This is a genomic window from Aeromonas sp. MdU4, assembly GCF_041929505.1.
Lineage (GTDB): Bacteria > Pseudomonadota > Gammaproteobacteria > Enterobacterales > Aeromonadaceae > Aeromonas.
The window spans coordinates 3,429-118,771 of sequence record NZ_JBHFMW010000031.1; the positions used below are offsets into that span (position 1 = coordinate 3,429).

Genomic DNA, 115,343 nt, shown 5'->3' on the forward strand with positions numbered 1-115,343 from the left:
TGCTGGCTGATTTGGGCAACAACGCCCCTGGAACGTATAGCCGACAAGTTGGGTGCGGGCCGTAAGAGTCAGGTGATCTCTTGTGCTCTCAAGCAGGGATTGATACGTCTGAATATCGGTGCAGCAGAAGTAGGAAATATCAGTGAGATCAGTTAATAATGCTGAGTGGAGCAACATATTGCGCGAGTTGCAGTGAAAGGAACTAGTCCATCAACAATTTATAGTGTATGCAATTAATTTGAGCGAAATATTGCTCAGCATTGGGCAGCAGCAGCCGCGCTATTTGGTTAAGTTATTGATAAATAACAATGCAGGAGGATTGGCATGGTCGCTGCTATAGGTTGGTCGAGTGCTATCTCGTTTAACCAACCTATTTAGGAGCATACCCATGCCAACCCCATGTTATATCAGCATCGAAGGTAAAACCCAGGGCAACATCACTGCCGGTGCCTTCACTTCCGATTCCGTCGGCAACATCTTCGTACAAGGTCACGAAGACGAGATGCTGGTACAAGAGTTCAATCACCAAGTAACCGTCCCGACCGACCCGCAATCCGGTCAGCCTGCCGGTCAGCGTGTCCATAAGCCGTTCAAGTTCACTGTAGCGTTGAACAAAGCCGTACCGCTGATGTACAACGCGCTGGCTTCCGGTGAAATGCTGCCGAAAGTGACCCTGAAGTGGTACCGCACCTCTGTTGAGGGCAAGCAGGAGCACTTCTTCTCTACCGTGCTGACCGATGCCACCATCGTTGACATCGACTGCCAGATGCCGCACTGCCAGGACCCGGCGAAGTCTGACTTCACCCAGCTTATCCAGGTCTCCATGGCTTACCGCAAGATTGACTGGGAGCACACCGTTGCCGGTACTTCCGGTGCTGACGACTGGCGTGCGCCCATCGAGGCGTAACATCACCTTTTCCTTTCTTTGTTTTAGTTCTAAGAAGTGCTTGTCCACGTGATTCCGTATCCGTAGCACGTAGACGTTTCCCCAGCCTGAATTATGCCCCAGGCTGGGGCTTTTATGTTTTGCCATCCCCCTGTTCTGAGGCTCGGGGCGGAGTGATGGCAAAGCACACAAGAGGTTTGAGTTATGTGTCCCTCCATTGCACTGCTCGGTGACACCGGCACCGACCACGATGGCTTCCCACCGACCCCGGTGACAGCGGCCAGCCCTGATGTTTTCCTCGATGGTAAACCTGTGGCCCGTCAAGGTGACCCGTTAGCGCCGCACGACAAGCCGAACAACCCGGAGCACCCACGCAGCATTGCTGGAGGTGTGGGTTCGGTATTGGTGAACGGTAAGCCTATCGCTGTCACGGGTACAACGGTGGATTGTGGTGGCGTGGTGATTGGTTCGGGCAGTGGGTAAGCAGGATAAGGAGCAAGGTCATGGCGCAAAGCACAGGATTACAATTCACCGTCAAGGTTGGTGCTCTGGCTGACAGCACCTTTGTGGTTGCCAGCTTCAAGCTGGATGAGGGGCTGAACAGCCTGTTTAACCTTCACCTCGAGGTTGCCAGTCAGCAATCAGATATCGATTTTGGCGCCGTGCTGGACCAGCCGTGTGAGCTGATGGTGTGGTACAACGGCGAGCTGCAACGCCGGGTGTGCGGGGTGGTGAGCGAGTTTGCCCAAGGGGACAGCGGCTTTCGCCGTACCCGTTACAGCATTGAGGTGAAACCCGCCCTGTGGCGGTTGGGTCTGCGCCAGAACTCTCGCATATTCCAGGCGCAAAAGCCCGATGAAATCCTCAGCATCCTGCTGCAAGAACACGGCATCACCGACTACGCCTTTGCCCTGAAAAACGAGCATGCCCAGCGCGAATACTGCGTCCAGTACCGCGAAACAGACCTTGATTTCGTGAACCGCCTGGCTGCCGAAGAGGGGCTCTTCTATTTCCACGAATTCGAGCAAGGCAAACACCGCATTGTGTTTGCCGACGATGCGGCGGCCCTGACCGCCGGCCCCGAGCTCTTCTTCAACCTCGGCAACCGTTCACTGGAACAAGGCCCCTATGTGCGCCAGTTCCACTACCGCGAGGCGGTGCGCCCCTCGGATGTGGAGCTCAAGGACTACAGCTTCAAGACGCCGGCCTATGGCCTCTCCCACAAGAAGATGGGCGCCGAGCTCGAGCATCAACGAGATACCTACCAACACTTCGACTACCCGGGCCGCTACAAGCAGGACGGTAGCGGCAAGGCATTTGCCCAACACCGGCTCGATGCCCTGCGCAATGACGCGGTGGCGGGCAGTGGCAAGTCCAACAGTGCCGCCTTGTTGCCGGGTCTGCACTTCTCACTCACCGAACATCCGAATGGCAGCCTCAACACCGACTGGCAAATCGTCCATATCCGCCACACCGGTGAGCAACCGCAGGCGCTGGAAGAGGAGGGGGGCTGCGGCCCGACCGTTTACCACAACGAATTTGGCGTGGTGAAGGCGAGCACAACCTGGCGCGCCCGCATCGGCAGCCCCGAGGCGCCCTACAAGCCGATGGTGGATGGCCCGCAAATCGCCATCGTGGTGGGCCCAGAGGGCGAGGAGATTTATTGCGACGAACATGGCCGGGTGAAGCTGCAATTCCCGTGGGACAGATATGGCAACGCCAACGACCAGAGCTCCTGCTGGGTGCGGGTGAGTCAAGGCTGGGCCGGTGGCCAATATGGCATGATGGCCATCCCTCGCATTGGCCACGAGGTCATTGTCGAGTTCTTGGAAGGCGACCCCGACCAGCCTATCGTGACGGGTCGCACCTACCACGCCACCAACCGGCCACCCTACGAGCTACCCGCCAACAAGACCCGTACCGTGCTGCGCACCGAAACCCACCAGGGTGAAGGCTTCAACGAGCTGCGTTTCGAAGACCAGGCAGGTCAGGAAGAGATTTATATCCACGGTCAGAAAGACCTGAACGTACTCATCGAGAACGATGCAGCATGGCACATCAAGCATGACGAGCATCGGGATATCGACAATGAGCGGGTCACCCGCATCAAGGCCAACGACCACCTGACGGTTGAAGGGGAGAAGCGCGACCACATCAGGGGCGACTTTTCCCTCACGGTAGACACATCACTTCACCAGAAGTTGGGACAGTCGCTGCTGGTTGAAGCAGACCAAGAGGTCCACATCAAGGCCGGTAACAAGATTGTGCTGGAGGCAGGCTCCGAGCTGACCCTCAAGGTCGGCGGTAGCTTTGTGAAGGTTGACCCAAGCGGCGTGACCCTGGTCGGTTCCAGCATCAAGATGAACTCCGGGGGGGGGCCGGGAGCAGGCTCTGGGTGGGCAGGTCAGATGCCTAGCTTGCCTGGCGCAGTCCAGGTACCACCCGCACCACCTGCCACTATCCCTGCGAGCGCCATTCAAAAGAGCATGGAGTCTATGGCCCCGCTGGTGAAACCCTGTCCCTTCGCCCAAGGAGGTAAGGCATGACCTTTCAAGAGTGGCGTAGCCAACACCCCGGCCAGTTGTTTGCCATTGTCGATGCCGCGCTTGATACCACTGCGGTGGCGGACTACTGCAACCTAGGCGGTATCAACGCTATCCCCTTGTTTGCCGGCACTGCGTTTGCAGACCAAGCAGAACAAGGTCCTTGGCTATTCCCATCTCCGACTCCCGAGTTTATCGCTGCTCACCCACAGTTGGGTGGCGTATATGTCGCGAGCGATGCCGCTATCGATGTCGTCCTGCAGCACTGGCAAAGCCTGATAGAGGTGGCCTTTGAAGGCGAAGTGATGTGGCTGCGCTATGCCGATAATCGGGTCTTTCCCAAGATACTGGCCACCATGAGTCAGCAGGAGGTTGATGATGTACTGGGGCCCTGCTCAAGTCTCTGGGCCGCCGACAGTGTGTGGCAACGCACGCCTGATGCCGAATTTACCCCTCGCCAAGCCCCTTGGTTTCGCATTCAGCCTCACCACTTGACGCCACTGTATGACGAAAGCCGTCACGCCTACATCCTCTCTCGCCACTTCTGGCAACGCATGGAGGAGATGATGACGCGACATCCCAATCCGGAAGCCGCCATTACCACTGTCCTCAAGCAAGCCAATCAAGCAGGGCTGACAGGCGACGTCCTTGATGGCGTGGTAGCTGGCGCGTTCACGTTACAGGCAAGCATGGCGCTGGATGCCATCAGTGAGCCGTTGATGCTGACCGATGACGAAATGGCTCAGGTGAATAACTGGCTGAACAAACACCCTGATTTGATAGGAGCTGTGTAATGGCTATCAGCGCCCACTGCATCCCCTGTGAGAAGAACAACTGCTGGATTGAAATAGATGTCCGTGATGAGCACAACCAGTCATTCCAAGGGCTTAAGGCCACGTTGACTGATGCCACCGGCACCAGCAAAACCGTGACCCTGAAAGATGGTCCAACCCTGGTACAAGGCTTTGCCGTGGGGCCGGTGACCGTCAAGCTGGAGACCCAACTCTGGCTCAAAGCTGCTCAGTCCCGTGAAGCCCTGAAAGAGGGCGAAACCAGCCAGGTTCCCGCTTATACCGACAAACTCTTTGGGCACGAAGATGTGAAGCGCGAGCTCGTCAAGGTGACCACCGGCGACCTTTGCCTTACTGACCCCGAACAGCCGCTACCGGAAGGACACAAAGCCGGGCAAGCCCAGCCGCCGCGCTTTATCACCGAGCACTCCTACGTGATTGAGGTGAAGGGATATCAGCTTAATATCCTGCGTATCGGGGTGTTCTTTGATGGCACCTCCAACAACACCACCAAGCATGAAGAGGGTAAATCGGCGCTTGAGGCCTTTCTGGCTCAATGTAGCGATCCGCTGGAGCAAGAGCGGATGCGTCAGCAGTGCATGGCTGGGGAGGTATCGTTCAGCGATACCAGTCAGGCGAATGACGTGACTAATATAGGCAAGGCTTATGACTTGTACCAGTTGCCGCAACAAGGAAGATTAACCGTTCCTGTGTATATCGACGGGATCGGTACGGAGTCGGGACAGGGGGATTCCACGCTTATCGGGCAAGGCATGGATGGGGGGGCTACATCCAGTTACGGCAAGGTGACGCTTGCCTGTCGTGATAAAATTGTTAATGAAATCAAAAGGATATTGAAGGATGTTCTACCAGCGCTGGGTTGTATCCACAAGCTCGAATTTGACGTGTTCGGGTTTAGCCGGGGTGCATCTGCGGCGCGGCAGTTTGTGAACACCCTCGACCAGCAGGCCGATCACCCGTTGGTTGAAGCCGTTGCCAAAGAGACCAGCATTCGGCTGAAAGCGGGTTTTGACTGGGCCAGCCGGGAGGATTGCCGGATCAAGTTTGTCGGACTGTTCGATACGGTGTGCTCGTCGTTGCTGGAGGCGCGTAGCGTCACGCTAGCGCCGGATTGTGCGGAGCGCGTTGTGCACCTGACGGCCAAGGATGAGTGGCGTTACTTCTTTGCCCTGACCCGGATCACTAATGACGTGGAGGGCAAAAAGATTGCGTCCAACTTCACCGAACTGGCGCTGCCAGGTTGCCATTCGGATATTGGTGGCGGTTATTACAGCCGCTGGAGCTTACGTAACCCTAATAGCGGTCCGGCTCTGACAGAGCAAAAGGCTATCAAGCTGTTTCAGAGTATGGAACCAGCAGGAACTCGCCCAGAACAAAGCGTGGCTTACCAACGTGCCATGGATTATGCCCAAGCAAAACTGAGCCAAGGCTGGGGCAACGGGGTGACGGTGTTACCTTCTCCAGCTAGTGACCCAGTGAAAGGGAAACTCAATTTGCGAGTTCGCACGTTAAACCGTCCTGAGTTTGGCTGGAAAAGACCGTTGGAAGTGAGTGTTACGGTGCTGATCAATCGGGTCGTTGAAGGTGAGTATTCCCGTATACCCCTACACATCATGGTGGAAGCCGCACGGGCGGCTGGGGTGCCGGTTCAGGAGTGGAAAGCAGACAACAGAGACTTGATGCTGGAGAGCGGCGCCCCGATGCGGTCACGGGTTGATTTGAGCAAGCTGGATGAGCATTGGGTTAATGCAGGTAGCGAGGCTGGGGTGGCCAAAGATTTGAGTCAACAGCTCCCGGATGATGTCTATCGATACTTGCGCTTTGAGTACCTGCACCACAGTGCGGATGATGGGATTGTTAACGGGGTAAATCGTATCAAAGGGCAAGAAGCTCGCCGCATGATCAGTAACTTGGAGGGGGGTAAATGAGACGCTGGTTATTACTACCGTTACTGTTGCTCGGGCTGATGGCCTGCCAAGACAACGGCCCAACCAAGATGGATTGGAGCTACAGCGTTGGCTCTAATGCGGATGAGATCTGGCATACCCGAGCCCTGTATTCTCGGGAAGGAGTGAGAACCCATGAGTCGAGTAATGGTACCGTGTCTGCCGTGAGCGAGCGGCTTTTAAAAGACAAGAGCTATCGCTGGTTTGTAGGAAAAGGCAGGAGTTTTTACGGCCAGCCGGTGCCTGACAAGGTGGAGATCGAATGGGTGTCGTATCACGACAAAAAGCGGTACGGTATTACGCTAGAGCTCCCCAAGGATTTGGGCAAGCAGATGGCGCAGCGTTACCGCCTCAAAGGTGATCGAATTGCCCAACGTAACTACATCGCGTTAGGGCTCGCCCCCGGCGGGTATGTGGAGGTGTTCTTGGAGAGCCCTGATCCGCTGCCAGATGTGCTGATTGCTAGTGGTATGGCCCATGAAGTGACTGACGATTGGTATGATAAAAAAATGCCGCTTAATCGGCAGTATGGGATTGATGAATTCACTGAGCAATTTGGGACACTTTACCAGAAATATCCGATCCCTACCGGTGAAGCATGGGCTCCCATCATGGATGCCTACCGGGCTGCCCAGCCCAAGACGGATACAGATCCGGTCAATTGATTTGGATTGCGGTTTAAGAGGTATCAATGAAGCAGTACCAAAACTGGCTGGCCCAGTATCTGATTTGTCGTCGTGATAACGACCATGCCATGGCCGCAGAATTGGCACAGAGCATCTGTGCTTTCTGGCAGGCTAGAGGCGATAAGGTTGAGCATACCAAGTGGCAGAAGGTCTATCAGGATCACCTGCAGCAAACCACCTGACAGGCAAGGCTAATGGCCAGGGAAGGCGCCGCATCAGCTGTATGCCCATCAGGTGGCTGCGTAGCATAACGGATTAGCACGCAATGCAGCAGTACCTCATTCGTCACTTTTTCACTCAGCGAAGAATTTCTCATGACATATCGAGTCTTATGGCTGGCACTGGCAGCTAGCATGCTTGCAGCCTGTGCTTCCACGACCCCACGTACTGACACCGAGTTATCCCAAGCCGCAAAGCAGGGGGATGGCCGCGCCCAATATGAGTTGGCCAAACGTCTGGCCAGCCAACCCGATTACCCCAATGCCATGCACTGGATGCAGCAGGCCGCTGAGCAGTCTGGCCCTTTGGCCGCCGATCAGCAAATCCGCGCCAGCGCCGCGTGGCAAGTGGGTGACTGGTACCAGGCCGGGCTCGGTGAACCCAAAAATCCGGCACTCGCTACTCAGTGGTGGCAGCGTTCAGCGCGCTTTGGCAACACCCAAGCCAGCTACAGACTGGGGTTGATGTGCCAAGAGCAGCATCAAGGCGAACTGGTGAATGAATGCCTCGATTGGTTCGAGCAGGCTGCCAAGCGGGATCATGCCGACGCTCAGTTGTTCCTGGCCCGGTGGTACAGCAAACAACCGGGGGCAGATACGGACGCCATCAAGTGGCTTGAGCGGTCCGCAGAACTGGGTAACCGAGATGCCCAGTCCCTGCTGGGTGAGCGATATGCGCAAGGTAAAGGGGTAGTCAAACGACCAGATCTCGCTCTGCGCTGGAACGATAGAGCCGCCGCCCAGCAGCAACCGGACGCTTTGCTACAGCAAGCCAAACAGGCCGCCACCACCAATGCTTTCGCTGCCTATCAGCGTGCTGCCACAGCGGGCTCTGCCGAGGCTGAGCTCTGGCTTGGCATGGCGTATCTGGCCGGGGAGCAGGTATCAGCCGAGCCCGCTTTGGGACGTTACTGGCTGGAGCTGGCTGCTGGGCACGGCTCCCATGAAGCCGAGTACCAACTGAGTTTGCAGCAGGTGGACCGCGAGCAGCAGGTCTACTGGTTAGAGAAGGCAGCTAACGGTGGAGTACCCAAGGCGTTGTTCGAGCTGGCGGAGCTACAGCATAAGCAAGGTGAACTGGCGCAGGCCAGAGCCAGTTATGCCAAGGCCGCCCAACAAGGACACATTCTCGCCCAGTACACCTACGGTGAAATGCTGCGTCTGGGACAAGGTGGCAAAGAAGATTACGCGCTGGCTCTCAAGCAGTATCGCCTAGCGGCCCAGCAAGGTGACCGCCAGGCCCAATACCGGATGGGAACACTGCGAGAGGAAGGCCTGGGGGCTCCGCGCAACCGGATACATGCCTATGCCTGGCTCTCATTGGCTGCCACAGAAGGGATGCCGGAGGCGGTGAAGGCCCGTGACGAGTTGGAAGCAGAAATGACCAAACCGGAAGTCAAACAAGCGCAGAAACTCTCTGAGCACTGGTTTGGCAAGATGTCATCAACGGCTAAGAAAAGCTAAAAAAAGAACATAGGAAGGAAGCGGCCCACCAAGGCCGCTTCTTTCCTATTTAGTTGGTGAATTACCGGATACAAACTCAGCCCACGCATCCATCATGGGCCGACGTTGGTCTAGCAAGTCAGTGCGGTGGTATGCAGCTTCTACCTTGTTCTGCACTGTGTGAGCTAATGCTCGTTCAGCAAGATCCCGCGCATAGCCCTGCTCGCTGCACCAGTCGCGAAAGCTGGAACGAAAGCCATGTGCCGTTGCCAGACGGCCAGGAGTAGAGCTCGGTGCTTTTACCCGTCGCAAAAATGTCGTTAGTACCATATCTGATAGGGGGACTTGATCGCGTGGTGAAGGGAAGACTAATTCATCATGCAACCCCTGAAATCCCATCAGGATCTCGATGGCTCGAAGAGATAACGGGACGCGATGCATTTGCTTGGCCTTCATTCGCTCCGCAGGCAAGGTCCAGATCTTTGCTTCCAGATCGACCTCTGACCATTTCATTGCCCTGACTTCACCTGAACGGCAAGCCGTCAGGATCAAGAACTCCAGCATTAAGCGAGTAACATCGTATCGTTGTGTTCTCCTCAGATGCTGCTGAACAAAGGCTGGAATGTCACGCCAGGGCATGGCAGGTTGATGTTCGGTACGAACGGCTTTACTGGGTTGTAGTGGGAGTAAGTGATTTACCACATCGACCGGGTTTGCTTGGCAGTGACCGTGCGCCCAGGCCCAAGCCATGACCGCATGCAGCCGCTGTTTCACACGGCTGGCAGTTTCAGGGATCTCCAACCAGATCGGCATTAAGACCTCAGCGATCTGCGCAGGAGTGATGGCAGAGATTGAGTACTGGCCAATCATGGGGAATGCATACTGCTCGAGCGTCGAGATCCACTGTTTGCCATGTTTGGGGTTTTTCCATCCAGGCAGCAGTTTGGAGTGAACTTCTCGAGCAGCAGCCTCGAAAGTTGGGATAGAGGGTTTGCTCTCTTCAGCACGTTTGAGTTCGAGTGGGTCAAGACCATTGGCGAGTTGCTCTCGCATCTTCTGTCCTTGCTTGGTGGCATCGACGATGGATATCTCGGGGTAAGAACCAAGCCCCGCATTTCTGCGTTTGCCGGTCACTGGGCTGACATAACGAAGCACCCAGTTGCCACGACCTTTCGCCGTTGATGGATGAAGTGCAAGGCCTGTTACGCCACCATGTGCAACCGCTTTGTCACCCGGCTTGAGATTACGTGCTTTGGTATCGGTAAGAAGTGCCATAGGGAAGATTCCTTGAGAATGTGGCATGCCATGTACTATGCCATTTATTGTGCCATTTAGTACGGGATAGAGTCATTTGCAGTCGGACGGCTTTGGACAATACTGCCAGTAAGGCGTTGATTGTAATTGGATATGTAGGATGTTACTGGTTTTGACTGGACTTAATTCAGGCGGTCTCCCTCACCGCCAAATGATAAGCCCAAGCAATTCAATTGCTTGGGCTTTTTGTTTTGTGTGATGTTAAGTTTCCAGCAACAATGCCAATGCGTTGTTGTTCCAGTGTTCGGTACCACATTCGTGGTCAACTCATCGCCCATTTCATCCAGGCCGACTGTCTGGTGCCGCCGCAACTGATTTAGATTGTTGGGACGCTCAGCGGATCCCGGCGGCATTCAACTCGGTCACATAATACTTGTCGACCCGGAATATATGATCGATCAGCCAGCTTTTGAGGAACATGACGATATTGAGGTCGGCATCTGGCTCGCCGCGGGTAAAACGGGTGAGATGGTGGTCCAGATCCTGCAGTAACTTGACGTGTACCTCTTTATGGGCGGCAAGTTGGCTGTAACTGGCTTTCTCCAGCAGAGCTTCCTCGTCCAGCAGGTGTTGCTTGGCCAACTCAACCAATCGCTCCAGTCGTTGTTTCACCTGTTCACCGCTACGACCATCCTGGATCGCATGGTAAAGATGGTTCATGGCATCAAATAGCCCGATATGTTGACGATCTATTTCGGCGACTTGCACGCTGAAGGCTTCGCTCCAGTGAACAATATCCTCGCTTTTCGCGTGCTCGGTACGGTGACTGACCTCGAACTGGCTGCTTAGCAGTCTGATCTCTTCGCTGCCAAAGCCCACTTCTCTGGTATTGCGGGCACTTTGTTCGGTCTGTGTCATCGTATGGTGGGCGATGTCCGCGACGGCTACGACGCTGCGGTTGGTCTCTTCAGCTACCTGGGATTGTTGTTCGGCTGCCGCCGCAATCTGGGTATTTAGGCCGGTAATGCTCTCGACAGCAGAAACAATCGCGTGCAAGGCATGTCCCGCTTCGTCGGCTTGTGCTACGGCTTGTTCACTTTGGCGGGTGGTCTCTTGCATGGTATTTGCCGCTTCGCCGGTACGCTTTTGCAACTGCTCGATCTTGTGCTGGATCTCCACCGTCGCTTTCTGAGTGCGACTCGCCAATGTCCGCACCTCGTCAGCAACGACAGCAAAACCACGTCCCTGTTCGCCTGCGCGGGCTGCCTCAATCGCTGCGTTAAGCGCCAGCAGGTTGGTTTGCTCAGAAATGGAGCGGATAGCATTGACGATCTCGCCAATCTGGTTGCTCTCTTGCTCCAACCGATTGATCGTGGAGGCCGCCTGCTCCAACCCATTCGCCATCTTGCTGATCCGCGAGACGGCTTCTTCGACTCGTCCCTGCCCGGTGACAGCCTCGCGTTGGGCCTGCTCTGTTTCCATCCTGGCCTCTTCGGTGTTGCGGGCTATCTCTTGTACCGTACTGGTCATCTGGTTGATGGCGGTGGCCAACATATCGGTATTGGTCTGAACCTGCACCATATCTGACCGGGTAAGCTGGGTCTGTTCCTTAAGATCGCTGATCTTTCGGTTGTTATGCTCAGCCACGCCTTGTACGGTTCCAATGATATGATCCACATTGCTGATGAATCGATTAAAGGTGACTGATAGTCGGGAAAATTCGTCTTGCCCTATTACTGGCAGACGGAAAGTAAGATCCTTGCTGCCATGAGCCAGTTTTTCGAAATCGCGATCGAGGCGCTTGAGTGGGATCAGCACCTTTAGCAGCAAGATTGCCAAGATAGACAAAACCAGTAGGCCAGTTAACAGTCGTAGCTCCAGCATTTGAAACTCGAGCTTTGCTTGCAGTGTGTGCGTGAGCATCCGATCGCGAGTCAACTCTTGTCCATGATCCTGCATTGCCTTGCCGATTTGTTCGGCTATTGCTGCGGAGATGTCGTCAAAGCCTTGTCCTTCGGCCTTCATGATATGGTTGCCTGCTTCTGCCCCTTGCTGCTGATAGGCGGAGACCATCTGCTGGCCAACATCCATTTGTTGTTGCAACAATTGGTGTAAATCCAGCTGCTCTTCGGCCAAACCGGGTAACAGGGCTTGTGCGGCATCAGAGTGGTGGCGAGCTGCGGTGAGGGACTCTTCATCGCCAGTCAGGGACGCATCGGTCAAAAATTGCTGGATCTGGGTCGTGTGGTAGCGCAGATCCTGCAATAAGTTCTGGGTCTCATTGAGATGGGCGCTCTCTTCATAGGTTGCTCCAATTTCATGGCTCAACCGTTGATCCAGCATGCTGGTCACAACAAGGGTGAGCACAATCAGGGCGGCACACCAGAGGGTAAAGGCACGCAGTGTGTAGCGGGCAAGCCAATTGTGCAGCATAAAGAGACCTCATTCCGTTAGAATCATTTCAGCGTCGATTAATTCATCACTTAATATTAACGACCAAAAATATTGTTTTTGGATTCGTATGCATCAATAGCTTGAACCAGATCACATATCTGTTCGTCGTTGTACGACGCGTGAAGATGTCTATCGCTGAATGGTTTGGCCGGGGAGAATGCTTGCGGTTGTGTCTGTCAGTTAAAAACCCGACCTTCAAGTCGGGTTTTTGCGTTTGCGCACCGGGTTGCCGGTATTGGGGATAATGGTGGCAACGCCTCGCGGTTTACTGTTTGTCAGCGATGTCACAGTTATCCGGTAACCGCTTTTTGCCCGTGAGCATGGCTCTGATCAAGTCGCCATGGGTGAGGCGGTCAATCACGATAACGGCGATGACATGGATAAAGATCGCGATTTCCAGTGCCTTGGCAAAGAGTTCATGGATGCCTTCCATCACATCCTCGCCAAAAAACTCCTCATAGTTGGTCAGAATACCGGTCACTGCGGTGCCCACCAGGCAGGTCAGCAACAGAATAATCATCAGGGAGCCGACCGGATTGTGCCCCGCATAATAGGGGTGTTCACCTTTCAGAGTGGCTTGCAGATAACCGATAACCCGGCCCGGGGTCGGAAACCACTGGCTGAATTTTGCATAGTGAGAGCCTGCAAATCCCCATACGATACGAATAACCAGCAATCCTGCCAGGGTGTATCCGACATAGCGGTGATTACGCTCCCCCTCTTCGAGAATAAACAGGTTGAGCACGCATAGTAGTACCGTGCCCCAGTGAAAGAGTCTGACCACGATATCCCATACTTTGATTTCATTGTTGTTGTTCATTATTTTCTCCCTGCCATTGCGATGGGCACAAACAGTGACAGCGCTGTTTGTGCCCTCGGTTGATTATTCAGTGTCCAGTTTTTGCTGCACCGCGATTCTGTTTTTAATGGTCGCTAGCGAGACCAGCAGTGCGATGGCTGCCAGCAAACTGAACGAGGCGGCATAACGGCTCAATTCCAGCCCGCCACTTCCCAGTGGTTTATCGAGGAAATCACCGACCACGGCGCCCAGCGGTCTTGTCATGATAAATGCGGCCCAAAACAGCAGGGTGCGCGACATCGAGGTCAACAGGTAGGTGACGACGATGGCCAGCAAGATGGCACCAAACAGCAGCATGCTGCCGGTGTAGCCAAACCCGCCATCATCGGCGACCCAGTCACCCAACGCGGTCCCCAGCGTTTGGGAGAACATGATGGTGATCCAGTAGAACATCTCTGTGCGGGGGGCATTGATATTGCCCGTGGAGACGCCACCTTGAAATTTATACCAGACGAAAAAAGAGCCCATCAGCAGAATAGACAGCAGGGTTGATCCTCCTGCGTAACCCAGCCCGAGCGATCGGTCGGCAAAATCGGCCAGGGTGGTGCCGACGGTGGTGGTGGCAATGATGGTGGTCCAATAGAGGGCGGGGTGATAACTGCGGGCTGAAATTTGTGCACTGACGGCGATAACGAAGATAACGGCAAAAATAGCGGTACTCAGCAGATAGCCAAGGTCCATCGACATGGAGACGGCATCGCCACCGGTTTCACCGAGTGTGGTTGCCAGTATTTTGATAATCCAGAATGCCAGGGTGATCTCTGGCACCTTGCTGACTGAAGCGTTGACACTGTTCTGCATAGTCCACCCATCCTGTGATTTGACGACGATCCGTCGAAATCAGCATGTCGGTGATTTCTTAAGAAATGCTTAAGCCCGGTAAAATACTGACAAGAAAACGTTTTTTAACCAGATGACAACCTGCATTGCAGGCATCTCTTCTTAATTTTTTCTTAAGGTTCAAGGCGTACCCTTGCGCCGCACTCCAGATTGTTGACGTAGGTCACAATGTAACGCGCCATTACAAATGGCGGGTTTTGTCCTCATCCAGCTCTGGTACTATCCCTCGCTGGGATGGAATACCTAATCAATGTTTAAAATACCTCTCAGGGAGAATTCATGCCTTCAGTTGTTAAAATAAGAGTTGTGCCATTTATTTTATTGTTGGCGTTGGTGTTTGCCTTTCTGCTGAATTGGCCGATATTGCTCCACTTTTATGAGATCCTCTCCAATCTGGAACACTTCAAGATTGGCTTCGCCATATCCATTCCTGTCCTGCTGGTGGCGGCACTGAATTTCGTCTTTATGCCGTTTTCAGTGCGCTATCTGCTCAAGCCGTTCTTCGCCTTTCTCTTGGTAACCGGCTCTATCGTCAGTTACACCATGCTGAAGTATGGCGTCTTGTTTGATCGCGACATGATCCAGAACATTTTCGAGACCAACCAGAGCGAGGCTTACTCCTATATCAGTTTGCCCATCGTTGCCTGGGTGCTGCTGGCCGGGGTTGTGCCTGCGGTATTGCTCTTTTTTGTCCGGATTGAGTATCCGAAGAAGTGGTATCAGGGTCTGTTCCAGCGCGGCCTCTCCATGGCGGCATCCCTTGCGGTCGTGGGGATCATAGCGGCGTTGTACTATCAGGATTATGTCTCCGTCGGGCGTAATAACCAGAACCTCAATCGTGAGATAGTGCCAGCCAACTTTGTGTACGGCACCACCAAGTATCTCTATAAACGTTACCTGGCAGAGCCTATCCCCTTTACCACACTGGGCGATGATGCCAAGCGGGTGGCGCAAGAGGATAAACCGACCCTGATGTTTTTGGTGGTAGGGGAGACGGCGCGCGGCAAGAACTTCTCCATGAACGGTTATGAGAAAGAGACCAACCCCTTTACCAGCAAGGCCGGGGATGTCATCTCGTTCAAGGATGTGCGTTCATGCGGCACGGCCACAGCGGTGTCGGTGCCCTGCATGTTCTCCAACATGGGACGCAAGGAGTTTGACGATAACCGAGCTCGCAATAGCGAGGGGCTGCTGGATGTGTTGCAAAAAACCGGTGTTTCGGTGTTCTGGAAAGAGAACGATGGCGGCTGTAAAGGGGTGTGCGATCGGGTGCCCAATATCGAGATCCAGCCCAAAGATCATCCCCAGCTCTGCGATAAAAACACCTGTTTTGACGAAGTGGTGCTGCAAAACCTTGATGATGAAGTGGCGCAGATGAAAGGGGACAAGCTGGTCGGCTTCCACCTGATCGGCAGCCATGGCCCGACCTACTACAAGCGCTATCCCGATGCCCATCGCCAGTTCTTGCCGGATTGTCCGCGCAGCGACATCGAAAACTGCACGGACGAGGAGTTGGTCAATACCTATGACAACACCATTCGTTACACCGATTTCGTGATCGCAGAGCTGATCGCCAAGCTGAAAACTTATGAAGCGAAGTACAACACGGCGCTGATCTATGTCTCCGATCACGGCGAATCGCTGGGGGCGCTGGGGCTCTATCTGCACGGTACTCCCTACAAGTTTGCCCCCGATGATCAGACCCGGGTGCCGATGCAGGTCTGGATGTCCCCCGGTTTCTCCCAGGAGAAGGGGCTGGACATGAGCTGCCTGCAGCAGAAGGCCAGTGATACCCGTTACTCCCACGACAACCTCTTCTCCTCTGTGCTGGGGATCTGGGATGTCAAAACGGCGGTTTATGATCAGGGGCTTGATATCTTCAGCCAGTGTCGAACCGTGCAATAAACCCTTATTCGGGGCGCTTGAGCGCCCCTTTTTTTCGCCATTTTTGTTTAATTTGTCACGATAAAACCCTACTAGCGTTCAGCCTCCCTATACGGCAGGGGGCGTGACAATCATGATAAAGAGGAAGAGAACATGGCCAAACCCGGTGTAACAGGGCTGACTCGCATCATTCATGCGACCCACTACAGCATGAAAGGGCTCACCTCGGCTTGGCAGCATGAAGCCGCATTCCGCCAGGAGCTGCTGCTTATTGTGCTGCTGATGCCGCTGGCGTTCCTGGTGGGGGATGGGCTTAACCAGATCTTGCTGCTGATCGTTATCAGCTGGTTGGTAGTGATGGTCGAGATCCTCAACTCCGCCATCGAAGCGGTGGTCGACCGGATTGGTCCGGAGCACCACGAGCTGTCGGGTCGGGCCAAGGATATGGGCTCCGCCGCCGTCTTTATCGCGTTGGCACTCAATGTGCTGGTGTGGGGGGCTCTGGTAGGTCGCAATCTGCTTGGCTGGTGGTAAGGGGCTGTTCGGACTGTGCGTGTCACATGTCAGATAGCGCAAAGGGGCGGCCAGGTGCCGCCCCTGTTCATGGTGGCCGATCAGGGGGTGATCAGGGTCAGGTGTTTGGTAATGGCCTGATAGAGCTGCGGGTAGTCATCTTCAAAGTGGTGTCCCCCCAGCAGGGTCACAGTAGTGACATTGGGCTGGTTTAGGCGGGGACAGAGCCGGTCGTTGTCATCGTCATCGGCACCTTGCAGGCAGAGCATCGGTACCCCCCGGATAGTTTTTACCTGGGGTTCGGTCGGGTAGCTGCGGGCTTTGTGGGTGAGCATGTCGCTGACGTGGATCTCGAAGTCCGAACTGGTGGACGGAGAGAGCATGACGGCGCCCACCAGCGTCTGGCGGTAGCGTTCCGGCAACCGGTTGATGACGAAGGGGACTATCTCTGCCCCAAACGAGAACCCGACCAGTGCCCAGCGCGGGCGTTGCCAGCGGGACTGATAATCATCGAGGATCCGCTCCAGATCAGCGGTCACCTGCTCCGGGGTTTTCTTCTTCCAGTAGTAAGTGAGAGAACTCCAGCCTACCACCGGCATGTCGTGTTGTTGCAACTGGGCGCTCAACCCCTTGTCGAGGGCAGCCCAGCCCCCATCGCCGCTGAGAAAGACCACCATGGGGGCGTCGGAGGGGTGGGCAACCGGCAGTTCAATCAGGCTCAGATCATCTTTGACCGAGGCGGCCTGCACCGTAAATGACGAGATGGGCAGGACGAGACTAAGTAACAGCAAAATCAAGGCTCTCATTGGCCATGCTCCTATTTCTTGATCAGCCCCAGCGGGCCGCGGCTAATCAGGGTGATCAGGTGAGTCAGGGTTCTGGGCAGCACCAGTTTGCTGCTGCAGAGCAGGTAGCGTGGCTCCCAGTGGGGCGAAAATTTTTCTTTGTAGCGTCTGAGCCCCTGAAAGTTGTAAAAACGGCTGCCCCGCATAAACAGGGTGTTGCCAAGGCGATCCCAGTAGCTGCCGAGCGGGTGATCGTTGAAGCCGGACATGGGGGCCATCCCCAGATTGAAGCTGGTATACCCTTGTGCCTTGCCCCAGAGCAGCAGTTCGACAAACAGAAAATCCATGATGGGGGCGGTGCCGGTATCGAGGCTGTAGCGCATCAGATCGATGGAGAGACTCTCTTTGTTGTCGCTTACCCAGAGGTTGGCAAAGCCGACGATCTGCCCCTCGTGCATCACCAGTGCTGCCGGGCTGAGGGTGAGGTAGTCGGGATCGAACCGGCCCACCGAAAAGCCCTTCTCTTTGCCCATTTTGTTCTGCATCCAGGCATCGGAGACGGCGTGCAGCCGCGGTAGCAGGGGGGCAACGGCAGTGGCATCCACGACCTCGAAGGTCAGCCCTTCCCGTTTGCCCTTGGTGTGGCTCTGGCGCAGGTTGCGTAACCGGCTGCCCGCCAGATCGAAGGTGGCCAGATCCACCATCGCCTCTTCGCCGAGTTTGAACGGGATCAGCCCCAGCTCCAGATAGAGCGGAAGATAGCGGGCCGAGACCTGATAGAAAACCGGATTGGCATCGTGCTCGTCACAGCGCTCGCGAAATTGCCAGAGCAGTTCTTCGACCAGCTCCGGGCGGCCAATCGGATCACCCATTACGATCCAGCTGTTGCCCTCAATGCCATACATCAAAAATGCGTCGCCAGCGGGGTGAAACAGCAGGCATTTATCTTTCAGCTGGGCCAGATAGCCGTGACCCCCGCCGTTGCGAACCACCAGCGCATGGGCGCGTGCCAGCTCCTCTTTATCCGGCTTGTTGCCGACGACCCGCAGCGGCGCCAGCAACTGGGCAACGCCGACCACCGCCAGCACGGCCACCACGCTACCCATGGCGCGCAGACCGCGGGCAGCACCACCGTGAGGCGAGAAGTGAAACCAGAGGGCGTGGTCATACTCCACCTGACGGTAGGAGAAGAGCAGCAACCAGAGCGCGCCCAGCAATACCGCCCCGACCGAGATGAGCCAGCCCGGGGTAAATTGGGCATGGAGCAGGGAGCCCTTGCGATAGAAGAGCGGGCGGCAGGGGCTCATGATCAGCAGAAAGCCACCGAGCAGCAGGGCGGACTCCCAGTCTCCCCCCTTGAGCAGGGAGAAGGCCATGCCCAGTAACAGCAGTAACTGGGTGATGCGAAAGGCGGCATCGTGGCGGCGATAGAGGCTGCGAGCCAGCAAGATCAACAACACCCCGCTCACGCTGCCGAGCACGTGGGAGAGCTCCAGCAGATGGAGTGGCAGCACCTGCAGCAGCGTTTCGATACGGCTGCGCATGGTCGGGATCATGCCCGAGCAGAGCAGCAGGCTGCCTGCGGCAAAGGTGCCCAGGCTGATGAGGGCGGGCAGAAACTCGCGCACCGCACTCATGATCTCCTGCAGTCGCTGCCAGCGCGCCTTCTGCTGCAACATCTCCTGACTGGTAAAGAGCAGCAGGGCGCAGAGGAAGGGGAGCACGTAGTAAATGCAGCGATAGAGCAGCAGCGAGGCGAGCAATTTGTCGACCGGCAGATAGTGGGCCAACAGCAGACTCATGCTCGCTTCGAATACCCCGATCCCGCCTGGCACGTGGGCCAGTACGCCGAGAAAGCTGGCCAGAACGAAGGCACTGAGCAGCACAGGGTAGGGGACGCTCTCGGCTGGTAGCAGGACAAAGAGCACTGCGGCTGCGGCCATCCAGTCGATCAGGGCAACCAGCAGTTGCAGCAAGCGTACTTTGACGCTGGGCAGGGTCAGCGAGTGCTTCCGCCAGGAGAGGCGTGGCCAGGGCCAGCAGAGATAAGTCACCACCAGCAGCAGCGCCATGGTGCCAGCCAGATTGAGCAAGGTATCTGCCCAGTGCGGCCAGTCCGGCAGTAATTGTGAGACATCGCTGGTCAGCAGGGCACTACCGCCCCAGGCCAGCAAGCCGAGGAAGAAGGTGATGGAGCAGAACAACACCACTCGGGCCACTTCGCCGGTGGCAAGACCCAGGCTGGAGTAGATACGGTAGCGTACCGAGGTGCCGGTCAGCAGGGCAAAGCCAAGGGTATTGGAGAAGGTGTAGGCGATAAACGAGGTCACACCCACTTGCTGCCAGGGAAGTCGCTTGCCCAGCGCATGGAGGGCCAGCAGGTCGTAGCAACAGAGACAGCCATAGCTGAACAGGGTCAATAGCAGCGCGGTGGCCAGCAGGGGGAGCGGCTGCGACCAGACTGCGATACGAATGTCATGCCAGTGCCAGGAGTGAGTCAGGTGATAGAGCACGGTCAGCGCAGTGCCCAGCAGCAGCAAGCTGCAGAGGGGGCCTAGCCATTTAAGTAGATGACGCCACATGCCATGTTCCTGTGGTCATTGACCGCTTCCCGCAAGGGGGAGGCGTGTCGTGGATCCGGTTTGGACGAGTGAGGCGCTCGTCAGGAAAATATCGGGAAGATATGGAAAGGGAGGCATCAGCCTCCCTCTGTGCTATCCAGTGATCGGTTGGATCACTTGGTTTTCGGCGCGACTTTGACGGCAGGGGTTTTGGCGTGGGTGGTTTTATGGTGTTTTTTCACCACTTTGGTCTGGGTCGCTTGCGGTGCTGCCGCTTTGGTCGGAGTGGCAGCCATGGTGAAACCGGAAGTCAGGGCGAAGACGGCAGCCAGAGTCAGGGGGATAATTTTTTTCATGTTCAATTTCCTTATTCGGATTGGTGATATGGAGCGTTTCTCCATGACTTCATCCTATGACTGTTGCGGCCGTGCTTCAGTGAGTGGTTGGTGACGGTTTGTATCCAAATGTACAGGCAGGGTGATGCAGAAGCGGGCACCGTGGTCACTGGCCAGCAGCGATACATCGCCCCCATGATGGCGGACAATACTGCGCACGATGGCGAGCCCCAGACCGGTGCCACCGGTGCGGCGATCCCTGCTCTGATCAAGGCGGACAAATGGCTCGAAGATCTGAGGTGCGAGCGCGGGGTCGATGCCTGGCCCGTCGTCGCTCACCTCCAGCAGATAGTTCTCTTGCAAGCGAGAGATGGACAAGGTGACCTGCTGCCCGGCGTAGCGCAAGGCGTTGCCGATGAGATTCTCAACCGCCCGCGTCAGCAGACGTTGATCGCCACACCAGGGCATCTTGATGGCGGGTAGCACGAGGTTCAGCCGCTTCTCCGGCCGCAATGCCTGCCAGTCACCGAGGTGGTGCTGCGCCCAGCTGGCCAGCTCCAGATCATCTCGTTGCAAAGGCAGTTCTGGCCGATCCAGCCTGGCGTAGGTCAACATCTCTTCGATAAGGGAGTCCAGCGCCCCCAGATCCCGCTCCAGTGCCAGCTGCTCTGCCTGTGAGGGTTGGGGATCCAGCATGGCGAGTCGATAGCGCAACCTGACCAGCGGAGTTCGCAGTTCGTGAGCGATGGCGTCAGTGAGCTGCTTGCGGCTGGCGAGCATGGCTTGCAATTGGGCGGTCATCTGATCAAAGGTGCGGCCGACCCGGGCCAGGCTGCTGCCAGCAGGCAGGTCGGTACGGCAGGAGAGATCGCCATCGCCCACCCGGCGCGCAGTCTGCTCCAGTTGCTGCAGGCCACGCCAGTGGGGACGCAGCCAGAGCAGGATAGGGAGTCCGAGGGAGAGGCCAATGAGCAGCAGTAGTCCCACATCGACCCAATGCAGCTCGTGCAGATAGGAGAGATAGGGCACCGGACCGACGATCAGTACCTGATCGGTATCCGGGATGCGTTGCAGGAACGTGTCATCCTCTTCGACGATGACGATATTACCGGCAGCCAGAAAGGCTTGATCCTCGCTGGCCAGCGGTTGACCTGCCAGCTCGCCGACCTTGAGGGGGAGGGTGAACTGGCTGCTCTGCTCGGCCAGCCGCTCCGACCAGTGCTGCGGCGGGGTTCTTGCCAGCTCGCCGGTCAACAGGCCCAGAGAGCCCTGCATCATCCGCTCGAGGTAACGGTCACCCGCCCGTTCAGCTGTGACCTGATAGACCACGCCAACCAGCAGGATCGCCAGAGTAAAGCAGCCGATCAGCAACAGATAGAACTGGATAAAGAGACGGCGCATGGCGATGCTCCCTGAAGGTGGTTATTCCCAGGCGTGGGGGACGAAGAGATAGCCTTTCTGGCGGACCGTCTTGATCCGGGTCGGGTTGTTGGTGTCATCCCCGAGCTTGCGGCGCAGGCGGGAGATGGCCACATCCATGCTGCGATCCTGGCCGTCGTACTCGCGGCCACGCAGGCTGCGAAACAGGGCTTCCCGCCCGAGAATTTGGCCCGCGTGACAGGCGAGTTCCCACAACAGATCAAAATCGGCGGTCGAGAGAGCGATACTTTCGCCATCAAGCCGCACATCCCGACCCGGACCATCGACGTGCAAGCGGCCAAATTGCAGCTGCTGGGGCACGTTGCTGCTGGCAACAGGCTGGATTGTCGTCTGTTGGTGCTGGCGAAACTGCACCCGCAGTCTGGCCAGTAGCACGGGGGGCGGGGTGGTTTTGAGAATATAGTCGTTGGCTCCGAGCTCCAGACTCAGGATCTGGTTCATGTCGCTGTCCAGCGAGGTCAACATCACGATGGGTCCATCGAAGCGTGGGCGCAGATCCCGGCAGAGGGACATGCCATCCTGTCCCGGCAACATGATATCGAGCAGCACCAGATCGGGTTGTTCGGTTTCGACTCTGGCCAGTGCCATGTCCCCTCTGGGCTCAAGGATCACCTCCATGTCGTGGCGGCCAAGCCAGCTGCTGATGAGTTGGCCAATCTCGGGATCATCTTCAACAAAAAGAATGCGTTGCATAGAAAAGCTCCATCTGGAGGCAGGAGAAAAGCGGCACCGGCCAGCATAACAATGCCTTGGCGGAAATCCACATAAAGAACTCGGCAACGGGTGAGAGGGTTAAATGGTAAGAACTGCGGCAGTCCGGGAGGCAAGGGAGGCCAGACGATCTGGGGGGATGGGGGCTTAACGGCGAAGCGCAGACACAAAAAAACCGGCCGAGGCCGGTTTTTCGCGGTGCAGAGCAGAGTCTGACACCAACTCGATGGCAGTGAATGGTCACTGCTATCGAACAATAATGGGGTGGCTGATGGGGCTCGAACCCACGACAACCGGAATCACAATCCGGGACTCTACCAACTGAGCTACAGCCACCACTGAAATCTTCATTAATGCTCGTTACCCAACATAGGAAAAGAGAACATTAATGGCGCGCCCTGCAGGATTCGAACCTGCGACCCACGGCTTAGAAGGCCGTTGCTCTATCCGACTGAGCTAAGGGCGCTTTTCTCGACCCGCCTGAGTGGCAAATCGATAAACTTGGTCGGTGATAAAGGATTCGAACCTTTGACCCTCTGGTCCCAAACCAGATGCGCTACCGGACTGCGCTAATCACCGAAAATCCCTGACCAGCATATCGACATGCGTCGTACTGGACAACGGGCGGGCATCATAGCCAAGCGTACGGGCCAGCGTCAACGTATTTTTCCCCCAGTAAATTCAAGTGCCTACTTATTGCCCGCCGCAGGGCTGACGTGCGTCTGCCGCTAACATCCCTGCTAAAAAAATGCGACAATGCGCGGCAGTTGAACACATGGTGAGTGGAGAACGATGTCTGCCAAAATCATAGATGGAAAACAGGTTGCGCAAACGATTCGCAGCCAGGTCGCGGCGCAAGTCCAACAGCGGTTGGCGGCAGGGAAACGGGCTCCAGGGCTGGCAGTCATTCTGGTAGGGGCAGATCCTGCCTCTCAGGTCTACGTTGGCAGCAAACGCCGGGCGTGTGAAGAGGTCGGTTTCCTCTCTCGCTCTTATGATCTGAGTGCCACCGCTAGCCAGGAAGAGCTGCTGGCGTTGATCGACCAACTGAATGCTGACAGTCATGTCGATGGCATTCTGGTTCAGTTGCCGTTGCCGGATCACTTCGATACCACTCAGGTGCTGGAGCGGATCCACCCAGACAAGGATGTCGATGGCTTCCACCCGTATAACGTAGGCCGTCTGGCCCAGCGTATTCCGGCGCTGCGCCCCTGCACCCCGAAAGGGATCATGACGCTGATTGAGACCACCGGCGTCAAGACCCACGGCCTGCATGCGGTCGTCGTGGGGGCTTCCAACATAGTGGGGCGTCCCATGACCCTCGAATTGTTGCTGGCGGGCTGCACGACCACGACCTGTCACCGCTTTACCCGGGATCTGGAAGATCAGGTACGCCGTGCCGATCTGCTGGTGGTTGCGGTCGGCAAGCCCAACTTCATTCCGGGCGAGTGGATCAAGCCGGGGGCGCTGGTTATCGATGTGGGCATCAATCGTCTGGCTGATGGCTCGCTGGTCGGCGATGTGGAGTTTGAGACGGCGCGCAACCATGCCTCCTTCATTACGCCAGTACCCGGTGGGGTGGGGCCGATGACGGTGGCCAGCCTGATGGAAAACACCCTGATCGCCTGCAACGACTATCACGACTGATCTGAGCTGATGCTACTGCAGTGATCTGATCCTGCCGCGAATCGCCAGAATTTTGACAATAAAAAACCGGTTTCTCACAGAGGAACCGGTTTTTTATTTATCCAACGGGTGTTTTTTACATATTTTGTGCTTCGTTTGGCACAATGACAGAAGCGTGATTTCCTTTCGGCCCCTGTTGCAGTTCAAAATTGACGGCCTGACCCGCTTTCAGGGTCTTGTAGCCCTCCATTTGAATCGTGGAGTAGTGAGCGAAGATATCCTCACCGCCCCCTTCCGGACAGATAAACCCAAATCCTTTTGCGTTGTTAAACCACTTAACTGTGCCGGTTGCCATACTTCTACATCCTTTTATTGATTACCCTGAAGTCGTTGAGTAACCTGCGCCAGCCCATTATAACTAGGGATATGAGTCCGTAGCAGACGGACACAGATTAGCAAGTAACCAATCTAGTCTAACTTTTGAGCGAGTCAAGGAGTTGTTAACAGCTGATGTGATCTGGTTAACAAGTCTATTGACAACCTTGTGTTAGACGGTAGTAATCTAGAGGTACCAAAGCGCGATTATGAGCAAGCAGAAAGAACTCTTTGCTAATGAAGAGATTGCAGAAGCAGAGAAGACCAAGCTGCAGCCGCCACCCATGTATAAGGTTGTGTTGAACAACGATGATTATACGCCGATGGAGTTTGTGGTGGAGGTGCTGCAAAAGTTCTTTGGTATGGATTTGGACAAGGCGACTCAGGTCATGCTGAGTGTGCATTATAGTGGTAAGGGTGTCTGCGGCATGTTTACTGCAGAGATCGCCGAAACCAAGGTTGTCCAGGTCAACACCTATGCACGTAACAACGAACATCCACTGCTATGCACTATGGAAAAGGCTTGAATCTGATGACTTGATGGCGAGTGTGACACCACATTGTAGCTGTACTAGGGGAGGTGCCTATGTTGAATAAAGATCTGGAAAAGACGCTGAACGAGGCTTTTAAACTGGCTCGTGACGAGCGCCACGAATTCATGACTGTCGAGCACCTGTTGTTAGCCCTTTTGGATAACAGCTCAGCCCATGAGGCGCTGAGTTCCTGTGGTGCCGATGTCGAGCAGATGCGCAAGGAGATCCGCGCATTCATCACCCAAACTACTCCGCTTATTCCGCGCGATGATGAAGATCGGGAAACCCAACCGACCCTGGGCTTCCAGCGCGTATTACAACGTGCCGTCTTCCATGTGCAATCCTCTGGCAATACCGAAGTCAGTGGTGCCAACGTACTGGTCGCTATCTTCAGCGAGCAGGAGTCTCAAGCCGCTTACTTCCTGAAAAAGGCCGAGATCAGTCGCCTCGATGTGGTTAACTTCCTCTCTCACGGGGTGCGCAAGGATAGCAAACCGGATGTCAGCAGTAACAATCCGGAATCCGATGATGATGTTTCTGCGGCCCAGATTGAGAGCTTTGCGACCAACCTGAACCAGTTGGTGCTGGAAGGGCGCATCGATCCCCTGATTGGCCGTGATCAGGAGCTCAATCGTACCATTCAGGTGCTCTGCCGCCGCCGCAAGAATAACCCTTTGCTGGTGGGCGAGGCTGGAGTGGGCAAGACCGCGATTGCTGAAGGTCTGGCTTACCGCATCGTCAAGGGTGATGTGCCTGAAGTGATTGCCGGTAGCACCATCTACTCGCTGGATATGGGCTCTCTGCTGGCAGGAACCAAATACCGCGGTGATTTCGAGAAGCGCCTCAAGGTACTGCTCAAGCAGATTGAGCGCCAGGAAGGGGCCATCCTCTTTATCGACGAGATCCACACCATCATTGGTGCAGGTGCTGCCTCCGGTGGTCAGCTGGATGCGGCCAATCTGATCAAACCGCTGCTCTCCAATGGCTTGCTGCGCTGTGTCGGATCAACCACCTATCAGGAATATGCCCAGATCTTCGAAAAAGACCGAGCTTTGGCCCGTCGCTTCCAGAAGATCGATATCACCGAGCCGACCGTGGATGACACCACCCGTATCTTGATGGGGCTCAAAAGCCGCTACGAGGCTCACCATGGGGTGCGCTATACCGCCAAGGCTATCCGCGCTGCGGCAGAATTGTCAGCCAAGTACATCAACGATCGTCACTTACCGGACAAGGCAATCGACGTGATCGATGAGGCAGGGGCTGGTCAGCGCTTGTTACCCGCGAGCAAGCGCAAGAAAGTGATCAATGTGCAGGAAATTGAGTCCATTGTTGCCAAGATTGCCCGCATTCCGGAAAAATCAGTCTCCTCTTCGGATAAAGAGGTGCTGAAGAACCTGGAGCGCAATCTGAAGATGGTGGTCTTTGGTCAGGACAAGGCGATCGAGGTACTGACCGATGCCATTCGCCTCTCGCGCTCAGGTTTAGGTAACGAGCGCCGCCCAGTAGGTTGCTTCCTCTTTGCTGGCCCAACCGGAGTGGGCAAGACCGAGGTTACCCAACAGCTTGGCAAGGCGTTGGGCGTGGAGATGCTGCGCTTTGATATGTCCGAGTATATGGAGCGTCATACCGTCTCACGTCTGATTGGTGCGCCTCCAGGATATGTCGGTTTTGAGCAGGGCGGCTTGCTGACCGATGCGGTGATCAAGCATCCTCATTCGGTGGTGTTGCTCGACGAGATCGAGAAAGCGCACCCGGATGTGTTCAACCTGCTGCTGCAGGTGATGGACAACGGTACTTTGACGGACAACAACGGGCGCAAGGCTGATTTCCGCAATGTGATCCTGGTGATGACTACCAACGCCGGTGTGCAGGAGACCCAGCGCAAGTCGATCGGCTTCCAGCAGCAGGATCTGAGTCACGATGCCATGGCGGTGATCAACAAGACATTCAGTCCGGAGTTTCGCAATCGACTGGATCACACCATCTGGTTCAACCATCTCGATATGACGGTGATTCATCAGGTGGTCGACAAGTTCATCGTCGAGCTGCAGGTGCAGTTGGATGCGAAAGGGGTATCTCTCGAGGTGTCCGAACGTGCTCGCCACTGGCTGGCAGAGAAAGGGTATGACAGAGCAATGGGTGCCCGACCGATGGGGCGGGTTATCCAGGAGCACCTCAAGAAGCCGTTGGCTAACGAGATCCTGTTCGGCTCACTGGTTGATGGGGGGATTGTGAAGGTTGAGTTGGTAAATGACAGCCTCAGCTTTGATTTTCAGGTCAATGTTGAAGCTGTTTCCCACTAAGCATCAGTGATCAGAAAACGACAAAAAACCCCAACCGAAAGGTTGGGGTTTTTTGCTGAATTCCTGGCTTAGCGAGAGCGGAAAACAATACGTCCCTTGGAGAGATCGTAGGGAGTCAGTGCTACCGTTACTTTGTCTCCAGTCAGGATACGAATGTAGTTTTTGCGCATCTTGCCTGAAATATGAGCGATAACCACGTGACCATTCTCCAGTTCCACACGGAACATGGTATTGGGCAGGGTTTCGAGAATAGTGCCCTGCATCTCAATACTGTCTTCTTTAGCCATTGAATCCTCTTGATAAGCCACAACAAAAAACCGCTGGATCATGCCGGATTTAAGGCTATGTGTAAAGTTTACTCGGGCTTGGTGTCGATATTTTTCCATTCCCCCTGAATTAACAGCTCATGAGGGAGGTAATTGCGCTTGTAATTCATCTTGCGGCACTCCTCCACCAGATAACCGAGATAGAGCCAGCTTCGTCCGGTTCGTTTTGCCAGATCGAGTTGGCAGAGGATGGCAAAAGTACCGAGTGAACGATCGGCATAGTCCGGATCAAAGAAGGTGTACATGGCGCTCATGGAGTGGGGCAGCAGGTCGGTTGTAGCTACGCCGACCAGGCGGCCCTCCTTGCGCATCTCCAGATAGAGCGGTGGCATCCAGTCACAATGGAGAAACCCGCGATACTGGCTGCGGTTGGGGGGATACATGCTGCCATCGTGGTGGCGCTCGCGGATATAACGTTCGTAGAGCTGGTAATACTCGGGCTTGTCATCGTAGCTCAGGACGATCTCGAGATCCCTGTTGAGCTGTCGTATCCGCTTCTGGCCGCGGCTTGGACGAAATCGTTCGCTATGAATACGCAGGGATTGGCAGGCATTGCAAGCCGGGCAGTGGGGACGATAGATGTCGTTGCCACTGCGGCGGAAACCGGCGGTCAACAATCGCTCGTAGCCGCTGGCATTGAGCAGGCTGTGATCCATCAGCACCAGCAACTGTTCCTGCTCATGATCCAGATAACTGCAGGGATGCTTGGGGGTGAGCCCTACTTTGAGGATCACTTCTTCAGACATAAGCGGATCTCTCCCTCTTGCCAGCATGAGCCCTGCAGCGGTTGGTGACGCAGCTGTGCCAGTTCAGCCAGAAAACGCGCTCTTGGCCACTCCTCGATGCCCAGGGTTGCAAGAAACGGATTTTGCATCTGGCAGTCGATGAGAGCGCCACCATGCCGGGCAAAGTGCTGGCACAGCGCTACCATGGCCAATTTGGCGCCGTTATCGATATAACTAAACATGGATTCACCACAGAACAACCGGCCAATCGACAGGCCGTAGAGGCCCGCTTGCAGTTTTCCCTCCTGCCAGATCTCGACCGAATGGGCATGGCCCAGACGGTGAAGCCGCTGGTAAGCCTCGATCATGGGTTGGCTGATCCAGGTGTCATCAGCAGTGCGACGAGGTGCGGCGCAGGCATTGATTACCTCATTAAAGGCGTGATTGACGGAAATATCGAATGAGGTACGACGGATAAACTTCTGCAAGGTGCGTCCCACATGCAACCGTTCAGGGCGGATCACCCCGCGCGGATCCGGTGACCACCACAGGGTTGGCTGGTGGGGTTCATTCCAGGGGAAGATCCCCTTGTGGTAAGCTGCCAGCAATCTGGCAGGGGAGAGATCCCCGCCAATCGCCAGTAAACCGTTGGGTTCTTCCAACGCGTGGCTGGGGTCCGGGAACCAGCAAAGCTCATCATCCAGTTGAGTGAGATAGCGAGACATAAGGCAACGAGGTTTATAGATGAAGGCCATTATCCTGATAGTATCCAGCTTGCTCTGCTTTGTCACGGCACCCGCCGGGGCGGAAGTTTACCAGCGCAACACGGCGCGACCAGTCAATCAGGTGGTGTTTGGTCAGGTCGAAACGGTGCGCAATATTACTCAACGTCAGATCCTGGAGTCCGAGCACTCTGGCTGGAAGACGTTGGGCGGGGCTGTGCTGGGTGGCTTGCTTGGCAACCAGTTTGGTGGCGGCCACGGCCGTGAAATTGCCACCGCTGTCGGGGCGCTGGCTGGGGCGGCTGCAGCGCAGCAATATCAATCAGAAGGTACTGTGGTGGAAAACAAGCTGGTCGAGCTGCTGATCCGCAACGAGCAGAATGCCCTTATCAATGTGATCCAGGATTATGATCCGGCCATGGTCTTCACCAGCGGCGATAAAGTCCGGATTCTCTATTTTGATGACGGCGTGCGCGTCGACAAGACGTTTTAAGAATATTGATGCGAAGAGGTGCAGAAGAGGGAGATAACCCGCAGACTTTCGAGTGGGCAGAAAGTCTTGCGGGCGGTAATACACGGGACTGGGCTTGGAATTAGATGGCACTCTCTTGCGAGACTATCTTGTCACGGCCGGTGTTCTTGGCCTGATAAAGCAGCCGATCCGCTTCGCTTAGCGCCTCGTCCATTGATACCCGCCCGACACTTATTACGCCATAGCTGGCGCGCACAAAAAGCGGGATCTCTGATGACAAGGGCTGCAGGCGTAACTGCTGGCGCAGCCCTTCAAGACGCTTGTTCAATACCGGCACGGTGCAATGGGGCACCATCAGGGCGAACTCCTCGCCGCCAAAACGGGCGATCATGGCATCGGGGAAGAACTGAGTCAGATGGAGGGTCAGGTGGCAGAGCAACTGATCGCCGACAGTATGGCCCCAGTGATCGTTGACCTGTTTGAAGTGATCCACATCGAGGACACAGAGCGTGAGGGGAGTTTGCTGACGCTGCTGCTCCTCAAACCATTTCACTCCTTCGTTGAACCAGTAGCGCCGGTTATAAAGACCGGTCAGATAGTCGCGATTGGCTGACTCCTGAATGCTGTTGAACTGCTCTATGGCTTCCAGATTGTGGCTGACCCGGCACTGCAGCTCTTCCGGTTCAAAGGGTTGGTTGAGAAAGTCGTTTGCTCCCTGTTTGAGGTAACGGGCTGAAAGGCCACGTTTGTCCGAGACCGAGATTCCGATAATCGCCAGTTGCTGCTTGCTGTAACGCTCTCTCAGCATCCTCACCAGACTGATGCCATCGATATCCGGCATGTAGTAGTCGACCAGTGCCAGTCGAATGCCCGGGTGCAGCTCCAGCAGCGCCATTGCTTCACGGGCATGGCTTGCCTCATGGACCTGCAACAGCTGCTTGCGTAACTGAGCCATGGTGCGGTGACGGGAGGTGCGTGAGTCATCGACCACCAGTACTTCGATGGATTGGTTGAGATAGAGGCGGTGCACCAGACTGACCGCATATTGCAGCGAGTGGCGCGAATCCTTCATCACATAGTCCAGTACGCCGGTTTCCAGCCAGGCGGCACGTTTATCCTCGCTGATGTCGGCGGTGAGGATCACTACCGGTAAACCTCGAGCCAGCAGCTCGTTCACCGCCTCTCCACGGGGCGCATCCGGCAAGGTCAGATCCACCAGTGCGACCACATACTCCTCTCCCCGGCAGTGACGGGCGCCTTCAAGGGTATCAAACGCATCGATCTCTAGGCCTGTCTGTTGGGCAATAGCTTGGGTCAGCATGCGGCGAATGGTCATGCTGTCTTCGACTATCAATATCTTCTGTTTCATTAGACTCCTGCAAATAAAAAAGGCATACCGATTGGTATGCCTTATATCACATCTGCGCTTGTTTATTGCGCGTCGAGGTAGCGTTCTGCATCGAGGGCTGCCATGCAGCCGGTACCGGCAGAGGTGATGGCTTGACGGTAGTTATGATCTGCCACGTCACCTGCGGCAAACACCCCTTCAATACTGGTCTGGGTCGCGAAGCCGTCGAGGCCTCCACGCACTTTCAGATAGCCGTTTTGCATCTCCAGCTGGCCATCAAAGATCTGGGTGTTGGGCTGGTGACCGATGGCGATGAAGACCCCCATCAGCGGCAGCTCACTGGTGCTGTTGTCCTGGGTATTGCGCAGGCGCACACCGGTGACCCCCATCTGATCGCCCAGTACTTCGTCCAGGGTTTGGTGGGTGTGCAGCACGATATTGCCGCTCGCGACCTTGTCGTGCAGGCGCTTGATCAGGATCTTCTCGGCGCGGAACTCGTCGCGGCGATGAATGAGGTGCACCTTTTTGGCGATGTTGGCCAGATAGAGCGCTTCCTCTACGGCGGTATTGCCGCCGCCGATCACGGCTACTTCCTGATTGCGGTAGAAGAAACCGTCGCAGGTGGCACAAGCGGAAACGCCGCGACCCTTGAAGGCCTCTTCAGAGGGAAGACCCAGATACTTGGCGGAGGCGCCGGTGGCGATGATCAGGGCATCGCAGGTGTATTCACCGTTGTCCCCTTTGAGGCGCAGCGGGCGCTGGGTCAATTCGACGCTGTTGATGTGATCAAACAGAATGCGCGTATCGAACTTCTCCGCGTGAGCTTTCATGCGCTCCATCAGGGCCGGACCTGTCAGGCCTTCCGGATCGCCGGGCCAGTTCTCTACCTCGGTGGTGGTGGTGAGCTGGCCACCTTGTTGCATGCCAGTGATGAGCAGGGGATTGAGGTTGGCGCGGGCGGCATAGACGGCTGCAGTGTAACCGGCCGGGCCTGATCCTAAGATCAGCAATTTGCTGTGAGTGACTTGGCTCATGATGTGATTTCCGAGACGTGATGAGTTTGCGCGATTGTAGGTAATTCGTGATCCGGGGTCAAAGGTCAGTGAGCCGATTGTTTCAATCGGCTTCCCGCATCAGCGCGCAATCCTGTCGGGTGATAAAGGAGATAAAAAAACCGCCCATCGCGGGCGGATTTTTACTCATCGTTGCCTGGCTCGCGCCAGCGCGGATCAGTTCAGCAGGGTCAGGGGATCCGTGTAGGCAAGGCCATGAGCAACGGCAACTTCTTTGCAGGTGAGCTTGCCATTCATCACGTTCAGGCCGTGGCGCAGATGCACGTCTGTCAACAGGGCATCACGGTAGCCTTGTTGGGCCAGCTTGATGATAAAGGGGAGGGTTGCGTTGTTAAGCGCCACGGTCGAGGTACGTGCCACCGCCCCTGGCATGTTGGCCACGCAGTAGTGCACCACCTCATCGACGATGAAGGTGGGATCTTCATGGGTGGTTGCGTGAGACGTGGCCACACAACCGCCCTGATCGATGGCCACGTCGACGATGGCCGAGCCAGGCTTCATGCGCGCAATGTGGTCACGGCTGACAAGTTTTGGCGCAGTGGCGCCCGGTACCAACACACCACCGATGACCAGATCGGCCGCCAGCAGATGGCGTTCCAACGTCTCGCTGTTGGAGTAGACCACCTTGGCCGCGCCCTGAAACTCGTTGTCGAGACGGCGCAGGGTATCGACGTTGTTGTCGAGGATGGTCACATCCGCGCGCAGGCCGATGGCCATACGAGCGGCATTGGAGCCGACGACGCCGCCGCCGATGATCACCACCTTGGCTGGTTCGACACCGGGAACACCGCCGAGCAGCACACCACTACCGCCACGGGATTTTTCCAGTGCCTGAGCGCCAGCCTGAATAGACATGCGCCCAGCTACTTCCGACATGGGGGCCAGCAGGGGCAGACCGCCACGGCCGTCGGTGACGGTCTCATAGGCGATACAGACAGCACCGCTTTGTAGCAGGGCTTCGGTCTGGGGCAAGTCTGGCGCCAGATGCAGGTAGGTGAACAGGGTTTGGCCCGGGCGCAGCATGGCACACTCGACAGGCTGAGGTTCCTTGACCTTGACAATCATCTCGGCCTTGGCGAAAACCTCTGCTGCAGAGGCCAAAATTTCGGCGCCAACAGCGATATAATCTGCATCACTAAAGCCAATGCCGTTTCCGGCACCGCTTTGGACGAAAACAGTATGGTTTCGTGCTGTCAGTTCACGTACACTGGCCGGAACCATGCCTACGCGGTATTCATGGTTTTTTATCTCTTTAGGTACACCGATAATCATGCTATCCCTCGTCTATCGATTGGTGTTTCATGTTGCCAAAATGTTAACCAACATTTGCGCCTAGTATATTCAGGTATTGACAGGATTTGTGACCATAATTATAAAATGACTGGTGATTCTTACCAAAAAATAGCCAAAGGATGGAATAAAATGATGGAAGCTAAGAGTCGGCTAAAGGATTTGGACAGGATTGACCGCAACATTCTCAATGAACTGCAAAAGGATGGCAGGATCTCGAATGTTGAGTTGTCCAAACGAGTTGGCCTGAGTCCCACACCGTGTCTGGAACGGGTTCGTCGCCTCGAGCGACAAGGTTATATCGAAGGATATGCCGCTATTCTGAACCCTCATTATCTGGATGCATCTCTGCTGGTGTTCGTAGAGATAACCCTCAATCGCGGGGCGCCCGATGTATTTGAACAGTTCAACAAGGCTGTTCAGGTACTTGAAGAGATCCAGGAGTGTCATCTGGTCTCCGGTGACTTCGACTACCTGCTCAAGACTCGGGTAAGCGATATGTCGGCGTATCGCCGCCTGCTGGGGGAAACCCTGCTACGCTTGCCCGGTGTCAACGACACCCGCACCTATGTGGTGATGGAAGAGGTCAAGCAGAGCAGCCGTCTGGTGATCAGCACCCGATAAGGCAGTTTATGCTGTGGCATCTTTTCCATATGAGACACAGTAACAGTCAGAAACGAGCGGCCCGTCCGCTCGTTTCTTCTTGTAAAGATGATTGCAAATATGGCCCCGGCCCATCAGGCACAGGCTGACAATCGGTGGGCTTTTCAGGGATACTAGGCCCCCTTATTTCCTGCATTACATGTTTTCAGAAAGGAGCCGGAGTTTGGCCGATAAAAAGCTGTTTACTCCTTTATCAGGTACACAACGGATCTTCGAAGCCGTCTTGATCGCCATCACCCTGATGGCTGCTTATCTTTTGCTTGCCCTGTTGTCCTATCATCCCGCCGATCCCGGTTGGTCCCAGACCTCGTGGGAAGGGGAGGTGAAGAACCTTGCCGGCAGCGCCGGTGCCTGGCTTGCCGATATCACCATGTTTACCTTTGGTGCCTTCTCCTATTTGGTTCCGCCGCTGGTGGTGCTGTTGGGCTGGAGCCTGTTCTGGCGGCCGAGTCGTCTGCTTGATGTGGACTATCTCACCCTAGGGGTGCGGATCATCGGCTTTATCCTGACCGTGCTCGGCATGTCGGCCATTGCCAGCATGAACTTCAACGATCTGCAGAACTTCTCCGCTGGTGGTCTGGTGGGGGATGTGATTGCCTCTGCCGTGGTGCCACTGTTTGGCGGGGTGGGTGCCAACCTGATGCTGCTCTGCTTTGTGGCAACCGGTATCACGCTCTTCACCGGTTGGTCCTGGCTGACCATCGTCGAGCGTATCGGTGCCGCCTGTACCGGTTCAATCAGCGCCATCTACCACTTCCCGGGCACGTTGGGCCGCTGGTTGACCGGTGGTTGGCGTCAGCCTCGTAACGAAGGTCCCGATCCCCTGCTTGAAGGGGGAGTTGGTGCCATCGAGCTGGATGATGAGGACGAAGACGATCCCCACAGTAACTGGAGCCCCCGCGCCAAGGGCAAAAACCAGAAAGGTTCCAAGGAGGAGTGGTTGCCAGAACTGGACGACGACACCTTCGAGTTTGACCCGCAGTTTGATGATGAGGATGACGAGCCCTCGCCGGTGGTCAAGGCCAAGAAGGCCGCTCCTGCCAGCACTCGTCGCCAGAGTGCCCTTGCTGTCGCCGATGATGAGGATGACGAAGATCTCGACCTGCCGTGGGCCGAGGGCGAGGATGCACCGGTTGCCCCTGTCGTTGCCATGCCGACCAAGCCAAAACGCCGCGTACAGGCCAACCTGCCGCCGTTGCCGAGCCTCGAGCTGCTGGACCGTCCGCCAGCCAAGACCCAGATGATGAGCAAGGATGAGCTGGAGCGCATGGGTCGTCTGGTGGAGGCCAAGCTTGCCGATTACAACGTCCAGGCCAAGGTGGTCGGCGTCTATCCGGGTCCGGTTATTACCCGCTTTGAACTGGATCTGGCGCCCGGCATGAAGGCGAGCAAGATCACCAACCTCTCCCGCGATCTGGCCCGCTCTTTGTCGGCTAGCAGCGTGCGGGTGGTCGAGGTGATCCCCGGCAAGACTTTTGTCGGGATCGAGCTGCCCAACCGGGTGCGCCAGACCGTTTACCTGCGCGAGACTCTCGACTGCGATGCCTTCCGCGATAGCCGCAACCCGCTCACCATGGGCCTGGGCCAGGACATTGCCGGTGAACCCGTGGTGGTGAATCTGGCCAAGATGCCTCACCTGCTGGTGGCCGGTACCACCGGTTCCGGTAAGTCGGTGGGCGTGAATACCATGATCATCTCGATGCTCTACAAGTCATCCCCCGATGATCTGCGCTTCATCATGATCGACCCCAAGATGCTGGAACTTTCGGTCTACGAAGGGATCCCGCATCTCCTGACCGAGGTGGTAACCGACATGAAGGACGCCGCCAATGCCCTGCGTTGGTGTGTGGGTGAGATGGAGCGCCGCTACAAATTGATGTCGGCGGTCGGGGTGCGTAACCTCAAGGGCTACAACGACAAGGTACTGGCTGCCATTGCAGAGGGTGAGCCGCTGCTCGACCCGCTGTGGCGTCCGGGTGACTCCATGGATCAGATGCCGCCGGAGCTCGAAAAACTGCCGCACATCGTGGTGGTGGTGGACGAGTTTGCCGACATGATGATGATCGTTGGCAAGAAGGTGGAAGAGCTGATTGCCCGTATTGCCCAGAAGGCGCGGGCCGCCGGTATTCACCTTATTCTGGCGACCCAGCGTCCGTCGGTGGATGTCATTACCGGTCTTATCAAGGCCAACATCCCGACCCGCATTTCGTTCCAGGTATCTAGCAAGATCGACTCGCGTACCATTATCGATCAGGGCGGTGCCGAATCCCTGCTCGGCATGGGCGACATGCTCTACATGCCGGCCGGTACTTCCAACCCGACCCGGGTGCACGGCGCCTTTGTCGATGACCACGAGGTACACAAGGTGGTTGCGGACTGGAAACTGCGCGGCGAGCCGAACTACATCGACGAGATCCTCTCCGGCGAATCTGGCGGTGAAGGTGGCAGCGGCGAATATGGCGGTAGTGACGATGAAGAGCTCGACCCCCTGTTTGACGAAGCGGTCGCCTTTGTGGTGGAGTCACGCCGCGGCTCGACCTCCAGCGTCCAGCGCAAGTTCAAGATCGGTTACAACCGGGCCGCTCGCCTCATCGAGCAGATGGAGAATCAGGGCATCGTGAGCTCGCCGGGTGGCAATGGTCAGCGCGATGTGCTGGCTCCGCCACCGGTGCGGGACTAAGGTACACCCTTTCACTATTATCCTGGCCATGCCCCTTGCGGGCGTGGCCTTTTATCGAGATGGTCGTTATGAAAAGCATGATGAAAAAACAGCTGTTGATCGGATCCATGCTGCTGGTTGCCAGCAGCCAGGTGTGGGCCGACGCGGCCAGCGATCTCAAGCAGAAGCTGGCGAGTGTCAGCCTCTTCTCCGCCAAGTTCTCCCAGACTGTCTATGACAGCAAGGGCAAGGAGTTGCAAAAGGCCAGCGGCGATCTGCTGGTACAGCGTCCCAACCATTTCAACTGGCATACCACCTCGCCTGACGAGAGTCTGATCGTGGCCGATGGCAAGGATGTCTGGGTTTACGATCCCTTTGTCGAGCAGGTGACTGCGCTCAAGCTCAAGGATGCGGTGCTCAATACCCCCTTCGTACTCATCACCGGCAATGATGACAAGTTGTGGAAGAACTATGACGTCACTCTGCAGGGGGATGTCTACACCGTGACCAGCCATGATCCGAGCGAGCTCATCGCCTCTTTCCGTATCACCTTCGATCGTGAGAACAACATCAGTCGCTTCGATGTGAAAGAGGCGCAGGGGCAGTGGACCGAATTTACCCTCAATAACTTCAACCGCAAGCCGGCGCTCAAGGGCAACGAATTTGTCTTCAAGATCCCGAAGGGGGTCGAGCTGGATGATCAGCGCTGATGAGTAATCTGTCGCTGGATTTCTCATCGGACTTTCGTCCGCTGGCGGCCCGGATGCGGCCGCAAAATCTCGACCAGTATATCGGTCAGCAACATATCCTGGGGGCTGACAAGCCCCTGCGCAAAGCAATCCTGGCGGGGCACTGCCACTCGATGATCCTGTGGGGACCTCCTGGTACCGGCAAGACCACGCTGGCGGAGCTGATGGCTCACTACTGTCAGGCGGAAGTGGAGCGACTCTCGGCGGTGACCTCCGGCATCAAGGAGATCCGCGCTGCCATCGACAAGGCCAAAGAGAACAGCTGGCGCGGGGTGCGCACCATCCTGTTTGTGGATGAGGTGCACCGCTTCAACAAGAGCCAGCAAGATGTGTTTTTGCCCCACATCGAAGATGGCACTATCACCTTTATCGGTGCCACCACCGAAAACCCTTCGTTCGAACTGAACAACGCGCTGTTATCCCGGGCCCGGGTCTATCTGCTCAAGCGGTTGGAAGAGAGCGACATCCTCGCCATGATCGATCAGGCGATGCAGGACCCCCGTGGCCTCAATGATCCGGCCCTTGCCTTTGCCCCCGGCGTCAAAGAGGCGCTGGCCAAAGCGGTGGACGGCGACGGGCGCAAATCCCTCAACTATCTGGAGCTGTTGGCCGACATGGCCGAAACCGATAGCACAGGGGGGCGGGTGATCGACAGCGCCTTGCTTGCCGCCGTGGTGGGGGAGCATGTGGCCCGCTTCGACAAGGGGGGCGATCACTTCTACGACCTCATCTCGGCGGTGCACAAATCCATTCGCGGCTCGGCGCCAGATGCGGCGCTCTACTGGTATGCCCGTATGGTGAGTGCCGGTTGCGATCCGCTCTATATTGCCCGCCGCTTGCTGGCGATTGCCTCGGAAGATGTAGGCAATGCCGATCCGCGCGCCATGCAGGTGGCGCTATCTGCCTGGGATTGTTTCCATCGGATCGGACCGGCGGAAGGGGATCGGGCCATCGCCCAGGCGATCGTCTATCTCGCCTGTGCACCCAAGAGCAATGCCGTCTATACCGCCTGGAAGGCGGCGCTCCATGATGCCAAAAATCTGCCCGACTTCGAGGTGCCGGTGCATCTGCGTAATGCCCCGACCAAGTTGATGAGCGATCTGGGCTATGGCGCCGAGTATCGTTATGCCCATGACGAACCGGGTGCCTACGCCGCTGGCGAGCAGTATTTCCCGCCCGAGCTTGCTGGCAAGCAGTACTACCAGCCCACCGATCGCGGCCTTGAAAAGCAGATCGGCCAGAAGCTCGATTATCTCCACGAGCTGGATCGACAGAGCCCACGGCAACGGGACAAATAGTCCCGTTGTCACCCGGGATGGCTGAAAATTGGTCAGATGTTTGAATAATGGGTGACGATAGCGCGTCAAAGTCGGTAAAAACGACACAAATAGTCCCTGTTCGGGCGGGGGGGCGGTCTGCTACACTGCCCGTCTGACCCCGCTTGTCTTGGCCTGGTGCCATCTTCTTGATTTCGAAGGCCAGATTTTTAAGGCCCGATTCTGAAGACGATTGGGGTGCGCCAACCGATGTTAACTTCCGGATCTGTTTCCCAGCCCGTCATGATGACCCAGGCCCAGATCCCATTTAAAAAAAGTAGGTAAACCATGCTGGATCCCAAATATCTGCGCAGCGATATCGAAGAGGCTGCCGCTCGTCTGGCGACACGTGGCTACGTTCTGGACGTAGCGGCTGTCAATGCTCTGGAAGAGAAACGCAAGGATCTGCAGTCCCGTACCCAGGAGCTGCAGGCTGAGCGCAATGCCCGCTCCAAATCCATCGGTGAAGCTGCCCGTCGTGGTGAAGATGTTGCCCCGCTCAAGGCCGAAGTGACCAAGATCAACGACGAGCTGGAGACCAGCAAGGTCGAACTGGATGCCCTGCTGGCCCAGCTGAAAGCCATCGCCGACGCTATTCCCAACCTGCCGAGCGAGACCACCCCGGTGGGTCGTGACGAGAACGACAACGTGGAAGTGCGCCGCTGGGGTACCCCGCGTCACTTCGATTTCCCGGTACGCGATCACATCGATCTGGGTGAAGCGGCCAAAGGCGTGGACTTCAAGAACGGCGTCAAGCTCTCCGGTACCCGTTTTGTGGTGATGAAGGGTCAGATTGCCCGTCTGCACCGTGCACTGGCACAGTTCATGCTGGATCTGCACACCCTGCAGCACGGTTACACCGAGTGCTACGTCCCTTATCTGGTGAACCCGGACAGTCTCTATGGCACCGGTCAGTTGCCGAAGTTTGCCCAGGACCTGTTCAATACCGGTATCGAAGGGGAAGGTGAAGAAGAGGGCAAACTGCGCAAGTTCTCCCTGATCCCGACCTCTGAAGTGCCGCTCACCAACATGGCCCGTGACGAGATCTTTGACGCGCAAGAGCTGCCGATCAAGATGACCGCTCACAGCCCCTGCTTCCGCTCTGAAGCCGGTTCCTACGGTCGTGATACCCGTGGCCTCATCCGTATGCACCAGTTCGACAAGGTTGAAATGGTTCAGCTTGTTCACCCGGAGAAATCCTGGGAAGCGCTGGAAGAGATGGTGGGTCACGCCGAGAAGGTGCTGCAACTGCTGGAGCTGCCGTATCGCGTGATGGCGCTCTCTACCGGTGACATGGGCTTCTGCGCCTCCAAGACTTACGATCTGGAAGTGTGGCTGCCAGCCCAGAACACCTATCGCGAGATCTCTTCTGTCTCCAACTGCACCGATTTCCAGGCGCGCCGTATGCAGGCTCGCGTGCGCATCGATGGCAAGCCGCAGCTGCTGCACACCCTGAACGGCTCCGGTCTGGCTGTGGGTCGTACCCTGGTCGCGGTGATCGAGAACTACCAGCAGGAAGATGGCCGCATCGCCATCCCGGCTGCGCTGCAATCCTACATGGGTGGCCTGACCCACATCGGTTGATGTTTGACCCTCAATGTAAAAAGCCATGGTTAGCCATGGCTTTTTTGTATCCAAAATATATGTTCATGTTGCATTCAGAGAGAAAACGGTAAAAGGCTCGCAGTCAATTAATCGAGGATTGATTGCGGTCGGTGACCAGGATATGTACCACTCCCTTGTTCACATTCATTAGCAGTGCAGGCATATCGGCTGCATCGGCCGGTAGCATGTTTCAAATGAATAAGGAGTAATGCATGACGTCGAGGACGACACCGCTGGCGCCCACTCGCCCCAGCCTGTTCAACCGTTTTCTCAATGGGGTGGAGTGGCTGGGCAATTTGCTTCCCCATCCGATCACCCTCTTTGCCATCTTCTGTGTGACGCTGATCCTGGCCTCCGGCATTGCCGCCTGGTTGGGGGTTAGCGTGCTGGATCCCCGTCCGGAAGGTTCTCCCGGTCGCAGTGCCGATGGCGTGATCACCGTGATTAGTCTGTTCAGTGCCGATGGTTTGCAACGGATTGTATCCAATCTGGTCACCAACTTTACCGGTTTTGCTCCTCTGGGTACCGTGCTGGTCGCCCTGCTTGGGGTGGGGATCGCCGAACACTCCGGGTTGCTCAGTGCGGCCATGCGCGGGTTGGTGATGAGTGCCTCGCGCCGGATGGTGACCTTTACCGTGGTGTTTGCCGGTATCATGTCCAATACCGCAGCCGAGCTGGGTTATGTGGTGCTGATCCCCTTGTCTGCCATGATTTTCCATTCGCTCGGGCGTCATCCGCTGGCAGGTCTGGCTGCCGCCTTTGCCGGGGTATCCGGAGGCTATTCCGCCAATCTGCTGCTTGGTACCGTGGATCCGCTGTTGGCAGGGATCACCCAGATCTCGGCACGCATCATCGATCCGGGATATGTGGTGGGCCCGGAGGTGAACTGGTATTTCATGTTCGTCAGTACCTTCCTGATTACGCTGTTGGGTGGCTGGGTCACCGAGCGGATCGTGGAGCCCAAGCTTGGCAAATATGATCCCAGTGATGCCAGTGTGGTACTGGATCAGAAAGCTGAACCCCTCAGTTCGCAGGAGAAGCGAGGCCTCTGGGCTGCGCTGGCCGCTGTGCTGGTGGTGAGCACGCTGCTTGCCCTGACGGTGGTGCCGGCAGATGGCATCCTGCGTCACCCCGAGACTGGCGCCATTGCAGGCTCGCCTTTCTTGCACGGTATCGTTGCCTTTATCTTCATCTTCTTCGCCGTGCCAGGCTTCGTTTATGGCAAGGTGGTGGGCACCATGAAGAACGATCAGGATGTGATCAAGGCCATGTCCGGCAGCATGAGCACCATGGGCATGTACATTGTGCTGGTGTTTTTTGCCGCCCAGTTTGTCGCCTACTTCTCCTGGACGAATTTTGGCACCGTGTTTGCCGTAAAAGGCGCCGAGCTATTGCAATCATTCGGGTTGACCGGCCCCGGCCTCTTCTTCGGGTTCATCCTGATGTGTGCCTTCATCAACTTGATGATTGGTTCGGCCTCTGCCCAGTGGGCTGTGACCGCCCCGATCTTCGTGCCCATGCTGATGTTGATTGGTTATTCACCCGAGGTGATCCAGGCGGCTTACCGGATTGGTGACTCCGTTACCAACATCATTACCCCCATGATGAGCTACTTTGGGCTGATCCTAGCGGTGGCGGTGCGCTATCAGAAGTCGCTTGGCATTGGTACCCTGATTGCCACCATGCTGCCTTACACTCTGGTCTTCCTAGTAGGGTGGAGCCTGCTCTTCTATGTCTGGGTCTTCATGCTCGGATGGCCGGTGGGGCCTAGCGCCTCGACCTTCTATCAGGTCGGAGGTTAAGGTTATGAAGGGCGCCATACTGGCGCCCTTGTCATAGGGGAGGGGGATGCGGCGAAACTTTCCCAAGCATTGTGCAATCGTTTTTGTTAGACTGCGCCGCAATTTAGCAGGACATCTTTTTCTATGGTCTGGATTGATTACGCCATCATCGGCATCGTTGGTTTTTCTGCTCTCATCAGCCTGGTGCGTGGCTTCGTCAAGGAGGCCATGTCTCTCGTCACCTGGTTCGTCGCCTTCTTTATTGCCAGTCATTTTTATCCCGATCTCGCCGTCTATTTCACCTCGTTTTCCGATGCGTTGGTCCGCAACGGTCTGGCTATCGCCGCACTGTTTGTAGCGACCCTGATCCTTGGCAGCGTGGTCAACTATGTGGTGGGTCTGCTGGTGGACAAGACGGGACTCTCAGGTACCGATCGGGTTCTGGGAGTCTGCTTCGGCGCAATTCGCGGGGTGCTGATCGTCAGTGCCCTGCTTTTTTTTATGGATACCTTCACCAGCCTCTCCCAGAGCGACTGGTGGGTGGCGTCCAAGCTGGTGCCCGAGTTCAAGCCGGTTATCCAGTGGTTTTTCGGGTTCGTGTTGAACTCATCCAGTTTTCTTAAACAGGTATAGCGACTTCGAGGTAGCAAAGACATGTGTGGTATTGTCGGTATAGTTGGCACCACCCCCGTCAATCAGGCCCTCTACGACGCCTTGACGGTGTTGCAGCACAGGGGACAGGATGCCGCCGGGATTGTGACCATTGACAGTGGGAACTTCCGGCAACGCAAGGCCAATGGCCTGGTGAAGGACGTGTTTGAAGTGCGCCACATGCAGCGTCTGCAGGGAAACATCGGCATAGGTCATGTCCGATATCCCACCGCAGGCAGTTCAAGTGCCGCTGAAGCCCAACCTTTTTATGTCAACTCTCCCTACGGCATGGTGTTGGCCCATAACGGCAATCTCACCAACGCCAAGGAGCTCAAGGAGCAGCAGTTCAAGGTCGCCCGTCGTCACATCAACACCACCTCCGATTCGGAAGTGCTGCTGAATGTGCTGGCCCATGAGCTGGATCTCTGCGACAAGATGGCGCTGGCGCCAGCAGATATCTTCGCGGCGGTGCGCAGAACCCATCAGCAGATCCGCGGCGCTTATGCGGTTGTCTCGCTGGTGATTGGTCATGGCCTCATCGGGTTCCGTGATCCCAACGGTATTCGCCCGCTGATCCTCGGTCGTCGCCAGGACGATCAGGGCCAGGTGGAGTACATGCTCGCCTCCGAGAGTGTGGCGCTCGACGCCATCGGTTTCGAAACCGTGCGCGATATCGCACCGGGCGAGGCCATCTACATCACCGAGCAGGGCCAGCTCTTCTCCGAGCAGTGTGCGGAGAACCCGCAGATGAGCTCCTGCATCTTCGAATATGTCTACTTTGCCCGTCCCGATTCGTGCATCGACAAGGTGTCGGTCTATGCCGCCCGCCTCAACATGGGTCGCAAGCTGGGCCAGAAGATTGCCCGTGAGTGGGAAGATCTCGACGTCGATGTGGTCATTCCCATCCCCGAGACCTCCTGCGATGTGGCGCTGGAGATAGCCCACACCCTGGATCTGCCATACCGTCAGGGCTTTGTGAAAAACCGCTACATCGGCCGTACCTTCATCATGCCGGGCCAGACCCAGCGCAAGAAGTCGGTGCGTCGCAAGCTCAACGCCATCAGCTCCGAGTTCAAGGGCAAGAAGGTGTTGCTGGTGGATGACTCCATAGTGCGTGGTACCACTTCCGAGCAGATCATCCAGATGGCCCGTGAAGCAGGGGCTGCCAAGGTTTACTTCGCTTCGGCGGCGCCGGAAATTCGTTTCCCCAACGTCTATGGCATCGACATGCCTACCGCCAACGAGCTGATCGCCCATGGCCGCGAAGTGGAAGAGGTGTGTTCACTCATCGGTGCAGACGGCCTGATTTTCCAGGATCTGGAAGATCTGGAAGCAGCTGTGCGGGAGATCAACCCGGACCTGCGTCACTTCGAGACTTCGGTGTTCAACGGCCACTACGTCACCTCCGACGTGGATCAATCCTATCTCGATCACCTCAACGCCCAGCGCAACGATGACTCCAAAGCGGTGCGTGAATGGCAGGAAGGCACCAGCAATCTGGAAATTTTTAACGAAGGCAGTTAAACGTTTTCTTTTTTGCCTGATGCGATAACGACAATGGGGGCCTTGGCCCCCATTGTCGTTGCTGTCTTCTATTACCTGTGAGGATGAGAAGATATCTGTTTGAAAAACATCCGTTTATCTGGCCGGATATGGGCACGGCCAGCGGGATCCGCTAGCATAGGGGCCACCTTGTATGACCGATACGCTTTTAACAGACGAGAGTTCAGATGGATGATCTGCTAGCCCCAGTGCGCCAGTTTTTGCAGTGCGAGACCCCGGATGAGTGGGTGGAGATGGCGCGGGAGCCAGCCCGGTTGCCGACGTTACTCATCGATCATGCCAACTGCGAGACCAAAGCCGCGCTCACCGCCCACAGTCTGGTGCGCCGCTACTGCCTGCCCAAGGGCAAGCGCCATCTGCTACCTCAGCTGGAGTTCTATCGCGAACTGGACGCGATTCCCGAGAAGGCCGAGATCTTGGGCAAGCGCACCATGGGCGAGTCTGACCGCACCGTCTTTGCCGAGCTGGAGCGCAATCCGCTGTTGTTTCCCATGGTGCGGCTCATTCAGGAAGAGCTGCATCACTTCGAGCAGGTGCTGGAGATCATGCAGGCCCGTGGCATCGAGTATGGGCCGGTCACCGCCTCTCGCTACGCCCGGCAACTGATGCAGCATGTGCGTACCCATGAGCCTGCCACCATTGTCGACAAGATGATCATCGGCGCCTACATCGAGGCGCGCTCCTGCAAGCGGTTTGCCAAGCTGGCTCCTCATCTGGACGAGGAGCTGGGGCGCTTTTACGTCTCCCTGCTGCGCTCCGAGGCGCGCCACTATCAGGATTACCTTGCTCTTGCCGAGCAATACGCGGGGGAGGACATTAGCGCGCAGGTGGCCTTCTTTGGCAAACTGGAAGCCGAGCTTATCTGCTCGCCGGATCCGCAGTTCCGGTTCCATAGCGGCCTCCCTGTCACATCTGACAGTTGTTGACGCACCGGGGTGGGAATACTATTGCCATGTTCCTACTACGAGCGACAAGTAGTTACTTTGAGCGCAATTCCCGGCCCTGAGCCGGGATTTTTTTATCTGTCGTTGGCCTGCAGTATTTGGCTTCCTATGCTAAATCCCCGGCTATTTTTGCGCGTATCTCTCGCGGTTAAATCCTGTTCGGTCAACCTGTCGTAGTGGCGAGAAAGTGCTCATTCAAGCCGCTCGCGCTTGTAGAAACGGGCGAAACCGTGTACTTTTTTGCCTTCGCAAGATTTGAATAACCAATCAATAGGAGCGTGTATGCGCATTGTTCTGTTGGGGGCTCCGGGCGCCGGCAAAGGTACCCAGGCTCAGTTCATCATGGAAAAACACGGTATTCCCCAGATCTCCACCGGCGACATGCTGCGTGCTGCGATCAAAGCGGGCACCGAGCTCGGTCTGAAAGCCAAAGCTGTGATGGACGCAGGTCAGCTGGTCTCTGACGACATCATCATCGGTCTGGTCAAAGAGCGCATCGCTCAGCCGGATTGCGCCAAAGGCTTCCTGTTGGACGGTTTCCCGCGCACCATTCCCCAGGCGCAAGCCATGAAGGATGCCGGTGTAGTGGTTGATTTCGTACTGGAGTTCGATGTGCCGGACGAAGAGATCGTCAAGCGCATGAGCGGCCGTCGCGTTCACTCCGGCTCTGGCCGTACCTATCACGTGGTGTTCAACCCGCCGAAAGTGGAAGGCAAGGATGACGTGACCGGTGAAGATCTGGTGATCCGTGCCGACGACGAAGAGACCACAGTACGCAAGCGTCTGGATGTATATCATCAGCAGACTGCCCCGCTGATCGGTTTCTACGGCAAAGAGGCGGAAGCGGGCCACACCCGTTACGTCAAGATCGACGGCACCCAGCCGGTTGATCTGGTCAGCAAGCAGCTTGCCACCATTCTGGGCTGATCTTTGCTGCCGGCACAGTTTCCTGTGCCATCAGATACATAAAGAGAAGGGCCCTGCGGGGTCCTTTTTGCATCATGACCGATAGACAGGAAGCCAACGTGACCACGAAAACCGGAATCTTGCTGGTCAATCTGGGTACCCCAGCCGCGCCGACCACTGCTGCCGTCAAAGCGTTTCTCAGTCAGTTCCTGCACGATCCCCGTGTGGTGGACTTGCCTCGTTACCTCTGGTGTCCACTGCTCCACTTCATCATTCTGCCGACTCGTTCGCCCAAAGTGGCCAAGCTCTATCAGCAGGTATGGACCGAACAGGGTTCGCCGTTGATGGTGATCAGCAAGCAGCAGCGCGCCGCGTTGGAGCAGGAGCTCAAGCGGGAAGGCGTCGAGGTGCCGGTGGAGCTGGCCATGACGTATGGCTCCCCATCTGTGAATGATGGTTGGCAGGCGCTCAAGGCCAAAGGGGTCAACCGGGTGATCCTGTTGCCCCTCTATCCGCAATATTCAGTCAGTACCACCGCCTCGGTCTTTGATGCCTGGGGCAACGCGATGAAGAGGGAGCGCAATCTGCCTGTGGTGCGGCTTATTCGTGATTATCATGCTCACCCCGAATACATTCAGGCGCTGGCCATGAGCGTACGTCGGCACTGGGAACAGCATGGGCAGGGGGATCACCTGCTGATGTCGTTTCACGGTATTCCGGAGCGTTACGAAAACGAAGGTGACCCCTATGGTCACCAGTGTCGTCATACCGCCACGCTGCTGGCCGAGGCGCTCGGGCTGGAGGCTGGACAGTGGACCGCCAGCTTTCAATCCCGCTTTGGCAAGGAGGAGTGGCTCAAGCCCTACACCGATGTGACCATCGCAGGCATGCCGGCAGTGGGTATCAAGCGGCTCGATGTGATTTGTCCGGCCTTCGCTGCCGATTGCCTCGAAACCCTCGAGGAAATTCAGGTACAGAACCGGGAGATCTTCATGGAGGCTGGCGGCGAGCGGTTTGAATATATTCCGGCGCTCAACAGCGATCAGGCCCACATCAGGATGATGGTTTCGCTCATCTGCCGCGAATTGGCATGAGTGACCCGCAGTCAGTCGAACAAGGAGTTGTCTCATGGTACATATCACGCTGATTTATGCCGGCCTGCTGGGGCTGCTGTTTCTGGGGCTCTCCTTCTGGGTGGTCAGACGCCGCGCCCAGTTCGGGGTAATGATAGGGCAGGGTGAGGCCCCTGAGCTGCTGGCGGCGATCCGTGCCCACGGCAACTTCGCCGAGTATGTGCCGCTGACCCTGCTGCTGATGGCATTATGCGAGCTCTCCGGTGCCGGTGCACTCTGGCTGCATGCCGGTGGCGTCATGTTGCTGGTCGGGCGCATCCTTCATGCTATCGGTATCCAGATCCCCAAAGCCCCCAATGTACCGCGTTTTGTGGGGACCTTGCTGTTCTGGTTATCTCTCGGGCTCTTCTCTCTGCTGGCCCTGTTGCAGGGATTGGCAGCAGTCTGAGGGGGTTGTTTTTGGTGCGGTAGAAACACCCCGAATGGGGTGTTTCTTTGTCGTTGAAAAGCAAACGTTTTTTCTTGCACCTCTTGTCTGTGCTGACGCCATTATTTAAACAGGGCGACTTTTCGGGACGGCGGATTGTGTTAAAATCCCGCCCCTCTTTCCCCCAGAGCACAGAACATTGCCATGAAATTTCCCGGTCAGCGCAAGTCCAAACACTACTTCCCTGTCGACAGACGCGATCCCCTGGTTCCGCAAAATCCCCTGTTAACCGAGCTGGGCAAAGCCTATGTGGTCGGGATTGATCAGACTCTGGTGGATATTGAAGCCCATGTGGACGAAGCGTTTTTGACCCGGTATGGTCTGAGCAAAGGGCACTCCGTCGTCATCAATGACGAAGTGGCCGAGCGTATCTATGACGAGCTCAAGGCCAACAACATGGTGGTGAGCGAGTTTGCCGGTGGCACCATTGGCAACACTGTGCACAACTACTCGGTGCTGGCTGATTCCCACTCCATCCTGCTGGGTGTGATGAGCCAGGATATCCGAATCGGCTGCTACGCTTACCGCTATCTGTGTAACACCTCTTCCCGCGTCAATCTGGACTATCTGCAACCGGTTGATGGCCCCATCGGTCGTTGTTTCACCTTTATTACCGAGTGCGGTGAGCGCAGCTTTGGCATCAACGCAGGCAAGATGAATCAACTGGATGTGCAGCACATTCCGGAAGAGGTGATTAAAGGGGCATCTGCGCTGGTGATCACCGCCTATCTGGTTCGCGGTGACGATGGTGACCCGATGAAAGAGGCGGCCATGACCGCCGTTCGTTATGCCCGTGAGGCGGGTGTACCTGTGGTACTGACCCTGGGCACCCGGTTCGTGATCGACGAGAACCCCCAGTGGTGGCGCGACTTCATTGCCGAGAATGTCACCGTGCTGGCAATGAATGAAGATGAAGGGGAGGCGCTTACCGGTATTTCAGATCCCCTCGGTGCTGCCGACAAGGCGCTCGACTGGGCCGACATGGTGCTCTGTACCGCAGGCCCCATCGGTCTTTACATGGCGAGCTACACCGATGAGGACTACAAGCGCGAGACCACCCATACCCTGTTGCCCGGTGTGATCCCCGAGTTCAACATGTATGAGTTCAGCCGCCCGATGACCCGTGCCAAGTGTCGTAAACCGACCCGCATCTACTCTCACATTTCTCCTTACATGGGTGGCCCGGAGAAGATCAAAAACACCAACGGTGCTGGCGATGGTGCTCTCTCGGCTGTGTTGCACGATATGGTGGCCAATTCCTATCACCGGATGAATGTGCCCAACTCCGCCAAGCACATTTCCGAATTCCTCACCTACTCCTCACTGGCTCAGGTGTGCAAATACGCCAACCGCGTCAGCTACGAGGTGCTGGCCCAGAGCAGTCCCCGCCTCTCCCGCGGTTTGCCGGAGAAAGAGGACAGCCTGGAAGAGGTTTACTGGGAGCGTTGATCTCCTGAATCTGCAAGACGCCTCCATCGGGAGGCGTTTTCGCAGGCAAATATGGGTTATCCCGGCTTTTTTCCCAGAATAACCCCAATATGCTTGAGTCCATGCCGCTTTTGCGACACCATTTGGCCATCGTATTGTCGCCCGACAATGCCGCAGCACCCGAAAGAAAGAGAGAACCCCATGAGCATGCTTAACGACAACCTTGACGCCAATTTCCAACTGTTTATCGAACAAGTCCGCGAGTCGGGTCAGGTGTGGGGTCTGCGCTATGGGGAAGACTGGGTGGTCTGCCGCTCTGCCGAATTTGAAGATGCCGACGTCATGCCGCTCTGGTCTGCCGAAGAGGACGCCCGTCTGCACTGCGTCGACGAGTGGGCCGATTACGAGCCGGAAGTGATCGATCTGGAAGAGTTTCTCGATATCTGGATCAACGATCTGGATGAAGATGATGTGCTGGTCGGTCCGAACTGGAACGCCGATCTGGAAGGTCAGGAGCTCGAACCCATCGAGCTGGCCAAGGCACTGGTTGAACTGGACGCCTGAAAGCGCCTTCACTGATGCTCTGAACCCAGAGAACATCAAGCAAGAGACCGGTATCCGTGAGGATACCGGTCTTTTTTATGATCGAGTGGTCAGATTGATGAGTTAAAAACCGATTTGCCTTTGCACCCGCCTGGGGGATGGTCCATCATCAACCTTTTGCCAAGTAGGGGGCGCCATGTTTGTATTCGACGTAACAGGAGCTGCGGGCGAGAAGGCCAGCATGCGGGTGCAGGCGCTGGATTGGGCGCAAGCGGGCCCCGTTACGTTCCAGTGTGACGATGATCAGCTGGCGGTCGTGCTCCTGACGGGTTGCCGTTGCGATGCGGTGGGTTTTTTCAATTTGCTGGCAGGGAGCAAGCCGCTCTATATCGAACAGTGGCTCAGCTATCTGCAGGAGAGTGGCCGCATTGGCAAATGGACCCATCATACCGAGAGTCCCGCCGATGGGGATTATCTGGCCAGAGCAGGTCTGGAGCATGATGAACTCAATACCCTGCTTGGCCAGGTCTATCAGGTCGCGGGGTTCAATCGCCTGCAGATCAATCGTTACCTCAAGAATCGCCACAACCCCACCACGCTGGCAACCCGTTACGATCAAAAAGAGCTGGAACGCTATCGCCAGCTCAACGACATCATTCTGACTCTGTTGAAGTTGAAGCATCCTCAGTAAAGAGCCCCAACTGGCTGATATCCGGTCGCAGTGGTTGCGGCCGGGCGATCAGATAGCCCTGCAAGCCATCCACGTACATCCCCTGCAGCAGCTGTTTCTGGCCAAGCTGTTCTACCCCCTCGGCAATGACCTGGCATCCCATCCGGTGTGACACATCGACGATCATTCGCACGAATTGCTGGTTGGTCTGATCCTGCTCCAACCCGGTAATAAGGGCGGGATCGAGCTTGATGTAGTCGGGCTTGAGCTCGCGAAACAGGGTGAAGGATCCGATCCCCTTGCCAAAGTTGGCGATGGCCGAACGGCTACCGTTGCGGCGCAGCAGTTCAAACACCCGCTTGGCGCCGGTCAGGTTGCGCTCCAGATGCTCCTCGTCGAGTTCAAACACCAGATTGGCGCTGGTGTTGGGATCTTTAAGCAGTTGGCGATCAAGCCAGATCAGGAAGGTGCTGTTTTGCAGCAGGTTGGGGGAGAGATTGATCCCCCAACGACTTTGGTTGGAGCCGAAGGCACGGTACTGACGCATGATGTGGGTAATGACCAGCTGTTCCAGTCGCATCACCAGATCCAGCCGCTGTGCCATGGCAAACAGAGTATCGGTGGGCAGGGCTGTACCATCGTTGCCACTGAAGCGGGTGTAGATCTCGTTATAAGCCAGCATGCTGCGGTGCAGGGGCTGGATTGGTTGATAGGTAAAGCCGAGCCGCTCCTGCGCCAGCACTTCGGTGAGCACTTCACGCCAGTGGTGCTGTCCCTGCAGATCGGAGACATTGTCATCCTGCTGGATGGCCCAGCCGTTGATGGTTTCGGTCTGGGCGCGGGCCAATGCCAGATCCGCTCTGGCCAGTACGGCTTCAATTTGCTGTCCACTGCTGAGCTTGGTCAGCCCCGAGTAGGCGGCGCTCTCCAGCTCATGCTGATCCTGATAGTGATCGAAGGCTGCTTTCAGATCCTGTCCCAGCAGATGGGGGGGAATATTGGCTACCGGTTGCACCAGCACGGCGAAATCAGCACCGGAGATGCGATAGACCTGATTGCCCGGAAAGCGGCTTACAACGCGCTTGATCAGCGCCGCCATGTCCTTGATATAGGCATCGCCAGATTGGAAACCACGCTGGGCGTTGATCTTGCCAAGCTCGGTCGCACGGATCAGTACCAGGGTGGCGCTCTGGGTATCCTGATCCCGCTGCAGTAATTCAGTCATGTCGCGCCGAAACGCGTGGCGGTTAAGCAGTTGAGTCAGCTCGTCGGTGGTTGCCAGGTTGCTCAGCTCGGTGAGCTGGCGATGGGCGCTCTGTTCGGCACTTTCAAACTGTTCCAGCAGTTGTTGTAGCACCTCCTGGGACGCAGGTTCATCGAGCAGTGTTGGGTCCCGGCTTCTGATCGCCTTGACCCACACCAGTTCCTGATGTTGCTGAATGCCAGCCAGGGTGCGTGTTGCCAGCATCAGCAGCAGGAGCATGCCCAGCAGTGTGGTGGCCAGAATAATGACCAGGGTGAGCGGGGTGCTCTGAAGGGCCAACCAAACTCCTTGCAGGAGCAGCAAGGGTATGCTCACTATGGTGGCGATCAGAAAAAGGGGACGTCCGAGCTTGTGAACCATCTTATCATCCTTGAAGTGGCTGCTTTATGAGGGAATTTTAACCAAGCTGACAGATCAAAGCATGCTATTCCTCGCAACTCGGTTAAAAGGGTCAATTGAGATCGGTTAAATGTGAGTGAAACCACTTTCATGGTCATTGAAACAGGCGAAGATGAGTTGAAAATAGATCAAACAAGGCAGAGGTAAATCATGTTGTTAGAGCCCGAAAATAGTGCCAAAGCACGACAATTACTGAATCAGAGTATGGCACTGGTGCTGGCAGGAGGTCGTGGCAGTCGCTTGAAACAGCTGACTGACAATCGCGCTAAACCTGCTGTCCATTTCGGTGGCAAATTCCGGATCATCGATTTTGTACTCTCCAACTGTATCAACTCGGGGATCCGCCGGGTTGGTGTAGTGACCCAATACAAATCCCACAGTCTGTTGCGCCACTTGCAATCCGGCTGGTCTTTCCTGCGTTATCAGATGAACGAGTTCATCGACTTGTTACCTGCCCAGCAGCGGGTGGATGAAGTGCACTGGTATCGCGGCACCGCTGATGCCGTCTATCAGAACGTCGATATCATCCGTGACTACGGTCCCAAATACATCGTGGTGTTGGCGGGGGATCACATCTACAAGATGGACTATGCCGCCATGCTGCTGGATCACGTGCGTCTGGGCGCCAAGGTGACGGTGGCATGTATCGAGGTGCCGCGGGCCGAGGCATCTGCCTTCGGGGTGATGGATATCGACGAGCAGCGCAAGATCCGCGCTTTCGTTGAGAAACCCGCCAATCCGCCCGCCATGCCAGGTTGTGAGGATCGTTCGCTGGCCTCCATGGGGATCTATATCTTCGAGGCGGAGTATCTCTATAAATTGCTGGAGGAGGACATTCTCAACCAGGACTCCAAGCATGATTTCGGGATGGATCTGATCCCCCGCATCGTGGAGGAGGGGCTGGCGTTTGCGCATCCCTTCAGCATGTCCTGTGTCGGCGCCCGCGAGGGGCAAAAGCCCTACTGGCGTGACGTGGGTACTCTGGACTCCTTCTGGGAAGCGAACATGGATCTCGCCTCTGTGTTGCCCGAGCTCGATATCTACGATCAGAACTGGCCCATCTGGACCAGCCAGACCCTGACACCCCCGGCCAAATTTGTGCAAGACCGCAATGGTCAGCACGGCATGACCATCAACTCTATGTTCTCGGGCGGCTCCATTGTCAGCGGATCGTTCGTGCTCAACTCGGTGCTCTTTACCAATGTGCGGGTGCACTCCTTCTGTACCCTCGATCAGGCCATCATCTTCCCCGGGGTCGAGATCGGTGCGGGCTGCCGTCTGCGCCGGGTGGTGGTGGACAAGGGATGTGTGCTGCCCGATGGACTGGTGGTGGGCGAGAATGCCGATGAGGATAGCCGCCGCTTCTATCGCTCCGAGCAGGGCATTGTGCTGGTGACCAAGGAGATGCTGGACAAGCTGGTTTAACCGGGTCGTGCAACCGTTTTGTTAAATCGTGTTGTTAAATAAAGTACCTTGAAATTGTGTCAGACGCTGTAATGCAAAGGGAGCCAGATTGGCTCCCTTTTTCGTCCTGGTGAATGGCGATTCTTACTCGCTTACTACCGTTTTGGCCGCCATCACCATGGCGGTGCCGTGCTTGCCACCGGCGGCGGTCACCTGCGGTACGCCATCTTCATCGGTGTCGCTGTCGGCCCCTTCGATGATGTTCTCGCCGGAGTCGCCGATCCACTCGGCCATCTGCATGCCGCCATTGACGGTGCCACGGAACCAGCTGACGTACTGACCGGTCAGTTTGGCCAGCTCCAGCTCGGGTGCTTTTTCGGCCCCTTCGTTGCGCAGGTTCAACATGGCTGAGCGCAGGGCACCGGAGATGGCAGCCTGGGTCCATGGGGTGTATTCACCCTGTTTACCCGCCAGCCAGGTGCCCGCCTTGGCATTGAAGTAGGCCTTGTCGGCGGCGATGAACAGCTCGCGGGCAGCGGTGCGGTACTTGGTATCCGAGGTGGCGAGGAACGCAGCGGTCAGACCGCGGATAGCGGCAAACTGCGCATCGATGGACTGGCCTGCATCGAGTTTACCGCCCAATGTGACACCATCATGTACCAGACCATTTTTGCCCTTGAGAGTGGCAAGGATGAAATCGGCCTGTTTGCGGATCAGTTCCAGCGCCTGCTGACCTTGCTTGGTCTTGAGGTTCAGCTCGCCGTTGTCGCCAGCCGCGTAGCCCACCGGCAGCGCATCCTGAGCGCGCTGGAAGATCTGCAGGGCGACCAGTGCGTAAGCTGCGTCAAAGGTAGTGACGTGCTTGCTCTGTTTACCCGCCTGCCAGCTGTCCACCAGAGTGCCCGCTTTGGCATCAAAGTGCAGAGCAGCCAGGTTCTTGAAGGTGAGGTTGGAGAGATTGATCGCCAGCGAGAAGGCATCGCTGCCTGCTACTGCCTTGCCCAGATCATTGCTCTGGTTGGCCTTCGGTGCAGCGGCAAACGGCTCGCCATCAAACACGGCGTGGAAGGCCGGATTCTGGTTGGTGTTGGCTGTGCGTTGATCGCTGAAGGCGTAGAACTCGGAGAGCGGCCACAGCATCATCCAGGCATCGCGCAGCTGGGCTGAGCTATCCACAACGTCGAGCTTGCCGATGGCGCCCGCATCATTGTTGCGAGTCTCGGTCACTTTCACCTGATGGGGGAAGTAGATGACGCCCTTGGCCGGATCATACTGCGGGGTGATCTTGGTGCCCAGCTGTTTGCCATTAAAGCCGAGCTGGTTTTGCATGATAGTGAGCTTGTCGATGGATTGTTCGGTCAGCATCATGCCGTTGAAACCGTCGGCGGCAGAGACGCCGAGCTTGTGTTGGCCATCCTGATCCATGGTGGCGGAGGCGGCTTCAACCTCTTCATCGGTCTCGGCCACGTGCATGCCGCCGAGGAAGTCCTGAGACCACATCACCTCTTTGAGCAGGATGCCACCCACGGCCGCGGGTACCAGCAGACTGTCACTGCTGCTCCAGCGCAGGGTCGTGTAGTCCCGGAAATAGGCCGGTATCTGGGTCTTGACGGTTTTCTCGACGCCTTTGGCCGTCTTGATGGTGATCTGGTCGCCATTGACCGGGGTGGCGTTCACCGCTTGGGCAAACTCCGGATTAGCGGAGGCGTAGGGCAGTGAGAGGGGATACATGCCTTGCGGGATCTCGTCAGCCGGGAAGCCGACCGCATCGGCCATGGCCATCACCCGTTTGCCGAGATCGGCCATGGTGCCACCACGGGCCAGGTTTTGTGGCCCGTTCACCAGATGGGGGCCCATACCGGACTGATAGTTGAGGGCGTACATCGCCTCTTCGGAGTATTCGTAGGATTCGATGCCGGCAGCAAAGTCGAACGGGGTTGGCTCATCGGCACGGTTGGCATCCAGTACATCCAGATCCAGCCCCAGCGCTTCGGCCAGCGGTTCACCGGAGAGTTCGAATTCGGTATAGGCCAGCATGTTGGCGGCGGTATTGAATGTTTTGTCTTCGACTTTGACGGCAGCGTGTGCGACGCCGCTGATCAGTGCGCAGGCGATCGCCTGAACCAGTACGGTTTTTCTCATGTCCCTTCTCACCATTGGTTTTATTATTGACGCTTCTCATGATGAATCTAAATGAGAATGGTGTGCATTATGCTGTGTTAAAGGGAACTTGAGAAGTAAAAACCGCCCTGCTCGGCAGCACGTTAAACCAGAAGTGTGCTGTCGAAGAGGACGGTTATCTATTGATCGTGATGAAAGTGCCTGTGTGGCGTGGTCAGAGCACCTTGAACGGGATGACCAGACGGCCCGGCTCTACCTTGAGTGCTTCGACCTTATCCTTGATCCTGGCTTCATTCTTGCGGCTGCTATCGAGGCGATAAACCGGCGTTTGCGACAGGAACAGGGATAGTGACTGATTGAAGGTGGGCAGAATGGGGGCCAGTGCCGCACCGATATTGGCAGGTTCGGTTTTTACCGAGACCAGCTCAAGATCGCGCAGATAGATAGCACCCTGATCGGCCACATAGTCCGGGCGGGCGCTGAGGGCAAAACGGATCTTCATCTGCTGGCTGCCAAGGGGACTGCTTACTTGCAGATCGCCGGCAGCATCCAGCTCGATGCGATCCGGTTGTTTGCGGCCGATGCGGCTCTGCATCTCGTCCAGACGGATCTTGCTCGACATGATACCGGGGATCCCCAGCTGTTTTTCAAAAGAGACCTGATCTTTGAGGTACTGGTTTATTTCGGCTTCGCTGACGTTGTATTGGGTCAGGGAGCAGGCCGCCAGCAACAGGGCGAGGGGGAGTAACAACAGCTGTTTCAGCATGAGAGGTTCCGGTTGGTCAACATAATAGGGCGTATCTTACGCGATAACCCGCTCCGGGCGGGAGTCTGATGACCCGGTTGTTGTGATGGGCACCTCTCTGGTTGTCTTTTGCCTGTGACGGGGTTCATCATCGAGCATCCGGTTCGGGTCTATGAGGAGATGTGATGGGCAGTCTGACGAGATATGGCTACAGGTGGCTGCTGTGGCTTTGCTGCATGGGGATATGGAGCTCACCTTCTTGGGCCGATGTGAAGGTGATCCCGGTATTTGAAGCGCAGGCCGCGGTACAGACCCTCAAGGAGCTCTACCCCCGGCTCAGGGTGAGTGCCATGGGCAACCAGCTGGTGCTGAGCGGGACGCCAGCCCAGCTGCAGGAAGCCGAAGCGACGTTGGCGCAGATCAACCAGCCACCGCAAAGCCTGCTTATCGAGTGGCGGGTCGATGGGCTCTCCAGTGGTGAACAGCTGGGTGGCTCAGTGAGTCGTGACGAGGCCAAACGGCAGTGGCTGCTCGATGGTAATGCCCAGCAGTATCAGCGTAGCCAGAACGACAGCTGGCAGGTGCGTGGGCTTTCGGGTCGCCCCGTGTTGCTGCAAATGGGCTCCTATCAGCCGGTCACCTTCTATCAATGGAACGGGGGGGCCGTGGTGGGGATGATGCCGCTGGTGAACGGCCTCTATGCCACGGCCACATTGATTGGCGATCGGGTGCAGATTGCGCTGAGCAGCGAACAGGCGAGGCTGGATCAGGGCACCATCAATCGTGGGCAGAGTGCCACCGAGGTGAGCGGAGCCCCGGGCCAGTGGCTGACGGTTGGGGAGCTCTCGACCAGTTCTGCGGATCAGGGGAGCAGCCTCGGCACCCAGCTACAGGGAGGGCGAGGCAGCCAGAGCGAGCGCCAGACCCTGCAGATCCGGGTTACTCGTCAATAGGTGTCAGCCCCGTCAGTGGGGCTGATCTGCGGCATATTCCCGTAGCTGGCGGCTGCGCAGCAGATACCAGAGTGTCCAGAGGCTGGCGACCAGCACCAGTGCGGTGGGCCAGCTGAACGACCACTTCTGCAAGTTGAGGCTGTGCAGTTGCATCAGCAAGCCACTGACGGCAGAGCAGAGCAGCAGCAGCGGGCTGTGGCGCCGGAGTTTGGCGCGAATGCCGTGGGTCTGCTGATAGGTGCCGCCACAGGCGAGCAGCGCCAGCATGGCGGGCACGTCGGTCAGCAGGCTGATATAGAGAGTGATCTTGTCTGGATAGAAGAGGGTCAGGATCTCGCTGCCGCTCTCGCGGGTTACCCCTGCCATCAGAAACAGCCAGACCGAGCGGGTCAGTAGCAGGGCGATGGGCCAGAACCAGAGAGGGGGACGAAGCTGGCCGTGATCGTCATAGCGGTGTTCGGGGTAGAGGGTCATGGTTGCCCGATATCCATTCATAGAGTGCAAGTGATAGAAGGGATATGGGGTAGGGGGCGACCCTTTGCAAGGCGTCGGGAGTAGCGCGAATTAATCGGGGGGCCGTGCCCCCCAATCCGTTTCTTCAGATATCGCAGTGCGCGTCGGCGGCGTTACAGCCAGCCCTTGCGCTTGAAGAAGAGGCCGGTACCGAGCGATGACATCACCATCAGCACCAGCGACATGGGATAACCATATTCCCAGGCGAGCTCCGGCATGCGGCCGAAGTTCATGCCGTAGATACTGGCAATCAGGGTCGGCGGCAGGAAGATCACAGCGGCTACCGAGAAGATCTTGATCACCTTGTTCTGCTCCAGATTGGTCACCCCCATGGAGGCCTCCAGCTGGAAGTTGATCTTGTCGAACAGGAACTGGGTGTGGGGCAAGAGAGATTCCACGTCGTGCAGCATCTCGTCGATCCACTTGTTCTGCTCAAGGCTCATGCGCTGGCGCAGGCTGCGCTTGAGGAAGCGTAAGGCGCGACGGGTATCGTGCAGGGAGAGACGGATCTGGCCGTTGGCCTCTTCCTGAGCCATCAACTCCTTGAGCATGGGGTTGATCTGATCCGGTTCGAAGATCTGATCGGCGGTGTTTTCCAAGGTCTTGTAACCATCTTCGATAAGATCGGAGAGGTACTCTACCTTGAGGTTTTGCACCTCCAGCAGGATATCGAGGGCATCCTCCACTTCCAGCCGATCTTGGCGCATGTAGTGGCGCAGCAGGCGTACCAGCCCGATGTCATCTTCGCGAATGCTGATCAGCAGGTTGTTGCGCAGGGTAAAGGAGACGTGGACACCCTTGGTGTCACGACCGATCCGCTGGGGAAACAGGGAGTGAATGTGCAGACCATCGGTATCCCAGTAGAAACGGGCGGATGCTTCGATGTCGTCGAGCTCTTCCTTGTCGGGAACCTCTTCCAGGAACAGGCCCGTCAACCATTCTCGCTCTGCCGTGTCCGGCTTGTAGGCATCCAGCCAGACCGTGTTGTCAGGTACTATGTCGTCAGGCCCGAGCGTGACTATGTCCAGCACCTTGTTATTGAGAATGTAGGCGGTGATCATCTGTCCCCCCTTAAAAAGTCATGGGTAATCAGGGATGGTTGCACAGGTCATGCGGCCTTAGATCGCTGCAGAAGGCGATCCCGTGGATAAGCAGATCGGGCCGATGGAAAACCTGAATGCGGCGAACTATACAGGGGCGGGCCGCGCTTGTCAGGGGCTATTCATCAGGGATCCAGCTTGTTTGTTCAAAAAAACATCGAGGTCGGATCACCTGAGCGGCCGTGCGGGGTAGAACCTGCCTCTGGCTGGGGAGAGGGATAGCCGAGACGGCCTTTTGCTATCGTACCGTTTCATCACATATTCGGATAGTTGGGCCCGGATCCTCCTTGTGGCGGTGTCCAGACGACATTTGGGGTGAGCATCCTTGATATCACCGTATCTGGTATCGCCGTACTTCATTACATATTGGGATAGTTCGGCCCCGAGCCCCCTTGCGGTGGGGTCCAAATGATGTTTTGGCTGGGATCCTTGATATCGCAAGTCTTGCAATGAATGCAGTTGGCGGCGTTGATCTGCAGCTTGGCCGCTCCCTCCATTTCCAGCACTTCAAACACCCCTGCCGGGCAGTAGCGCTGGGCGGGTTCCCCCCAGGTCGGCAGATTGACCTTAACCGGGATTTGCTCATCTTGCAGCTTGAGATGGCAGGGCTGATCCTCGTCGTGACTGGTGTTGGCGAGATATACGGAAGAGAGTTTGTCGAAGCTCAGCTTGCCATCGGGTTTGGGGTAATGGATGGGCTCGCAGCGGCTGGCCATGCGCAGCTGGCGGTAATCTGGCTCCTTATCGATAAGTTTGAAGGGCGAGTTCGCGCCAAACAGCCGCTGCTCCAGCCAGTTGAAGGCACCGCCCAACCAGGGACCATAGCGGTGAAGAGCCGCGCCAAAGTTGCGTGCCGCCTTGAGCTCGCGGGCGAGCCAGCTCTGTTGCAGCTCGTCGCCATAGTGGGCCAGATCCCGTCCTCCCTCATCGCCACCTCGCAGCGCCATCGCGACGGTTTTTGCCGCCAGCATTCCCGATTTCATGGCGGAATGGATCCCCTTGATGCGGGAAAAGTCGAGAGTACCTGCATTGCAGCCGATCAGCAGGCCGCCGGGGAAGTGCATGCGGGGCAGGGAGTGCCAACCCCCCTTGGTGATGGCGCGTGCGCCATAGCTGATGCGCTCACCCCCTTGCAGCAGGTCGGCTATGAGAGGGTGATGCTTGAGACGCTGGAATTCGTCAAACGGGCTGAGCCAGGGATTCTGGTAGTTGAGATCGACGATCAGCCCAACTGCGACCTGATCTCCCTCCATTTGATAGAGATAGAAACCGCCGTGACTGTGGTTTTCTCCCTCCTTGCCAAGAGGCCAGCCACTGCCATGGAGTACCTGTCCCGCTTTGCCCTGACCTGCTGGTAGTTGCCACAGCTCTTTGAAACCGATGGCGTAGTGTTGGGGTTGGGAGGGGTTTTCCAGATTGAACTCGGTGATGAGCTGTTTGCCCAGATGGCCGCGGGCGCCCTCGGCAAAGAGGGTATAGCGGCCATAAAGCGCCATGCCGGGAACATGATCAGATTTTGGATTGCCCGCGCGATCAAGTCCCAAATCGCCGGTGATCACCCCCTTGACCCGTCCCGCTTCCATGATAAGGTCGCTTGCGGTAAACCCCGGGTATATTTCGACTCCCAGCTGCTCCGCCTGCTGGCCAAGCCAGCGGCACAGGTTGCCGAGGCTGACGATGTGACAGCCTTCATTGTGCATCCGTGGTGGCACGGCCCAGCTTGGCAGCTGTAGGGAGCGCTCCTCGCTTTGCAGCAAATGTACCTGATCGTCGCTGACCGCTACCCCGAGTGGTGCCTGCTGCCAGCTTTGTGGCAGCAGCTCCTTGAGGGCAACGGGGTCGAGCAGAGCGCCGGAGAGCAGATGGGCGCCAATTTCGGCCCCCTTTTCCAGCAGGCAGACCGAGAGGTTGGCATCCTGCTGTTTCAACGCGATGGCGGCGCTGAGCCCCGCTGGGCCGCCACCCACGATGACGACATCAAATTCCATTGCTTCCCGTTCCATCTTGCCTCTGCGCTCTGGTTGGCCTAGGGTAATGCTGGTAGTTTACGTAAACGTAAAGTAGTTGTAAGCAAAACTGAGCAAGAAAAAGAAAAAAATCAGGCAAGGGCGTACTGCAAAAAACGCAGAGGCAAACGAATGAATTCAATCCAAAGATACGAGGCATGACCCCATGAAGCTGCTGGTCGCAATCAAACGGGTAGTGGATTACAACGTCAAGATCCGGGTCAGGGCGGATGGCTCCGATGTGGAGCTGGCCAATGTGAAGATGGGGATCAACCCCTTTTGTGAAATCGCGGTGGAAGAGGGGGTCAGGCTGCGTGAGGCCGGTATCGCCAGCGAGCTAGTGGTGGTGACCTTTGGCCCGGACGCGAGCGCCGAGCAACTGCGCCATGCGCTGGCGCTGGGAGCGGATCGGGCTCGCCACTATGTGACAGACGAGACGCTGGCGCCACTGACGGTTGCACGCGCTTTGCAAAAAGTGTGTGAGCTGGAGCAGCCGGATCTGGTGCTACTTGGCAAGCAGTCCATCGACTCGGACAATGGTCAGGTGGCCCAGATGCTGGCCGCTCTGACCGACTGGCCGTTGGCTACCTGCGCTTCAGCCATCAGGCTGGAAGGTGAAGAATTGCTGGTGACTCGCGAAATCGATGGCGGTCTCGAAACCCTCGCCATGCCGTTGCCTGCGGTGGTGAGCGCCGATCTGCGTTTGAATGAACCGCGCTTTGCTTCGTTGCCCAACATCATGAAGGCCAAGCGCAAGCCGCTTGATAGCGCCCCGTTCTCGACACTCGCCGTTGAGGTGGCCAATCAGACCCGCTTGCTAGGGGTGATGGCACCGCCAGCCCGCAGCGCCGGGATCAAGGTGGGCTCGGTGGACGAGCTGGTGGACAAACTCAAACACGAAGCGAAGGTGCTGCCATGAGCGTGCTGATCATTGCCGAACATCATCAGGGCCATCTGGCCGACAACGTGGCACAACTGGTCACCGCCGCCGGATCCATCGGCGGTCAAGTTGACCTGCTGTTACTGGGTCAGGGGCTGACCGAGGCGGGTGAACAGGCGGCAGCTCTCGGCGGCGTCGACAAGGTGTTGCTTGCCGAACATCCCCGCTTGGCCGACGGGCTGCTGGATGGGGTGGACAAGCTGCTGGCCACCTGGTGTCAGGGTTACAGCCACTGCCTGATGGCGGCGAGTACCATGGGCAAGGCGCTGCTGCCACAAGTAGCGGCTCGGCTCGGGGTGGAGATGCTCTCCGAGGTGACGGCTATCGAGAGTAGCGACACCTTCCTGCGCCCCATCTATGCGGGCAATGCCATTGCCAGAGTGGCATGCTCGGCGCCCGTCAAAGTGATGACGGTGCGGGCCACCGCGTTTGCCAAGGCGGCGACGGGCGGGCAGGCTCTCATCGAACGCTTGGCCGTGCCCGAATTCGCTGGCCGTACCCGGCTGGTGGAGCGCCGCGCGGTGCGCTCCAGCAGGCCCGAACTGACCGCCGCCCGGGTGGTGGTCTCCGGTGGTCGGGCACTGGGCTCCAAGGCGCAGTTTGCCCTGATTGAGGCGCTGGCTGACAAGCTGGGCGGTGCGGTCGGTGCATCACGTGCTGCCGTTGATGCGGGATACGTCGCCAACGATCTGCAGGTCGGCCAGACCGGCAAGGTGGTTGCGCCCGAGCTCTATATCGCGGTCGGTATCTCGGGGGCCATCCAGCATCTGGCGGGGATGAAGGAGGCGAAGGTGATCGTGGCCATTAACAAAGACAGTGAGGCCCCCATCTTTCAGGTGGCCGACTACGGTCTGGTGGGCGATCTCTTCACCCTGCTGCCGGAACTCACCGCCAAGGTATAAATTTGTCAGAAAGAGGGGGGACTATCCGTTTCTGCGGCATCTTGGCCATTTCTGCGCATGTTCTCTGCAAGCCCTGACCCGTTCAGGGCTTTTTCTACTGAAAAGGGGATCAAGATTGACGGTAAAAGGTTGAGCCAGCTCCCGAAAAGCCTTTGATCCGCTGGCTGCTCTTGTGTAAAACCTGACAAGTCATCGATCACTCTCATCCACTCACGGAAAGCGTCATGAGCAAACAGGTTTACAACTTCTGCGCCGGCCCCGCCATGTTGCCGGTCGAAGTCATGGAGCGCGCCCAGCGCGAATTTTGTAATTTTCAGGGGCTGGGAGCCTCCGTCATGGAGCTTTCCCATCGCGGTAAGCCCTACATGGCGGTTGCCGAGAAGGCCGAAGCCGATCTGCGCGAGTTGCTGGCGGTGCCGGACAACTACAAGGTGCTCTTCATGCACGGTGGTGGTCGTGGCCAGTTCTCAGCGGTGCCCATGAATCTGCTGGGCGGTGCCAACAAGAAGGCGGATTTCTTGCTGACTGGCGTCTGGTCCCAGAGTGCGGTGGATGAAGCCAAAAAGTATGGCGATATCCAGACTTGGCAAGGGGTTGCCAAAAACGAGCAGGGGATTACGCACCTGTTGCCGACACCGGCATTTCGTTCAGATGCTGCCTATATGCACTACTGCCCGAACGAGACCATTGAAGGGATCGAGATGTTCGATATTCCTGCTACTGGTAATGTACCTCTGGTGGCGGATCTCTCCTCAACCATCCTCTCTCGTCCCATCGACGTGAGCCGTTTTGGCATCATCTATGCCGGTGCCCAGAAGAATATTGGCCCATCCGGGCTCGCCATCGCCATTGTGCGCGATGACTTGCTGGATCAGGCCAGAGCCGATGTGCCCTCGATTTTTGATTACAAGCTCACAGCCAAGAACGACTCTATGTTCAACACTCCCCCCACTTACGCTTGGTATCTGGCAGGTCTGGTGTTCGAGTGGCTGAAAGAACAGGGAGGCCTTGCGGCGATGGAAGCGCGCAACAAGGAGAAGGCCGACTTCCTTTACGACTATCTCGATCAATCGAGCTTCTACGGCAATCAGGTGGATGTCAGCTGCCGTTCGCGGATGAATATCCCGTTCCAGCTGAAAAACGCCGAGCTGGACAAGCAGTTCCTGGCCGAGTCGGAAGCGGCTGGCCTGCTGGCGCTCAAAGGGCACCGTATTGTCGGCGGCATGCGTGCCAGTGTTTATAACGCCATGCCGCTGGAGGGTGTGAAGGCCTTGGTGAGCTTTATGGATGGCTTTGCCAAGCGTCACGGCTGATCCGGCCTGCAGTTAATCCTGACGCCGGGCTTGCCCGGCGTCTTTTTTTCAACAATGACTGAATCTTAGCGTGCAGCCCCGTTTTTCCCCTGCCGCTGCCCTTGCCGAGCGGGACGCAGGCTGTTAACGTCCGGACAGGCGTTTATTTTGAGATAGCACAGGAAGTCTATGAATTCGTTGCGTTTGGAACCTATTTCTCGTGTGGCCGGTGAGGTCAATCTGCCCGGCTCCAAGAGTGTCTCTAATCGGGCACTGCTGCTGGCAGCGCTGGCTCGTGGCACCACCCGGCTCACCAACCTGCTCGACAGCGATGACATTCGTCATATGCTGGCGGCGCTGACCCAGCTCGGGGTCAAGTACAAGCTCTCTGCCGACAAGACCGAGTGCACCGTGCACGGTCTGGGCCGCAGCTTTGCGGTGAAAGAGCCGATCAATTTGTTCCTCGGCAATGCCGGTACCGCCATGCGCCCGCTTTGCGCCGCGCTGTGTCTTGGTTCCGGCGAATATACCCTAGGTGGCGAGCCGCGCATGGAAGAGCGCCCCATCGGCCATCTGGTGGATGCCCTGCGTGAAGCGGGTGCTCATATCCAGTACCTGAAAAAAGACGGGTTTCCGCCGCTGGTGGTGGACGCCAAGGGGCTGTGGGGTGGCGATGTCCATGTCGATGGTTCCGTTTCCAGCCAGTTCCTGACTGCGTTTTTGATGGCAGCCCCGATGGCGGCCGGTGATACCCGGATCCACATCAAGGGGGAGCTGGTTTCCAAGCCCTACATCGACATCACTCTGCACATCATGAAGCAGTTCGGGGTGGTCATTGAGCACGACAACTACAAGCTGTTCTACATAAAGGGTAACCAGACCTACATCAGCCCGGGTGACTTTCTGGTGGAAGGTGATGCCTCCAGCGCCTCCTACTTCCTCGCGGCTGGCGCCATCAAGGGCAAGGTGCGGGTCACCGGTATCGGCAAGCACAGCATTCAGGGCGATATCCATTTCGCCGACGTACTGGAGAAGATGGGGGCGCGCATCACCTGGGGCGATGACTTCATTGAGGCGGAGCAGGCGCCGTTGCACGGCATCGATATGGACATGAACCATATTCCCGATGCGGCCATGACCATCGCGGTTGCGGCGCTGTTTGCCGAGGGGCCGACCTCCATTCGCAATATCTACAACTGGCGGGTGAAGGAGACCGATCGTCTGCATGCCATGGCGACTGAGCTGCGCAAGCTGGGCGTCGAGGTGGAGGAGGGGCGTGACTTCATTACCGTGACCCCGCCGACGCAGCTCAAGCACGCCGAGATCGATACCTATAACGATCACCGGATCGCCATGTGCTTCTCGCTGGTGGCATTGTCGAATACCCCGGTCACCATCAATGACCCCAAGTGCACGTCGAAGACTTTCCCGGATTACTTCGACAAGCTTGCCAGTATCAGCCAGCGTGGCTGATCACTGACAAACTCGTCATCACCGACGCTTCGGGCCCGCGCTGAGCGGGCCTTTTTACCTTCCTCACGTGCATCGGCAACTTGCCTAGCATCATTTCAATAACTTGCAAGATTGATCATGAAAATAGTTTTGCGATTGCTGTAATTTCCTATTTACACATTCTCTGCCGCGGGCTATGTTGAGATTTCTTAATCGCAGTTATCTAGCAGGAAGCCTTGTCATGCAGCATCAAACCGACGACGTTCGTATCAGTGAAATCAAAGAGTTATTACCCCCGGTTGCGGTGCTTGAGAAGTTTCCGGCTACCGAGACCGCCTCATCGACCGTGTTTGAATCCCGTCATGCTATCCATCGCATTTTGAACGGTGAAGATGAGCGTCTGCTGGTGGTCATTGGCCCTTGTTCCATTCACGATCCGGTGGCTGCACTGGAATATGGCAAGCGCCTCAAGGCCTTGCGCGACGAGCTGAAAGGTCAGCTGGAGATCGTGATGCGGGTCTACTTTGAAAAACCGCGCACCACGGTGGGCTGGAAAGGTCTGATCAACGATCCGTACCTCGATAACAGCTGCCAGATCAACGACGGTCTGCGCATTGGTCGCAAGCTGCTGCTGGATCTCAACGACATGGGGCTGCCGACCGCCTCCGAGTTTCTCGACATGATCACCCCGCAATATGTGGCGGACTTGATGAGCTGGGGGGCTATCGGTGCCCGTACCACCGAATCCCAGGTACACCGCGAGCTGGCCTCCGGTCTCTCCTGCCCGGTTGGCTTCAAGAACGGCACTGATGGCACCATCAAGGTCGCCATTGATGCCATCGGTGCTGCCAGTGCGCCGCACCATTTCCTGTCAGTTACCAAATACGGTCACTCCGCTATCGTGGCGACCCGTGGTAACCCGGATTGTCACATCATTCTGCGCGGTGGCCGTGAGCCGAACTACAGCGCAGCCCATGTCAGCGAGGTGGTGAAGGGGCTGGAGAAGGCCGGCCTGCCGCAAAAGGTGATGATCGATTTCAGCCATGCCAACAGCAGCAAGCAGTACAAGAACCAGATGGTGGTGGCCGAGGATGTGGCCGATCAACTGCGTGCGGGCAGCAAGGCGGTGTTTGGCGTGATGGTGGAGAGTCATCTGGTGGAAGGGCGCCAGGATCTGGTAGAGGGGAGTGAACTCACCGTTGGCCAGAGTATTACCGATGCCTGTATCGGTTGGGCCGATACTGAAGTGCTGCTGCGCAATCTGGCAGATGCAGTGGCAACCCGCAACGTCCGTTAAGTTATAAGGTGTATCCCGGCTGCGCTGTCGATAGGCAATACGTAGCTGGCGCAGCAACGCTGTCGTTCAGTCAAATCGAATGCTAAAAGCAGAAGCGCGACCCTCGGGTCGCGCTTTTTTCGTTGGTGAGGTTGATTACCAGCGGTAGGTTTTCAGCAGCGCTTCCAGTTTCTGGCACTGCTCGACGAGTTGGATGCTGGCGAGGTTGGCGTCATGCGCCTGACCCAGGGTGTCGTTGGAGGTGTTGCGGATCTGGTTTACCGAGCTGTCCACCTCGTTACAGACTCTATCCTGTTCTTCCGCTGACTGGGCCATCTGGGCGTTGAGATCGTTGATCCGGGCTATGCGTTCAATGATGTTCTGCATGGCAGCCAAGGTTGCCTCGGTCTTGCTGATGCTCTCGTCCGCCTTGGTTTTAGCATCCCCGATCACCATAACGGCGCTTTGGGCCTCTTTTTGCAGCGCGGCAATCATCTGGGAGATCTCCTCACTGGCTGCGCGACTGCGGTTGGAGAGGGCGCGCACCTCGTCGGCCACGACGGCAAAACCGCGTCCCTGTTCGCCGGCTCTCGCTGCTTCAATGGCGGCGTTGAGTGCCAGCAGATTGGTCTGATCAGCGATCCCCTTGATCACCTCCAGCACCCCATCCACGGCGAGGCAGCGGTTATCTAGTTGCTGGATCACTTGATCCACCCGATCAATTTCTGCCGACATTTCACCCATGTCGGTGATGGAGTGTTGGGCGAGGCGGCTGGTATTGGCTGCGTCCTGATTGGTGAGGGCGGATAGCTCGGCACTGTGACGGGCATGCTCGCGCACTTCGTGAGAGCTGGCCGCCAGTTCACTGACCGCTGCTGCTACCTGGGTGGTCATTCCCTCCTGCTGACGGGCCGAGTTTTCGGTCTGGGTCGCGACTTGGCGGATCTGGCTCGACTCCTGATAGAGCTGATGAGTCGCTCCTTCTACCTCCTGCAAGCTATGGCGGAACCCCTGTACCATGTCATTGACGGCGCGGGTCATCTGGCCGAGTTCATCCTGACTGTTGTTGACGAGCGGGAGGGCGAGGTTGCGCTCTTTAGCCATCTGGATCATGGCGAGCTGCAACTGGCGGAGTGGGCGTTTTACGTAGCGTTGCAATACCCACCAGAGCAGACCAAACCCCAGACTGAAGACGGCAGCCAGACTGCCACTCAAAATGAAATTGTTGTGGCGGATCTCGTCGAAGGTATGGTTGAGGTCATAGCTGATCCGGACTGCCCCCATGACGGTGCCTTCATTTACCTGATGGCAACTGGTGCACTGGGTGCCACGATACTCTTTGTAGGCTTTGAACGGCTTGATGAGGGTGAGCTGGCTACCATGCTGCTCGAAAATGAGCTCTCCTTTCGTAATAGCACGTTCATCAAGTGCATCTTGAGCTTGCTGATCCGGGTGACCCGGGCCAAACAGGTTGCTGACGGCTGGGGCGTGGATCAGGCGTGCCTCGACGATCCCGGCTTCGCTCTTGAGCTTGGTTTGCACTATCTGCCGGTTGGCCATGCCGCCGGTCATCATCAGCACGTTGAGTTGGTCCATGTAGGTATTGGCGGCGCTCTCGACTTTTTCGCCTGCCAGCCGGATCGCGAGGTCCCGTTGCAGCCAGGCAGAGAGTTCGAAGCTGAGTGCAAAAGTGGTGCCGATGACCAGCGCAAGCGGGAGAAATATTTTCCAGTTCAAGGAGAGGTTATGCATGTTGGGCAAGTTCCAGGCGCTTGTGTTGTTGTGTGATCCCGTATCATCTTGATCGTAGACGAAGAAATGGCGGGAGATAGTTCTCTATCGGCACACCCTAATCGCTCTTGAGTAAATAATCTGTTACTCAAACCGGTAATACCTGTTGTCAGATAGGCTTCTTTGTGGCGTGCCGCTCTCAGGGTTGATCCAGAACAAATCAACTGTAACGATAATGGTTATCATTGCCATTATTTCTTTGGTGGTGACATCCATGAATCTGACCCCTTCAATGACCGGCATTGCCTCGCCGGACCCTCTCAAGTTTGCATTTAGTGCCAAGACGTCGGCTCACGCCAGCAGAGGAGGGATGCGTCCCTTCCCGCTGGATGAGGCCGGTTGGCAGAGTTGGTGGCAGCGAGAGAGTGACGCAGAGGAGCGTGCCCTCTACATCCATATTCCGTTTTGCCGCAAGCGCTGCAGTTTCTGCAACTTCTTTGAAAATGGCGCCAATCCGGCGCGGATCAACCGCTATGTCAACGCCCTCTGTGCATCGCTTGCTCAGGCTGCCGACACCCCGCTGGTGCAGGGCATGCCTTTTTCCGCTGTCTATGTGGGGGGCGGTACGCCGACCGACATGAGTGCCGATGAGTTGGCAATGTTGGCCGCTGTGATCCGCCGTTTCCCGCTGGCGGCCGATGCCGAGGTGACGCTGGAGGGGCGGCTGAACGGCTTTGGTGATGAGAAATGGCAGACGGCACTGGCAGGGGGCTTCAACCGCTTCTCGTTCGGGGTGCAGAGCTTTGATACCGATGTGCGTCAGCAGGCGGCCCGCTTCGATGATAGGGAGACCCTGCTGACCCGCTTAGGCGAGCTGACCCGGGATGATGCGGCGGTGATCGTGGCGGACCTCATCTTCGGCCTGCCCGGCCAGAACGATGCCGTGTGGCAGCAGGATATCTGCGATGTGATGGCGAGCGGGGTGCACGGGGTCGATCTCTACCAGCTGATCGCCATGCAAGGTACCAATCTGGAGCGGGCGCAGGAGCGGGGCACTTTGGGCTGGGTCGCCGACGGTCAGCAGCGCGCGGCCATGTATGCCTATGGCGGTGAGCAGCTGGAAGCCCACGGCTGGGAGCGCCTCTCTTGCAGTCACTGGAGACGCAGCCAGGCCGAGCAGAGTCGTTACAACCAGATGGCCAAGCGCGGCGCCGAGATCCTCCCTTTTGGCGCTGGTGCAGGGGGCAGCATTCTTGGTCATGGCTTGATGTATGGCCGGGATCTGGCCCCCTGGCACGATGCACTGGCCAGTGGCAAGCGTGCGCCCGGCATGGTGATGGGGCGCAATCCGAATGCTCGGATGGATGGTCTGCTGCGTGGCGCCCTCGACAGTGGCATGCTGGCGCTGGATCGTCTGCCTGCGCCTTTACTGACCCATCTGATGCCGCTCTTTGCCGCCTGGCAGCTGCACGGGTTGGCCGAGATCAGCCGTGAGCGACTGTTGCTGACTCTGGCCGGGCGCTTCTGGAACGTCAATATGCAGGCTGGCTTGTTCGAGTTCTTGCAGCTCAATCCGCTCGATGGTTCAGCGCAGCCCAGCCATCGCGCCGCAGCGGTGCGTCATTCGCTGGTCTGAGCCTGAGCGGAGCACTTGCGCGGCTCCGTGCGTGCCATTTATAACGAAAAGGGAGCCTTGAAGGCTCCCTCTTTGGGCTTGGCAGATACAGCCGTGCGAGCTTACTCGTCGCTGTTGTCCTGATAGCTGTCGCGCATCGCCTTGGGCAGGCGGCGCATCGGGGTAAAGCCGATATCTTCACCTACCACTTCGCGCTTGCGGGACTTGTTTTGAGGAGACTGGGCAGGCTTCTTGGCGGCATCGCCCTTGGCTTTGCCCTTGCCAGCGGCAGGTTTGCCTTTGGCATTGCTCTTGGCGTTGGCATGGCCGCGCTCACGGGGCGGGTTCTGCACCGGCTTGCTGCCCGGCAGGGTCTGGCGACTCGGCTTGCCGCTTGGCTCGTACCCTTCCAGGATCTCCACGGTCAGGGATTGGCCGATCAGGGCTTCGATGGCTTTGAGCTGACCCAGTTCGTCATGGCTGACCAGCGAGATCGCCTCGCCGCCGCGACCGGCACGGCCGGTACGACCGATACGGTGGATGTAATCCTCTGCCATCTGGGGCAGTTCGAAGTTGATCACGTGGGGCAGCTGATCGATATCGAGCCCGCGAGCGGCGATATCGGTCGCCACCAGCACCCGCACCTCGCCACTGCGAAAATCGGCCAGCGCCCGGTTGCGGGCTCCCTGGCTCTTGTCACCGTGGATCGCCACGGTATTGAGGCCATCTTTTTGCATCTGCTGGGCGAGTCGGTCGGCGATCTGCTTGGTGCGAACAAACACCAGCACCCGCTGCCAGTTGCCACGGCCAATCATGTGGGAGAGTAGCTCGCGGCGGCGTTCCCGATCCACCTGAATGATACGCTGGGTCACCTGCTCGGCGGCGGTGTTGCTCGGGTCCACCTCGATCAGGGTGGGATCGTTGAGCAGATCATCGGCCAGTGCCTTGATCTCGTTGGAGAAGGTGGCGGAGAACAGCAGGGTCTGACGCTCTGCAGGCAGCGCCTTCATGATCCGGCGGATGTCGACGATGAAGCCCATGTCGAGCATGCGATCCGCTTCATCCAGCACCAGCACTTCCAGCTCGCTCAGGGTCAGGGCGCCCTGGGTCAGCAGATCCAGCAGACGGCCCGGGGTGGCGACCAGAATGTCCACTCCCAGCTTGATGGCGTCCAGATTCGGCTTGATGCTGACACCGCCGTAGGCGATCAGCGTCTTGAACGGTAGGTGGTGGGCATACTTGATGATGCTCTCGCCCACCTGTGCCGCCAGTTCGCGGGTCGGGGTCAGTACCAGTGCGCGTACCTGACGACGGCCACGGCCGTGGTTGGCCAGCAGACGCTGCAACATCGGCAGGGTGAAACCGGCCGTTTTGCCTGTGCCTGTCTGAGCGCCGCCGAGCACATCGTGACCCGCCAGAATGGCCGGAATCGCTTGCTGCTGGATGGGGGTTGGCTGTTCGTAACCCAGCTCCTTGACGGCCCGCAGAATATGCGGAGACAGACCCAGTTCGTTGAATGACATGTTCGAGAGAAACTCCTGAGATGAGCCTTTGGCTCAACGGGCAGCCAGCGTCTTGGTGCCAGCCACGGAATGGAAAAGATAGTGGGGCCGTAATATAGCAAAAGTGCGGCCGATGCGCAGTAGCTGTCGCACTGACCGCCATACAATCGTTCAATAGTAATGACGTGAAAAGAGGCTGAAGGTCAGAGCATCTCGCGGATCTGCTCGGTCAGGCTCTCCGGTTTGGTGGTGGGGGCAAACCGGTCTACCACGTTACCGTCACGATCGATCAGGAACTTGGTGAAGTTCCACTTGACGTTTTCCAGCCCCAGCAGACCCGGCTTTTCCTTCTTGAGCCACTGGTAGAAGGGGTGGGCATGTTCGCCGTTGACATCGCACTTGGCCATGATGGGGAAGGTGACCGGATAGTCGAGAGAGCAGAAACGGGCAATCTCGTCCGCATCACCCGGCTCCTGATTGCCGAACTGGTTGCAGGGGAAGCCCAAAATCACCAGCCCCTTTGGGCCGAGTTCGCGATAGAGAGCTTCCAGCCCTTCATATTGGGGGGTAAAGCCACAGCGACTGGCCACATTGACCACCAGCACCACCTTGTCCGTCAGTTGGGTCAGCGGATAGGAGGTACCATCCAGTTGTTGCAAAGTGAGATCGGGCATGGGCATAAGCAGATCCTTTCGTTGATTGTCCGCAAGTGGTTCGGTCGGTAACAGAGACTGGTGCCGGATGAACAGCAATATGACGATATGGCTACGGTATCGGTTGGCTCTTTTTACAGCAAGGTGGTATGAGCTGTTCCCCCCTTGATTGCAGTGGCCATCACACTTTTGACAACCAATACGCCATTTGGCGGAGCGGGATCACAACAGGTGACAAAAAGCGGGGGCGCGGGCGGTAAATCGCGTATTGATGGTGGGACTTCTCAAGAGAAGCAAACCGGTTTGTGACTTGGCCGGTAAGCCGCTACAAAGCGCCCTCTCTCCACTTATTGTGAGCCAATCTTGGATTATCAAGCTGCCATGGATGCCATTTACACCCGGGGATGGGTGATAGTGGACGATTTTTTGACCGCCGCCGAGGTGGATGCCCTCAAAGCCTGCCTGCCGAGCGAGTGGCAACCGGCCGGGATCGGCCGTGACGCCCTGCATCAGGGCAATCCCGATATTCGTCGTGACCAGATCCACTGGCTGGAGCCCTCACTCGGGGCGCCGGTGGCCGACTACCTTGCGCGGATGGAGTCCCTGCGTCTTGCCGCCAACCGGATGTTGATGCTGGGGCTGTTTGACTACGAGGCGCACTTCGCCCGCTATCGCAGCGGCGATTTTTACGCGACCCATCGCGATGCCTTTGCCGGTCGCTCCAACCGCCGCCTGACCTCGGTCTTCTACCTCAACAATGACTGGCAACCGGAAGCTGGTGGGCTGCTGCGCTTCTATGACAACGACGAGCAGTTTCTGATGGATGTCAGCCCCAAGGGGGGACGGCTGGTGCTGTTTCTCTCCGAGGAGTTTCCTCACGAGGTGCTGCCCGCCAACCGCGAGCGCTACAGTATCGCTGGCTGGTTTCGGGTCAATGGCAACGGGATGGGGCGGGTCGATCCCCCGCGCTGAGGGGCAATGTGTCCCGATTTTGACACAGGGGAGACTTTTCACTGCAAGAAGTGGGGTCATGGGTCTCCCATCAGCTGACAAGGGTTGATCTCCCTTGCTACACTGGCGCGCACTTATGTTCGTATCTGGCTTCGTCCGGTTTTTATTGTGGTTGGCTTATCAAATGGTCATGACGAGGCCGCTTTTCCCAAGGGATCACATCTAATGAAGAACATGCATGTCTTGCTGCTGTGCGGCGGCGGTGGCTCCGAGCACGAAGTCTCTCTGCGCAGCGCCAATTTCCTCGAGCAACAACTGGGCCTCCTGCCCGGTGTCGAAGTGACCCGCGTCGAGATGTTCGCCGATCGCTGGCTCAGTGTCGATGGCCGCGAGTGCAAGCTGGGGCTCGACAAGCTGCTCTCGTTTGACAGCGTGGCCCGTCCGGTGGATTACGTGGTGCCCTGCATCCACGGCTACCCGGGTGAGACCGGCGATCTGCAATCCTTCCTCGAACTGGCCGGATTGCCTTATCTCGGTTGCGATGCCGAGGCGAGCAAGATCTGCTTCAACAAGATCAGCACCAAGCTGTGGCTCTCTGCCATCGGCATTCCCAACACCCCTTATCTGTTCCTGACCGAGCAGAATGACGCTGCGCTCACCGAGGCGAAAGCCGCACTGGCCAAGTGGGGCAAGGTCTTTATCAAGGCCGCCTCCCAGGGCTCTTCCGTTGGCTGCTACTCTGCCAGCAACGAAGCGGATCTGGTGAAGGGTATTGCCGATGCCTTCGGTTACTCCGAGCAGGTTTTGATCGAAAAAGCGGTCAAGCCGCGCGAGCTGGAAGTGGCGGTTTACCAGTACGGTGACGAGCTGGTGGCCACTTACCCGGGCGAGATCTGCGTGCCGCAGGACAAGTTCTACACCTATGAAGAGAAGTACAGCAGCGCCAGCCACACCGAGACCAGCCTCAAGGCCCAAGGGCTGACTCAGGCACAGGCCGATGCGATCCACGAGTATGCCCTCAAGGCATTCCGTCAGCTGAAACTGACCCACCTCTCGCGCATCGACTTCTTCCTGACCGAGGAGGGCGAGATCCTGCTGAACGAAATCAACACCTTCCCGGGCATGACCTCCATCTCCATGTTCCCGAAACTGTTGGAGCATCACGGTCACCGCTTCGCTGACTACCTTGAGCAGATCCTGCGCAAGGCCAGCTAAGTGTTCTCTCCCGTTTACGGGAGTGAAGGATGACTCAATAAAAATCCCCGCCAACCGGCGGGGATTTTTTATGTGTCTCTCGCAAGCACGATGAACTTGCCAACGGGATAAACCGGCAGGGAGGGGATGATCCTTCCCCGCCTGTTGTTACCTGAGCGTGTTACTGGCAGGCGTGCCAGCCATTACCGGCGAGCCACCCGAAAGCGCACGCTGCGGGAGTGGCAAGGTGCCAGCTCACCAAACTCACCAGCGGCCAGCTCAAGGGGCAGGGGCTGTTCGTCCATCCGCACCGCTTGCCAGTCGCTCAAGGTGTGCTGGCTTGTCACCTTGCCTCCCTCCAGCACCGCCCGTTCGCTCGGGTTGTAGACCCGGATCACCAGCGCCTCTTCATCTTCGGCCTTTTTCAGGGCGCTCAGCACCGGAGCGGACGGATCCATGGTGAGCAGGCTGAAGTGGAGCGGGGTGGTGAAGTTCGCCTTGTTGAGCTTCATTGCATCGAACGGGATCTTGTTGTAGCAGCGCACCGGAGTGAGGTAGCTGCGCGCCGCCTGCATCACGTTGGCGCTGATGTGATCACCGGCAAACGCCAGCAGGCTGAAACGGCAGCTTAGCTTGCCGCGCACCTGAGAGTCCGGGGTGGGCAGCTTGATGCCGGAGGGGCGACCCGGGCGAAGCAGCAGCTCCTCTTTACCGAGCACGCCGACCCCGCGCAGCAGAGTGAGCGCCAGGGTGTCGCACTGCTCGCCGATCACTTCAAACTCGCGCAGACCGTCGCTCAGCACCGCCAGCCCCTGCTTGCCATCTTGCAGGGCGACGAAGTTCATCAGCTGCCAGACCGGAATGGGTGCCTCTTTCCACCCTTCTGCTTCCCAGTTCGCCATGGCGCTGTCGCGGGTAGGGCGAGTGATGCAGCCAAACTGGTTATCGGAAACCACTGTGTCACTCGGGAAGGGGGTGGGGAGCAGCACCCGAACCCGGTGATCATCGGCCTGATTGTCGAGCTCCAGCTCGATGTCGATGCGTGGGCTCTGGTGCGCCAACGTGATGCGGCAGGTTACATCGAGGTAACCGCTGCACTGGCGGTTGGCCCGCTCGGCGAGGTTGGCAGGCAAGGCCATGCGTAGCGCAAGGGTCGCAATGCTCTGCCACGCTTCATGGGTGACCTCACGGGTCACCGCAAACTCGGTGGAGTAGCGCAGCCACTCGTCCCGCGATGGCGAGTAGTCATACTCGTCGCCATCATCGGAGCCCTCTTCGAGAGTTAGCACCTGATCAAAGGTGGTACCGCGTAGCTTGTCCAGGATCTGCAGGGTGCTGTTGTCATTGAGGGCGATGCGGTAAAAATCGTTCTCCAGCAGCTCGCCGCTGGCCGTCACCGGCTGCTCCAGTCCCGGCTGGTTGCCTTCGATATGGAGAGTGCAGTAACCCATGGCTGGCAGCGGATGGCAGAGCTGGATGTCGTACTCCATAAAGGGGTCGTAGTTGCCGTAGTGCACGATCTGCCTGTCCACCAGACCCGGGTCAATCTCGCGTCTGGCGCGGATGAAGTAGGGGATCGGCTGGCCCGCCTCATCGCGCAGGGCAAAGGATTGGGCGCGAATGCGGATGCTGGTGTTGATCACCTCCTGACGGGGGAAGGGCATCAGGTTGAACAGGCAGAGCTTGTCGGCCACCTGTACTCCGTCTTCACAGAGCGCCACCGGCATGTTGTCGACAATCTTGCGCATGTAGAAGCGGATCAGGTTCTCGGCCATGTCGTCGGCCAGAATGAAGCGGGTCATCACCTCCTGATGCACCTTGTCGCTGCAGCAGCAGCCGATGCTGTCATGGGCGTGGTTCTTCATGATCTCCTTCCACATCTTCTCCAAAAGCCCGTGGTGGTACTCGAAGCCGAGCGCCCAGGCGATGCTCGCCAGCGGCTCGAGGATGTTGACGATCTTGTTCTCGATAGCGGCGTGGGCCAGCTTGATGTCCATCCGGGTGGAGGAGATGGTGCGGTGTACCCGCATGTATTTACCGTCGTTGAACTCCCCCTTGAGGGTGGCCAGTTGGTCGCGGCATCCCTCGATGCGCTCGAAGACCTGTTCGAAGCGGCTCATGTGGAATTCACGCTGGGGGTAGATCTCCCGCAGCTTGTCGATGATGGCGAAGATGTTCTGTTGCAGCGGCATCTGGTCGTGGCCGTTGGGCAGCAGGATATCCTTGGTCACCGAGGCCTTCTCCAGCACCTCGAAGTAGGATTCAAGCCGCTTGCGCAGGCCCGCCTCATCTTCCGGCAGGTACTTGCCGATGGCGTAGCCAAGCGGCAGGACCTGGGCGGTCACCTCGCTGCCATCGTTGCTCTGCCAGAGGAACTCGGTCTTGTCGGTACCGTGGCGCTCGGAGCAGCCGCGCCAGAACATGGCCCGATCGATCCCGAAGCCGTTGAAGATGTGGGGCAGCTGGGAGGACATGCCGAACGAGTCGGGCAGGTAACCGATCTTCATCGGCTCGCCAAGGCTAAGGCAGTCACGCATCCCGTAGAGCAGGTTGCGCAGGATGGACTCGCCGCTCACCTGCATGGTGTCGGTCTGGGTGTACCAGGGGCCGATGATGAGCTTGCCCGCTTCCACCAGTGCCTTCACCCGGGCCCTGTTCTCGGGTTGGATGGCGAAGTAATCCTCCAGCACTGCGGTCTGGCCGTCCAGCACATAAAACTTGTAGTCGGGGTCGGATTCAAGACGCGCCAGGATCTCCGCCATGTTGTTGACCAGCAGGATGCGGGACTCCTCGGTGGTGAAGTACCACTCCCGATCCCAGTGCATGTGCGGTGTGATGTGAACTCGTGAAACTGTCATGACAATGATCCTTTGCTGACGCACGGCGGCTCTTGCCTGCCGTGCGGAAAAATAGTCTGTTGAAAAACCGGTGGTGAAGATGAGCCTTACTCTGTGGCGACCACCTGATAGGTGCCGCGCTGCATGGCGTGACGGCGCCAGCCGATCAGCACCAGAGTGGAGATAAGGGTGCCCACCAGCGCCGCACCGAGCCAGACGGCGGCAGCCATCAGGGCGCCGTGGCCGCCATCGTGGAGCAGGAAGAGGGAGAAGATGCCGGCTCCCGGGGTGGAGAGACCAATCCCCATGGCTCCCACCATAGCGCCGGTGACGACCGAGCCTGCGAGGAAGGAGCCGATCACCCGGATCGGATCTTCGATGGCCATCGGAATGGCACCCTCGGTGATCCCCGCCAGCCCCAGCAGCCAGGTCGATTTACCGGTCTCGATCTCGAAGGTCTGGAACAGGCGTGGCGCCAGCAGGGTGGAGGCGGTGACGGTAAAGGCCGAGACCATCTTGACCGCGCCGAAGATGGCGTAGGGGCCGTAAACCCCGTTGGCCATGGCGCCGAGGCAGAAGGCGTAGGCCGCCTTGTTGACCGGGCCACCCAAGTCAAACGAGCACATAAAGCCGAGCAGGGCGCCGAGTACCAGCGCATTGGTGCCGGAGAGGCCGTTGAGCCACTCGGTGAGGCTATTGTTGAGCCATGCTACCGGCTGGCCGATGACAAACAGCATCAGGCTGCCCGCCACCAGAGTGCCGATCACCGGATAGAGGTAAAAGGTGAGAAAGCCGTTGAAGTTGGGGCCGAGGCGTACATGCTGCTTGACCCAGCGCATCAGGTAACCGGCGATCAGGCCGCCGACCACGCCGCCGAGAAAACCGGAGCCAATCATGTTGGCAGCAAGACCAGCCGCAAAGCCCGGGCCCAGCGCCGGTTTGTCTGCCAGCGAATAGGCGGTATAGGCCGCCAGCACCGGCACCATCAGGGTACCCAGCATGCCGCCGCCAAGTTTTCGGTACATCCAGAGCCAGGAGTTCTCGGTATCAAACAGATGTTGCAGGCCGAAGATCTGGGCCAGCAGCACAGAGACGGCGAGCACGGTACCGCCCGCCACGATCAGCGGCACGGCAAAGGAGATGCCGCTCAGCAGTGCCTGCTTGAGCTCGGTCTTGAGGCTCACCTTTTTGCCGGTCGGCGCGTCGTTCTGACCGGGGTTGGGTTTCGGGGCTGTGCGTCCGGCCTTGGCTGCTTCCAGCGCATCATTCAGGATCCGTTCGGCATGGCGAATGGGCTCGGCCACCGGTGTCTCGATCCGGGGAATGCCTGCAAAACGCTCCTGCTCCTTGATGGCCACCTCGGCGGCGAAGATGCAGGCTACCGCAGCATTGAGCGCCTCTTGCGGCAGGCGGTCCTCGATACCGTTGGCACCCTGCTTCTCGACCAGTACCCGAATGCCCAGCTTGCGCCCCGCTTTTTCCAGATACTCGGCGGCCATATAGGTGTGGGCGATCCCCGCCGGACAGGCGGTGACACAGACCACAGTGGGTTGGTTTGTATCTAACTTGTCTTCTTTTGCTGGTTGCTTGTCGCTATCCCCTTCACCATCGAGCAGCGCCATCAGCTGCTCGGCACTCTGGGCCGCCAGCACCGCCTCGCGGGTATCGTCATCCACCAGCGCCGTGGTGAGGGTGGTGAGCAACTGCATATGAGTAGAGCCCGCCTGATCGGTCGGGATCGCCAGCATGAAGATCAGGTTGACCGGCTCGGGGCCATCGATCCCCTCCCAGCCCAGCTCCTCGCTCAGGGTTGCGACGGCAAAGGCCGCTTCGCGTACTGCATCACACTTGCCGTGGGGCACTGCCAGCCCTTCGCCAAGGGCGGTGGGGCCCTGTGCCTCGCGGGCCATGACTGCGGCCAGAAAGGCGGCCTTGTCGTGCAGCTTGCCCGCCTGATCGAGCCGATCAGCCAGGGCATGAATGGCCGCATCCCGATCGGCAAACCGGGTTTGCAACGTGATGAGATGGGGGCCGGTAAGACTGGTCAGATTCATGATGATCCTCTGTCAGGTTGGCTTGCCAGCAAGCCGTCATGGTGAAAGTGACAGCGATGCTAACAAACCGGCCGACTGATTTTTGTGAGTGGTATCATACAATTCGTTATTTGTATTGTTTTTGTATTGTTTGGTCAAGGTGATTTGTTAGGTCAAATGAGGCTGAGCCGTTTTGTCTGCCGGGCAAGTGGGGTAGAATGGCGCCTCTTCCATTTATCATGGCGCAGAGCCGACGAGGTGGCCTTTCGTGTCGAAAAAACCCATGTATCGCCAGATAGCCGACACCATCCAGCAGTGGATTGCGCAAGGGGAGCTGGCTCCCGGCGATGCCCTGCCCACCGAAGCCGAGCTGCGCGAGCAGTTCGGGGTGAGCCGGGTGACGGTGCGTCAGGCGCTCAAGCAGCTGACCGAACTCAACGTCATCGAGAGCATTCAGGGCAGCGGCAGCTACGTGCGGCAGGAGAAGGTGAACTACGACATCTATCAGCTCACCAGCCTCTATGAGAAGGTGACCGATCCGGCAGCCGAGACCCACAGCGACATTCTCGCCTTCGAGGTGATCAAGGCGAGCAGCGAGCTGGCCGAGCGACTCAATCTGCTGGAAGGGGCAATGGTCTATTACGTCAAGCGGGTGCGCTTTATTCGCCAGATTGCGGTGACGCTGGAGGAGACCTGGATGCCGCTCGCTCTCTTCCCCGATCTCAGCTATGCGGTGATGCAGGGCTCCAAGTACCACTACATCGAGGAGGTAAAGCAGCTGGTGATCGACCGCAGCGAGCAGGAGATCATTCCGGTGCTCCCCTCGGCGCAGGTGGTGGAGGCGCTCGGTATCGATCCCGCCAAACCCATTATCGAGAAGGTCTCCCGCGGTTTCCTGCAAGATGGCACCGTGTTCGAGTTCAGTCGCAACTTCTTCAAGAGCGATGATTACAAGTTCACCCTGGTCGCGCGGCGCGCCAAGGGCTGAGCAGGCGACAGCTCCCGCGATAAAAAAGGCCACCACCGTGTTTGCGGTGGTGGCCTTTTTGTTTGGTTGATTAACGGGCCAACAGCCGGGCTGGATAGCCCGTTGGCTGGTGGTTTGACCCAGCCGATCTACTGCGCGGAGTCTTTGATAATTTCCTCGACCCGCACCTGCAGGCTTCCTTGCGCCAGGGTGGTGACGAGCTGGTCGCCACTGTTGACCTGATCGGCGCGGCTGATCACCTCGCCACGCGCGGTGCGGGTGATGGAGTAGCCGCGACCCAGAGTGGCGAGCGGGCTCACTCCGTCGAGGCGAGCTGTGAGCATGGCGAGGCGGTGACTGGCGAGGTCTTGCCGCTTGGCAATCAGGGCATAGAGCCGCTCCTCGGCCAGCTGGTGGTGGCGCTTGCCAGCAGCCAGCAAGCGCTCCGGGCTCTTGCCTTGCAGGCGCAGCTCAAGGTTGGCGAGGCGCCGCTCTCCCTGATGCAGCCGCTGGCGAAGCAGTTGCTGCAAACGGGCAGAAAGTTCGTCGAGGCGCTGGGATTGCTGTTCCAGCCGCCGTTTCGGATCCTGATGGTCGAGCCGCTTTTGCAGCAGGATGAAATCGTGGCGGGCGGCGGTCTGCTGGCGACTCATCGCCTGCAGCAGTCGCTGCTTGAGGTGAACGAGACGCTGGGCACGGGCGCTCTGATCCGGCGCCACCAGCTCGGCGGCGGCCGACGGGGTAGGGGCGCGCAAGTCGGCGGCAAAGTCGCTGATAGTGACATCCACCTCATGGCCTACTGCGCTCACCACCGGGATGGTGGAGTGGGCAATGGCGCGGGCTACCGCCTCTTCGTTAAAACACCAGAGATCTTCTAGCGAGCCGCCGCCGCGCCCGACGATCAGCACATCCACCTCGGCGCGCTGGTTCGCTTTGGCGATCGCCGCGACGATCTGGCTGATGGCGGCGCTCCCCTGCACCTGGGTCGGATAGATAAACACCGGCAGATCCGGTGCGCGACGTTTAAGCACGGTCAGCATATCGTGCAGGGCGGCGCCGGTGGCGGAGGTGATAAGGCCCACCGCGCGCGGTTCGCGGGGCAGCGGCCGCTTGCGGCTCTCGTCAAACAGCCCCTCGGCCCCGAGGCGGCGCTTGAGCTCTTCAAAACGCAGCGCAAGCACACCGTCGCCTGCGGGCTGCATCGACTCGATGATCAACTGGTAGTCGCCGCGCGGCTCATAGAGGGAGACCCGCGCCTGCACCAGCACCTGCATGCCATCCTGCGGGCGAAACGCCACCCGCCGGTTGTTACCCTTGAACATGGCGCAGCGCACCTGCGCCGACATGTCCTTGAGGGAGAAGTACCAGTGGCCGGAGCTTGGCATCGCCAGATTGGAGAGTTCGCCGGTCAGCCACACCAGCCCCAGATCCTGCTCCAGGATCATGCGCACTGCGCTGTTGAGGCGGGTGACGGTAAAGACCTGCTGCTCGCGGCCGTTCGCCGCACTGGATGGGGTAAATCGGTTCAATGGCGTACCTGTGGTTTGCCCCGGCGGGGCCGGGATAAAACGATGGCCGCTATCTTACCCCAGCACGGGGCAGGTGCCGAGCCTCTATCGGCCAGAGCCCCCGATATCGCCCAATCTGGGCTTTTACACGCTCTTTGGCGGGTTCTTCGGGGGTCAAAGTTCCAGCAAAACACCCAGCTCCACCACCCGGTTGGCAGGGATATGAAAAAAATCGGTCGCCTTGAGGGCGTTACGATTCATCCAGACAAACAGCCCCTCGCGCCAGCGGGCCATGCCCGGAATATCGGTGCTGACCAGATTTTCGTGGGAGAGGAAAAAGGAGGTCTGGTTCATCGAGACCTTCAGATCGTGCTGGGCACAAGCCTGAAAAATCTCCTCCATGGCGGGGGTCTCCTTGTAGCCAAAATGGGCCACCACTTGCCAGAATCCTTCGCCAAGTCGTTTGAGTTCGACCCGCTCATGAAAGGCGAGCCAGGGTTCGTCCTTGATATGAACCGTGAGGAAAATGATCCGTTCGTGCAGGATCTTGTTGTGTTTGAGGTTATGCAACATGGCATGGGGCACCACCTGCTCCGAGCGTGACAAAAACACCGCGGTACCCGGTACCCGCAGCGGTGGGTGCTCAAGCATGTTGCTGACAAAACGGCTCAGGGCGAACGACTTGTTCTCCAGTTTGTCGAGCACCAGTTCACGCCCCCGTTTCCAGGTGGTCATCACTACGATGGCGATCAGAGCAAACAAGATGGGGAGCCAACCGCCAGCGAAAAACTTAGTGGTGTTGGCGGCAAAGAAGGTGACGTCGACCAGCAGCAGCGGGGCGCCGATCAGCACGATCAACCAGCGTGGCCATTGCCAGCGGGTGGCGGCTACCACCATCAACAGCAGGGCGGTGAGCGCCATGGTGCCGGTCACGGCGATGCCATAGGCGGCAGCCAGATTGCTGGAGCTCTGGAACCAGAGGATCACTATGATGACTCCCCCCAGCAGCAACCAGTTCACCAGCGGCAGATAGATCTGCCCCATCTCGTGTTCAGAGGTGTAGCGGATCTCCTGACGGGGCAGGTAGCCGAGCAGGATCGCCTGACGCACCACTGAATAGGTGCCGGAGATGACCGCCTGCGACGCGATCACTGTCGCCATGGTGGCCAGCACCAGCAGTGGCAGAGTGAGCCAGGAGGGGGCGAGCAGATAGAAGGGGTTCTCGATGGCGGCGGGGTTGCGCAGCAACAGGGCCCCCTGACCGAAATAGTTAAGGAGCAGGGCGGGCATGACCAGCGAGCCCCAGGCCAGCCGGATGGCGCCACGGCCAAAGTGGCCCATGTCCGCATAGAGCGCCTCCGTTCCCGTCACACAGAGCACCACGGCTCCCAGGGTAATGAAGGCGATACCGGGTCGCTCCACAATAAAATCAAGGGCGTAGAGTGGATTGATGGCCTGGAGGATGACCGGGTTTTGCACGATTTCGAGTATCCCCAGCAGGGCTAGCACGCCAAACCAGAGCAGCATGATGGGGCCGAACAGCTGGCCGATCCCTGCGGTGCCGTAATGTTGGGCACCAAACAGGATCACCAGCACGATCAGGGTCACAGGAAGCACAAAGGGGGCGAGATCCGGGGCAATTACCTCAAGCCCTTCGACGGCGGAGAGCACCGAGATGGCGGGGGTGATCACCGCATCTCCGGCAAAGAGGCCCACCCCGATCAGACCAAGCAGCATGGCAATAGCGCGAGCGCGGGGTGAGAGGTGGCGTGAGGCCAGCGAGGCGAGGGTCAATACCCCGCCTTCGCCCTTGTCATCAGCGCTCAGCACCAGCAACACATATTTGAACGAGACCACCACCATGATGGTCCAGAAGAAGAGGGAGATAAGCGAGAGGATCTCCTGCTGGCCCGGCTGCAGGCCAATGTGGCTGGCAAAGCACTCCTTGAGGGCGTAGAGCGGGCTGGTGCCGAGATCACCATAGACGACGCCAAGTGCCGCCAGGGTGATCGCCATGCGTCCTTGATGGCCTTCTCGATTCATCACGAAATTCCATTTCAATTCAGAATGTTAGTCATGATAAGCAAGAACCGGAGGTAAGTGAACCGGTTCTTGCTGTGGCAAAAATGCATCTAAACATGTCTGATGGATACAAAAGTGGTCACTGTTATCTCAATCACAGGTAACCAGACTGTTTTTTCGACGATGAATGGCAATATTATCTGGCGTTTCATTGCACGCAATTTTAAAGACAAATCGCTGCCGTGCTTTATGATATTTATCGCAGCCATAAAAATTGGCATACATATTTTTTAATTCTGCCATTCTGTACAAACTTAACGGCTGGTTGAGTTCATCGGCAGCTCTTTTTTCCGATTTATTGTTTAGCATTTGCAGCAATGCACCGTGATCGGAAATCAGCGTCCTGGCTAAGTGTTTTACTTGTGAATAAAACAGATGGTGTTCAGTGTCGAGCACCTTGTCAATCAAGCCAATTTGCAGTGCAACGTTGGCACTGATTGGCAAGCATTGTTCAGTTAGCTCCAATGCTTTTTTATGGCCGATACGCTTGGGCAAACAATATGTCCAGTATTCAGAACCATATAGTCCTCCCATGCTTTTATAATGCGGGTTCAAGACAACGCCCTGGCGAGCAAAAACAACGTCAGCACCCAACGCGAGCATGACCCCTCCGGCTCCTGCATTACCCGCCATGGCGGAAATGGTGAGTTTATCGTTTGTAGCCAGAAGTTGCTGAACTATATCATTGATCGCATTAATATTTAGCCATGATTCATTAGCCGGGTTTTCAGCTGCTTCAATAGTGTTTAAATGAATGCCATTCGACCAATAATTTTCACCGCCAAGGAGGACTATCGCTTTTACAGATAATGTTGCTACATGTTTGTATACCTTTAACAGCAGTTGGCATTGCTGGGTGTTCAAGGCACCATTGTGAACATCAAAGTATAAGTAGGCAATATGGTCTTCCTGTAAGTACCATATCTCCTGGCAAGGGAGTTGTTTTCCCTCTTTGGTATAATCTATGGCGATGTCATCAACGTCTTTGGGTAACAGGCCCGCCAATACTCGGGTGGCTGGTAATTTTATTCCTGCCACGCCATTTGCTAATTTCGGTTTTAAATGGCCAATCCAAACAGCTCCATCAATTGTTGCACGACAGATCGCCTGATTTGCGATAGCTATAATATCACCGGGTTTACCACCAGTTAATTTATGCTCTTTATGAACGTTGTATAGATATACCGGTTTGCTATAAATCTCGTCTAAAACACCAGGTGAACCATCAGCAGCTAATATATGGCGAATAATTTCATCGGTTGTCTGGGTATCCCAGTTGATCTCTCTGTCGACCTGCTTCATGAAGGGTTGGAATCTTCCTGACACATTTGGGTTGTTATAATCCAAAGGTTCTGGTATGAAATCAGGAGATGCAAAGAACGTTAACACTTCCCACAAACACTTGATTGCGGTTTCAGTGACTTCTCGATTATAAAGGCTGCTTTTTGTGGCTAAACGCATAGGAAATGTCTTGCTAGACCAGATATCACCTGCATCCATCTCTTCATTTGCCTGCAATAGCGTAACACCCCATTCACTTAAGTCGTTTTGAATGGCCCAATCCAGGGATGATGCACTTCTATCGCCTTTAATTCCGGGGTGAACGATTATACATGGATAATTATTATATATTTCTGCTGAAATATGCCGTGTTAAATAAGGGCAGATGATTAAATCCGGCTTGAAGAGTTTGACCCCTGCCACCAATTTTTCATTAATGCCATGGTGAAGCTCAACGGATACTTTGTATCCAGCATCTGATAATTCAGTGAAAAAGCGCTGGGTCAGACCATTAAAGGCGGTAGAGATAAGTAAAATTCGCATTTTTTCCTGCTAAATCAATCATATCTTAAGAAAATGTTAAAAACCAAGGCAGGCGGGTGCGAAAAATAATCTAACGGTACCGGTGGCGGCACAAACTGAGGATAAATATCGATGATATATGAATACAGGTAAGATAGTTTTCGCCCCGGCGGGACTATTCATGATTTTAAAGAGAACCCAACAGCAGGGCAACCGAATTAACGGTGGTGAACGACAGGCTTTGGTTAACTATCGTGTCATGGGGTTGAAATATAAACACCCATTGCTCACCACTCTATTTTGAGCCGTTTATCAGTGTGGGATTTAAGCTGGCCCCGCGCGGTCGGGTTGGATGAGCCTGACTGGTGACGAAAAAGGGGAGGGGACAGCGCTTGCCATGGGGTTGGTTGCGGCAGTGCAGGCCGTTTCACTGAGATAGTCCATTAGACGTCTTTTGCATAAAACCGTACTTTGCTAAATCTTTTTGCTGCTAAAAAGCGTTTTTCGTACTGATTATCTTGGTTTTTTAGCCACTTGGCGCGCTAAAAGGGGGCTACGCCATAAAAAATTCAAAAAACTTCTTTACCAGTGACCAATCGGTGAGTAAACTTCGTCGGCAATATTTTACACCCCCACTTCCTCAACGGTGAGATATTGCCATGCTCAGGATTGCCAAAGAAGCGTTAACCTTCGACGATGTACTGTTGGTTCCCGCCCACTCCGAAGTTCTTCCCAATACTGCCGATCTGCGTACCAAGCTGACCTCCACCATCAGCCTGAATATCCCTATGATCTCCGCTGCCATGGACACAGTGACTGATGCCCGTTTGGCTATCGCTCTGGCCCAGGAAGGCGGTATCGGCTTTATCCACAAGAACATGTCCATCGAGCAGCAGGCTGCCGAAGTGCGCAAGGTCAAGAAGTACGAAAGCGGCGTGGTGACCGACCCCGTCACTGTACGCCCTGACATGACCATTGCCCAAATCAAGGAGTTGAGCCACAAGAACGGCTTCGCCGGTTACCCCGTGGTGACTGACGGCAACAAGCTGGTCGGTATCATCACCGGCCGTGACGTGCGCTTCGTGATTGACCTCTCCCAGACCGTTGAACAGATCATGACCCAGAAAGATCGTCTGGTCACCGTGCGTGAAGGAGCCCCTCGTGAAGAGGTGGTTGCCCTGATGCAAAAGCACCGTATCGAAAAAGTGCTGGTGGTGAACGCCGACTTCAAACTCAAGGGCATGATCACCGTTAAAGATTTCCAGAAAGCCGAGCGCAAACCCCACGCCTGTAAAGATGACAAAGGTCGTCTGCGCGTTGGTGCCGCGGTTGGTGCCGGTGCCGGTAACGAAGAGCGCGTCGCTGCGCTGGTGGAAGCCGGTGTTGACGTGCTGCTGATCGACTCCTCCCACGGCCACTCCCAGGGCGTGCTGGATCGCATCAAAGCCACTCGCGAAGCCTATCCTGACCTGCAGATCATCGGTGGCAACGTGGCGACCGCCGCTGGCGCCAAGGCGCTGGTTGCTGCCGGCGTCAACGCCGTCAAGGTTGGTATCGGCCCGGGCTCCATCTGTACTACCCGTATCGTAACCGGCGTGGGCGTGCCCCAGATCACCGCCATCTCCGACGCTGTTGATGCGCTGGAAGGCACAGGTGTACCGGTTATCGCCGACGGCGGCATCCGCTTCTCCGGCGACATCGCCAAGGCCATCGCCGCTGGCGCCAGCTGCGTCATGGTTGGCTCCATGTTCGCCGGTACTGAAGAAGCGCCGGGCGAGATCGAGCTCTATCAGGGTCGCTCCTTCAAATCCTACCGTGGTATGGGTTCTCTGGGCGCCATGTCCAAGGGCTCCAGCGATCGCTACTTCCAGACCGACAACGCCGCCGACAAGCTGGTACCGGAAGGTATCGAAGGTCGCGTGCCTTATAAAGGTCGCCTCAAAGAGATCATCCACCAGCAGATGGGCGGCTTGCGCTCCTCCATGGGTCTGACCGGCAGCGCCACCATCGACGACATGCGCACCAAGGCAGAATTCGTGCGCATCTCGGGCGCCGGGATGAAAGAGTCCCACGTCCACGATGTGACCATTACCAAAGAAGCCCCCAACTATCGGATGGGCTGATATAACGGGGCCCTGCGCCCCGTTTTTCCACCCCTTTTTTATCCCGTGCCCTTTGTGACAACATCAGCCTGATGCAGGAATAAAATGACTAAAGACATTCACCAGCACCGTATTCTCATCCTCGACTTTGGTTCCCAGTACACCCAGCTGATCGCCCGCCGCGTACGTGAAATCGGCGTCTATTGCGAACTGTGGGCCTGGGATGTAACTGAAGAGCAGATCCGCGAATTCAATCCGAGCGGCATCATCCTCTCCGGCGGCCCCGAGTCCGTGACCGAAGCAGACAGCCCGCGCGCCCCCGAGTATGTGTTCAACGCCGGTGTGCCGGTGTTCGGCATCTGCTACGGCATGCAGACCATGGCCGAGCAGCTGGGTGGCAAGGTGCAATCCTCCACCGAGCGTGAATTCGGTTACGCCAAGGTAGAAGTGCTGGGTGCCACCGGCAAGAGCAGCGCCCTGCTGCGCAACATCGAAGATGCCATCGCCGACAACGGCAATGCCCTGCTGGATGTCTGGATGAGCCACGGTGACAAGGTCACCACCATTCCGGCCGACTTCACCACCATCGCCCAGACCCCGACCTGCCCGCACGCGGCCATGGCCAACGAAGCCAAGCGCTTCTACGGCGTGCAGTTCCACCCGGAAGTGACCCACACCCGTCAGGGTGCCCGCATGTTGGAGCACTTCGTTAAAGACATCTGTGGCTGCGAATGCCTCTGGACCCCGGCCACCATCATCGACGACGCCGTTGCCCGCATCCGCGAGCAGGTAGGTGACGACGAAGTGATCCTCGGCCTCTCCGGCGGTGTCGACTCCTCTGTGGTTGCCATGCTGGTGCACCGCGCCATCGGCGAGCGCCTGACCTGCGTCTTCGTTGACAACGGTCTGCTGCGTCTGAACGAAGGCGAGCAGGTGATGGAGATGTTTGGCGATCACTTTGGTCTCAACATCATCAAGGTTGAAGCGGAAGATCGCTTCCTCTCCGCCCTGGCCGGTGTTGACGAGCCGGAAGCCAAGCGCAAGATCATCGGCCGCGTCTTCGTTGAAGTGTTCGACGACGAAGCGAAGAAGCTGAAAAATGCTCGCTGGCTGGCGCAAGGCACCATCTATCCGGACGTTATCGAATCTGCCGCCAGCAAGACCGGCAAAGCCCACGTTATCAAGTCTCACCACAACGTCGGCGGCCTGCCGGAAGAGATGAAGATGGGTCTGGTCGAGCCGCTGCGCGAACTGTTCAAAGACGAAGTGCGCCGCGTTGGCCTCGAGCTGGGTCTGCCCTACGACATGCTCTACCGTCACCCGTTCCCGGGCCCGGGTCTGGGCGTGCGCGTCCTTGGCGAAGTGAAGAAAGAGTACTGTGATCTGCTGCGTAAAGCCGATGCGGTCTTTATCGAAGAGCTGCGCAAAGCCGACCTCTACAACCAGGTCAGCCAGGCGTTCGCCGTGTTCCTGCCGGTGCGCTCCGTTGGCGTCATGGGCGATGGTCGCAAATATGACTGGGTTATTGCCCTGCGCGCCGTCGAAACCATCGACTTTATGACCGCCCACTGGGCTCACCTGCCGTACGACTTCCTCGGTCACGTATCGAATCGCATCATCAACGAGATCAACGGAATCTCCCGCGTGGTGTACGACGTCTCCGGCAAGCCGCCTGCAACCATCGAATGGGAATAAGCGGCGCGCGCCCTTCTACCCTTCGAGCATAAAAATGCAAAAAAGACGCCCTTGCGGCGTCTTTTCTTTTTTCAATCGTTTGCGCCACAGATCTTCTTTTTCTGACCTATCCCGCACCGCCTTGCCCCTCTCCAATCTGAATGGGGCGGCGATGGCGTCACTGCGCTGCATATTCATGCCAATGGCACTGGTATGGTCGCAAGACAAACCGGGTGGTAAAGGAGAGTGAATACGGGGCGCTGACGAGGGAGAAAGCGCAGGTTCAGAACCCGCGGCCACCCGCACAAGCCGCTGGCAGAGGCGCAGGCCGTGTTCAATCAGGCACAAGCAGGATTGTTGTGGTGCAGATCGTCAAATCGCCGGATGGGGATGGCCATATCACCACCATCACACCGATCTGAGCTGGTTGCGGTGTTAGGCGGAGTTTCCTAACCGGTTGACCCCACAGATCAGTGATAAGAAAGACGCCTTATGGCGTCTTTCTTACTTCTAGAGTTTGCATGTCAATTTTGTTCGGACACTGAAACAGTGAAGGAATGAAACTCACACGATTGTTGACGTGGATAGATATTTTTTTGTTCGAAATGCCATCACCTTCCGATATAGGTCACACCACTTCCTGTACAAGTAGATTATGGATTTGTATGTGAATAACATAGTGACCTTCTAACTCGGAAGCATCAGAGGGCATCGTGGCGATTTTTGATATTGAGAAAGACGAATTACTCCGGCTCTCTGATACCCAGCTTGAAGAGTTAATAGCGCGTCTTGCCGAAGCGGAAATTTCAGTCAACGGGCATAGTCCTGCTTATGTACACTGGTCAGGCTCTATAAATGCCCCCGACGGCGGTATCGATGTGCACGTTAAAGTACCGGTCGAGCAAATGAGCACTGGCTTTATTGAAAGACCTGATACGATCTTTCAAGCCAAAAAGTATCCAATGCCGAGGGCTGCGATAACCTCAGAAATGACCACTGATGGGGCATTATCGCCGACGATCTCTAAGCAAGCGGCAAAGGGAGGGAGTTATATCATAGTCAGCTTGGGTGATAATTGCTCTCCTCCTATGAAAGAGGACCGCCTCCAAGCAATGCAGTATGCAGTAGCGGATGATCCTAGCTACTCTAATATTCACTTGGATTTTTACGACCGCTCGAAATTGGTGCAATGGTTGCGACAGCACCCGTCAGTCATGCTCTGGGCAAAAAGCATACTTGGTCAGGGATATTCTGGGTGGCAGCCATATGGTGCTTGGAGCAATCCACCTCAGGGGTCAGTAGATACCTTGATTTCAGCACCAGGGGTGACAATTAATCTGCCATCGGAAAAGGGGCAAAAGCTAGCCATTCAGGACGCTATTGGTCCAATGCGTGAGCTGATTCGCTCAACCAATAAAGCGGTTCGCATCACGGGATTATCCGGTGTTGGGAAAACCCGAATCGTACAAGCACTTTTCGATGAAACGGTCGGAACAGATGCGCTGGATCGGACTATCGCAGTTTATGTTGATACTGGAGAAAGCCCGGATCCCTCTGCTACAGCAATGCTGGATCGACTGATCGCAGAGGGGCGACGGGCCATTATGATCCTCGATAATTGTCCTTCTGAATTGCATACCCTCTTGGCCAGTAAAGTGACGGCAAACGGCTCGCAGGTGAGACTTATCACAGTTGAATATGACATTAAAGAAGGTGATAGACCGCAATTTACAGAAGTTATTCATATAGAGACTGTTGGGCCAGAGGTTGCTGAACAGCTTCTTTTTCGTCGCTTTCCTGATATTGGTCGAAATAACGCCCGCCGAATAGCAGAGTTTTCTGATGGTAATGCACGAGTTTCTTTGGCTATTGCCGAGAGAGTTGAGGTAGGTGAAAGTCTGGCCCTGCTTTCAGATGCACAGATATTTAACCGTTTATTCGAACAGCGAAACAATCCTGATGATGGTCTACGGGAGCAGGCCGAAATATTGTCTCTGGTTTATTCATTTTCGGTCTTATCAGCTGAGGAAGGTCAAAACGAACTTGAGGTATTGGGAGCTATCTCGGGGTATTCCGTAAGCCAGTTGTTCCGAGCAACAAGCAAGTTGTCAGAACGCCATATTGTACAGAAGAGGGCTCATTGGCGGGCTATTTTGCCTCATGCTATTGCCAACAGGTTGGCTGCATTAGCACTTGATAGCATTCCAGTTGATCAACTCAGGGTGACCTTTGAAACAGCCGGTCGTCAACGCTTACTCATGTCTTTCGCGCATAGGTTAGGGTTGTTGCATGATCATCCAATGGCGAAAGAAATTGTGGAATGTTGGCTTCAGCCTGATGGACTGTTGGGACGGTTAACCGAATTAAACGATATATCTGAAAGAATGCTGAATTATATCGCGCCAGTTGCGCCGGAAGCTCTGCTAGATAGGATCGAAACGGTGTTGACTACGTTTGATATTCAAGACAATGCAACGAGTGATAATCTACATACAGCAACAATGATTAATCTTTTGCAGTTATTAGCATATGAATCGAGAGCATTCGAACGCTGTATTAGGCTTCTTATTCATGTGGCTGATTATGAGAAGGATATCGATAGTAATAACTCGCTGATAAAGCAGATAACAAACTTCTTCCAAGCATATTTGTCCGGCACACACGCTACTTTAGAACAACGCATTGCTATTATGAATGAATGTTTTTCATCGGATGTTCCTAGACGTATAGCGTTGGGCTTCAAGATGCTTGCAACAGCTTTAGAAGATCGCTGTACGGGCTTTGGAATTAATGCGTTTGGTGCTCGTCCGAGAGACTATGGACTTCACCCCAGTCATGATGAGCTTGTTGAGTGGCGCAGTACTTTTATCGATAAGGCCCTACAATTGGGCATTTCTGGCAATCCTGCTCTTGAAGTTCCCGCACGGCAGATTATGGCGAATACATTTCGAGGGATGTGGAGTCAGCAAGCAATAAGGGAAAAGCTTATTGACGCTGCCCGCACATTACATGCACATCGCCCTTGGGGAGATGGTTGGAAAGCCGTCCGCTCTACGATCTATTTCGATCATACCGAGCGTAAAAACGCGAATAATGTTGAGTCCATACCAGATAATCTTGCCGCTTTGGAAAAAGAGCTAGAACCCCATGACTTGATTCCGGCAATCCTTACTTATGTTTTTAGCAAGGGGCAAGATTATTGGGCACTGGATACCCATTGTGATCGGTATGACACAAATAAATATTCTGAAGCTAGAAAACGGCTTGAAGACAAGGCGCTGCAATTAGGTGAGGAGTTTGCGATATCAGGCCATAAACTTGATGAGCTGGGGCCAAACCTGTTTTCAAATGGTTGGATGCCTAATATCTATGCATTCGGAAGAGGATTAGCTAAGGGGGGGCATGATTTACGAGCAGGCTGGCAGCAACTTGTCAAACAACTGGAACCCTTGCCCTGGGTAGGTATAAATTTTGCTGTCTTTGGTGGTTTTATCAAAGAAGTAGACGCAGTTGAATCAGTATTGGTGCAGGAATTACTCGATTTTTGTGCCCAGCATCCTGTACTCCGGCATGCGTTGGTCTATTTGCATCCTTGGGGAAAATTTACAGAATTTGATCTGGAACGTTGCATGATGCTTCTGGATGCCCCTGATATTGACCCAAATATGTATGAACCAATCTTATGGCGAGATGAGTATGCATCCTTGCCAAGAGCGAGAATCCTCGAGCTTGCAATGCGACTCCTGAGTAAACCTGGCGGCAGTGATGTGGTGCTGGAGGCACTAAGCATGCGCCTTCATGACAAAGATGTGATGGTGGATACGTTGGGGCCCGATTTTCGTCAGATAGGTCTTAGGGCCGCAATTTTAAATTTGCCAAAAGATCACAACGACCTAGGTGGTACAAGAGGCTACAACATGGAGTGCGTCATCAATGCTGTATTGCGTTATGGTGGCAATGACGCCGAAAAGCAGGAGTGGTTGGACGCAATTTTTGTGGTTGTTGACCAACACTATGGCTACGTTAATTCGTGCGAAAGTGCCATCGATACGACCGCTGCATTGATGCCTGTGGAATTTCTCAATCGTGTTTTTGAAGGCAGTGCAGAACAACAGGAAAGACGACAGTTTTTTGTTTGCCATAGTGGATACCGACAATCACCCCTCGCCAAGATTAATGTGGACCAGTTAATCACGTGGTGTCGAGCAAGAAACGATACCAATGTGTGGGTCTCTATCGCATGGAGTATTAACCTGTGGGAACCAAGTGAAGAAGCGGAAGGGGGACAGATGTCAGAGTCTGCGCTTAGGCTACTTGAAGCCTCGTCGGATCCTGTTGTCGTCTTGGAGACTTTCGCCGAGCGTGTTACTCCTTTATCTTGGTCTGGCAGTCGAGCCGAAGTCATGCAGTCCAGAGCGAAGGCAATTCGTAAGTTGGTTGAACATGAAAGAGCAGATATTTCGACTGCGGCTCAAACAGTCTCTACAAACTTGGTTCAGCTAATTGAGCGCCAGAAAGAACGAGAGCAGCGGGAGGATATGGAATACGAGCAGCGGTTTGAATAAAAACTATCTGTTTCAAGTCCGTAGGGTGCAATGAAATTGCACCTCTACTTTTTTTCCTCAAACCTTGCCACAAAGCCGCTTTGCAAATGGTGCAATGCGCTGCACTTATTGCACCCTACGTCTCTTCGTCAATCTGCTGGTGCAGTGTTGCTCGCCATGCCTCGCCAAAGCAACAAAAGGGGCGATCTGCGCCCCGAATTCTTTATAATGCCCCCCTTCAAATCGCCGGACCCGGGTTCGGCGCGCGTTGATGGTCGCTGTGCCATCAGGCAGATCATCAGGATTGAGAAACGGTTATGCATACTCTGGAACAGCTGCGCGCGGGTGAACTGTGCGGTGCCCGCCATCTGAAGCTCTCTGAAAACCTCGCGGTTTTCCCACCCGAGATCCTGAGCCTGAAAGAGACGCTGGAGGTGCTGGATTTGACCGGCAACCAGCTGAGCGCACTGCCGGACGAGTTGGCCGGGTTTGGCAAACTGCGCATCATCTTCTGCTCCGAGAACCGCTTTACCGAGCTGCCCGAGGTGCTGGGGCGCTGCCCTGCGCTCACCATGGTGGGTTTTAAGGCCAACCGGATTGCTACCGTCTCGGCCAACGCGCTGCCTGCGGGGTTGCGCTGGTTGATCCTGACCGACAACGCGGTGCAGCAGTTGCCCGATGAATTGGGCCAGTGCGACGCCCTGCAAAAGCTGATGCTGGCGGGCAACCGCCTGCGCGAGCTGCCCGCGAGCCTTGCCAACTGCCGCAATCTGGAGCTGCTGCGCATCGCCGCCAACCGCATCGAGCGCTTCCCCGAGTGGCTGCTGACGCTGCCGCGCCTCGCCTGGCTTGCTTACTCCGGCAACCCCTTTAGCGAAGGGGAGGCGGCGCGCGCCATCGACGATGCCCATGTCGTGACTCTGAGCTGGCGTGAGCTGGAGCTGGGCGAGTTGCTGGGGCAGGGGGCTTCCGGGGTGATCTATCGCGCGACGATTGGCAATGACGCGCCTCAAGCGGGGGCGGCTACTGCGCCGGAACCGGTGGCGGTCAAGCTGTTCAAGGGGGCGGTGACCAGCGATGGCTTGCCTCATTGCGAGATGGCGGCGTCGCTGGCGGCGGGCTCTCATCCGAACCTTATCAAGGTGGTGGGCAAGGTGGCGGATCACCCCTCCGGCATTGCGGCGCTGGTGATGGAGCTGATCGATCCGGCCTTTGCCAATCTGGCCGGGCCGCCGAGCCTGGCCTCCTGCACCCGGGATGTCTATCCAGATGGGTTGCGCCTGAGTGTGCAAGATGCGCTGGCGATGGCCCACGGTATCGCCTCGGTGGCGGGCCATCTGCACCGCGCGGGCATCATGCACGGGGATCTCTACGGCCACAATATTCTGTTTGCCCGTGGCCCTGACGCTCCGGCTCGCGCCCTGCTCGGGGATTTTGGTGCGGCCTCTTTGTATGACCGCACCAACCGCGAGCGGGCCGTGGGGCTGGAGCGGTTGGAGGTGCGCGCCTTTGGCTGTCTGCTGGAGGAGCTGCTGGCACGCTGCGATGCCCGGAACGCGCACCTTGCCGCTCTGCACTCCCTCAGTGCGGCCTGTCTCTCGGAAGTGCCTGCCGAGCGGCCCGCTTTTGCCGAGATCGGCCGTCAGCTTGCGGCGGTGCGCAGCGCACTGTTGTGACCATTTCGGGTGTGGCAGGTCCACTTTGGCCTGCCAAATCCAATCTTTTTGCTCATTAATCATCGACAACCCATGACGCTTTGGCATGGATTTGCGGCCCCCTGCGCGCCATAAAGGTGCCAAACGGGGCGGCTTGTGGCCACGGATGGCGCGGCGAAGTCCCGCCCGATAAAAAGGGTGGGGCAGAGGGTTGCGTGGTGCCGGTTAAGTTGTGATATTGAGGCATCTTTTAGTAAGCAATGGGGAATGAGGATGGAAGCGGCTTTTTGGCATCAGCGTTGGGAAGAGAATCGCATTGGCTTTCATCAGGCAGATTTCAACCGCTGGCTGCAATCCTGGTGGTCGGCGCAGCAGCCGGACGAGCCGGTGCTGGTGCCCCTGTGCGGCAAGTCGCGCGACATGCTCTGGCTGAGTGGTCAGGGTCATCCGGTCGATGGCTTCGAGCTCTCCTCCGTCGCTATCACCAGCTTTTTCAGGGAAAACAACCTGAGCGCGGCGGTGAGTGACGTGGGCCCCTATCAGTGTCATCAGGTCGATACACTGCGTATCTTTGAGGGGGATTTCTTCGCCGCTCCCGAGCTCGGTCGTCGCTATCGGCTGGTCTATGATCGGGCGGCGCTGATTGCCCTGCCAACGGCGATGCGCCGCCAATATGCGGCGCTGCTGAGCAAGCTGGTGGAGACGGGCGGCCAGATCCTGCTGGTGACCCTCGAGTATCAGCCGGAGCAGCAAATTCAGCCCCCCTTCTCGGTGAGTGAGATGGAGGTGCGGGCCCTGTTTGAGCGCGATTTTCGCATCGAGGTGCTGGGACGTGCCGCCGAGCAGGATAATCCCAAGGTGCTGGCGGGCCAGCTCTCCTATTTTGATGAGGTGGCTTACCGGCTGGTTCGCCGTGGTTAAGGGCTGCGAGTCGGGTGGTCACGGGTGAGCCAGCGAGGGAAATGGATGGCCAGGTAGACTCTTCGCTACCTCCTTTGATGTAGATCAACGTGATTTTCGGGGGGGATGCCTAAGATGTGGCTGTTTCTCAATCACTGTTGGCATTGTCCAGCGAGCGCAGGGGATACCGCGCTTGCTGATCTGCAACTCAGTGTCTGATTTTCACGCTCATGTTCACTTTTGGCGGCTTTGGTCGCAATTGTTATGGTTTTTCCAGCCGACCCTGATGGGTCGGCTTTTTATTGCCTGCGATTTGGCGCGGAAAGGGAAAAACGGGGGAGAACGAGGCCCTATCAGGCCTCGAAGGTGGCGGCATTGAGCCGGAATGCGCGTGGATCATCGATAAACTGGCCGGTGATCCGCTCGTCATGTTCGTGCCCCAGACCATAGCTGCAGAGGATCAGCCGATCGGAGGTGCGCGAGCGCAGCTGGGTGATAAAGCGCACCAGATCGGCGCGGCTCAACTTGCCCACCTCTTCGCAGACCCGTTCCCGTTGATCGAACCCCAGATCCTTGTTGCCGATGCTGACCCACAGTCGCTGGCCGCGACTGCGCAGATTGGCGTCGCGCTCGCTGAGTTGGGCCTGCAGCCCCGCTTTGCTCTCCTGCCACTGCTGCTCGGTGAATTCGAGCATGGCCAGCGGGAAGATATCGATAAACTCCTCCACCGCATCGAGCAGGATCTGCGGCCCTGCCACCGGCGACTGGATATAGAAAATGAGACCGGGATGGCGATTGAGGGGCAGGTTGCCAGCCCCCACCACATAGCCCAGTTGCTGGCGGGTGCGCAGCTCGTGAAAGAAGGTGGAGGACATGATGTGGTTGGCCAGGGTGAAGCAGGCGAGATCCCGCGCCCGGGTGGTGCGGGACTGGTAGTAGACCAGCAGGGCCGAGTCTTCGTGATCGCAGCCCTGTTCGCGAATAAGGGTGCCTCTGTCCTGGATCGAGATGAGCGGACGGCGGGTCTCGCCACTCGGCTTGCTGCTGGTGCCATTGATGTTGCTCAGGTGGCGCTCCATCAGAGCTGCCAGCGCCATGGCGTCGGCTGCGGTCCAGTCGCCATGAACCAGCGCCTCCACATGCACTTCAGCAAACAGCTGGGTGACAAAGGCGGGCATCTCGTCCAGCTCGACCGTGCGCAGGTGGCGTAGCAGCTGCTCGAACGGCGGGTTGTTGGGCTGCAGCAGGCTGGTGAGCTGGTTAAACAGCTGGGAAATCGGGCGTGCCTTGGACTGGTTGTCCCAGTTGCGGATCAGCGCTTCCTTGATTTCGCTAAAGCGGCCCGGATCCGGATAACCCAGAGTGCGGTTGCCGAGGATCATGTCGAGCAAGAGCGGCTGCTTGTCGGCAAAGCCGCTCAGGTTGATGGTAAAGCCCCCCTGATGGGCATAGATCTGGTAGCCCAGCCCCGCCAGCTCCGCCGGGTAGGTGAGGGCGTTGAGGTGGTCGGCCAAGAGCTCCACGGCGAGGCGCGCCATGGCGATATTGCGGGGATTTTTCACCGCATGTTCGCTGTCGATGGAGATGTAGAGATTGCCCTTGGGCACGCTGAACAGGTGCTCATGGAGGTGCCAGAGGCGAAAGCCGGGGCGGTCGATCAGACACGCGGGCATCTCGGCCGGGATCTCGGGCGTGCGCGGATCGAGTCGGCTGCTGATAAAGGGGTTGGGCTTGGGCAGCGCCAGCGCCGGATCCGGTTCACTCTGCTGCCAGCGGATCTTCTCGCTTTCGGTGATGGTCGCCACGCTGTAGGGGGTTTGATACCAGCGAGCCAGTCGATCGGTCGTCACTTCCGGCGCCGTAATGGTGATGCGCAGGTTGTGCGGGGTGAGCTTGGCGAGGAAGCGGCGGATCAGCCCCTCGTCATATTCCCGCATCATGTAATCGCCGTAGAGCAGATCCTCTGCCTTGTAGTTAAAGAGGTTGAGCACCAGCCCGGAGACGGTATCGAGCGGGCGGCCCCGCTCCTGAAAGCGAAACGCCGATTCGAGCACGGTGCGTTTTTCGTCATAACGCCAGCTTTGCAGCCCTTCGCGACCAATCAGTTTCAAATAGCCAAACAGGGCGGCGAGGATGTCGTCCACATGCGCCAGGCCGAGCGGCGTGAGGCCGAAGTTGACGCCAAAATCCTTGAAGTTGGCGCCGCTGATGCCACCGCCTGCCGAGAGCTGGTTGACCCAGCCTTTCGCTTTGAGCAGTGAGAGCAGGCTGCCATCCCCTTCGTAGCCGATCAGGTGGCTCAGGAAGGTGAGGGGCTTTTTGTCGTAGAACTCGTCCACATTGGGCAGCGGGAAGCTGAGCGAGAGCTTGCGGGTCTCCTTGACCGGTTTGATCTGGATGCGGATGCCGAGATCATCGAGCCGGTAGAGTGGCATCTCGAGAGTCGGTATTCCCAAATTGCGATTCAAAATGGGAGCGAAGTAGCGACAGCACCACTGCAACTGGGTATCGATGTCGGCAGGGGACATCATCACCAGCGCCATGCGATCCGCGCTGTAGTGGCTCTCGTAGAAGTTGATGAGGTCGGAGCGCAGATCCCGTCCCGGCAGATCGGCCAGGGTATCGAGGTTGCCGACCGAGAATTTGGCGAAGGGGTGCGCCGGGTTGACCGTCTCTTTATGTACCTGATAGCTGCGGCGTACATCGTCCTGCAGCTTGAGGCGGTACTCGGAGTCGACCGCGTTGCGCTCCTTGTCGACCCACTCCGGATCGAAGGTGGGGCAAATGAAAAACTGGGCGAAACGATCCAGTCCCGCCTCGAAGAAGCCGTTGTCTATCTCGAAAAAGAAGTTGGTGAACTCGGTGCCGGTCCAGGCGTTGTTGCTGCCGCCATGTCGGCTCATAAATTGCTGGTATTCACCAGGCTTGGGGTAGGTGCTGGTGCCGAGAAACAGCATGTGTTCGAGAAAGTGCGCCATCCCCTGCCGGTCGGCCGGATCGTCAAAATGGCCGGTATTGACCGCCAGAGAAGCGGCGGATTTATCGGTTTCGGGATCACAAATCAACAAGACCCTGAGCCGGTTGGCCAGCTCCAGAAAATGGTATTGCCGATGGTCGTTGGGACTGGCATATGGGCTCATTGGCGTGTGACTCACGTTGGATTTATTTGAATTTAAACATGATTATCGACCCCGCTACCCAGTGAGGCAAACCCTTTTCTGAGAGGTAGCGCAATTGTTTCCACACCCGTAGCGGGGTAAGATCCCCCGGCTATCAAAACAGGCCCGTTGGGCGAGGTTGTAATGAAGATCTATATCATGCGTCATGGCCAGGCTGGCATGAATGCGAAAACCGATGAACAGCGTCCATTGACCGAGCAGGGTATTGACGAGTCACTGCTGATGGCTCGCTGGTTGGCGCCTCAGTTGAGCGGCCCGCTGGATCGGGTGATCCACAGTAACTACTTGCGGGCGCGTCAGACATGGCAAGCCATATGCAGTGAGTTACCTGACGCAGCTGTCGTAGAAGAGAGTGGCGACATTACTCCTTATGGTGATCCCGCGTTTGTCGCCAGCTACCTGACCACCCTGGCCGAGCAGCATGAGCAGATCCTGATGGTGAGTCATCTGCCGCTGGTGGGTTATCTGGTACAGAGTCTCTGTCCGGCCGCAGGGGCGCCGATGTTTGCCACTTCAGGCATCGCTTGTATCGAGTGGCACAACGGCAAAGGTGCCTTGCTCTGGCTCGAAGGGCCGCATACAATAGGCTAAAAGTTAATAAAAAGTTATAGAATGAATTTTTTGGGAAGAGACGGGCGAATTTTCCGGATTTTTATAGTTAGTTAACGGAATTATTTCGCAGAAGCTGCTGTCATACGGATACAACTGCAAGAGGTTGCAAACGATGAGAGTGTTCAAGAAGTACCTGCCACTGATGGTGGCAAAGCACGTTAAAACCTTTTTTAAAGGTCGGATTTACATCCATGGTCGCGGGCGGTTTGATTTCCAATCCGGTTTGTTATTGATGCCGAGCCCGGCGGATATTCCCCATCGTCAGACGGTCACGGAGGTCAACGAGATGATCTCCAGGCTGCACATGGATGCCGCATGATGCGCTTCTGAACGTGTTTCTGCACTGATATGCCCGCACTGTTGCGGGCATATTTGTTTCTGACCAATGCTGCTCTGCTGTTAGGTTGATCTCTTTGTTTCTCTCCGGTCGACCCCTATACTGGCTCCTTGTTGCCGTTCCGTGACTCTGGATGCGTCCATGCCTCTCGCTTTTCTGTTCCCTTTCTCCTGCATTGCCATCTGGGCTGGCAATGGCATCGTCAGCAAACTGGCGGTTGGCGTCTTGTCGCCCGCAGCGTTCGCCTGGTCCCGCTGGGTGGTGGCGGCGCTGGTGTTGAGCCCGTTTCTCGCGCGCCGGTTATGGCGCGAGCGTGTGCGTCTGCGTGCCGGTCTGTGGCAGATTGCGCTGCTGGCTTTGCTTGGTATGGTGCTCAACCAGACCTTTGGTTACTACGCGGCGCAAACTCTGGGGGCGACCGAGATGGGGTTGATGATGGGATTGACGCCGCTCTTGACCGTTCTGTTCAGTATCTGGCTGTTGCGTGAACGGCCCACTTGGGGGGCGGTGCTGGGAGCGCTGCTCTCCATTGTTGGTCTCGCTATTTTGCTGGGGCAGGGGGATCCAGCCCGGCTATTTACCCAGGGCATTCACATCGGCTCTGTCTATATGCTGCTCTCGGCGGGCACCTATGCGCTCTACAGCGTGTTGCTCAGGAAGTGGGATCTGGGGTTGGACAACTGGTCGTTGCTCTACGGCCAGGTGCTCTGCAGTGTGGTGATCCTGACCCCCTTCTATTGGCTGGTGGATGGTCAATTGCCCGAGGCGCGTGCGCTCTGGCTGATCTTCTATGCGGGGATCCCCGCATCGGCACTCTGTCCCTGGCTCTGGATGCAGGGGATCACCCTGCTCGGCGCCAACCGTACCGCTATTTTCATGAATCTGCTGCCGGTCATGACGGCGGGTCTGGCTATCACCTTGCTGGGTGAGCGGCTGACCAGCTATCACCTTATTGGTGGCGGCTTGACCCTGCTTGGCGTGTTGCTGGCACAGCTGTTGGTGCGCCCGGTAGTGATTGGTCGCCGCCGACTGCTGGCCGTGTGTCCGGATGAGTAATTGAGCGGGGTGGCCCGTTGGCAGAAAATGACAAAGCGCCTGCAACAATGCAGGCGCTTGTTTATGGTCAGGTGGTGCGCGACAGGTTAGTGGGCAACCAGATAGAGATCACGGCTGTAAACGATCGTTTGTGGGTCGTGATAGGGGTAGCCTTTGACGTACGGCTTGAGCAATTTTGATTTGACCAGGAAATAGAGGGGGGCGATAGGTGCCTCCTGATCCATCAGCTGTTCGGCTTGCTGATAGAGGCTATTTCGTTCGGCGGCATTGAGCGAGTCATGGGCTTTGGCGAGCAGGGCGTCGTACTCCTTGTTGAACCATTTGCCGTTGTTGGCGCTGTTGCCGGAGGTCAGAATATCGAGGAAGGCGGAGGCGTCGTTGTAATCAGCGAGCCACGTGTAGCGGCTGACCTCAAAATCCCCTGCGTTGAAGGTAGAAACCATGGTTTTCCACTCCATGTTGTTGAGCTTGGCGGTGACACCCAGGTTGTGTTTCCACATGGAGGAGATGGCCAGCGCAACTTTCTTGTTCGACTCGCTGGTGTTGTAGAGAATATCCACTTCCAGTGGCTTGTCCGGGCCATAACCGGCGTCAGCCAGCAGTGCTTTGGCCTGGTTGAGCCGCTCCTCCTTGCTCATTAACTGACTGGCTGGTTTTTTGAGATCAAAACCATCGACGATCGGTGGCGTGAAGCTGTAAGCGGCAATTTGCCCCTGACCCAGGATCTTGTCGGTAATGGTCTCCCGATCGATAGCCAGTGACAGTGCCTTGCGCACTCTGACATCGTCGAACGGTTTGCGCTGGGTATTGAACACATAGTAGTAACTGGCCAGGAGCGGGATATTCACCAGCTCTTCAGGGAGCGTGCTTTTGATATGCTGATACTGCTCCAGCGGGTAGGAAGTATGCATCAGCTCACCGGTACGATAGCGGTTGTAGGCGGCGGTATCAGAGGCGACTTCCAGATAGATCACCTTATTGATGACCGTGTGCTGGTTATCCCAGTAGTGAGCGTTGCGCTCAGTCATCAGGCGCTCGTTGGGGGTCCACTCCTTGAGCACAAAGGCACCGTTAGAGACGATATGTCCCGGTTTGACCCACTCCTTGCCATATTTCTCGATGGTGGCTTTGGGGGCGGGGAAGGTGGTGTAGTGGGCCAGGGTTTTCAGGAAGAAGGGGACGGGTTGTTTCAGGGTCACCTGCAGGGTGTGGTCATCCAGCGCCTTTACCCCGAGTTCATTCGGGCTTTTCTGGCCCTTGATCACCTCGCCCGCATTGGCGACCCCCATCAGTTCGATAAACCAGGCGTAGTTGGAGGCGGTCTTGGGATCGGCGGCCCGTTGCCAGCCATAGACATAGTCGGCGGCAGTGACCGGCTCGCCGTTCGACCATTTGGCTTCTGGCCTTAGTTTGAAGGTGTAGATGGTACCGGTTTGGTCGAGCTCGTAACTGATGGCACCGGCAGGCTGGATCTTGCCGTTGCCATCCAGCACATAGAGCCCTTCAAACAGGTCGTTGACGATGGTCCCCCCCGCATTCTCTTCTACCAGTTGCGGGTCGATAGCGGTGGGTTCGTTGTTGATATTGGTCACGTAGGTTTGTTGGGATTCTGGTAACAATATGGTACCGGCAGGAACTTGGGCGGCCCAGACGGGCAGGCAGAAAAGCCCGGCTAACGAGCCGGCAATGAGAGTCTTGTTCATTGATAATCCTTGATTTTTATTTTATTCCGAAGCGAAATCAATGTATTGAATCTTCAATTGAAACTCAATGAGCGTTTTCTGATCTGGTTCTTTTGACTCTTGTGTCAACGAGCCAGGGTGAGGATTGACGGCCGTTTGCAGGCACACCACTCTGTTTGTGCAGGATGCGGTATGTGCGGAATGTGTGGCGTTCAGCTAACGAACCCGACCTGCTTGAGTGGTGTGTCTGGATGGGTCACAAGGTGGCCAACAATGAAAAGCGCCTGCAGCAATGCAGGCGCTTTTTTATGGTCAGGCGGTACGCGACCGGTTGCTAATCAACCAGATAAAGCTCACGGCTGTAGACGATATTTTGCGGGTTGTTATAGGGGAAGCCTTTGACGAACGGCTTGAGCAATCTGGATTTGACCGAGAAAAAGATGGGGGCGATAGGGGCCTCTTGATCCATCAGCTGTTCTGCTTGCTGATAGAGGCTGTTTCGCTCGGCGGCGTCCATTGAGTCGTGGGCCTTGGCCAGCAGGGCGTCGTACTCCTTGTTGAACCACTTGCCGCTGTTGGCACTGCTGCTGGAGCTCATAATGTCGAGGAAGGTGGAGGCGTCGTTGTAATCCCCGTTCCAGCCATAGCGACTGACCGCGAAATCCCCCTCGTTGACGACTGACACCATGGTTTTCCATTCCATGTTGTTGAGCTTGGCAGTGACCCCGAGGTTGTGCTTCCACATGGAGGAGATGGCCAGTGCGATCTTCTTGTGGCTCTCGTTGGTGTTATAGAGGATGTCTACCTCCAGTGGCTTGCCTGGGCCATAACCGGCATCAGTCAGCAGCGCTTTGGCCTGCTTGATCCGCTCCTCCTTGCTCATTAACTGACTGGTCGGTTTCTTGAGATCAAAGCCATCCACGATGGGCGGGGTGAAGCTGTAAGCGGCGATTTGCCCCTGTCCCAGGATCTTGTCGGTAATGGTCTCCCGATCGATAGCCAGTGACAGTGCCTTGCGCACGCGGGCATCGTCGAACGGTTTGCGTTGGGTATTGAACACATAGTAGTAACTGGACAAGCTCGGGATGCTCACCAGTTCTTGCGGGCTCTGGCTCTTGATCTGCTTGTACTGCTCAAGTGGGTAGGTCGTGTAGTGCAGTTCGCCGGTACGATAGCGGTTGTACGCCGCCGTTTCGGAGACGATCTCCAGATAGACCACCTTATTGATGACAGTGTGCGCGTTATCCCAGTAGTGAGGGTTGCGTTCGGCCGTCAGACGTTCGTTGGGAGTCCACTCCTTGAGCACAAAGGCACCGTTGGAGACGAGATGTCCCGGTTTGACCCACTCCTTGCCATATTTTTCGATGGTGGCCTTGGGGGCGGGAAAGGTGGTGTAGTGGGCCAGGGTTTTCAAGAAGAAGGGAACCGGATTTTTCAGGGTTACCTGCAGGGTGTGGTCATCCAGCGCCTTTACCCCCAGTTCATCCGGGCTCTTTTTGCCTTGGGTCACCTCGCCTGCATTGGCAACCCCCATCAATTCGATAAACCAGGCGTAGTTGGAGGCGGTTTTCGGATCGGCCGCCCGTTGCCAGCCATAGACATAATCGGCGGCGGTGACCGGGTCACCGTTTGACCACTTGGCTTCGGGCCTCAGTTTGAAGGTGTAGACGGTGCCTGTGCTGTCGACCTCGTAGCTGAGCGCTCCTGCAGGCTGGGTTTTGCCGTTGGCATCGAGGGTATAGAGCCCTTCAAACAGATCGTTGACGATGGTGCTACCGGAGTCCTCTTCCACCAGTTGGGGATCGATGGTGGTGGGCTCGGCGCCAATATTGGTCACATAGGTTTGCTGGGCATCTGGCAGCAGCTTGGTGCCAGCAGGAACCTCGGCCGCCCAGGAGGGAAGGGTGAAAAGTCCGGCGACCATGCCGGCAATGATAGTCTTGTTCATTGATAATCCTTGAGTTTTATCTGCTTCCAAAGCGAAATCAGTGTGCTGGATCGGCAATTGAATCTCAAGAGGGGTGAGCGACTTGTGAACAGGCCCATCAGGCTCCACTTTAAAAGGCTCAAGGCTAGTCAGGTCATGGCTTGCAGCAGGTTATTGGTACGAATTAAGGGGCCAAAAGTTATCGAATGAAACTGTATAAAAAGGATTTTTTGCTATAAAAACAGGTGAAATAGCCTATTTATTAGGCCGCTTAATTCGCTGCAAAAACAAAAAACAGACGTTACATTAAGTTACAAAACAACACGGCCGAGGATCGGCTCTTTTTTTGTCGATGCTTGCAAACGTTTTCAATGCCAACGGAAACGATCTTAAAGGACCAAAAATGCGAAACATGATCACCATGGGCGAGTTCATCGTCAAAAAGCAGGCTGATTACCCTACCGCGACTGGCGAACTGACCTCGCTGCTCAGCTCGATCCGCCTGGCCGCCAAGGTGGTGAACCGGGAGATCAACAAGGCTGGGCTGGCCGATATCATCGGCTCCATGGGGGCCGAAAACGTGCAGGGTGAGGTGCAGCAGAAGCTGGATGTCTATGCCAATGAGCGCTTCAAGGCAGCGCTTGCAGCGCGGGGCGAGGTATGTGGCATGGCCTCCGAAGAGGAGGAAAATTTTGTTGCCTTCGATTCGCCGCTCTCCAAACACTCCAAGTACGTCGTGCTGATCGATCCGCTCGACGGCTCCTCCAATATCGACGTCAATGTTTCGGTCGGGACCATCTTCTCCATTTACCGCCGTTTGAGCCCGCAGGGTTCGCCGGTGACCCTGGATGACTTCCTGCAACCGGGCAACCGCCAGGTCGCCGCCGGTTATGTGGTCTACGGCTCCTCGACCATGCTGGTCTACACCACCGGGTTTGGCGTCAACGGCTTTACCTACGACCCCTCCATCGGTTGCTTCTGCCTCTCTCACGAGAACATCCGCATTCCGGAAGAGGGCAAGATCTACTCCATCAACGAGGGTAACTACATCAAGTTCCCGGACGGGGTGAAGAAGTACCTCAAATATTGTCAGGAGCGGGACGAGGCGACCCACAGACCCTACACCTCCCGTTACATCGGTTCACTGGTCTCCGATTTCCACCGCAACCTGCTCAAGGGTGGCATCTACATCTACCCGTCCGGTACCAGTTCTCCGACCGGCAAGTTGCGCCTGCTTTATGAGTGCAACCCGATGGCATTTCTGGTGGAACAGGCTGGCGGCAAGGCCTCTGACGGGTTTAACCGGATCATGGATATCCAACCCACCGCGCTGCATCAGCGTACTCCCTACTTCGTCGGGTCGACCAAGATGGTGGAGCGGGCCGAGGCCTTTATGCGCGAGTTCTCTTCCCACGAGGATCCCGCTAATCAGGGTTGATCGTCAGAGGTGTAGGTTGGTGCTGAGCGCAGCGAAGCCCAACGTTTACCGGTGCGATGCCCTCTCCCTCTGGGAGAGGGCAGGGTGAGGGGAATGGTTTTCACTGCCCCCCTCATCCCCGGCCCTTCTCCCACAAGAGGAGAAGGGAGACGCTCGTCACCAGCCAACATAAACAAAACGGGAGCCACAGTGGCTCCCGTTTTGTTTCGCTTTCCGCCTACAGGCTGTTGTTGGCCAGATCCGCCAGCAAACCATCCACCAGCTTGAGGCGCATGGCGCGATCCTGGGTCGGTACCTGGAAGCGCAAGCGGGTCGGCCCGTCCATCTTGTAGACCCGTGGCTGGCTGGAGAGCAGCTTGACCAGGTAGGTCGGATTGACCTTGGTTTCCTGGGTGAAGTCGAGATAGCCGCCGCGCTCGCTCATCTCCACCCGGCGAATGCCAAGGGCGGTGGCACGCTGGCGGAAGGCTGCCAGCTCCAGCAGGGTTTTGGTCGCTTCCGGCAACAGACCGAAACGGTCGATCAGCTCCACTTTCAGCTCGCGCAGCTCCTGTTCGTCCGCCGCGCTCGCAATCCGCTTGTACATGGAGAGGCGCATGTTGACGTCCGGAATGTAGTCGTCCGGCAGCAGCGCAGGCAGGCGCAGCTCCACCTCGGTGTGCTGGCTCATCAGCTGCTCCAGCGACGGCTCTTTGCCATTTTTCAGCGCTTCGACCGCCTGCTCCAGCATCTCCATGTAGAGGGTGAAGCCGACCGATTCAATCTGGCCGCTCTGATCGTCGCCGAGCAGTTCGCCCGCGCCACGGATCTCCAGATCGTGGGTCGCCAGCGCAAAACCGGCGCCGAGATCTTCGAGCGAGGCGATCGCCTCCAGCCGCTTGGCCGCATCCTTGGTCATCAGCTTGGGATGGGGGGTGAGCAGGTAGGCATAGGCCTGATGGTGGGAGCGGCCAACCCGGCCCCGCAGCTGGTGCAGCTGGGCCAGACCGAGATGATCTGCCCGGTCCATGATGATGGTGTTGGCGCTCGGCACGTCGATACCGGTCTCGATGATGGTGGTGCAGACCAGCAGGTTGAAGCGCTGGTGGTAGAAGTCGGACATGATCCGCTCAAGGTCGCGCTCGCGCATCTGGCCGTGGGCGATGCCGATGCGCGCCTCCGGCACCAGCTCGGCAAGATCTGCCGCGCACTTCTCGATGCTCTCCACGTCGTTGTGCAGGTAGTAGACCTGACCACCGCGCTTCAATTCCCGCAGCACCGCCTCGCGTACCACCGCCGGTTCATGCTGGCGCACGAAGGTCTTGATGGCGAGTCGCTTGGCAGGCGGGGTGGCGATGATGGAGAGATCCCGCATGCCCGACATTGCCATATTGAGGGTGCGCGGAATGGGGGTAGCGGTGAGGGTGAGGATATCCACGTCGGCCCGCAGCGCCTTGATCTTCTCCTTCTGGCGCACCCCGAATCTGTGCTCCTCATCGACGATGAGCAGTCCCAAGTCCTTGAAGGTTAGTTCGGCGCCGAGCAGCTTGTGGGTGCCGATGATGATATCCACCTTGCCCTCGGCCAGTTCTTTCATCACCGCGGTCTGCTCTTTGGCTGAGCGGAAGCGGCTCAGCACCTCGACCCGCACCGGCCAGTTGGCGAAGCGGTCGCGGAAGTTATCGTAGTGCTGCTGGGCGAGCAGGGTGGTGGGCACCAGTACGGCGACCTGCTTGCCGCCATGCACTGCCACGAAGGCGGCGCGCATCGCCACTTCGGTCTTGCCGAAACCCACGTCGCCGCACACCAGTCGGTCCATGCTCTTGGCCTGACACATGTCACCCAGCACCGCATTGATGGCGTTGAGCTGATCGTCGGTCTCCTCGAACGGGAAGCTGGCGGCAAACTGGCGATAGGCCTCTTTGTCATGCTTGAAGGCAAAACCGGCGCGGGCGGCGCGTATGGCGTAGACATCCAGCAGCTCGGCCGCCACGTCGCGTACCTTCTCGGCCGCCTTGCGCCGCGCCTTGACCCAGGCCTCGCCACCCAGTTTGTGGCTGGGCGGGTTATCTGAGCCGGTGTAGCGGCTGATGAGGTGCAAACTAGTGACCGGCACGAACAGCTTGTCGCCACCGGCATATTCGAGGGTCAAAAACTCGGTGGGCAGGCCGCCGGCGTCGATGGTCTCCAGCCCCAGATAACGGCCGACCCCGTGATCGAGGTGCACCACCGGCTGGCCCTGGGTTAGCTCGCCCAGGTTTCTGATCACCGCATCGGAGCTTAAGTTTTTGCTCTTCTCGCGCGCCCGCTTGCTGCGCACCTTGCCGCCCAGCAGTTCGGTCTCGGTGATCAGTGCCAGCGCTTCAGCCCCAGCCTCCTGCAACTGCTCTTGTAGCAAAAAACCGCGCTCTAGCGGCGCCACCAGCAGACCATGGCGGGTCTTGCTCGCCATGAAATCGCTTAAGGAGGGGAACTCTTTGGGTTGCAGCGAGATACGTGCCAGCAGATCGCCGAGCACCTCCCGCCGCCCTTCAGACTCCACCGCAAACAGGGTGCGACCGGCAAAGCCTTGCAGGAACTGGCTGAGCGCCAGCAGGGGTTGCTCCTTGCTGTGATCGAGCTGCAGATCGGGCAGCGCCGAGATGGGTAGATCGTGCTGACCGGCATCCCCCGCGGTGGCGGCCTCTTGCAGCCGCACCGCGCCATATTGGCCGAGGGCGGCAAAGAGCTGCTCTACCGGCAGATAGAGTTGTGCTGGCGGCAGCAGGGGGCGGGTATTGTCCCAACGCCGGTCTTCATAACGTTGGCCGATGTCGTTCCAGAAGCGCTGGGCGGCGGGGTAGATATCCCCCACCGTGAGCAGCAGGGTATCTTCCGGCAGGTAGTCAAACAGGCTGGCGGTCTGGTTGAAGAAGAGCGGCAGATAATATTCGATGCCAGCGGGCCAGCGCCCCTTGCTCACCTCTTGATAGACGGAGCCCTCGGCCCGCGACAACTCGAACTGCTCGCGGAACTGGCCGCGAAACAGCTCGATGGCCGCCTCGTCGGTGGGAAATTCCCGTGCTGGCAGCAGGCTGACCGTTTTGACCGGCTCGCTGGAACGCTGGGTCTCCGGATCGAACGGGCGGATAGAGTCCACTTCGTCGTCGAAAAAGTCGATGCGGTAGGGACTGTTGCTGCCCATTGGGAAGAGATCGAGCAGGGAGCCGCGGGCGGCAAATTCGCCATGCTCCAGCACCTGATCCACCGCCACGTAACCCGCTTCCGCCAAGCGCCCTCTAAGTTGTTGCAGGTTGAGACGCTGACCTGCTTTCACCATCAGGCTGTATTTGTCGAGATAGACCCGGGGGGCACAGCGCAACATCAGGGTGGAGATGGGGACAATCAGTACCCCTTTGTTCATTTGCGGCAGCTTGTAGAGCGTCTCGAGCCGCTGGGAGATGATGTCCTGATGGGGGGAGAAGGTGTCGTAGGGCAGGGTCTCCCAATCCGGGAACAGCAGCACCGGGCAGCCCTTGTCGGCCAGCAGGTATTGAAGTTCCTGTTCGAGACGCAGGGCGCTCGGCGTATCGGCGGTGATGAGTAGTACCGGACCTTTGGCTTCGCTGGTGAGACGGGCTGCAATCAGCGAGAGGCTGCTGCCGACCAGCTGGCCGAACGTGATCTTTTGGCCCGCTTTGGCGGGCAAGGCGGGGAGTTTCATTGGCATGGTTCGATTCTTTTAACGTTGTCGTTATTTATCGCTGATGTTCGCTATGGTTAGCGCTGGCGCTCTTGGGCGCGTAGCTTGAGCTGTTTGGATTGTACATGCAGGCTGGCGCGTACCAGCAACTCACGATCATCTTCGCGGATCCGCACATAGTCGAGTACCACATGGGTGCCATGTTCGCCCGCAGTGATCTCCTTGACCTGGCCATAGCAGTAGATGGCGGCCGCCTCTTCGCGCAGGAAGATCTTGAGGCGCACGATCTGGTGTAGATGCGGCGTATCGCCATGGCCGTGATAGGGGTGCAGGTAAGTGAGTTGGCCGGCGCCAAACCGCAGGGTGTGGAAGCGTTGCTCCGGATGATCCTGCATGGAGAGCACATAGCCCATGATCATGTCGATCTTGCGGGACTGCTGATTGACGATCTCGAGCAGGTCGTGCATCGACTCGTTCTGGTTACGCAGCAGGCGGGTGGTCACTAGATCGATGGAGGTAATGGCCGAGGAGATCCGAAAGGGCTCCGGCAGCTCAGCGTCCAGCTCTTCCAGCGAGGGGAGGTGAAAGTCGGCCGGCATGGGGATCACATTGACCGGCGTGGCATGAGTGACGCTGAAGAACTGTTCCTGCATGGAGGCTATCCCTTGTTGTCATGGACGGTTTCCCTTTATTATCCGGTATCTTATTTTGTTGGCAACGTACATATCCTTGAAGACCGGACTTTTTCAGCCCCTTTCGCTGGCCATCGGCCTGCGTTATGCAGGCTCGAAGCGCAGCAATCGCTTCGTCTCATTTATCTCCCTGTTCTCCACCTTCGGCATCGCTATCGGGGTTGCTGCCCTGATGGTGGTCATTTCGGTGATGAACGGTTTCGAAGGGCAGCTCAAGGGGCGCATCCTCGGGGTGATCCCCCATGTGGTGGTGACCAATCAGGCGGGCCGTATTGATGCAGACCCGCAAGGCTTGCCGGATCTGGCCAAATTACCCCATGTGGTGGCCATGGCCCCCATGCTCGACAGCGAAGGGATGCTGCAAAGCCCCGGCCAGCTGACTGGCGTCAGCGTGCAGGGGATCGATCCCGCCCACTGGCCCAAGGATGACATCCTCCATAGTCAGATGCTGGGGGGACGCCTTGATACCCTGCAGGCCGGTCGCTACCAGATCGTGCTGGGGCAAGGGGTGGCACGCCGCCTTAATGTCTCCATCGGCGATCAGGTTCGTCTGATCCTGACCGAAGGCACTCGTTTTACGCCGTTTGGCCGGGTTCCGGCCCAGCGTCTCTTTACTGTCTCCGGCATCTTTGGGGTCGGTGCTGACGTGGATAACCAGATTGCGCTGATTGCGTTGGGGGATGCCCAGCGACTGTTGCGTCTGCCGACAGAAACCGTCGGTGGTATTCGCCTCTGGCTCGATGATCCTTTTGCGGCCGACGAGGTGATCAAGACACCGTTGCCGGAAGGGCTGCTGTGGCAGGATTGGCGCCGCGAGCGCGGTGAGCTGTTCCAGGCTGTAGCCATGGAAAAACGGATGATGGGGTTGATGCTGGTGCTGATCATCGCCGTTGCGACTTTCAACATTCTCTCCGCACTGGTGATGGTAGTGACGGACAAGGAGGGTGAAGTGGCCATCCTGCGTACCATGGGCATGAGTGAGTCAGGCATCGTCAAAATCTTCATGGTGCTCGGTGCCTCCAGCGGGGTGATTGGCGCCCTGTTTGGCGCTCTGGCGGGGCTGGGTCTGACCCTTGGCCTCAATCCACTGCTCAATGCGGTGGGCCTCAACCTCTATATGACGGCAGGCGGTAGTGGTTTGCCGGTTATTGTCGAGCCTGCTCAGGTCATGACCATTTTGCTGGGCGCCGTGCTGCTGAGCTTCAGCGCGACTCTCTATCCGGCGGCCCGCGCCGCGCGGGTCAAACCGGCCGAGGCGTTACGTTATGAGTAATGCCGTGAATAATGCATCTTCTGTTGTTACCTCTGGTGCAATTACTGGAGCAAGTGGAGCCCCCTTTATGAATGAAGCCGTATCCCGTGAACCTCTGTTGCGCTGCCAAGCGCTCAACCATGTCTATAAAGAGGGGGAGCTGGAGACTCAGGTGCTCAAGGGGATTGATTTGAGTGTCGCAGCCGGTGAGATGCTGGCGGTAGTGGGGAGCTCGGGCTCCGGCAAGACCACCTTGCTGCACCTGATGGGAGCCCTCGACAACCCTTCCAGCGGTGCCGTGCTGTTCAAGGGGGAGGATATCCACCATTGGGATAGCCGCACCCAGGCCCGTTTTCGTAACCGCGAGCTGGGTTTCGTCTATCAGTTTCATCACCTGCTCTCCGAGTTCAGTGCATTGGAAAATGCGGCCATGCCACTGCTGATCGCTGGCGAGTCGGTGGCGGTTGCCACCGAGAAGGCGACCAAAATGTTGGGGCGTGTCGGACTCTCCCATCGCTTGAATCACCGCCCTTCCGAGCTCTCCGGTGGCGAACGCCAGCGGGTGGCGATTGCCCGTGCGTTGGTCAACGAACCGAGTCTGGTGCTGGCGGATGAGCCCACCGGTAACCTGGATCACGCCAGTGCCACTGCGGTGTACGAGCTGCTCTGTGAGCTGAATCGTGAGTTGGGCACCGCCTTTGTGGTGGTGACCCATGACTTGAGCCTTGCGGCCAAGCTCCATCGCCGGGTGACCCTGGTGAGCGGTGTGATGGCGGAGGTTGCCTGATGTTCAAACCGCTGCCCCTCTTTCTGGGCCTGCGTTACAGCCGCTCCCGCCGTCGCAACGGGTTTATCGCCTTTATCTCCGCCTCTTCCCTGATCGGGATCGCCCTTGGGGTGATGGCGCTTATCCTGGGGCTCTCTGCCATGAATGGCTTTGAGCGGGAGCTCAAAGATCGGGTGCTTTCCGTGGTACCGCAAGGTGAGTTGGACGCGGTCGAGCGACCGCTGCCGGACTGGCCGCGTCTGCGCGATTACCTGCTGGCACAGCCGGGCGTCGAGGCTGCCGCGCCGGTGATCCGCTTGAACGGCCTGCTGGAGCACGGCTCCGCCCTCAAGGGTGTGCAGCTGCGTGCGGTGCTGCCCGAGCTGGAGGCCAATCTGTCGGACGCGGGCAAGTACATGACCGGCCGTGGCCTGCGTGAGCTGCAACCGGGTGAACGTGGCGTCATTCTCGGCAAAACCATTGCCGACAAGCTGGGGGTCAAGATTGGCGATTCTCTTGCCCTGTTGTTGCCACAGGGGGGCGATCAGGCGGGGATCAAAAATCCGAGACGAGAATCCTTGACGGTGGTGGGCTTGTTGGAGATCGGCGGGCAGCTCGACGGCTTGCTCGGCTTTATGAATTTGGCTGATGCGCAAGCGATCACCGGTATGGGTAGCGATGTGGAGGGGTTCAGCCTGCGGGTGAGCGATGTGCTCAATGCGCAGAACATTACGATCGCTGCCGCACAGCAGTTCCCTCATCACGTCTATATCCGCAGCTGGATGAACAGCCAGGGTTATCTCTATCAGGACATTCAGATGGTACGTACCGTCATGTATGTGGTGATGCTGATGGTGGTGGCAGTGGCCTGCTTCAACATCGTCTCCACTCTGGTGATGGCGGTGAACGAGAAGCGCAGCGAGATTGCTATCTTGAAGACCATGGGAGCGAGCCCCGGCCAGATCCGGCTCACCTTCGTCATTCAGGGGATGGTCAACGGGGTGGCCGGTGCCCTGCTTGGCGCGCTGCTGGGAGGCCTGCTCTCCAGCAAGCTGACCCAGATCCTGGGGGTCATCGAGAAGCTCATTGGCCACCGCTTCCTCAATCCGGATATCTACTTTATCGACTTCCTGCCGACCGAGTTGCATATGCTGGATCTGCTCATCGTAACGGGCGCTGCTATCCTGATGAGTCTGCTGGCGACCCTCTATCCCGCCTGGCGGGCGAGCGGTCTGGTGCCGTCCCGCGAGCTGGGTCACTGATGCGCGACATCTGATCCGCTGATAAAAACGAAGAGCCCGCCAGTGCAAACCGGCGGGCTCTTCTGTTTTCAGATCGCGTGGTGTGGCTTAGTGCGCGTTCAACTCATCGAGCGGCAGGGAGAAACTCGCCACAAAGGTGTCGATAAAGTAGCGCATCTCATCGCTCATCCGCGCTTCCAGCATGGCCTCAAGGCGCTTGCGAGCCGGCTCAAACTCACGGTTGCCCGCGTTGATCTCCTCCAGACACTTGGTATAGGCACAGAGGGTGTCGGCGTCTTTCACCAGTCTGGCCAGCTCGCTATCCTGCGCTGCCGAATCTAGCAGCGGGCGAAAATCCTCCACCAACTCAGGTGGCAGCATGGCGAGCAGGCGCTGCTCGGCGGCCAGCTCTATCTTTTTGTACTCGCGGGCGATTTCGGGGTTGAAGTATTTGACCGGGGTCGGCAAATCGCCGGTCAGCACTTCGCTGCTGTCGTGATAGAGCGCCATCACGGCGGCGCGATCGGCATCCACGGTGCCGCCAAACAGCCGGTTTTTGATGATGCCGAGGGCATGGGCCACCATGGCCACCTGCAGGCTGTGCTCGGCGATATTTTCGGGCTGGATGTTGCGCATCAGGGGCCAGCGGTAGATGAGCTTCATGCGGGCGAGATTGGCGAAAAAGTGGCTGGGTAACATGATGGCCTCAACAAAAGAGAATAGAAAAGGGCAGACCCCAGTCTGCCCTTTTTTTCGTTGCAGGGCAGCGTCTGCCCGCGCATTTCCCGCAGTTAGCGGATATAGCGACCCGATTCCGCCTCGTGGTTGGTCACAATCATCTGGCCGATGGGGGCCAGGCTGATGAGTGCCAGTTTGAGGTGCTGGATACCGAACGGGATACCGATAATGGTCACGAAGCAGGCCAATGCCGAGGCGATGTGACCGATGGCCAGCCAGATACCGATCAGCACGAACCAGAGGATGTTGCCAATCAGTCCCAGGGTGCCGGTGCCGATATCGCTCTGACCGGTCATGGTCTTGCGATTGACCGCCTGCTTGCCAAACGGGAAGAAGGTAAAGGTGCCGATCACGAAGCAGGCGCGTCCCCAGGGGATGCCAACCAGCGAAATAAAGCAGATAAGACCGGCCAGCCACCAGGCCAGGCCCATAAAGATACCTCCCAGTACAAACCAGAGCAGATTGAACAAGAAGCGGAAAAAGGCCATGTGAGTGACTCCAGATACATCAATTTGGCTGCCACCATAACGAGGGAGGGCAGGGGACGCAATGGTTGATTGGGACAATGGACATTTGGCGGGACAATTTGAGTCGTTGCCACACATGTCGGGTGGATAACTGCACGATATGACTCGAAATA

Annotated in this window: 89 protein-coding genes and 3 tRNA genes; 52 read left to right on the forward strand and 40 right to left on the reverse strand. The window is 57.1% G+C overall.

Annotated features, from left to right (window positions below; all coding sequences use genetic code 11):
- Window positions 1-388 precede the first annotated feature (388 nt).
- The 8 genes from hcp1 to ACE1BR_RS18530 all read left to right on the forward strand — a co-directional run bounded on the left by hcp1 (window position 389) and on the right by ACE1BR_RS18530 (window position 8,555).
- On the forward strand, window positions 389-907 hold the full coding sequence (hcp1, locus tag ACE1BR_RS18495) for a type VI secretion system effector Hcp1 (protein WP_005359949.1): 519 nt from the start codon (window positions 389-391) through the stop codon (window positions 905-907).
- Between the two features lie 183 nt (window positions 908-1,090).
- Complete coding sequence (locus ACE1BR_RS18500; protein WP_374872874.1) at window positions 1,091-1,369, forward strand: type VI secretion system PAAR protein; 279 nt, start codon at window positions 1,091-1,093, stop codon at window positions 1,367-1,369.
- A gap of 20 nt (window positions 1,370-1,389) precedes the next feature.
- Window positions 1,390-3,432 carry a type VI secretion system tip protein VgrG gene (locus tag ACE1BR_RS18505; RefSeq protein WP_374872876.1) on the forward strand — a complete coding sequence of 681 codons (2,043 nt, stop codon included), beginning with the start codon at window positions 1,390-1,392 and terminating at the stop codon, window positions 3,430-3,432.
- The gene (locus tag ACE1BR_RS18510; RefSeq protein ID WP_374872878.1) at window positions 3,429-4,223 is read left to right on the forward strand and encodes a DUF4123 domain-containing protein; all 795 of its coding nucleotides are present in this window, start codon (window positions 3,429-3,431) and stop codon (window positions 4,221-4,223) included. The genes ACE1BR_RS18505 and ACE1BR_RS18510 overlap by 4 nt, the downstream gene beginning before the upstream one ends.
- Window positions 4,223-6,169: a T6SS phospholipase effector Tle1-like catalytic domain-containing protein gene (locus ACE1BR_RS18515; RefSeq protein ID WP_374872880.1), complete on the forward strand. Its 1,947-nt coding sequence runs from the start codon at window positions 4,223-4,225 to the stop codon at window positions 6,167-6,169. Before ACE1BR_RS18510 ends, ACE1BR_RS18515 begins: the two co-directional genes overlap by 1 nt.
- The gene (locus ACE1BR_RS18520; RefSeq protein WP_374872882.1) at window positions 6,166-6,852 is read left to right on the forward strand and encodes a DUF2931 family protein; all 687 of its coding nucleotides are present in this window, start codon (window positions 6,166-6,168) and stop codon (window positions 6,850-6,852) included. The genes ACE1BR_RS18515 and ACE1BR_RS18520 overlap by 4 nt, the downstream gene beginning before the upstream one ends.
- A gap of 26 nt (window positions 6,853-6,878) precedes the next feature.
- Window positions 6,879-7,055 (forward strand): hypothetical protein, encoded by a 177-nt coding sequence (locus ACE1BR_RS18525; RefSeq protein ID WP_080722321.1) that lies wholly within the window; start codon window positions 6,879-6,881, stop codon window positions 7,053-7,055.
- Between the two features lie 132 nt (window positions 7,056-7,187).
- Entirely contained in the window at window positions 7,188-8,555 is a 1,368-nt protein-coding gene (locus ACE1BR_RS18530; RefSeq protein WP_374872884.1) for a tetratricopeptide repeat protein, read from the forward strand.
- 45 nt (window positions 8,556-8,600) lie between these two features.
- On the opposite strand, the gene ACE1BR_RS18535 is transcribed toward ACE1BR_RS18530, so the two are convergent.
- From ACE1BR_RS18535 to ACE1BR_RS18550, 4 genes are all read right to left on the reverse strand, one after another.
- A complete protein-coding gene (locus ACE1BR_RS18535) occupies window positions 8,601-9,809 on the reverse strand; it encodes a tyrosine-type recombinase/integrase (RefSeq protein WP_374872886.1) in 1,209 nt (402 codons plus the stop codon).
- 372 nt (window positions 9,810-10,181) lie between these two features.
- The gene (locus ACE1BR_RS18540) at window positions 10,182-12,221 is read right to left on the reverse strand and encodes a bacteriohemerythrin (RefSeq protein ID WP_374872888.1); all 2,040 of its coding nucleotides are present in this window, start codon (window positions 12,219-12,221) and stop codon (window positions 10,182-10,184) included.
- Window positions 12,222-12,507: 286 nt separating this feature from the next.
- Window positions 12,508-13,062 (reverse strand): cytochrome b/b6 domain-containing protein, encoded by a 555-nt coding sequence (locus tag ACE1BR_RS18545; RefSeq protein ID WP_374872890.1) that lies wholly within the window; start codon window positions 13,060-13,062, stop codon window positions 12,508-12,510.
- Between the two features lie 63 nt (window positions 13,063-13,125).
- A complete protein-coding gene (locus ACE1BR_RS18550; protein ID WP_374872892.1) occupies window positions 13,126-13,902 on the reverse strand; it encodes a hypothetical protein in 777 nt (258 codons plus the stop codon).
- A 318-nt stretch (window positions 13,903-14,220) separates the two neighbouring features.
- On the opposite strand from ACE1BR_RS18550, the gene ACE1BR_RS18555 reads away from it, so the two are divergent.
- Window positions 14,221-15,846 (forward strand): MCR-3-related phosphoethanolamine--lipid A transferase, encoded by a 1,626-nt coding sequence (locus ACE1BR_RS18555; RefSeq protein WP_374872894.1) that lies wholly within the window; start codon window positions 14,221-14,223, stop codon window positions 15,844-15,846.
- Between the two features lie 132 nt (window positions 15,847-15,978).
- A complete protein-coding gene (locus tag ACE1BR_RS18560) occupies window positions 15,979-16,359 on the forward strand; it encodes a diacylglycerol kinase (RefSeq protein WP_374872896.1) in 381 nt (126 codons plus the stop codon).
- Between the two features lie 80 nt (window positions 16,360-16,439).
- Here the strand turns inward: ACE1BR_RS18560 and ACE1BR_RS18565 are convergent, their stop codons facing one another.
- The 8 genes from ACE1BR_RS18565 to ACE1BR_RS18600 all read right to left on the reverse strand — a co-directional run bounded on the left by ACE1BR_RS18565 (window position 16,440) and on the right by ACE1BR_RS18600 (window position 22,749).
- A complete protein-coding gene (locus tag ACE1BR_RS18565; RefSeq protein WP_374872898.1) occupies window positions 16,440-17,144 on the reverse strand; it encodes an AcvB/VirJ family lysyl-phosphatidylglycerol hydrolase in 705 nt (234 codons plus the stop codon).
- Window positions 17,145-17,155: 11 nt separating this feature from the next.
- Window positions 17,156-19,705 (reverse strand): bifunctional lysylphosphatidylglycerol flippase/synthetase MprF, encoded by a 2,550-nt coding sequence (mprF, locus tag ACE1BR_RS18570; RefSeq protein ID WP_374872900.1) that lies wholly within the window; start codon window positions 19,703-19,705, stop codon window positions 17,156-17,158.
- Between the two features lie 152 nt (window positions 19,706-19,857).
- Window positions 19,858-20,040 (reverse strand): hypothetical protein, encoded by a 183-nt coding sequence (locus ACE1BR_RS18575; protein WP_042021685.1) that lies wholly within the window; start codon window positions 20,038-20,040, stop codon window positions 19,858-19,860.
- A 54-nt stretch (window positions 20,041-20,094) separates the two neighbouring features.
- Entirely contained in the window at window positions 20,095-21,420 is a 1,326-nt protein-coding gene (rstB, locus tag ACE1BR_RS18580; RefSeq protein WP_374872903.1) for a two-component system sensor histidine kinase RstB, read from the reverse strand.
- A gap of 21 nt (window positions 21,421-21,441) precedes the next feature.
- Window positions 21,442-22,152: a two-component system response regulator RstA gene (gene rstA, locus ACE1BR_RS18585; RefSeq protein WP_374872905.1), complete on the reverse strand. Its 711-nt coding sequence runs from the start codon at window positions 22,150-22,152 to the stop codon at window positions 21,442-21,444.
- A gap of 278 nt (window positions 22,153-22,430) precedes the next feature.
- Window positions 22,431-22,506, reverse strand: a tRNA-His gene (locus tag ACE1BR_RS18590).
- 53 nt (window positions 22,507-22,559) lie between these two features.
- Window positions 22,560-22,636: transfer RNA gene (locus ACE1BR_RS18595), tRNA-Arg, on the reverse strand.
- A gap of 36 nt (window positions 22,637-22,672) precedes the next feature.
- A tRNA-Pro gene (locus tag ACE1BR_RS18600) sits at window positions 22,673-22,749 on the reverse strand.
- 213 nt (window positions 22,750-22,962) lie between these two features.
- On the opposite strand from ACE1BR_RS18600, the gene folD reads away from it, so the two are divergent.
- The gene (folD, locus tag ACE1BR_RS18605) at window positions 22,963-23,817 is read left to right on the forward strand and encodes a bifunctional methylenetetrahydrofolate dehydrogenase/methenyltetrahydrofolate cyclohydrolase FolD (protein WP_374872907.1); all 855 of its coding nucleotides are present in this window, start codon (window positions 22,963-22,965) and stop codon (window positions 23,815-23,817) included.
- A 115-nt stretch (window positions 23,818-23,932) separates the two neighbouring features.
- Here folD and cspD read toward each other — a convergent pair whose 3' ends face one another.
- A complete protein-coding gene (gene cspD / locus ACE1BR_RS18610; protein ID WP_005300025.1) occupies window positions 23,933-24,151 on the reverse strand; it encodes a cold shock-like protein CspD in 219 nt (72 codons plus the stop codon).
- 229 nt (window positions 24,152-24,380) lie between these two features.
- Between cspD and clpS the strand changes: the two genes are divergently transcribed.
- Together clpS and clpA are read left to right on the forward strand one after the other, a co-directional pair.
- Window positions 24,381-24,698, forward strand: coding sequence for an ATP-dependent Clp protease adapter ClpS (gene clpS, locus ACE1BR_RS18615; RefSeq protein WP_005337111.1), 318 nt, complete (start codon window positions 24,381-24,383; stop codon window positions 24,696-24,698).
- A 59-nt stretch (window positions 24,699-24,757) separates the two neighbouring features.
- On the forward strand, window positions 24,758-27,010 hold the full coding sequence (gene clpA / locus ACE1BR_RS18620) for an ATP-dependent Clp protease ATP-binding subunit ClpA (RefSeq protein WP_374872909.1): 2,253 nt from the start codon (window positions 24,758-24,760) through the stop codon (window positions 27,008-27,010).
- 68 nt (window positions 27,011-27,078) lie between these two features.
- Here the strand turns inward: clpA and infA are convergent, their stop codons facing one another.
- The 3 genes from infA to aat form a co-directional block, all read right to left on the reverse strand.
- Window positions 27,079-27,297: a translation initiation factor IF-1 gene (gene infA / locus ACE1BR_RS18625; protein WP_005300033.1), complete on the reverse strand. Its 219-nt coding sequence runs from the start codon at window positions 27,295-27,297 to the stop codon at window positions 27,079-27,081.
- 68 nt (window positions 27,298-27,365) lie between these two features.
- Complete coding sequence (locus ACE1BR_RS18630; RefSeq protein ID WP_374872911.1) at window positions 27,366-28,082, reverse strand: arginyltransferase; 717 nt, start codon at window positions 28,080-28,082, stop codon at window positions 27,366-27,368.
- Window positions 28,067-28,786, reverse strand: coding sequence for a leucyl/phenylalanyl-tRNA--protein transferase (aat, locus tag ACE1BR_RS18635; protein ID WP_374872913.1), 720 nt, complete (start codon window positions 28,784-28,786; stop codon window positions 28,067-28,069). The genes ACE1BR_RS18630 and aat overlap by 16 nt, the downstream gene beginning before the upstream one ends.
- Window positions 28,787-28,805: 19 nt before the next feature.
- Between aat and ACE1BR_RS18640 the strand changes: the two genes are divergently transcribed.
- Window positions 28,806-29,276, forward strand: coding sequence for a glycine zipper 2TM domain-containing protein (locus ACE1BR_RS18640; RefSeq protein ID WP_182970877.1), 471 nt, complete (start codon window positions 28,806-28,808; stop codon window positions 29,274-29,276).
- Between the two features lie 100 nt (window positions 29,277-29,376).
- On the opposite strand, the gene ACE1BR_RS18645 is transcribed toward ACE1BR_RS18640, so the two are convergent.
- The 3 genes from ACE1BR_RS18645 to ald form a co-directional block, all read right to left on the reverse strand.
- Complete coding sequence (locus ACE1BR_RS18645; RefSeq protein WP_374872916.1) at window positions 29,377-30,624, reverse strand: diguanylate cyclase domain-containing protein; 1,248 nt, start codon at window positions 30,622-30,624, stop codon at window positions 29,377-29,379.
- 62 nt (window positions 30,625-30,686) lie between these two features.
- Window positions 30,687-31,637 carry a thioredoxin-disulfide reductase gene (gene trxB, locus ACE1BR_RS18650; RefSeq protein WP_374872918.1) on the reverse strand — a complete coding sequence of 317 codons (951 nt, stop codon included), beginning with the start codon at window positions 31,635-31,637 and terminating at the stop codon, window positions 30,687-30,689.
- Between the two features lie 195 nt (window positions 31,638-31,832).
- Complete coding sequence (gene ald, locus ACE1BR_RS18655; RefSeq protein ID WP_374872920.1) at window positions 31,833-32,948, reverse strand: alanine dehydrogenase; 1,116 nt, start codon at window positions 32,946-32,948, stop codon at window positions 31,833-31,835.
- A gap of 150 nt (window positions 32,949-33,098) precedes the next feature.
- Between ald and lrp the strand changes: the two genes are divergently transcribed.
- The 15 genes from lrp (at window position 33,099) to ACE1BR_RS18730 (ending at window position 50,025) form a co-directional block, all read left to right on the forward strand.
- Window positions 33,099-33,590, forward strand: a complete 492-nt coding sequence (gene lrp, locus ACE1BR_RS18660) for a leucine-responsive transcriptional regulator Lrp (protein ID WP_005300047.1) — start codon at window positions 33,099-33,101, stop codon at window positions 33,588-33,590.
- A 202-nt stretch (window positions 33,591-33,792) separates the two neighbouring features.
- Window positions 33,793-36,309 carry a DNA translocase FtsK 4TM domain-containing protein gene (locus tag ACE1BR_RS18665; RefSeq protein ID WP_374872922.1) on the forward strand — a complete coding sequence of 839 codons (2,517 nt, stop codon included), beginning with the start codon at window positions 33,793-33,795 and terminating at the stop codon, window positions 36,307-36,309.
- Between the two features lie 80 nt (window positions 36,310-36,389).
- Complete coding sequence (lolA, locus tag ACE1BR_RS18670; protein WP_374872924.1) at window positions 36,390-36,998, forward strand: outer membrane lipoprotein chaperone LolA; 609 nt, start codon at window positions 36,390-36,392, stop codon at window positions 36,996-36,998.
- A complete protein-coding gene (locus ACE1BR_RS18675) occupies window positions 36,998-38,335 on the forward strand; it encodes a replication-associated recombination protein A (protein ID WP_374872926.1) in 1,338 nt (445 codons plus the stop codon). The genes lolA and ACE1BR_RS18675 overlap by 1 nt, the downstream gene beginning before the upstream one ends.
- A 306-nt stretch (window positions 38,336-38,641) precedes the next feature.
- Complete coding sequence (gene serS, locus ACE1BR_RS18680) at window positions 38,642-39,937, forward strand: serine--tRNA ligase (RefSeq protein ID WP_374872928.1); 1,296 nt, start codon at window positions 38,642-38,644, stop codon at window positions 39,935-39,937.
- A 233-nt stretch (window positions 39,938-40,170) separates the two neighbouring features.
- The gene (locus ACE1BR_RS18685) at window positions 40,171-41,760 is read left to right on the forward strand and encodes an AbgT family transporter (RefSeq protein ID WP_374872930.1); all 1,590 of its coding nucleotides are present in this window, start codon (window positions 40,171-40,173) and stop codon (window positions 41,758-41,760) included.
- A 123-nt stretch (window positions 41,761-41,883) separates the two neighbouring features.
- Window positions 41,884-42,372, forward strand: a complete 489-nt coding sequence (locus tag ACE1BR_RS18690) for a CvpA family protein (RefSeq protein WP_374872932.1) — start codon at window positions 41,884-41,886, stop codon at window positions 42,370-42,372.
- 21 nt (window positions 42,373-42,393) lie between these two features.
- The gene (gene purF / locus ACE1BR_RS18695) at window positions 42,394-43,914 is read left to right on the forward strand and encodes an amidophosphoribosyltransferase (RefSeq protein ID WP_374872934.1); all 1,521 of its coding nucleotides are present in this window, start codon (window positions 42,394-42,396) and stop codon (window positions 43,912-43,914) included.
- A 206-nt stretch (window positions 43,915-44,120) separates the two neighbouring features.
- Window positions 44,121-44,879 (forward strand): tRNA-(ms[2]io[6]A)-hydroxylase, encoded by a 759-nt coding sequence (locus tag ACE1BR_RS18700; RefSeq protein WP_374872936.1) that lies wholly within the window; start codon window positions 44,121-44,123, stop codon window positions 44,877-44,879.
- A gap of 300 nt (window positions 44,880-45,179) precedes the next feature.
- Window positions 45,180-45,824, forward strand: coding sequence for an adenylate kinase (gene adk, locus ACE1BR_RS18705; RefSeq protein ID WP_005337083.1), 645 nt, complete (start codon window positions 45,180-45,182; stop codon window positions 45,822-45,824).
- A 98-nt stretch (window positions 45,825-45,922) separates the two neighbouring features.
- A complete protein-coding gene (gene hemH, locus ACE1BR_RS18710) occupies window positions 45,923-46,897 on the forward strand; it encodes a ferrochelatase (RefSeq protein ID WP_374872938.1) in 975 nt (324 codons plus the stop codon).
- 34 nt (window positions 46,898-46,931) lie between these two features.
- A complete protein-coding gene (locus tag ACE1BR_RS18715; RefSeq protein ID WP_374872940.1) occupies window positions 46,932-47,324 on the forward strand; it encodes an MAPEG family protein in 393 nt (130 codons plus the stop codon).
- 183 nt (window positions 47,325-47,507) lie between these two features.
- Window positions 47,508-48,812 (forward strand): inosine/guanosine kinase, encoded by a 1,305-nt coding sequence (locus ACE1BR_RS18720; protein WP_374872942.1) that lies wholly within the window; start codon window positions 47,508-47,510, stop codon window positions 48,810-48,812.
- 180 nt (window positions 48,813-48,992) lie between these two features.
- Window positions 48,993-49,355 (forward strand): DUF2750 domain-containing protein, encoded by a 363-nt coding sequence (locus tag ACE1BR_RS18725; protein ID WP_005337077.1) that lies wholly within the window; start codon window positions 48,993-48,995, stop codon window positions 49,353-49,355.
- Between the two features lie 175 nt (window positions 49,356-49,530).
- The gene (locus tag ACE1BR_RS18730; RefSeq protein WP_374872944.1) at window positions 49,531-50,025 is read left to right on the forward strand and encodes a hypothetical protein; all 495 of its coding nucleotides are present in this window, start codon (window positions 49,531-49,533) and stop codon (window positions 50,023-50,025) included.
- Here the strand turns inward: ACE1BR_RS18730 and ACE1BR_RS18735 are convergent.
- Window positions 49,988-51,628: an EAL domain-containing protein gene (locus ACE1BR_RS18735; RefSeq protein WP_374872946.1), complete on the reverse strand. Its 1,641-nt coding sequence runs from the start codon at window positions 51,626-51,628 to the stop codon at window positions 49,988-49,990. The two genes, ACE1BR_RS18730 and ACE1BR_RS18735, sit on opposite strands and share 38 nt — an antisense overlap.
- 189 nt (window positions 51,629-51,817) lie before the next feature.
- Here ACE1BR_RS18735 and glgC point away from each other — a divergent pair, with 189 nt between their 5' ends.
- Window positions 51,818-53,092 carry a glucose-1-phosphate adenylyltransferase gene (glgC, locus tag ACE1BR_RS18740; protein ID WP_374872948.1) on the forward strand — a complete coding sequence of 425 codons (1,275 nt, stop codon included), beginning with the start codon at window positions 51,818-51,820 and terminating at the stop codon, window positions 53,090-53,092.
- A gap of 123 nt (window positions 53,093-53,215) precedes the next feature.
- Here glgC and ACE1BR_RS18745 read toward each other — a convergent pair whose 3' ends face one another.
- The gene (locus tag ACE1BR_RS18745; RefSeq protein WP_374872950.1) at window positions 53,216-55,213 is read right to left on the reverse strand and encodes a hypothetical protein; all 1,998 of its coding nucleotides are present in this window, start codon (window positions 55,211-55,213) and stop codon (window positions 53,216-53,218) included.
- 193 nt (window positions 55,214-55,406) lie between these two features.
- Window positions 55,407-55,958: a lipoprotein gene (locus ACE1BR_RS18750; RefSeq protein WP_374872952.1), complete on the reverse strand. Its 552-nt coding sequence runs from the start codon at window positions 55,956-55,958 to the stop codon at window positions 55,407-55,409.
- A gap of 164 nt (window positions 55,959-56,122) precedes the next feature.
- Between ACE1BR_RS18750 and ACE1BR_RS18755 the strand changes: the two genes are divergently transcribed.
- Window positions 56,123-56,890, forward strand: a complete 768-nt coding sequence (locus ACE1BR_RS18755) for a hypothetical protein (RefSeq protein ID WP_374872953.1) — start codon at window positions 56,123-56,125, stop codon at window positions 56,888-56,890.
- A 12-nt stretch (window positions 56,891-56,902) separates the two neighbouring features.
- On the opposite strand, the gene ACE1BR_RS18760 is transcribed toward ACE1BR_RS18755, so the two are convergent.
- From ACE1BR_RS18760 to ACE1BR_RS18770, 3 genes are all read right to left on the reverse strand, one after another.
- Complete coding sequence (locus tag ACE1BR_RS18760) at window positions 56,903-57,364, reverse strand: DUF2919 domain-containing protein (RefSeq protein WP_374872955.1); 462 nt, start codon at window positions 57,362-57,364, stop codon at window positions 56,903-56,905.
- A gap of 152 nt (window positions 57,365-57,516) precedes the next feature.
- Window positions 57,517-58,464 (reverse strand): magnesium/cobalt transporter CorA, encoded by a 948-nt coding sequence (gene corA / locus ACE1BR_RS18765; protein WP_005337059.1) that lies wholly within the window; start codon window positions 58,462-58,464, stop codon window positions 57,517-57,519.
- Between the two features lie 398 nt (window positions 58,465-58,862).
- Entirely contained in the window at window positions 58,863-60,506 is a 1,644-nt protein-coding gene (locus ACE1BR_RS18770) for an electron transfer flavoprotein-ubiquinone oxidoreductase (protein ID WP_374872957.1), read from the reverse strand.
- A 169-nt stretch (window positions 60,507-60,675) separates the two neighbouring features.
- On the opposite strand from ACE1BR_RS18770, the gene ACE1BR_RS18775 reads away from it, so the two are divergent.
- From ACE1BR_RS18775 to aroG, 5 genes are all read left to right on the forward strand, one after another.
- Window positions 60,676-61,428 carry an electron transfer flavoprotein subunit beta/FixA family protein gene (locus ACE1BR_RS18775; protein ID WP_374872959.1) on the forward strand — a complete coding sequence of 251 codons (753 nt, stop codon included), beginning with the start codon at window positions 60,676-60,678 and terminating at the stop codon, window positions 61,426-61,428.
- Window positions 61,425-62,351, forward strand: coding sequence for an electron transfer flavoprotein subunit alpha/FixB family protein (locus ACE1BR_RS18780; protein ID WP_374872961.1), 927 nt, complete (start codon window positions 61,425-61,427; stop codon window positions 62,349-62,351). Before ACE1BR_RS18775 ends, ACE1BR_RS18780 begins: the two co-directional genes overlap by 4 nt.
- Window positions 62,352-62,575: 224 nt before the next feature.
- Window positions 62,576-63,664: a 3-phosphoserine/phosphohydroxythreonine transaminase gene (serC, locus tag ACE1BR_RS18785; RefSeq protein ID WP_374872963.1), complete on the forward strand. Its 1,089-nt coding sequence runs from the start codon at window positions 62,576-62,578 to the stop codon at window positions 63,662-63,664.
- Window positions 63,665-63,832: 168 nt separating this feature from the next.
- Complete coding sequence (gene aroA / locus ACE1BR_RS18790; protein WP_203130718.1) at window positions 63,833-65,116, forward strand: 3-phosphoshikimate 1-carboxyvinyltransferase; 1,284 nt, start codon at window positions 63,833-63,835, stop codon at window positions 65,114-65,116.
- Window positions 65,117-65,336: 220 nt separating this feature from the next.
- The gene (aroG, locus tag ACE1BR_RS18795) at window positions 65,337-66,392 is read left to right on the forward strand and encodes a 3-deoxy-7-phosphoheptulonate synthase AroG (protein WP_374872965.1); all 1,056 of its coding nucleotides are present in this window, start codon (window positions 65,337-65,339) and stop codon (window positions 66,390-66,392) included.
- Between the two features lie 135 nt (window positions 66,393-66,527).
- On the opposite strand, the gene ACE1BR_RS18800 is transcribed toward aroG, so the two are convergent.
- On the reverse strand, window positions 66,528-68,123 hold the full coding sequence (locus ACE1BR_RS18800; RefSeq protein WP_374872967.1) for a methyl-accepting chemotaxis protein: 1,596 nt from the start codon (window positions 68,121-68,123) through the stop codon (window positions 66,528-66,530).
- 253 nt (window positions 68,124-68,376) lie between these two features.
- Between ACE1BR_RS18800 and hutW the strand changes: the two genes are divergently transcribed.
- On the forward strand, window positions 68,377-69,738 hold the full coding sequence (gene hutW / locus ACE1BR_RS18805) for a heme anaerobic degradation radical SAM methyltransferase ChuW/HutW (RefSeq protein ID WP_374872969.1): 1,362 nt from the start codon (window positions 68,377-68,379) through the stop codon (window positions 69,736-69,738).
- Window positions 69,739-69,839: 101 nt separating this feature from the next.
- On the opposite strand, the gene ACE1BR_RS18810 is transcribed toward hutW, so the two are convergent.
- Both ACE1BR_RS18810 and ACE1BR_RS18815 read right to left on the reverse strand, forming a co-directional pair.
- A complete protein-coding gene (locus ACE1BR_RS18810) occupies window positions 69,840-71,240 on the reverse strand; it encodes a DEAD/DEAH box helicase (RefSeq protein WP_374872971.1) in 1,401 nt (466 codons plus the stop codon).
- Window positions 71,241-71,422: 182 nt separating this feature from the next.
- The gene (locus tag ACE1BR_RS18815) at window positions 71,423-71,899 is read right to left on the reverse strand and encodes a glutathione peroxidase (protein WP_374872973.1); all 477 of its coding nucleotides are present in this window, start codon (window positions 71,897-71,899) and stop codon (window positions 71,423-71,425) included.
- A 336-nt stretch (window positions 71,900-72,235) separates the two neighbouring features.
- Here ACE1BR_RS18815 and ACE1BR_RS18820 point away from each other — a divergent pair, with 336 nt between their 5' ends.
- Both ACE1BR_RS18820 and ACE1BR_RS18825 read left to right on the forward strand, forming a co-directional pair.
- Complete coding sequence (locus ACE1BR_RS18820; protein ID WP_374872975.1) at window positions 72,236-72,844, forward strand: 2OG-Fe(II) oxygenase; 609 nt, start codon at window positions 72,236-72,238, stop codon at window positions 72,842-72,844.
- Window positions 72,845-73,048: 204 nt separating this feature from the next.
- Window positions 73,049-74,038 carry a D-alanine--D-alanine ligase gene (locus ACE1BR_RS18825; protein WP_374872977.1) on the forward strand — a complete coding sequence of 330 codons (990 nt, stop codon included), beginning with the start codon at window positions 73,049-73,051 and terminating at the stop codon, window positions 74,036-74,038.
- A gap of 182 nt (window positions 74,039-74,220) precedes the next feature.
- On the opposite strand, the gene mngB is transcribed toward ACE1BR_RS18825, so the two are convergent.
- Complete coding sequence (mngB, locus tag ACE1BR_RS18830) at window positions 74,221-76,875, reverse strand: mannosylglycerate hydrolase (RefSeq protein WP_374872979.1); 2,655 nt, start codon at window positions 76,873-76,875, stop codon at window positions 74,221-74,223.
- Window positions 76,876-76,961: 86 nt separating this feature from the next.
- On the reverse strand, window positions 76,962-78,908 hold the full coding sequence (mngA, locus tag ACE1BR_RS18835) for a PTS 2-O-a-mannosyl-D-glycerate transporter subunit IIABC (RefSeq protein ID WP_374872981.1): 1,947 nt from the start codon (window positions 78,906-78,908) through the stop codon (window positions 76,962-76,964).
- 247 nt (window positions 78,909-79,155) lie between these two features.
- On the opposite strand from mngA, the gene ACE1BR_RS18840 reads away from it, so the two are divergent.
- On the forward strand, window positions 79,156-79,875 hold the full coding sequence (locus ACE1BR_RS18840) for a GntR family transcriptional regulator (RefSeq protein ID WP_374872983.1): 720 nt from the start codon (window positions 79,156-79,158) through the stop codon (window positions 79,873-79,875).
- A 128-nt stretch (window positions 79,876-80,003) separates the two neighbouring features.
- On the opposite strand, the gene xseA is transcribed toward ACE1BR_RS18840, so the two are convergent.
- The 3 genes from xseA to ACE1BR_RS18855 all read right to left on the reverse strand — a co-directional run bounded on the left by xseA (window position 80,004) and on the right by ACE1BR_RS18855 (window position 85,268).
- Window positions 80,004-81,383, reverse strand: a complete 1,380-nt coding sequence (gene xseA, locus ACE1BR_RS18845; protein WP_374872985.1) for an exodeoxyribonuclease VII large subunit — start codon at window positions 81,381-81,383, stop codon at window positions 80,004-80,006.
- 153 nt (window positions 81,384-81,536) lie between these two features.
- Window positions 81,537-83,405, reverse strand: a complete 1,869-nt coding sequence (locus tag ACE1BR_RS18850) for a potassium transporter Kup (RefSeq protein WP_374872987.1) — start codon at window positions 83,403-83,405, stop codon at window positions 81,537-81,539.
- Window positions 83,406-83,534: 129 nt separating this feature from the next.
- A complete protein-coding gene (locus ACE1BR_RS18855; RefSeq protein WP_374872989.1) occupies window positions 83,535-85,268 on the reverse strand; it encodes a hydrogenase maturation protein in 1,734 nt (577 codons plus the stop codon).
- A 638-nt stretch (window positions 85,269-85,906) separates the two neighbouring features.
- Between ACE1BR_RS18855 and guaB the strand changes: the two genes are divergently transcribed.
- The 5 genes from guaB to ACE1BR_RS18880 all read left to right on the forward strand — a co-directional run bounded on the left by guaB (window position 85,907) and on the right by ACE1BR_RS18880 (window position 96,143).
- Entirely contained in the window at window positions 85,907-87,370 is a 1,464-nt protein-coding gene (guaB, locus tag ACE1BR_RS18860; protein ID WP_182932456.1) for an IMP dehydrogenase, read from the forward strand.
- Between the two features lie 84 nt (window positions 87,371-87,454).
- Complete coding sequence (guaA, locus tag ACE1BR_RS18865; RefSeq protein WP_374872991.1) at window positions 87,455-89,044, forward strand: glutamine-hydrolyzing GMP synthase; 1,590 nt, start codon at window positions 87,455-87,457, stop codon at window positions 89,042-89,044.
- Window positions 89,045-89,736: 692 nt separating this feature from the next.
- Window positions 89,737-93,588, forward strand: a complete 3,852-nt coding sequence (locus tag ACE1BR_RS18870) for a hypothetical protein (protein ID WP_374872993.1) — start codon at window positions 89,737-89,739, stop codon at window positions 93,586-93,588.
- Window positions 93,589-93,884: 296 nt separating this feature from the next.
- On the forward strand, window positions 93,885-95,243 hold the full coding sequence (locus ACE1BR_RS18875) for a leucine-rich repeat-containing protein kinase family protein (protein ID WP_374872995.1): 1,359 nt from the start codon (window positions 93,885-93,887) through the stop codon (window positions 95,241-95,243).
- Between the two features lie 252 nt (window positions 95,244-95,495).
- A complete protein-coding gene (locus ACE1BR_RS18880; protein ID WP_374872997.1) occupies window positions 95,496-96,143 on the forward strand; it encodes a thiopurine S-methyltransferase in 648 nt (215 codons plus the stop codon).
- A 332-nt stretch (window positions 96,144-96,475) separates the two neighbouring features.
- Here the strand turns inward: ACE1BR_RS18880 and ACE1BR_RS18885 are convergent, their stop codons facing one another.
- Complete coding sequence (locus ACE1BR_RS18885; protein WP_374872999.1) at window positions 96,476-99,262, reverse strand: insulinase family protein; 2,787 nt, start codon at window positions 99,260-99,262, stop codon at window positions 96,476-96,478.
- A 162-nt stretch (window positions 99,263-99,424) separates the two neighbouring features.
- On the opposite strand from ACE1BR_RS18885, the gene sixA reads away from it, so the two are divergent.
- The 3 genes from sixA (at window position 99,425) to ACE1BR_RS18900 (ending at window position 101,306) form a co-directional block, all read left to right on the forward strand.
- Window positions 99,425-99,892 carry a phosphohistidine phosphatase SixA gene (sixA, locus tag ACE1BR_RS18890; RefSeq protein WP_374873001.1) on the forward strand — a complete coding sequence of 156 codons (468 nt, stop codon included), beginning with the start codon at window positions 99,425-99,427 and terminating at the stop codon, window positions 99,890-99,892.
- A 133-nt stretch (window positions 99,893-100,025) separates the two neighbouring features.
- Window positions 100,026-100,232: a DUF1107 domain-containing protein gene (locus ACE1BR_RS18895; RefSeq protein WP_374873003.1), complete on the forward strand. Its 207-nt coding sequence runs from the start codon at window positions 100,026-100,028 to the stop codon at window positions 100,230-100,232.
- A gap of 159 nt (window positions 100,233-100,391) precedes the next feature.
- Complete coding sequence (locus ACE1BR_RS18900) at window positions 100,392-101,306, forward strand: DMT family transporter (protein WP_374873005.1); 915 nt, start codon at window positions 100,392-100,394, stop codon at window positions 101,304-101,306.
- A gap of 86 nt (window positions 101,307-101,392) precedes the next feature.
- On the opposite strand, the gene ACE1BR_RS18905 is transcribed toward ACE1BR_RS18900, so the two are convergent.
- A complete protein-coding gene (locus tag ACE1BR_RS18905; protein WP_374873007.1) occupies window positions 101,393-103,009 on the reverse strand; it encodes a peptide ABC transporter substrate-binding protein in 1,617 nt (538 codons plus the stop codon).
- 313 nt (window positions 103,010-103,322) lie between these two features.
- Window positions 103,323-104,936 carry a peptide ABC transporter substrate-binding protein gene (locus ACE1BR_RS18910; protein WP_374873009.1) on the reverse strand — a complete coding sequence of 538 codons (1,614 nt, stop codon included), beginning with the start codon at window positions 104,934-104,936 and terminating at the stop codon, window positions 103,323-103,325.
- 382 nt (window positions 104,937-105,318) lie between these two features.
- Here ACE1BR_RS18910 and fbp point away from each other — a divergent pair, with 382 nt between their 5' ends.
- Window positions 105,319-106,353 (forward strand): class 1 fructose-bisphosphatase, encoded by a 1,035-nt coding sequence (gene fbp / locus ACE1BR_RS18915; protein WP_374873011.1) that lies wholly within the window; start codon window positions 105,319-105,321, stop codon window positions 106,351-106,353.
- 217 nt (window positions 106,354-106,570) lie between these two features.
- Here the strand turns inward: fbp and mfd are convergent, their stop codons facing one another.
- Together mfd and ACE1BR_RS18925 are read right to left on the reverse strand one after the other, a co-directional pair.
- Window positions 106,571-110,035: a transcription-repair coupling factor gene (mfd, locus tag ACE1BR_RS18920; RefSeq protein ID WP_374873063.1), complete on the reverse strand. Its 3,465-nt coding sequence runs from the start codon at window positions 110,033-110,035 to the stop codon at window positions 106,571-106,573.
- A 56-nt stretch (window positions 110,036-110,091) separates the two neighbouring features.
- Window positions 110,092-110,667, reverse strand: a complete 576-nt coding sequence (locus tag ACE1BR_RS18925) for a PilZ domain-containing protein (protein ID WP_374873013.1) — start codon at window positions 110,665-110,667, stop codon at window positions 110,092-110,094.
- Between the two features lie 76 nt (window positions 110,668-110,743).
- On the opposite strand from ACE1BR_RS18925, the gene ACE1BR_RS18930 reads away from it, so the two are divergent.
- From ACE1BR_RS18930 to lolE, 3 genes are all read left to right on the forward strand, one after another.
- A complete protein-coding gene (locus ACE1BR_RS18930; RefSeq protein WP_374873015.1) occupies window positions 110,744-111,979 on the forward strand; it encodes a lipoprotein-releasing ABC transporter permease subunit in 1,236 nt (411 codons plus the stop codon).
- Window positions 111,980-112,046: 67 nt separating this feature from the next.
- On the forward strand, window positions 112,047-112,745 hold the full coding sequence (gene lolD / locus ACE1BR_RS18935) for a lipoprotein-releasing ABC transporter ATP-binding protein LolD (RefSeq protein WP_374873017.1): 699 nt from the start codon (window positions 112,047-112,049) through the stop codon (window positions 112,743-112,745).
- The gene (gene lolE, locus ACE1BR_RS18940; protein ID WP_374873019.1) at window positions 112,745-113,986 is read left to right on the forward strand and encodes a lipoprotein-releasing ABC transporter permease subunit LolE; all 1,242 of its coding nucleotides are present in this window, start codon (window positions 112,745-112,747) and stop codon (window positions 113,984-113,986) included. Before lolD ends, lolE begins: the two co-directional genes overlap by 1 nt.
- Window positions 113,987-114,073: 87 nt before the next feature.
- On the opposite strand, the gene yfbR is transcribed toward lolE, so the two are convergent.
- A complete protein-coding gene (gene yfbR / locus ACE1BR_RS18945; protein ID WP_374873021.1) occupies window positions 114,074-114,664 on the reverse strand; it encodes a 5'-deoxynucleotidase in 591 nt (196 codons plus the stop codon).
- Between the two features lie 92 nt (window positions 114,665-114,756).
- A complete protein-coding gene (locus ACE1BR_RS18950) occupies window positions 114,757-115,191 on the reverse strand; it encodes a YccF domain-containing protein (RefSeq protein WP_042062816.1) in 435 nt (144 codons plus the stop codon).
- Window positions 115,192-115,343 lie beyond the last annotated feature (152 nt).

Coding starts and splice junctions, on each gene's coding strand:
- hcp1 (WP_005359949.1), top strand. CDS start 389: ATGCCAACCCCATGTTATATCAGCATCGAAGGTAAAACCCAGGGCAAC.
- ACE1BR_RS18500 (WP_374872874.1), top strand. CDS start 1,091: ATGTGTCCCTCCATTGCACTGCTCGGTGACACCGGCACCGACCACGAT.
- ACE1BR_RS18505 (WP_374872876.1), top strand. CDS start 1,390: ATGGCGCAAAGCACAGGATTACAATTCACCGTCAAGGTTGGTGCTCTG.
- ACE1BR_RS18510 (WP_374872878.1), top strand. CDS start 3,429: ATGACCTTTCAAGAGTGGCGTAGCCAACACCCCGGCCAGTTGTTTGCC.
- ACE1BR_RS18515 (WP_374872880.1), top strand. CDS start 4,223: ATGGCTATCAGCGCCCACTGCATCCCCTGTGAGAAGAACAACTGCTGG.
- ACE1BR_RS18520 (WP_374872882.1), top strand. CDS start 6,166: ATGAGACGCTGGTTATTACTACCGTTACTGTTGCTCGGGCTGATGGCC.
- ACE1BR_RS18525 (WP_080722321.1), top strand. CDS start 6,879: ATGAAGCAGTACCAAAACTGGCTGGCCCAGTATCTGATTTGTCGTCGT.
- ACE1BR_RS18530 (WP_374872884.1), top strand. CDS start 7,188: ATGACATATCGAGTCTTATGGCTGGCACTGGCAGCTAGCATGCTTGCA.
- ACE1BR_RS18535 (WP_374872886.1), bottom strand. CDS start 9,809: ATGGCACTTCTTACCGATACCAAAGCACGTAATCTCAAGCCGGGTGAC.
- ACE1BR_RS18540 (WP_374872888.1), bottom strand. CDS start 12,221: ATGCTGCACAATTGGCTTGCCCGCTACACACTGCGTGCCTTTACCCTC.
- ACE1BR_RS18545 (WP_374872890.1), bottom strand. CDS start 13,062: ATGAACAACAACAATGAAATCAAAGTATGGGATATCGTGGTCAGACTC.
- ACE1BR_RS18550 (WP_374872892.1), bottom strand. CDS start 13,902: ATGCAGAACAGTGTCAACGCTTCAGTCAGCAAGGTGCCAGAGATCACC.
- ACE1BR_RS18555 (WP_374872894.1), top strand. CDS start 14,221: ATGCCTTCAGTTGTTAAAATAAGAGTTGTGCCATTTATTTTATTGTTG.
- ACE1BR_RS18560 (WP_374872896.1), top strand. CDS start 15,979: ATGGCCAAACCCGGTGTAACAGGGCTGACTCGCATCATTCATGCGACC.
- ACE1BR_RS18565 (WP_374872898.1), bottom strand. CDS start 17,144: ATGAGAGCCTTGATTTTGCTGTTACTTAGTCTCGTCCTGCCCATCTCG.
- mprF (WP_374872900.1), bottom strand. CDS start 19,705: ATGTGGCGTCATCTACTTAAATGGCTAGGCCCCCTCTGCAGCTTGCTG.
- ACE1BR_RS18575 (WP_042021685.1), bottom strand. CDS start 20,040: ATGAAAAAAATTATCCCCCTGACTCTGGCTGCCGTCTTCGCCCTGACT.
- rstB (WP_374872903.1), bottom strand. CDS start 21,420: ATGCGCCGTCTCTTTATCCAGTTCTATCTGTTGCTGATCGGCTGCTTT.
- rstA (WP_374872905.1), bottom strand. CDS start 22,152: ATGCAACGCATTCTTTTTGTTGAAGATGATCCCGAGATTGGCCAACTC.
- folD (WP_374872907.1), top strand. CDS start 22,963: ATGTCTGCCAAAATCATAGATGGAAAACAGGTTGCGCAAACGATTCGC.
- cspD (WP_005300025.1), bottom strand. CDS start 24,151: ATGGCAACCGGCACAGTTAAGTGGTTTAACAACGCAAAAGGATTTGGG.
- clpS (WP_005337111.1), top strand. CDS start 24,381: ATGAGCAAGCAGAAAGAACTCTTTGCTAATGAAGAGATTGCAGAAGCA.
- clpA (WP_374872909.1), top strand. CDS start 24,758: ATGTTGAATAAAGATCTGGAAAAGACGCTGAACGAGGCTTTTAAACTG.
- infA (WP_005300033.1), bottom strand. CDS start 27,297: ATGGCTAAAGAAGACAGTATTGAGATGCAGGGCACTATTCTCGAAACC.
- ACE1BR_RS18630 (WP_374872911.1), bottom strand. CDS start 28,082: ATGTCTGAAGAAGTGATCCTCAAAGTAGGGCTCACCCCCAAGCATCCC.
- aat (WP_374872913.1), bottom strand. CDS start 28,786: ATGTCTCGCTATCTCACTCAACTGGATGATGAGCTTTGCTGGTTCCCG.
- ACE1BR_RS18640 (WP_182970877.1), top strand. CDS start 28,806: ATGAAGGCCATTATCCTGATAGTATCCAGCTTGCTCTGCTTTGTCACG.
- ACE1BR_RS18645 (WP_374872916.1), bottom strand. CDS start 30,624: ATGAAACAGAAGATATTGATAGTCGAAGACAGCATGACCATTCGCCGC.
- trxB (WP_374872918.1), bottom strand. CDS start 31,637: ATGAGCCAAGTCACTCACAGCAAATTGCTGATCTTAGGATCAGGCCCG.
- ald (WP_374872920.1), bottom strand. CDS start 32,948: ATGATTATCGGTGTACCTAAAGAGATAAAAAACCATGAATACCGCGTA.
- lrp (WP_005300047.1), top strand. CDS start 33,099: ATGATGGAAGCTAAGAGTCGGCTAAAGGATTTGGACAGGATTGACCGC.
- lolA (WP_374872924.1), top strand. CDS start 36,390: ATGAAAAAACAGCTGTTGATCGGATCCATGCTGCTGGTTGCCAGCAGC.
- ACE1BR_RS18675 (WP_374872926.1), top strand. CDS start 36,998: ATGAGTAATCTGTCGCTGGATTTCTCATCGGACTTTCGTCCGCTGGCG.
- serS (WP_374872928.1), top strand. CDS start 38,642: ATGCTGGATCCCAAATATCTGCGCAGCGATATCGAAGAGGCTGCCGCT.
- ACE1BR_RS18685 (WP_374872930.1), top strand. CDS start 40,171: ATGACGTCGAGGACGACACCGCTGGCGCCCACTCGCCCCAGCCTGTTC.
- ACE1BR_RS18690 (WP_374872932.1), top strand. CDS start 41,884: ATGGTCTGGATTGATTACGCCATCATCGGCATCGTTGGTTTTTCTGCT.
- purF (WP_374872934.1), top strand. CDS start 42,394: ATGTGTGGTATTGTCGGTATAGTTGGCACCACCCCCGTCAATCAGGCC.
- ACE1BR_RS18700 (WP_374872936.1), top strand. CDS start 44,121: ATGGATGATCTGCTAGCCCCAGTGCGCCAGTTTTTGCAGTGCGAGACC.
- adk (WP_005337083.1), top strand. CDS start 45,180: ATGCGCATTGTTCTGTTGGGGGCTCCGGGCGCCGGCAAAGGTACCCAG.
- ACE1BR_RS18715 (WP_374872940.1), top strand. CDS start 46,932: ATGGTACATATCACGCTGATTTATGCCGGCCTGCTGGGGCTGCTGTTT.
- ACE1BR_RS18720 (WP_374872942.1), top strand. CDS start 47,508: ATGAAATTTCCCGGTCAGCGCAAGTCCAAACACTACTTCCCTGTCGAC.
- ACE1BR_RS18725 (WP_005337077.1), top strand. CDS start 48,993: ATGAGCATGCTTAACGACAACCTTGACGCCAATTTCCAACTGTTTATC.
- ACE1BR_RS18730 (WP_374872944.1), top strand. CDS start 49,531: ATGTTTGTATTCGACGTAACAGGAGCTGCGGGCGAGAAGGCCAGCATG.
- ACE1BR_RS18735 (WP_374872946.1), bottom strand. CDS start 51,628: ATGGTTCACAAGCTCGGACGTCCCCTTTTTCTGATCGCCACCATAGTG.
- glgC (WP_374872948.1), top strand. CDS start 51,818: ATGTTGTTAGAGCCCGAAAATAGTGCCAAAGCACGACAATTACTGAAT.
- ACE1BR_RS18745 (WP_374872950.1), bottom strand. CDS start 55,213: ATGAGAAAAACCGTACTGGTTCAGGCGATCGCCTGCGCACTGATCAGC.
- ACE1BR_RS18750 (WP_374872952.1), bottom strand. CDS start 55,958: ATGCTGAAACAGCTGTTGTTACTCCCCCTCGCCCTGTTGCTGGCGGCC.
- ACE1BR_RS18755 (WP_374872953.1), top strand. CDS start 56,123: ATGGGCAGTCTGACGAGATATGGCTACAGGTGGCTGCTGTGGCTTTGC.
- ACE1BR_RS18760 (WP_374872955.1), bottom strand. CDS start 57,364: ATGACCCTCTACCCCGAACACCGCTATGACGATCACGGCCAGCTTCGT.
- corA (WP_005337059.1), bottom strand. CDS start 58,464: ATGATCACCGCCTACATTCTCAATAACAAGGTGCTGGACATAGTCACG.
- ACE1BR_RS18770 (WP_374872957.1), bottom strand. CDS start 60,506: ATGGAACGGGAAGCAATGGAATTTGATGTCGTCATCGTGGGTGGCGGC.
- ACE1BR_RS18775 (WP_374872959.1), top strand. CDS start 60,676: ATGAAGCTGCTGGTCGCAATCAAACGGGTAGTGGATTACAACGTCAAG.
- ACE1BR_RS18780 (WP_374872961.1), top strand. CDS start 61,425: ATGAGCGTGCTGATCATTGCCGAACATCATCAGGGCCATCTGGCCGAC.
- serC (WP_374872963.1), top strand. CDS start 62,576: ATGAGCAAACAGGTTTACAACTTCTGCGCCGGCCCCGCCATGTTGCCG.
- aroA (WP_203130718.1), top strand. CDS start 63,833: ATGAATTCGTTGCGTTTGGAACCTATTTCTCGTGTGGCCGGTGAGGTC.
- aroG (WP_374872965.1), top strand. CDS start 65,337: ATGCAGCATCAAACCGACGACGTTCGTATCAGTGAAATCAAAGAGTTA.
- ACE1BR_RS18800 (WP_374872967.1), bottom strand. CDS start 68,123: ATGCATAACCTCTCCTTGAACTGGAAAATATTTCTCCCGCTTGCGCTG.
- hutW (WP_374872969.1), top strand. CDS start 68,377: ATGAATCTGACCCCTTCAATGACCGGCATTGCCTCGCCGGACCCTCTC.
- ACE1BR_RS18810 (WP_374872971.1), bottom strand. CDS start 71,240: ATGTCATTCAACGAACTGGGTCTGTCTCCGCATATTCTGCGGGCCGTC.
- ACE1BR_RS18815 (WP_374872973.1), bottom strand. CDS start 71,899: ATGCCCATGCCCGATCTCACTTTGCAACAACTGGATGGTACCTCCTAT.
- ACE1BR_RS18825 (WP_374872977.1), top strand. CDS start 73,049: ATGAAGAACATGCATGTCTTGCTGCTGTGCGGCGGCGGTGGCTCCGAG.
- mngB (WP_374872979.1), bottom strand. CDS start 76,875: ATGACAGTTTCACGAGTTCACATCACACCGCACATGCACTGGGATCGG.
- mngA (WP_374872981.1), bottom strand. CDS start 78,908: ATGAATCTGACCAGTCTTACCGGCCCCCATCTCATCACGTTGCAAACC.
- ACE1BR_RS18850 (WP_374872987.1), bottom strand. CDS start 83,405: ATGAATCGAGAAGGCCATCAAGGACGCATGGCGATCACCCTGGCGGCA.
- ACE1BR_RS18855 (WP_374872989.1), bottom strand. CDS start 85,268: ATGCGAATTTTACTTATCTCTACCGCCTTTAATGGTCTGACCCAGCGC.
- guaB (WP_182932456.1), top strand. CDS start 85,907: ATGCTCAGGATTGCCAAAGAAGCGTTAACCTTCGACGATGTACTGTTG.
- guaA (WP_374872991.1), top strand. CDS start 87,455: ATGACTAAAGACATTCACCAGCACCGTATTCTCATCCTCGACTTTGGT.
- ACE1BR_RS18875 (WP_374872995.1), top strand. CDS start 93,885: ATGCATACTCTGGAACAGCTGCGCGCGGGTGAACTGTGCGGTGCCCGC.
- ACE1BR_RS18880 (WP_374872997.1), top strand. CDS start 95,496: ATGGAAGCGGCTTTTTGGCATCAGCGTTGGGAAGAGAATCGCATTGGC.
- ACE1BR_RS18885 (WP_374872999.1), bottom strand. CDS start 99,262: ATGAGCCCATATGCCAGTCCCAACGACCATCGGCAATACCATTTTCTG.
- sixA (WP_374873001.1), top strand. CDS start 99,425: ATGAAGATCTATATCATGCGTCATGGCCAGGCTGGCATGAATGCGAAA.
- ACE1BR_RS18895 (WP_374873003.1), top strand. CDS start 100,026: ATGAGAGTGTTCAAGAAGTACCTGCCACTGATGGTGGCAAAGCACGTT.
- ACE1BR_RS18900 (WP_374873005.1), top strand. CDS start 100,392: ATGCCTCTCGCTTTTCTGTTCCCTTTCTCCTGCATTGCCATCTGGGCT.
- ACE1BR_RS18905 (WP_374873007.1), bottom strand. CDS start 103,009: ATGAACAAGACTCTCATTGCCGGCTCGTTAGCCGGGCTTTTCTGCCTG.
- ACE1BR_RS18910 (WP_374873009.1), bottom strand. CDS start 104,936: ATGAACAAGACTATCATTGCCGGCATGGTCGCCGGACTTTTCACCCTT.
- fbp (WP_374873011.1), top strand. CDS start 105,319: ATGCGAAACATGATCACCATGGGCGAGTTCATCGTCAAAAAGCAGGCT.
- mfd (WP_374873063.1), bottom strand. CDS start 110,035: ATGAAACTCCCCGCCTTGCCCGCCAAAGCGGGCCAAAAGATCACGTTC.
- ACE1BR_RS18925 (WP_374873013.1), bottom strand. CDS start 110,667: ATGCAGGAACAGTTCTTCAGCGTCACTCATGCCACGCCGGTCAATGTG.
- lolD (WP_374873017.1), top strand. CDS start 112,047: ATGAATGAAGCCGTATCCCGTGAACCTCTGTTGCGCTGCCAAGCGCTC.
- lolE (WP_374873019.1), top strand. CDS start 112,745: ATGTTCAAACCGCTGCCCCTCTTTCTGGGCCTGCGTTACAGCCGCTCC.
- yfbR (WP_374873021.1), bottom strand. CDS start 114,664: ATGTTACCCAGCCACTTTTTCGCCAATCTCGCCCGCATGAAGCTCATC.
- ACE1BR_RS18950 (WP_042062816.1), bottom strand. CDS start 115,191: ATGGCCTTTTTCCGCTTCTTGTTCAATCTGCTCTGGTTTGTACTGGGA.